This window comes from Flexivirga endophytica (assembly GCF_014640635.1).
GTDB lineage: Bacteria > Actinomycetota > Actinomycetes > Actinomycetales > Dermatophilaceae > Flexivirga > Flexivirga endophytica.
This window is the reverse complement of the sequence record NZ_BMHI01000001.1, coordinates 1-113,220: the sequence shown is the minus strand read 5'-3', so window position 1 is coordinate 113,220 and position 113,220 is coordinate 1. Positions and strand designations below refer to the sequence as shown.

Below are 113,220 nucleotides of genomic sequence, written 5' to 3'. Positions count from 1 at the left end.
GGAGTCGACTCTGCGGCTGCTGGACGAGGTCGGACACGACAACCTTGCTACGTATTGGCAACCGCGGGTCGACGAGCCGGCGACCGACGCGATCGACGGTTTGCGCCGACTGGTCGATCGGGTGTGCGCGGTGCACGTCTTCTCGTGGTGGCCGTTCGCCGATCGGCTGCCGCTCGCCGATCGCGCGCAGCTCTGGCAGGGAGTGACCGCGCTGCTGCGCGAGCGGGCGGATCCGCTCGATCTGCTGCTGGAATTCGTCCCGGATGACGACCCGGCGGTGTTGCCGCGCGAGGCGGCGGCGCTGCGTTCGTGGCTGCCGCCCGATGCATCAGGGGACGACGCGCAGCCCTGAGCGACAAGTTCCGCGCGCTATTGCACCAGCAGGCAGAAGGGGTGCCCGGCCGGATCGGCCAGCACATACAGTGGCTCGCCCTCATCAGTCGAACGATCGAGGATCACCCGCGCACCGAGCTCGACCGCCCGCTGCCGATGGCGTTCGAGCTCCTCGATCGTGGGCACCTTGAAGTCCATGTGCATCTGCATCGGGACGTCCTCGGCCGGCCACGTCGGCGGCGTGGTGTCCTGCTTCTCCTGGACGGTGAGCACCCGACGCCCGGTGTCGTCGAGCAGCACCAGCCAGTCGGCGTCATCCGATGTGCCGTCCGCAGGCGGCTCCTCGCCGTCGCGATAGCGCAGGCCGAGCAGCTGCCGATAGAATTCCGCGAGCGCCCGGCAGTCGCGCGCATCGATCGCAGTGTGCAGGAGCACGGGGTATGCCGACATGGGCTCCTCCTCGATCGGAAGTCCTTGTCACGCTACCGCTGGGTGGCGTCGTCCACCTCACCGACGAGCTCCTCGAGCACGTCCTCCAGGAAGATCACACCCAGCACTTCGGACGCGGAGTCGTCGACGACCCGCGCGAGGTGGGCACCACTGCGCTGCATGGTGACCAGCATGTCGTCGACCTCGTCCGACGGAGCGACGGTCGCAAGCGGTCGGATGCGGCGCGGGGGGACGGGCTCGGCATACGCCTCGTTGGTCGCGTAGAGCACATCCTTGAGGTGCACGTAGCCGGCGATCACGCCCCGCCGGTCGAGCACCGGGTAGCGCGAGAAGCCGTGCTTGGCGACCAGCCGCTCGATGTCCTCCGGTGTCGCGCCGACCGGCACGGTGACCAGCTCGTCGACGGGCACCGCGACGTCCGCAGCGACACGATCGGTGAACTCCAACGCTCCCTGCACGCGCGCCGACTGCTCCTCCAACAACAACCCCTCGCGCTGCGACTCGGCAACGATGAGTTCGACCTCCTCGGCCGAGAATGCCGACGTGGCTTCGTCTTTCGGCTCCACACCCAGCCGGCGAACGGCCCACTTCGCGATCGCTTCCAGCGCGCGGATGATCGGCCCCAGCACCCGCGTCACCCACAACAACGCGGGCGCGAGGATCAGTGCGGCCCGGTCGGGTCCGGCGATGGCGAGGTTCTTGGGCACCATCTCGCCGAGCGTCACGTGCAGGTAGGCAACGATCAGCAGCGCCAGCAGCAGCGCGACGACGGTCGCCATACCGTGCGGTGCGCCGATGCTGGTGAAGATCGGTTCGATCAGATGGTGCAGCGCGTCCTCGGCGACCGCACCCAGCAAGACCGAGCACACCGTGATGCCCAGCTGCGCGCACGCCAGCAACGACGAAACGTTCTCCAGCGCCTCAAGACTCAGCTTCGCGCGCTTCGAACCGGACGCCGCCAGCGGCTCCAGCTGCGAGCGCCGTGCGGCCATGACCGCGAACTCCGCACCGACGAAGAACGCGTTGCCGAGCAGGAAGACCAGCGACAGGATGAGGTTCATTCGGTGACCTCCGGCCCGGCCGGTATGACGGGAGCGAGCCGCACCCGGTCCACGCGCCTGCCGTCCATGGCGACGACCCGCAGCGACCAACCGTCGAGGGCGACCTCGTCACCCACCTGCGGCACGCGTCCGACGGCGGCCATCACGAATCCGCCGACAGTCTCGTAGTAGACACCCTCGGGGATCGTCGCCCCGATGCGGTCCCGCACCTCGTCCGGGCGCCACAGTCCCGGCACCGTCCAGGACCCGTCCGGCAGCAGGCGACTCACGTCCACTCGCGGGTCGTGCTCGTCGCTGACCTCACCGACGATCTCCTCGATGACGTCCTCAAGGGTGACGACACCGGAGGTGCCGCCATACTCATCGACAACGATCGCCAGCTGGAAGCCACCGGCGCGCAACAGCAGCAGCAGCGGGTCGAGGTGCATCGTCTCGGGGACCAGGACCGGCCGGATCATCAGCGCGGTCACGGGCACGTCATCACGACGGTCCTGCGGCACCGCGATGGCCTTCTTGACATGGACCACGCCGACGACGTCGTCCCAGTCGTCACCGATGACCGGGAAGCGCGAATGTCCGGTGCTACGAGCCAGATCCACCACGTCAGCGGCGGTGGCGTCGCGTTCGACATACACACAACGCACGCGAGGACTCATGACGTCGGATGCGGTGCGTTCGCCGAAGTCCAGCGACCTGGTCAGCAGCTGCGCGGTGCCCTCCTCGAGGGTCCCCGCCTCCGCCGAGCGCCGCACCATCGAGGACAACTCCTGCGGGGTGCGCGCCGCGCTCAGCTCCTCCTGCGGCTCGATGCCGAAGCGCCGCAGCACGGCGTTCGCGGATCCGTTGAGTATGACGATCAGCGGCTTGGTCACGGTCGCGAAGATCCGCACCGGGCCGGCGACGATCTTCGCGACCTGCAGCGGCGCGGAGATGCCGAGGAACTGCGGGATGAGCTCGCCGAAGATCATCGAAAAGAGCGACGCGATGACCAGGGCGAGCACGGTGGCGACGGCGGCCGAGGCGGTCCCCGAGATGCCGATGGCGTCCAGCGGTCCCTCGAGCAGGGAGCCGAGTGACGGCTCGACCAGATAACCGAGGACCAGCGTGGTGATCGTGATGCCGACCTGCGCCGCGGATAGTTGTGTCGACAGCCGCCGCAGCGACGCGAGCACGACGCCGGCACGGGAGTCACCCGCGTCGACGGCTCGCTGCACCGACGGGCGGTCGAGAGCGACCAGGCTGAATTCGGCAGCAACGAAGAGCGCGGTACCGATGGTCAGCACGACCCCGGCGAGGATGAGGAGCCATTCCACCAACATGTCGCGCACATACTTTCATGCGGCCACGCCGGTCGAGTAGGGCGAGCCCCTGGGCGAGTCCGTATCGAGACCCGTGGCGGTCTCGATACACCTCCCCCGCTCCGCTCCCCCGGCACTCGACCCGCAAGAGCTCCTACTACTTGAGTTCGTCGATCCGCCGCTGGGCCTCGTGCACGATCCGCAGCGCCTCGACGCGCACTGCTTGGCTGGTATGGCGTGAGCGCATCACCTTCCGCGCGCTCTGCCGCAGCTCGTTGATCGCGCGCTCGAACTCGTGGCCCGCGTTGCCCTTCATCTGCTCGCCGCTGGCCGGCTTGGCGACGCGGCGGGCCTCCTGAGCAGCGGCCTTCAACTCGGCGCGCAGGTCGGCCGACTCGCCCTTGACCCGCGAGCGGACCTCCTCAGCGAGCTGGCTGGCCGACCGGTCGAGGTCCGTCTCGAGGTCGCCCAGGTCGGACTGCCGTCGCTCAACCTCGGCGCGACCGGCGTCGGTGATGGTGTAGGTCACCTTGCGGCCGTCATCGCCGCGGCTGACCAATCCCTCTTCCTCGAGTTTGGCCAGACGCGGATAGACCGTGCCGGCGCTCGGTGTGTAGAGGCCGTTGAAGCGTTGCTCGAGGTCACGCATGATCTCGTAGCCGTGTCGTGGACCCTCGCTCAGCAGCGACAGCAGGTAGAGCCGCAGTTGCCCGTGCGCAAATACCGGCGCCATCTCAGGACTCCTTGTCGAGCGACGGACCGCCGCCGGTCGGCTCAGCACGCAGCACCACTACGTCGCCGGACACCGACGAGGCGGACAGCCGCAGCGACTCGTCACCGTCGCGGGCCTCCCCGCCGCGGTGCCACTTGCCGCCGAGCTTCACCCCGTCGACGATCGCGGCTCCGCTCATGGTGGACACGTTGACGCGGTAGCCGCCACCGGCCGGCACCCGCACGGTCACATCGCCCGAGACGGTGTTGGACTCGACCTTCGCCTGCTGATTGGTCAGGTCCAGGGTGATGTCGCCGGAAACGCCGTTGAGTTCGATCGGGTGGAGGGCGCTGTCGTGCACCGTCATACTGCCCGAAACAGTGTTGGCCTCGAGCCGCCCACGTAGCTGGTGACCCTCGAAAGTGCCTGACACGCCATTGATCTCGATGCGACCGTCGATGTCGTCGGCGGTCACATCACCACTGACGGTGTTGAGCGACGTCCGTGCATGTATGCCGCTCACGACCACCCCGGCACTGACGGTGTTGATGTCTGTCCGGGCATCGCGCGGGATCGCGATCGACACCCGCGCCTTGAGCTGCATGCTGCCGCCGAAGCCCTTGAGCGTCTCCCAGAGATTGCCGCCCTCGACCTTCACATGACTGATCTGCAGCTTGTCGCCGTTCCAGGTCACTTTCAGCGGCGGACCCACAACCTCCTGCACCTCGACCTGCGCCGTCGGGGCATCATGGGTGACGACGTCGACGTGGCCACCGACGAGCCCGACCGTCAAGCGCGTGACGCGCTCGCCCTCACCGCCGATGTCGAGCACCTTCGGCCCGTCGAGCTCCCACTGCTGCGCCATCGCGTCTCCTCTTCTAGGTCACGACATATCGCGTTCATGGTAAACACGATATGTCGCAAGTTGCAACCGGTGCGGATTATGCCGGAGTCCGCCTGCGAAATGTCGGAACTCGACCTCCCAAAGCTAAGGCAGCCGATACGATTCGGGCGGGAGGAGGCGGCTTCGCGCACTCCTTTGGCCGGGAGCAGACAAGGAGGCGCTGCGTGAATGTCACTGATTCATTGAGCTCGGCGCAGCGGACCGGCCGTCCAACGCGAAGCACCAACATCGCCAAACAGCGCCACCACTTCCGGACCGTCGTGGCAGCCCTCGACGTCGTGGTCATCGTCGTGGCCATCGTGATCGCCGTCCTCCTCCGCTTCGGCGAGAACACCGACGCCGCGCAGGTGGGGACCGCATCGGGACCACTGGGCTACACCTTCTTCTCAGCATGCCTCGCGATCGCATGGGTCATCGCGCTGCACGCGAAGCAGTGCTATCGCGTGGAGCTCTTCGGCGTGGGCGACGACGAATTCCGCCGGGTCGCCCGCGCGACTTTTGGCCTCTTCGGTGCCATCGCCATCGTCGCGCTACTCGCCAAGCTCGACCTCGCGCGCGGCTACCTGGCCATCGCCTTTCCGCTGGGACTGTTGCTGCTCCTTCTGGAGCGGGCGATCGTCCGCCGCTGGATCGTGCGCCGTCGGGCACACGGCGACTACTGCGATCAAACACTCATCATCGGCACCCCGCCGGAGGTTCGGCGCGCGGCATCGGTGATAGCGCGCCACCCGGCCGCCGGCTACCGGGCTGCGCTCGTCTCGGTGATCGGCACCGACGAGTCGCCCTTCGTCCTCTCCGACGGCACCGAGGTCGACAACGTCGGACCGATCGCGGACGTGTCGACCCTGGACGGCTCGATCAACACCCTGATCGTCGCCGGCCAGAGCGCCATGACCCCAGAGGAGGTCCGCCAGATCGGCTGGCAACTGGAGGGCACCGACATCCGGCTGGCACTCACCAGCACGATGACCGACGTCGCCGGCCCGCGCATCCACCGGCGCCCGATCGAGGGCCTGCCACTGATGAGCGTGGAGTCCCCGACGTATGCCGGACGGAAGTTCCTCGTCAAGCGCATGCTGGACATTGCGATCAGCGTCGTTGTGCTTGTACTCCTCTCGCCGGTGCTCGTGGTGCTCGCGGCGTGCGTCTATTTCGAGGACCGCGGGCCGGTGCTGTTCCGACAGGTCCGGGTCGGGGTCAACGGACAACTCTTCCGGATGACGAAGTTCCGCTCCATGGTCGTCGACGCCGAGAAGCTGCGCGCGGACCTGGTGCCGGACGATGCGAGCGGTGTCCTGTTCAAGATGAAGGACGACCCACGCATCACCCGGGTCGGCAAGTTCATCCGCACCTACTCACTCGACGAGTTGCCGCAACTCTTCGACGTGCTGATCGGCCACATGTCCCTCGTCGGCCCCCGGCCGCCATTGCCCGACGAGGTGCGTCGCTACGAGAAGCACGTGCATCGCCGCCTCAACGTCAAGCCCGGGGTCACCGGCCCCTGGCAGGTCGGTGGCCGGTCCAAGCTCACCTGGGCGCAGAGCGTCCAGAAGGACCTCTATTACGTCGAGAATTGGTCCGTCACAGGCGATCTGGCAATCTTGGCGCGCACGGTCCGTGCGGTCCTACAACGAGAGGGAGCACACTGACCCGATGCTCGCCACCGAGAGCATGCCCATGAAACAAGGGGTCAGCCTTGCCCACGCGCTCTGTCAGGCCGTCGCCGACGATGCCGGCGTGCGAGCGTTGTTCCTCAAAGGCCCCACGGCTGGCCAGCAACGCCTGCGGTCCACGACGCATGTCTCCGGGGACGTCGATGTGCTGTGCCTTCCGGAGGACCTGGCCGCCATGGAGGCCGGTCTGCGGGCACGGGGCTGGCGCCTGCGGCCAGTCTCGACCGCCGCACGCGAATTCACCACGCACTCAGTCACTTACATTCACGACTCCTGGCCGTGTGACATCGACCTGCACACCAATTTCCCGGGCATGCTCGCAGATCCCTCGGCCTCCTTCGAAGCACTCTGGAGCAGCCGCGAGGAGCACTCGTTCGCCGGTGTGCCCGCGATGACACCCAATCGCACCGCACAGTTCCTGGTTCTCCTCCTGCACGGCTTACGGTCCCCCGGGCTGGCGCGCAACACCCACGAGATCGCGACGGCCCAGACGATGTACCACGACGGACTGACCGATGACGAGCGTGCCGACCTCCGCGCGCTGGTGGTCGCCACCGGGTCCGCGGAGCCGACACAGGATTTCTTCCGGCGCGTCGGTGACCCGATCGACGTGCCCGCCCGGCCGTCCGTCGGTTACGCCTTGTGGCAGCTGAAGACCGGTCCCAGCCGGACCGAGAGCTGGATGCTGCTCGCCCTCCGTACCCGTGGAAAGCAGCGACTGCGCGTGCTGTTCCGGGCTGTGGTTCCCACTCGAGCAGATATGTACGCCGACCACCCGGAGAGCGCGCAGGGCTTTACGAGACTGGTCTCGGCGCACAGACATCGCCTGTCCCGTGCAGCGCGCCTCGCCCCTCGCGCCGTCCGGCAGATATTGCGAGCACGCCAAGCCCTGCGCTCCACGCAGCCGGTCGTGCCCGGTCGGCTGCTCAGCGTCGTCGAGGACGCGGGCGCCAACTCTCGGCTATCGCACTCATCGCCTTCACGAACGACGGCTCCGATGGTCGCGCCGCACGCTGCCGAGTGGACCGACGACCAGCAGATCCTCTTCGTCCTACCACTGCACAGCCCGACGTCGAAGGTGCTCGCCCTGCGGGACACAGCGGCCGCACTGTGGACCCTGATCCAGGACACGGGCACCTCGCCGGAGCAACTCGCCTCGGCGGCGTGTCTGCATTGGCAGATCCCTGCCGACACCGTCCGACCTGATGTCGAGGTGTTCCTCTCGCAACTGGTCGACTGGGGTGCCCTGGTCGCCGCCTGACGACCCGGGAGCGCAGCCGTGACGCCCTTCCTCGGATGCTTCGCGGCGCCCCGCCGCCGCCGTCGCGCACACGGCCGACACGCCCCGAAGTCCGCGGAAAATCCGCCATAGCACACGCCGTTGACCTGGTGTGGCCAAAAGAGCCGTGAGCGTTAGGCTGGACCTGTGTGGCGATCCCCGTTCGTCATACGCCGAAACCCGCACAGCCGGACCTGAAGCATGGCCGTGCCGACCTTGACGAAAGAGGCGCATTCGCGTGTCATCCCAGTCGCCTGACCCACTCGCGACATTCGGACCCAATGAATGGCTCGTCGACGAGCTCTACGAGCAGTACAAGCAGGACAAGAACTCCGTCGACAAGGCGTGGTGGAGCTTCTTCGCGGATTACCGGCCGAGAACCCCCGACACGTCGGCCACGGGCAACGGGCACACGCCGGCCGGTTCGAGCGCACCGGCACAGCAGCCCGCCGGCCCCGCGAAGGCTGCAAAGGCCGCGCCGGAGAGTGCGCAGCCGCGAGGCGCAGACACCACCGGCGCCGACAGCAAGGGCCCCGACGCGACGAGCAACCGTGCGACCACCGAGCCGCCCAAGGGCGCAGCGCGCCGCGCGCCCAAGGAAGCTCCTCGACCCAACCCCCGCGACTGGGAGTTGAAGAACGCCAAGGTCATCGCGCGTGACGCGGCCACCCCGAAGGTCCCCGAGGTCGACCCGGCCGAGAGCCAGACGACCCCGCTGAAGGGCGTCGCCGCTCGCATCGTCTCCAACATGGAGGCCAGCCTCGAGGTCCCGACCGCGACCAGCGTGCGCTCCGTGCCGGCCAAGCTGCTGATCGACAACCGCATCGTCATCAACAACCACCTGTCCCGCAGCCGCGGCGGCAAGGTCAGCTTCACCCACCTCGTGGGTTACGCGATCATCAAGGCGCTCAAGCTCGTCCCCGAGATGAACTACGCGCTCGGCGAGGACGACAAGGGCAAGCCGACGCTGATCAAGCCGGGTCACGTCGGTTTCGGTCTGGCCATCGACCTGCAGAAGGACGACGGATCACGGACGCTCGTCGTGCCCAGCGTCAAGGGCGCCGAGGAGATGGACTTCGCGCAGTTCTGGGCGGCATACGAGGAAATGGTCCGCAAGGCGCGCGGCAACAAGCTGACGCTCGAGGACTACCAGGGCACCACGATCAGCCTGACCAACCCCGGGGGCATCGGCACCGTGCACTCGATCCCGCGGCTGATGAAGGGCGCGGGCGCGATCATCGGCGTCGGCGCACTCGAATACCCGGCCGAGTGGCAGGGCGCCAGCTCCGACACCCTCAACGAAGCCGCGGTCAGCAAGATCATCACGCTGACCTCCACCTACGACCACCGCGTCATCCAGGGTGCGGTCTCCGGTGAGTTCCTGCGTGTCGTGCACCAGCTGCTGCTGGGTCAGGACAACTTCTACGACGAGATCTTCCAGTCGCTGAAGATCCCCTACGAGCCCATCCGTTGGGTGCAGGACATCGATGCGGGCCACGACGACGACATCAACAAGGTCGCCCGGGTCCAGGAGCTGATCCACGCCTACCGCGTGCGCGGCCACCTGATGGCCGACACGGACCCGCTCGAATACAAGCAGCGCCGGCACACCGACCTCGACGTCACGACGCACGGTCTGACGTTGTGGGATTTGGACCGCACGTTCCCGACGGGTGGTTTCGGCGGCAAGCCGTTCCTGAAGCTGCGCGAGATACTCGGCATCCTACGCGACGCCTACTGCCGCTCGATCGGCATCGAATACATGCACATCCAGGACCCCGAGCAGCGGGCCTGGGTGCAGAGCAAGGTCGAGAAGGGTTACGAGAAGCAGTCCAGCGCCGAGCAGTTGCGCATCCTGCGCCGGCTCAACGCGGCGGAGGCTTTCGAGACCTTCCTGCAGACCAAGTTCGTCGGCCAGAAGCGGTTCTCGCTGGAGGGTGGCGAGTCGGCCATCGCGGTGCTCGACCGGATCATCTCCGAGGCCGCCGACGACAAGATGGATGAGGTCTGCATCGGTATGCCGCACCGCGGCCGTCTCAACGTGCTGGCCAACATCGCCGGCAAGTCCTACGGGCAGATCTTCAGAGAGTTCGAGGACCAGCAGTCCAAGAAGTCGGTGCAGGGCTCGGGTGACGTGAAATACCACCTCGGCACCGAGGGCACCTTCACCTCCGATGCGGGCAACAGCACCAGCGTCTACCTCGCGGCCAACCCGTCGCATCTGGAGGCGGTCAACCCGGTGCTCGAGGGCATCGCTCGCGCCAAGCAGGACCGCATCAACCTGGCCGGTGCTGCCTTCACGGTGCTACCGATCCTGATGCACGGTGACGCGGCGTTCGCCGGTCAGGGCATTGTCGCCGAGACGCTCAACCTGTCGCAGCTGCGCGGTTACCGCACCGGCGGCACGATCCACATCGTCGTCAACAACCAGGTCGGCTTCACCACCGCGCCGGAGCAGAGCCGCAGCTCGCAATACAGCACGGACGTCGCGCGGATGATCCAGGCACCGATCTTCCACGTCAACGGCGACGACCCGGAGGCGTGTGTCGGGGTGGCCGAACTCGCCTACGAATACCGGCAGAAGTTCAACCGCGACGTCGTCATCGACATGATCTGCTACCGCCGCCGCGGTCACAACGAGGGCGACGACCCGTCGATGACCCAGCCGATGATGTACAAGCTCATCGAGGCCAAGCGCAGTGTCCGCAAGCTCTACACCGAGGCGCTCATCGGACGTGGCGACATCACACCCGAGGAGGCCGAGGCAGCGCTGAAGGACTACCAGAAACAGCTGGAGCGGGTCTTCACCGAGACCAAGGCCGCCAAGCAGGAGCTGTCTGCGCCGGCCGCGGACAGCTCGGTCGGCACCGACGCCGAGGGCCACGGTGGCCTCGAGCGTCCCTCCGCGCAGGAGGAGGACGACACCCGCGAGGACGGCAGCGTCTTCGACACCGCGATCCCCAGCGAAGAGTTGCTGACCATCGGCAAGACATGGGCCAACCCGCCGGACGGCTTCACCGTCCACCCCAAGCTGGCCAAGCTGATGCAGCGTCGCGCGGACATGACGACCAGCGGCGGCATCGACTGGGCCATGGCCGAGATGCTCGCGTTCGGTTCGCTGCTGATGGAAGGCACCCCGGTGCGCTTGGCCGGCCAGGACAGCCGCCGCGGCACGTTCGTGCAGCGGCACTCGGTGCTGATCGACCACACGAACGGCAACGAGTGGACTCCGCTGCGCTACCTCTCCTCCGACCAGGCGTGGTTCTGGGTCTACGACTCACTGTTGAGTGAATACGCCGCGCTCGGTTTCGAATACGGCTACTCCGTGGAACGCCCCGACGCACTCGTGCTGTGGGAGGCGCAGTTCGGCGACTTCGTCGACGGAGCGCAGACGATCATCGACGAGTTCATCAGCTCCTCGGAGCAGAAGTGGACCCAGCGTTCGTCGGTCGTGCTCCTGCTGCCGCACGGTTACGAGGGCCAAGGAGCCGACCACTCGTCGGCGCGCATCGAGCGCTTCCTGCAGCTCTTCGCCGAGGACAACATGACGATCGCCTACCCGTCGACGCCTGCGTCCTACTTCCACCTGCTGCGCCGTCAGGCCGCGGCTCGCCCGCGCAAGCCGCTGATCGTTTTCACGCCGAAGCAACTGCTGCGTCTGAAGGCCGCGACCTCCAACACCGAGGACTTCACCAACGGACGTTTCCGCCCGGTGATGTCCGACCACGAGTCGCCGAAGCCGGAGGACGTGACCCGCGTGCTGCTGGCGTCGTCGCGCGTGGTCTACGACCTGGAGGCCGAGCGCGCCAAGCGCGAGGACAAGCAGACCGCGATCGTGCGTGTTGAGCAGCTCGCGCCGATCCCGGCGCAGGACATCGCCGACGAGCTGGCCAAGTACCCGCACGCCGAGGTCGTGTGGGTGCAGGACGAGCCGAAGAACCAGGGCGCCTGGCCCTTCATGGCGCTCAACCTGCCGGAGATGCTCGCCCCGCTCGGCGAGACACGTCCAATGCGGTTGGTCTCCCGTCCCGCGTCGGCAGCCCCGGCCACCGGCTCGCACAAGCGGCACGACGAGCAGCGTGAGCAGCTGATGAAGCAAGCCTTCGACCGCTGACACCCGCTGGTCGAGTAACCGAGCCGCTCGGCGAGGCGTATCGAGACCAAGGGACCATCACCACGAAAAGGGCCGCACGCCACATGGTGTGCGGCCCGATTCGTATCCGTCTCAGCGAGCTGTCACCTCTCGACCGGGTCGAACACTGCGAACCCCAACTGCTGCGCGACATGCGACATGTTCCTGGCGTGCCTGACGATGATGAGATCGTCCAACCCCGACTGCAACGCCGACGCCGGATGGATCGCGTCCAGTGGATTCACGTGCGGCACGATCGCCTCCGCCCCCGCGAGCGTCGCGTGGTCCACAGGGATGGTCGCCAGGCGAGCGGTGATCTCGCCCCCGCCGGTCCAACGGCAGCGCCCCCTACGCAGCAGTCTGGTCAGCTCCGTGCGCAGCAGTCGCGACGAAACAAGGAGTTCCTGCCCATCGATCGCTCGGGCGAACCACTCGACAGCGGCCGGCGACTGCCCGAGCAGGATCCGACCAGCCACGATGCGGTTGGCGGTGCCACAGTGAGCCATGAACACGGCACTACGCCAGCGGCGCACAAACCTACTCGTCGCGGCATTCGTCTGCGTCGGCCTCCTCGCGGTGGGCTTGCTCTGGCACCGAGCATCCGAGCACCCATTGAAGGCATCGGCGGACGTGCCGAGTGCCGCGCCGGAGGGATCACCAGCCGTGGTGGTCAGTACTACGCAGGACAGGAAGACCATCCGGTATCGAGCCGTGCGGGTCGATATCCCCGCGTCGTGGCAACGAGTCGACATGCGCGGGTGCGAGTTCGCCTTCGAGCACTGGGCACCCGCGGGCGCGGCCCAGTGCGACATCGATCGCGGGGTCGCCTTCTACACGTCCGCCACCTTCGATCCAGGGCAGAAGCCCGGTGTCCACTCCGCCGGCGACAACGCCTGGGCCGGCTACACCGATGCCGGCGATCTCGCCGTTTACGCAGCTGGCAACAACCGTGCGGCGGTCCAGCGAGTGTTGTCCTCCGCCCGGAAGGACGACCGGTCAGCGCGCTGACTCCTCAGTCACCGATGCCCTCCAATTCGGCGACATCGTCGTCGGTGAGCAGAAGTAGCACACCAACACGGCCTTCGCGACAGGTCGTGAGCACATATCGGGTTCTGAGGTTCGTGTCGATTCGGCCCAGGTTCCGCTATAGATTTCGAGGGTGTATTTCACGGACAGGGGCATTGAAGAGCTCGCTACGCGACGTGGCGACGAGGAAGTCACCTTGGGCTGGCTGTCGGACCAGTTGCGCACCTTCGTCGATCTCAACCCGGACTTCGAGACACCGGTCGAACGGCTCGCCACCTGGCTGGCGCGTCTCGACGATGATGACGAGGACGACGACTGACTCGACGTCCCCGGTGCGACATTCCGGACTTCGCGACTCGCGAGCATGCCCTTCACGGCTCACGTGCACTGATGCGCGACAATGACGGACGTGACCAATCACCACGACGGCAGCGAACCTGACTTCAGCCCCACCACGCGCTTTCACGTCACCGAAGGCGACCGTCACGTGGGCCTGTGCTTCGTCGGAGATTCTTTCGTCGCAGGACTGGGCGATCCGAAGGCCCTCGGCTGGGTCTCTCGCGTGGTCGCCCGTACCCCCACCTCCGGCATCGACCTCGCCAGCTACAACCTCGGCATCCGCGGCCAGAGCTCCACCGACGTGCTGGCGCGCTGGCAGACCGAGTGTGAGCCGCGCTGGGAGAAGGCCAACGAACGCCGCCTCGTGGTCAGTGTCGGCCTCAACGACATCGCGCAGGGCTTGACCACCGCGCGTTCCCGCCTGAACCTCGCCAACATCCTCGACGACGCGTCGTCGTCCGCCATCTCCTCGTATGTCGTCGGCCCGTCCCCCACCATCGACGCCGAGACCAACGACCGCCTGCAGATCCTCGTCGACGCCCAGTCCGACGTCTGCTCCCGCCGTGGCATCACGTATGTCGACTGCTTCCGCCCCCTGCTCGGTCACGACCAGTGGCACGCCGACCTCGCCTCCGGTGATGGCATCCACCCTGGCCAGGCCGGCTACGGCCTCATCGCCTGGCTGGTCCTGCACGCCGGCTGGCAGAGCTGGCTACAACTCGACGGCTAATCGCTGACTGGCTCGCCACTGAACTCAAGACCGCAAGAGCCAACTGTCGGCTGCGGTCCGCTGATCGGCCTTCGGAAGACTCTCCAGCACATCCATCGGGGGCAGCGGATTCGTTACGGCACTCACAATCGCCAATGCGAGCTCACTTGGCGAGTAACGCGAGCCAACGACTCGATGCCCATGTGCGGACAACCACTGCGCAATCCCAGTCTCGTCGCTTGACACGATTGTGCACCCATATGAGAGGCCTTCGAGTATGGGCAGTCCGATTTGCTCTCGCCACGTAGCTGTCCGGCGAGACGCTAACACTAGGACACTCGCAGCCTCTAACTCCGCACGGATGTCAGAGCGAGGCGGATCGAATCGCACGGTCACACCCCGTCGATGCTCTGCCCAAGTCCGAACAAACGCCTCCTGAGCACGAGACCCTTTTCCGACAATCACAAGCTCAGTTCCAGCCTGGGCAGCTACGGCGGGCCATGCACGCAACAGGTCCTGAAGACCTTTTCGCTCCTCGAAGCTGCCAAGGAAGATCACACGCCCTCGATCCTTCTTTGGAGCCGAGCACAAAGGTTGCGGCAGGCCTTCGATTGTTCGTATCTCCGTTCGTGCGGATACCCTCGCCCACAGTCGAGGACCGAGCTCTACGCGATACATATCAGAGCTCCCCGCTGTTCCAAACGCGATCCGATCGATCGAGCCGAACACCATCGACCACGTTGCTCGAAGCACAGTCCTCGACACACATTCCGGCAAACGGCTCCGCGTCGAAAGTTTGGAAATCTGGCTCACATTTTCGATCGCGTATGTAACGACCAAGGGACGACGCGAACGCGGAGCCAGTCGTTTGGCCGCCGCCAGCACTAATAATCGGGGCAGCAGCGGAATCGCAAGCGGCTCAGCGACCTCTAGCACGGATAGACGGCCAGAAAATACCTCGCGAGCGACCCCAAACACGGACTTGAGCTGAACCAGTTTCCCAGAAGGAGTGGCCGCTGGGTGCCAGTCGGCCCTCGTCGAGCAGTAGTAAAGGGCATCTGCCGAAGAATTAGCTAGGCGCTCGAGATGCGCCGTACGCGCTACTGGGAAGAACGAAACCTTGAGCCGTTTCATCAGAACGAGCCATGTCCCATCAGCGAAACTCCTATAACAGATAACGATAACGCTCCAAGGGCCATCGAAGCAGCCGAATTCCGGAGCGACAAGCGGACAGCAAAAATGATCGAGGATACTCCATCAAGCAAGACCATGCCCACCAACAGTACCGCTGGGCTAAATTGATTGATAGAGAGTAGAAATGAAATCATTAGAACGACGACCAAAGATGTAACAATCGGGGCAGCAGATACCTTCGCCGGCAAGAGTCGATATGCGAGACGCTGCATACCAGCAGCGTATAAAGACGTACTCATCCAAGCAGTCAAAAGCAGAACCAACCCGGCGTCCCGCTCGGATTGCACGACTCCGATGAAAGCAGCAATACCAATCCCCGCGAACGAGGCCGCAGCAGAAACGGCCAAAGTCACTCGACCAGCCTCGCGCGAGTGCTGAGTCTCTCCATGCACAAGGAACGGCAACACTGAATTGCTAAAGACACCAGCACATCCACCAACTACCCGTTGCGCGACTGAAAAATATGAAAGAAACGCTGGCGCGAGACTGGCTGCATACGACTGCAACGTCAAACCACCACCGTATCCGGCAATAGACTTGCCGAGGTACCAACCCGAAGCCTGTCGGTTGGTTTCAGCCACAGAATCGACTGCTGTCGCAGAGTTTACCCGAGCATTCGGGCCACCACGGGCGTGCGCCCCGAGCCGCGCGGATCGCTGGAAGGCGCGCATCACAAGGAAAGTGATTTCTCCAAAGATCGCCCCGACGAGCATCGTGACGGTACCAGCACCGGCATGGGTTACCTTGAATGCGCAGAGACCAAATATTGCTCCCAGGCTTCCGAAGAAGGTAGCCGCCGAAAGAGGAAAAGCGTCCCCACGAACCGCCTCACGAAACCCATCATAGGTCGCCACCAAGACAAGACCCGAGAAGAGGACAGTCAGGACAGTCAATAGGAACGCGTCTTGTACATCTCCCAACCGAGACGTATAAATTGCAACGGCAGGGGCGCTCGATAATGGCACGAGCAGTATGCTGAATTTCATCCAATTACAAGCGGCCTCCTTTGCACCTCTCAGTAAAAGTGGATAGCAAACACCGGTCAGTACCAGTTGCATGGGGACGCTTGTCCATGCAAGAAGCAAAAAAAAGTAGTCAGTAGTGTGTCCAGCGCCAGTCCAGACAATCAAGAGCACATACTGGATCAGTCCGCTAAGTTGAGAGCCCGCATTCACCAGAACCGGCGCCGCGACTGCCCGCCCATATTTGGAGGCCAGGCTGCGAGCTCCAGCTCTGGCGGTCACCGCTTACCCTTCGCTGACCTGGCCACCGCATGCCCATAGGCGCGGAAACGCCTTCGGTCATAAGCCGAGCGAGCTATCGCAGATCTTGCCAAGAACCCGGACGCAACCACCGCCCGCCACGCTACACGCTTCGCTCGTGCGCGACCGAAATGCAGGTCATAGAGCTCCGCCAGATTAACGATCCACTCAGTTCTTATTCGGCCGTCATTTCCAGCGGAGCTTAGTCCTGCGGCATGCTCAGCCTCGGTCGAACCGAGCAGCACGACCCTCCATCCCGCGTCACCCAACCTAAGGCAGTAGTCCAGATCCTCGGCGTACATGAACCACCGCGTCGTCATGCCGCCAACGCTATTCCAGGCATCGCGACGCGTCAGCAGGCACGCACCGGTCACCCAATCCACGGCCATCTCGTCGGCGACTTGATTGCGAAGGAGATAGTGCCCACGCAACGAGAAGTTGATGCGCGCAAGGCGTGATATCCCAGACATGTGCAGAATCATCCGCGGCAGGGTGGGAGCCCACCCGGCAGGCACAGCGACATCATTTGCTCGCTCATTCACTAGTGGCGCGACAGCACCGCATCGGCGGTGACTGCGCACATACTCGAGTAGGTTGCGATATGCATCAGGTCCTAATCGTGCATCGGGATTCAGGAGCAGCAAGAATTCTTCACTAGATAATGAAACCGCCTGCCGCACCGCTCGCGCAAATCCCACGTTTTCGTGATTCAAAATGACATGTGGATTGACCGAGTGAGATCGGCACCGGATCACGGTGTCGTCACTTGAGTTGTTGTCGACAATAATCAGTCGGATTCCTGAACTCAGTTGCGCTACAGAGTCAAGAAGACCATTGATTACGCGCGAACTGTTATACGTGACAACCACAACCGCAGTTTCGTCACGTACGCCCCTCCCAAGCCTCTTTGCATTCACAGCCGCCTTGATACCTCTCGCGCTGGAACCCCCGCCACAACCGAAAACTCCGCAACGTCTCGAGTGACGACGGCACCTGCAGCAATCACGGCTCCGCGCCGTATATGCACTCCGGCGGTGACGATCGCGCCAGCACCTATCCAAACGTCGTCCTCGATGTGCACGGAGTCACGCAATTCACCCTGTTCAATTATCGGCGTGTTGACGTCAGACGTTATATGGTTTTCGGAGAATATTTGGACCCCAGGACCGAGCAAGACGTTTTGTCCGATATAGACGCCCCCCCCTCCATGGATAAAGTTGTTCACTCCAATCGCCGACCGACGGCCGATCATAATGCCAATCCCGAGATTTCGTATGACCCCGCTCGCGCGGATGACAGCGCCGCGGTCGATAGTCACTTCGTCCGCTATCTGAATGCCGTCTCTGGACATCGCGTCCACTAACACATCCTGGCCAACCGACGTCCGTTCACCAAGCGTCAGATGTCGACGATTAAGCAACCTCGCCCCACGATCGACGTATGTAGACGGATACCCTCGGGTAGCGCCACGGGCGCGCTGAAGCAGTTTGCGCCCAGCAAATTGCACGACGTCGAAGTCGGTAACCTCTCTATCAATCCCGTCGCCGAGCCCTCGGGACTCCTTGTACATGCGGTTAGCTACTCGACGAATTCGGGACTCCTTCGGTTCCGCTTTCCGCTCGATAATAGCCTGTCGCATTCGTTTGACGATCGCATCCCATGCGTCCAGGCTTGCTGCAGAGCTCTTCGGGGTGGCGATCGCGTCTTCGATCGCCGCCCGCATCTCTGTGACGGAATTCGGGTCAAAGTATCCGATTGCAACATCCATCTCCGTAAATGGTGGAATGCGACTTGCAACCACTGGCACAGAGAATTGAGCCGCCTCGGCGAGCGGCAGCCCAAATCCTTCGTCCATCGAAGGAAATACGAAGAGCGCCGCATTCTCGTACAGCCACCTCAATTCGCCGTCCGTAATTCTCCCCAAGAAGGTGATCCTGTCTTGTACGTTGCCTTGCAGTTCGATAGCCTCCTTCCGACCATCTGCTTCGCCAACGATCAGCAACCGATGCGACTTAATCAAGCTTGCACTGCCCGAATACGCCGAAATGAGACGTCCAAGGTTCTTACGAACGTTCAGTCGACCGACACAGAGGATGAACTGCTCGCCGTGAGGTGCACCGGAGGGCTTGACTGATTCGGCGTCCGATAGCCCCTTAGGGACAGCGAGGCCCACTTTGACCAGCTTCGACGTCATGGTTGGCAACAACCGAGAAATGCGTGCGGTTTCACTCTGTGACGAGGTGAAGATTAGATCTGCAAACTTGAGCGTCGGTGGAAGTCCAGCTAAGTAGAGTCTCTCAGTTAGGCTAAACCATTCAGGGTGATCAACGAATAGCAGATCGTGAAGGAAGACTGCACTGACGCAGCCTCTTGCAGGTGCAGCAAAATTCTGGGTGATGACGGCATCAAAAACTGACCCGCGTGAGCCAGATAGGAAGCTTGCGACTGCTTCGGTCGGGATCCAGTCCGGAATCGTTGTGACGCTAATGCGGTGCGCTTGCGAATCGACGCTGCCGGCTATGGCAGTGGCGTCCGATGCACGGCAACGCAGCGTGAGTTCATCATCTGGGTACGTCTCTATCCATGCCCCGACGATGTTCTGTAACACGTTTCGACCCGACGGGGGACCGCTCAGCCACCAGTTTGCGTCAAAGAGGAGCCGAAGTGCAGGCTGTTCGGCATCAATGGCCATGTGCGCCAACCACCTTCATCGCCTGAGCCGCGACGTCGGTCGGGGATGCGGGGGTTGAGCGCGGGGTGAGCCCGCCGCCGCCGGAGGCTGCACTGCGCGCTGCGAGGAGAGCTAGCCCCAACCAAGTCATCGTCGTTGGGACATCCTCGAACCCGTTAAATCCGCTCAGACAGATGACTGACGTGACTAAGAGGCCGAGTTCGATGCCGTGCCCCGACCGCCACAGCGCGTAACCGACCGTGAGGAGTCCTAGCGTCATGAGCAGCAGTCCTGGAATGCCCTCGCTCACCAGCACCTGCAGTGGTCCGCTCTCAACCGGAATCGTCGATCCTGCGTGCCGAAACACCGACCGCGACGTCCCGACCCCCGCGCCCATCCATGAGTGCTCTTCCGCAATCTTCAGAGAAAGATCAATGACCGACTGACGGCCACCTGCGGAAACCGCCGCCTCCTGACTGGTGAAACGTCCGGTAACGCCCTGCCAGATCTTCTCGCCGCCGCCAGTTGAGACGACTGCTATGAACGTGCCGACCAGACCGAGCAAGGATAGTGCGATCCGAGTTCCAGATTGCCTCTTGAGCTTCGGCAGCAATCCGATAGCGACGCCAGCAACGAGGCCGATGATTGCACCGCGGGTTCCCGTACAGATGAGGGCTGCAGATGACAGAAGACCGAGTATAAGAAATCGGCGATCACGATTGGATTCGAAGAATGAGAGGTATGCCAGCACAGCTGTGGCAGCGAAGAACATGCCAGCATAGATCGGATGGCCGAACGACGCCTGTGCGCGGTAGTCGGACCAGTGCTGCACTGCCGTCCCAGCAGGGTCCGCCGCAGCCGAATAGATGGTCGAGAACAGGACATTGCGACCGAGCAGACGTTCGATTAGTGCATAAAAGCTTGTCAACGTTCCCAAGACCAACCACGTACGCAGGATAATTGGGCGTGGGTCCCAGTTAAGACGACTGACCATCGGCATGAGCACCAGAATCGCGAATGCGAACAGCCACACGAGACTTCTAGGCACCGAGTCTGAAGCGACGATCGTGGCTGCAGCATACCCAGTGTAAAGGGCAAAGCAGCTGTATCCTGGCATTTTCTCAATCAGGGCACGAGGCGCTGGCCCGCCTCGATCGTTCTGCCGCATGAAACATGCCACAAAAAGCAACAGAGCGGGCGAGATGAGCTGGATCGTGTTGCCTGCTGACGCACCTAGTTCAGCGTTGTAAAAATTGTTTGGAACCAAAACGGTTAAGGTAAACGCGGTGGCAATTAGCCACGACCTTGGCGCCTCCGCACACATTCCATAAAAGGCGATGGTTCCCAGCAACAGACACCCATACAGGAGGAGTGTTCGAAGAGATTGGGGCGAGACCTCAAGATATACGACTGAACACAAGACAAGCATGAGTACCACCGCGACGAGCGGATTGCTCGGTCTGTACCGCTCCGTCGTTGCTCCCTGACCAGCCGATCCACGCGCGGCGCTCGTTGCGGCGGCGCCAGTCGTCATCTCGATTCCCCGTGACGGCCGGACAAGGCGAGACATGAGCCGGCCACTTCCGAGATACACCGCTCATAGGCGCCCAGCACCTGCTCCCACGAGTAGTGCTCGTCCCCGCGATCGCGAGCGGCCGAGGACAACGATGCGCGCCGGCCGGCGTCAGACAACAGCTCGGTGAGGCGATCGCTGATGTTCCTCGCGTTCACCGAGGTGAACGCACCCGCATCACCGAGGACTTCGCGGTTGAAGACCGTGTCGCGAGCGACCACGGGCGCACCGCAGGCCATGGCCTGGACAAGTGCTGGGTTGGTGCCGCCCACGCTGTGGCCGTGGAAGTAGACGCCGGCGTTCGACCAGAGGGCGTGCAGCAGTTCGTCATCCCGCAGATGCCCCAGCAGGTGCACGTTGCTGCGCTTCGCCGCTAGCGCGGCGGCAGCGCGTTGAATGGGGTCGTCCGGCGAAGCGCTGCCGGCGACCACAACCGGGATGGATGAGTCCATGAGACGCACAGCGTCGAAGAACTCCTGCATGGTGTTCTCCGGAACGAACCGGGCGACAGCCAGGACGTAGCTGCCGGGTTCCAGGCCCAGACGCTCCCGCACGCGGTGCGCGTTCGGCGAGTCCGGGACGTCTCCGCCATACGGGATGAAGGTGGTGTCGCGTTGGAAGTTCTCCCGCCAGTGGCGGCCGATCTCGAGGGAGTCGGCGACCAGGGTGTCGGCGAACTTTGCGCTCATCGTGGCGCCCGCGCGGAAGACACGCTTGGCCGGAGTGCTCCACTTCTCGCGTTCCCACTCCAGACCATCGACGTTGAGGACAACGGGTATCCCGCGCGCTTTCAGCAACGGAAGGAAGTAGCCGTTTGCGACGTTCATGACCAGAGCGACATCCGGCTTGCGGCGAGCCGCGTCGGCGCAGGCGGTGAGTCCGTAGGACAGGGTGCTCGCCGATGTCGATTCGACGCCGTGGGTGAATCGCTGCGTCACGCCAGGCGGGATCTTCTCGTCAACGACGTGCCCGGGCCGGCTGTAGACGTCGACCTCCCAACCGCGTTCCGCGAGATAGGGGGCCAACCGACGAACCAAGGTCTCGAAACCGCCGTAATAGCTCGGAAAACCGCGGGTGCCGATAACCGCTACCCGCGGGCATTCACCCGAGAAATGAGATTTCAAATCGTGCTCTCCAGCAGCTCTTTCAAAGACGCGGACCATTCTGGTCTGCGGTCGCTCCCCACCTGGCCAAGAACACTGTAAGCGGGCCGAGGCGCCGGGCGCGGGAACTCCGCAGAAGTGCATGCTTCGACTCGGCTCGGCTCAAGACCTGCGAGCCGGAAGATCTCCTGCGCGAAGCCGTGCCAGCTCGTCGTTCCTGCCGCCGTGCCGTGGTAATAGCCACCAGGATTCTTGCCATCGACAAGTTCGACGACATACGCCGCCAGATCCTTGGTCCAGGTCGGCTGGCCGATCTGGTCGTCGACGACCTTCAGTGTCTCTCGCTCACCCGCAAGCCGGAGCATGGTCTTGACGAAGTTGGGGCCGTGCTCGCCATACAGCCAGGCGGTGCGGACGATCAGCGCGTCCGGGTTGGTGGCTCGGATCGCCCACTCTCCTGCCGCCTTCGAGCGCCCGTAGGCCGAGCGGGGGTCCTGCGGGTGGTCCGGCTCGTAGGGCTCGGTCGCGGTGCCGTCGAAGACATAGTCGGTCGAGATGTGCACCATCCGCGTGTCGGTCTCGGCAGCAACCAGGGCGACGTTGCGAGCGCCCACCGCGTTGATCGCAAATGCCTCTGGCTCATGGGTCTCCGCATCGTCGACAGCGGTCCACGCGGCGGCGTTGACCACCACATCGAAGCCCTGCAGTGTGGCCCGCACCGCCTCCAGCGAACGCACGTCGCACTCGGCCGAGCCGACCGCGACGACCTCCTCACCGCGCTCGGCCAGCAGCTGCACCAGGTCGGTGCCGAACATGCCACGACCACCGGTCACCAGCCAGCGCATCAGTGACCTTGGCCGATGACCGACTGACCGGCGTAACGGTCCTCGGCGGCGGCCTTCTGCGGGCGCCACCAGGACTCGTTGTCGCGATACCAGGCGATCGTGTCGTCAAGGCCGCGCTGGAAGTTGCCGAACCACGGGCGCCAGCCGAGCTGGCGCCGCAACTTCATGGAGTCAATCGCGTAGCGCCTGTCGTGGCCGGCCCGATCTGTGACGTGGTCGTAGTCGTGGGCGTCCTCACCCATCGCGACCAGGATCTGCTCGATGACGTCCTTGTTGGTGCGTTCGCCGTCGGCGCCGATCAGATAGGTCTGGCCCAGCTCGCCGCGCTCCAGGATCGTCCACACGGCGCGGTTGTGGTCATCAACGTGGATCCAGTCGCGGACGTTGAGGCCGTCGCCATACAGCTTGGGACGGACGCCGTCGATGATGTTGGTGATCTGCCGTGGGATGAACTTCTCCACGTGCTGGCGCGGGCCGTAGTTGTTGGAGCAGTTGCTGATCGTGGCGCGAACCCCGAAGGAACGCACCCACGCGCGGACCATGAGGTCGCTGCCGGCCTTGGTCGAGGAGTAGGGACTGCTCGGGTTGTATGCCGTGGCCTCGGTGAAACGCTGCGGGTCGTCCAGCTCCAGGTCCCCGTAGACCTCGTCAGTGGAGATGTGGTGGTAGCGCACGTCGTGGCGTCGTACGGCTTCCAACAATGTGAAGGTGCCGATCAGGTTGGTGCGCACGAAGGGCGACGGGTCGGCGAGGGAGTTGTCGTTGTGCGACTCCGCGGCAAAGTGGACGACGGCGTCGGCGTCGGCCACCAGCCGGTCCACCGTCTCGGCGTCCGCGACGTCACCCTCGACGATCTTGACACGGTCCTCGAGACCGGCCAGCGAGGCGCGGTCCCCGGCATACGTGAACGCATCGAGCACCGTCACAGTGACGTGTGAATAGGAGCCGACAACGAGCCGAACGAAGTTGCTCCCGATGAATCCGGCTCCGCCGGTGACCAGTACCTGCACAACCGAATGGTATCTGTGCAACAGCGGTGGTTCTGACGGATGCCCGACGATCAGGAGACCAGGAATGCGAGCACAGCAGCCACGATCACCGGTACAGCTGCGACGTTCGTGAGCACCCGTGGAAAGCGGCGCCAGGCCGCCACACCCCACGCGATCACATCGCCGATCAGCACCGCAGCGATCACAGCAAGAGCCAGGCCGGCCGCACGGTTCGGCTCCTGGCAGGCGAGGAAGCATCCAGTCCACTGAATGTATGCCGTGAAGAGAAGTGCGGCGACCGGGGCTGCGAGCAATGCCGCTACTCCGCCCGTGGCCACGAGCGTCATCGCGGCCCGGGACACAGGTCGCGAGACCGACTGCTGCGAGACGTCCACACGACCGATGCCGGCGATCGCGGCCCAGGCAGGCACCGCCACGATGGCACCGGCGATCACCGCCAGCAGTGCATCGATGATGATCGGCCATCCCTGCAGCACGCCGGCGGTTGCGGCGACCACAGCTACGAACGCTGCGGCCCGTGCCCACACCCACTCGGCGGCGACCGCGCCCAGCAGCCTCCGGTCAAGTCGTGCCCACACAGCCGGCACGACCGCGACGAGCAGGACTGGCCGGACCGCCATGACGGCATCACGCGGTCCGCCCTCCCATCCGAAGAGCCACAACGCCACCACTGCGAAGAGCAGCACACCCGCAGCGCGCACCGCGCCGCCCACCGTCAGGACCATGGTGTCGATCCTGGTGCCGCTAGGTGCTCCACGGATCGGTCGTGCTACTCACCACGGCTGAGTAGTTCTGCTGCGGAGTGGCGCGAGTCAGCCGGCCAGTGTCAGGCACTCCGGGGCGGTGAGGACAGCCGGCACCTCGGAGATGGCGGCACCCGTCTGTTGCCACCAGATCGCACTGCGCTGCGCCTGCACCCCGGCTGTCCGCGCTCCGGCTGCCAGTCGAGCCAGATCCGGGTGGTTGCTCATCCCGGCCGCGTAGACGACCGTCGACACGAGCTCCGGCTCCGCCGCGAACGCAACCAGATCGACGTGCGCCGGGACTCCACCGGAATGCGCCAGCGCGACCAGCATCGCGGCCCGCTCCTCCGGCACCGTGGCCAACAGGTCGAGCAACCGATCGCGCTGCTCGGCCCCGGCCAGGTAGCCGAGTGCGTGAGCTGCCGCGTGGGCGGCATACGGGCCGGCCGGATCGGCCACTTGCTCGGTCGCGACCTCCGCAACGACCGAGCGGTAGGGGCTGGCGGCCAGCATCAGCGAGGAGTGATGGCGCCGCTCGACGAAGTCGGGCGACAGCGCTTCACGCAGCAGCCGGTCCAGCAACGGATCGTCCAGGCCGGACTCCTGCAGTGCGGCCGACCGGTAGGCGCTCAGCCCGGCGGGGCTCTGCACCCGCGCACCGGCCACGGTGGGTGCCGCGTAGTAACCGAGCCGTGCCACCACCTGCTGGGTCAGCGTCGCCGAAAGACGCTGCGCCACAGCAAAAGCCGGACCGCCACGACTCGGCCCGTCGCCGGCTGCGCCGAGCGCGGCGCGGGCGATGCGCGGCACCATGTCCGCAGGCATACGCCCGTTGCAGATCTGGTTGAGCAGGCCGTATGCCGCGCCCCACATCTGCTCGCCGTCCGAGCGCTCGAAGTGCTGGACCAGCCACTGCAACACCGCAGGATCGGGGCTGCTGCCGAGGACCGGGATCACGTTGGTGACCGACTGCGCGCCCGGCTGCGCGACCATCCGCGCAACGGCATCGAGCACGACCCGGCCGGCCGCGCGGTCGCCCAGCAGCAGGGTGAGTGCATGGATCCGGGTCGCGTAGGCGTGCCGGACGGACCGCATCGTCTCCGTGACGAGCTGGTCCACCCAACCGTGCAGCATCGACAGCGGAAGCACTGGCCCGGTCGGGCGGGTGATCGCGTCCGCGACGTGGATCCAGTCGGGGCCGGTCATGGCGCCCATCGCCACCCGCGCTTCCCACTCACCCAGTGCGTCACTGAGCGCCGTGCGGGAGATGCCCCGTGCGCCCTCCGGCGCCAGCGCCGGACCGAACATCCGGTCGATGCCGAAACACACACCGAGCAACTGACCGGCCGGCAGCTCCAGCGTCTTCTCGTAGCTGCGGACGACGGACTTGGGGACCGCCTCGACACCCGTCTCGTAGCGGCACAACGTGCTCGGCCCGAGCGCACAACCTTGCGCCCGCAGCATGTCGACGAAGCGGCCGGCCGGGCCGGGTGCTTTCGCCAGCCGATTGAGCCGCAGCAGCCAGGCGACGCGGACTCGTGCGTCGATCCCGGCGCCGCGCAGCGGGGTGGTGTCCTCGGGGATGACCACGGGGCGTCCACGCCCTGGCACCCACGTCATGACCGGATTCCCTTCGCGCCACCTGCCTGCGAGGACAGGCATTTGAAAAGCAAGAACTGCTCAGCCTTTGATGACATGTGTTCCCCTGGGGCCGTGCGAAGAAATGCAGAAACGTCGTCGTCCAGGAACTGGATTTCGGGCGTAGAAGCAGGCGGCGGCGCCTCGTGTGAAGGCGTCCCGGTCCGTGAGGGGTCGGTGTGTGATCCGGCCGTGCGCAGTAGTTGAAGGTTGTTGCAGTGCAAGCTACCGCTTTACTGTTACCAGAACAAGGCTTTACGAAAACTTTACTGATGAAAGGGTTGCGACCTTCTCGTGAAGAGGTAAGGGCCCCCAGCCGCAGCGTCCTCGGGCGACCTGCGCACCCGGCCCAGCCGCGCCGACTAGGGTCGGCTGCGTGAAGGGGATTATTCTCGCCGGCGGGTCGGGCACGCGCCTGCACCCGATCACCCGCGGCATCAGCAAGCAACTCATGCCGATCTACGACAAACCGATGGTCTACTACCCGCTGTCCACGCTGCTGATGTCAGGGATCCGCGACGTTCTGGTGATCACGACGCCGCACGACATGGAGCAGTTCGTGCGGCTGCTCGGGGACGGCAGCCAGTGGGGCATCAACCTCAGCTATGCCGTGCAACCCTCACCGGACGGTCTGGCCCAGGCGTTCCTCATCGGCGCGGACTTCATCGGCAACGACACCGTCGCACTCGTCCTCGGCGACAACATCTTCTACGGCTCGGGCCTGGGCACCGCGTTGCGGCGGTCCACCGAGGCCCTTTCCGGCGGACACATCTTCGCCCATCACGTCACCAACCCCTCGGCATACGGCGTTGTCGAATTCGACACGAACGGCACCGTTCTTTCCATCGAGGAGAAGCCGGAAAAGCCGAAGTCCCGGTTTGCGGTGCCCGGCCTTTATTTCTATGACAACGACGTTGTCGAGCTCGCCCGCAGCCTTGAACCCAGCGATCGCGGGGAGCTCGAGATCACCGGCATCAACGAGGCCTACCTGCGACGCGACGCACTGACCGTGACCGTGCTGCCGCGCGGCACTGCCTGGTTCGACACCGGCACCTTCGAGGGACTGATGGACGCCGCGCACTTCGTCCAGGTCATCGAGGACCGGCAGGACCAGAAGATCGGCTGCGTCGAAGAGGTCGCCTGGCGCGCTGGCTGGCTCGACGACGACGGCCTGGCACATCACGCCGACGAGCTCGCCAAGAGCGGCTACGGCGCCTACCTGCACCGACTCCTGGAGGACGTCCGCTGATGGACATCGAAGCACTGGACATCGCCGGAGCCTTCGTCGTCACGCCACGCCAATTCCCTGACGATCGCGGCGTCTTCATGGAAGGGTTCCGCGGCGACAAGCTCGCCGAGCGCATCGGACATCGGCTCGACGTCGTCCAGACCAACGTGTCGGTGTCCTGCAAGGGCGCAGTGCGCGGCGTGCACTATGCCGACGTGCCGCCGAGCCAGGCCAAATACGTCACCGCGGTCAGCGGGTCGTTCGTCGACTACGTCGTCGACATCCGGGTCGGGTCGCCGACCTTCGGCCAGTGGCGCAGCGTCGAGCTCGACACCGACACCCGCCGTGCGGTCTACCTGTCCGAAGGTCTCGGGCACTGCCTGGTCTCGCGCGAGGACGACTCGACCGCCATCTACCTGTGCTCGGCCGCCTACAACCCCGAGCGCGAACACGGCATCAACCCGCTCGACCCGGACCTGGCGCTGAGCTTCCCGGACGGCATCGAGCCGGTCCTCTCCCCCAAGGACACCGCCGCGCCGTCACTCGCGGACGCGGGCGGCCAGGGACTGCTGCCGTCATACGACGACTGCGTCCGGTATGTCGAAAGCCTCGCCTGAGCGCGCTCACTCCTGCGCGGCGGGCTCCTGGATGAACGCGGACTGCGCGTCGAACGCCGCGCCGAGTCCGTCGAGAACACGGTCGACCTCCTCCGCATCGGCACCCTCCACACCGTCGAGCACATCGGCCAGCCAGGCCTCGGATCGATCGAGGTAGGCGTTGCCCTCCGCGGTCAGCGCGACCACGATCCGACGGCGATCGGTCGGATGGGGCGCTCGCTCCGCGAGGTCGGCTGCCTCCAACCGGCCGAGCAACGCGGTCACGGTCGACGGGGTCAAGCCGGTGGCCTCGGCCAGCTCACGTGCGCTGAGTGATCCATGGGCGCGCAGATGACTCATGGCCGCAGCCTCCGTCAAGCCGATCCCGAACCGCTCGGCAACAACCTGCCGGAAGTGCTCGGCGGCAAGCACGAGCGCGCGAAGCTTCGCGGCTCTCGGGTCGGGCTGCTGCGGCATGGTGGGGCTCCCGGTGTGATTTACGCTTCAATATTACGTTGATCATACAGTGTGATGATCGAACAGTTTGACAGACGTACTTTTTACCCTTACTTTACTGGATGACGCCGCGACGAGTCCCTGAACGGACTGCGGGACGGCGGAGTGCGCGAGGACGAACAGGCTCCCGATCACTCGCCGCGGCAGGCGGTCCGCCTGCGAGCACCATCACCTCCATCGGCCCGAAAGGCGATCACCCATGTCCTCTTCCACCACCACCCGCCGTCGCAACGCCCGTCTGCTGACCGCCGGCGCCATCGTCGCCGGGCTCGCAGCATCGGCCGCCATCGTGTGGCAGGCGTCCTACTCCGCGTTCTCGGCACAGACGAGCAACCCGTCGAGCAACTGGACCGCCGGCACTGTCGCGTTGTCCGACGACGACACCAGCTCCGCGATGTTCAACGCCACCGGCCTGAAGCCCGGCTCCACCGGGACCAAGTGCATCGCCGTGACCTCGACCGGTTCACTGGCCTCGGCCGTGAAGCTCTACGGCACTACACCGAGCACCACCAACGCCCTCGCAAGCTCGATCAACCTGACCATCGCCCAGGGCACCGGCGGCGGCTTCGGATCGTGCACCGGATTCACCGCGCTCGCCTCCGGCGCCACGGTTTACAGCGGCACGCTGGACACCTTCGGCAAGACCGCCACGAACTACGCGACCGGCCTCGGCACCTGGGCACCGACGGGCAGCGCCTCGGACACCCGCGTCTACCAGATCACCTACACGCTGGACCCGGCAGCGCCGAACTCCGTGCAGGGCGGCACCGCGTCGATCGGCCTCACCTGGGAAGCCCAGAACTCCTGAGAACCGGCCGGCGGCAACGCTTTTCACCAGCGGTTGCCGCCGGCGGTCCACTGACTCCATCCACCACCTGCGAGAGGCCCATGGCAACCACCACACCGCCCAGCTGGGTGTCCCTCATCATCACCGCGCTCTGCCGCGGCCTGTTGGTGATGATCGCGAGTATGGCGCTGTGGGCCGTGCTGCCGGCAGCTCTGGGATGGCACGTCACCGTTGTCATGAGCGGCTCGATGGAGCCTGCGCTGCGTCCGGGGGATGTCGTCGCATCCCGGCCGATCTCCGGCAGCTCGGTGCGACCCGGGCAGGTGCTGCTGGTCGACGACCCCGACCACGAAGGACGGCTGCGCCTGCACCGACTCGCGAAGGTGAACGACCACGGTCAGCTGGTGCTGCGCGGAGACGCGAACCGCGCCGACGACTCGACACCGGTGTCGCGCAACGCTGTTCACGCGGTCGGCTCCCTGCGGGTGCCATTCATCGGCGCCCCGGCATACTGGCTGCGCACCCATCAACTCGCGCCGCTGCTGCCCACCGGGCTGGCCGTCGTGCTGGTCGCGCTCGGCGCGATCGGGCGACGCGACCGGCCGGACAATGACGACAACAACCCGTCCGAGGACGACACCGACGGCACCGCGCGCACAGCCTATAGCAGCGCTGAAACCCCTTCTCGCAGCAACGAACCCGCCGTGCTGGAGAGTCGAGCGCAGCTGCGCGCAGCGCGTGCCGGAGCAGCTCGCGGGCCACGGACCGGACTGCCGCGAAGCAGGACCCTCGTCATACTGACGACCGCTGCGCTGGCCGCTGTCACCGTCGCGACCAACGCACCCGCGCAGGCGGCGAGCCTCTTCACTGCGAGCACCGCGAACATCGCCTCGTCCTGGACGGCCGCCTACTACACGTGCTCAGCCGCGGTGCTCGCCGACAAGCCCCATCTCTACTACCCGCTCGGTGAGTCCTCGGGCGCCACGGCGAAGGACGCCTCGGGCAACAAGCGCAACGGCAGCTACTACACGACCCTGGGCGCCGGAGTCTCGTATGGCGCCACCGGCCCGTGCACCCGCGACAAGACCACCGGCGTCACCCTTGACGGGACGATCGGCATGGTCTCGACACCGGGCCCGATCGCCGGCCCGCAGGAATACACCCAGGAGATCTGGTTCAAGACGACCAGCTCGCTCGGCGGTTCACTGATCGGCTTCGGGAACACCCAGGTCCTGGCATCGACTTCCTACGACCGCCAGCTCTACTTGACCACGGCTGGGAAGCTCGTCGCCGGCGCGGCGCCGGGTGGGACGGTGCAGACGGTGACCAGCGCCGGCAGTTACAACGACGGCGCCTGGCACCTGGCCGACGTGACGCTCTCGTCCGCCGGACTCACGCTCTACGTCGACGGCGGGCGCGTCGCCGGCGACAGCGGCATCACCGCTGCCCAGAACTACTCAGGCTATTGGCGATTCGGCAACTCGACGCTCACCGGATGGCCGGGTGCGCCACTGCTGGGCACGCACATCGCGGGGACGTTGCACGGTGCGGCGATCTACCCGACAGCACTGTCCACGGCCCAGGTCACGGCGCACTACACCGCGCGCTGAGACCTGCCGGCCAATCACCCGACGATGTCGAGGCGACGTACCGCGTCGATGATCGGCGGCAACACCAGATCGACCTGCGCCGCCATCTGCTCGAACGCCTCCCACGGTCGTCGGTAGGGATCGACGATCGCCGCGTCCTCGGCACTGCGCACGGGCACCGATCCACGCCTGCGGGACGCACCCGCCGCCAGCTGGGCGACGAACGACTCGTCAGCCGATCGACCGTCGACGGTGTCGAATTCGGCACCAGCCACCAGGTCCGCGAAGTCCGCGATCGCATGTGTATGACGCAACGCGTTCGGCGTCGTGCGCACCACAGCGCTGCGATGGTCACGGGTCGCGGTCAGGACCAGATCGGCCGGCCGCGCGAGCTGCGCGGTGAACTGACGGGCCACGAATCCGTCCGCGGACCGGCCGGCCGCCGCCAGCAGCCGCGCCGACCCCTCGTCCATCGGCGCCCCGACCAGCGCATGCGTGCCGGCGCTGGCGACCTCGACGTCATACGGCGCCAGCGCTGCACCGAGCAACCGCTCGATGTAGGGCGAACGGCACACATTGCCGGTGCACACCACCAGGATCAGGCCTGCACTCACGGTCCCCTCCTCGGCTCGTCCCGCCCTCACGGTATCCGCGCGAGCTGACCCAGCTGTCAGCTGTCCTGCCCGGATGCGACAACTCTCATTCCCGCCGCAACCACAGCCTGCTGCATCCTTCTGTCGTAGGTCGCCACGACGTCTACGCCCAGGCGTATGGCGGCAGCCACGTGCAGAGCGTCCAGCGAGCGCAGGGCGTCTCCAGGTAGTAGACCGGCTTCGCGGAAGAGCGACGGCGGAACTTCATGGAGGTCGACACGGTCGAGTAGATCGCTGGCGTCACTCTGGGTGAGGCCGTCATAGCGCGCGATCGCACGCCGCAACTCCGTCTCGAGCAAGTAGCACGAGGCGACATCGGACGCGGTGGCGATCGCGGAATCGAGCTCGGCCGACTCTGACTCGTCAACCAGCAGCTTCAATGCCGCCGACGTGTCCAAATACCACCGGGTCACCGCTCTTCCCGCAGGTCGTCGACGACAGCGGAGGTAGGCACCGTCGCAGCGACGCGACGTAGGCCACCGGGCATGAAGCGCTTCTTGGCCGGCCTGATGCAACGCAGGTCGGAGTTGTCACCTGTCAACGGAACGATCCGAGCGACCGGGACGCCGCGGCGCGTCACGGTGTAGCTCTCACCGCGGCCGACTTCGTCCATCACCGTGGCGTTGTCATTGCGGAGTTCACGCTGACTGATGGTCTTCATGATGCAAATGTAGCACCTCGTAGCACCTGACCATCGGGCTGAGGCCAGGTGCTTCCGCGATGTCTCGTATGCGAGACGGATTCGCCATACCGTGACCCACGACACAACAGGTCACGCTGGGAGTATTGCCGGACCGAGCGCGCGGTGCCGGAACGGGACCCCGGTACGCTTCCCCCGCTACGCGCCCGGTGACTCGGCCACCGTGAGGTGTCCGGGCACCCTCAGATTCCGAAAGGACTCCACATGTCGGCATGGTCACGCAGCGGGGTGGAGGCTTCGACACGCGCTCGTCCCCCGCGCTGCTCAACCACCAGACTCGGGCCGATGGTGCTCGCCGGCGGGCTGGTCGCGTCACTCCTCACGGGGTGCGGCGCGACGTCGCTCGGGCTCGGCTCGAGCAGCCAGCAGTCCTCCACCACGGGTTGCTCCTCCGGCGGCCTCAAGGACGCACTTCCGCCGGACGTGAAGCCCGGCAGCACCCTCACGGTGGCGTCGGACGCGTCATACGAACCCAATGAGTTCCTCGCCTCGAACGGCCAGACGATCGTCGGCATGGATGTCGACCTGCTGCGCGGTGCGCTGCAGTGCCTCGGGCTCAAGGCGGACTTCAAGAACGCGAAGTTCGACAACATCCTGCCCGGCGTCGTCGGCGGCAAGTACGACATCGCGACCTCGTCATTCACCATCACGTCCGCCCGCCTCAAGCAGGTGACAATGGTCAGCTACTTCTCGGCCGGCACCCAGTGGGTCGTCCGCAAGGGCAACCCGCGACACGTGAATGCGACCAAACCGTGCGGTCTTTCGGTCGGCGTGCAGACCGGCACCACCCAGGCCGACGAGCTCAAGGCGATCAACAAGGGCCTGTGCAAGAGCAAGCCGGTCAAGGCCGTCGTCGAGGACCTGCAGTCCAAGGTCACCACCGACCTGCTCGCCGGCAAGGTCGACGCCATGGCCGCCGACTCCCCCGTGGCCCTGTATGCCGTGAAGAAGACCGGCGACAAGCTGCAGGCGGCCGGCAAGATCACCGGTTCTGCGCCATACGGCGTCGTGCTGCCGAAGAACCAGGACAAGCTGGGCGACGCGCTCGCCCGCGCGTTCGCGCAGATGGCGACGAACGGCAGCTACCAGAAGATCCTGGCCAAGTGGGGCCAGCAGAGTGGAGCGGTGGAGATGTTCGCAGCGAACCCGGCGGTGGCCGATGGCTGAACAGACTGTTTCCGAGAAGCCGGCCGCCACCGAGCGTCCGGGCAAGGTCGAGGCCAGACCGGTCCGTCACCCGTGGCAGTGGGTCGGGGTCGTCGTCATCGCGATCCTCGCCGCGATGATGATCAACTCCTTCGTGACCAACTCCAAATGGGACTGGCACTTCGTCTGGCGGGTCATGGAATACCGCCCGGTGCTGGAGGGCCTGGTCAAGGGCACCATCATCTGCACCCTCGGCGCGATGGTGGTGGGCATCGTGCTCGGCATCACGCTCGCCGTGATGCGACTGTCGACCAACCCGGTGCTGCGCGGAGTGGCGTTCGTCTTCACCTGGTTCTTCCGAGCCGTGCCGCGCTACGTGCTGCTGGTCGTGCTCGGTGTCGGCGTGCTCTACCTCTACCCCAAGCTCGACTTCGGGCTCCCGTTCACCGACGTGCACTTCTACACGCTGGACGTGAAGTCCGTCAGCAGTGGCATCCTCGTCGGCATCATCGGCCTGGGGTTGTCCGAGGCGGCATACATGGCTGAGATCGCGCGCGCCGGACTGCTGTCGGTCGACACCGGCCAGCACGAGGCGGCCAGTGCGATCGGCATGAGCCGCGGCAAGGCGATGCGCCGGATCATCTTGCCGCAGGCGATGCGGGTGATCGTGCCGCCGACCGGCAACGAGACCATCGCGATGGTCAAAGACACCTCGCTGCTGTCGGCCGTGCCGGTCACCACAGAGCTGTTCTTCCAGGCGAACGCCGTTGCGAACTCTACGTATCTGGTGATGCCCGCCCTCGTTGCCGCGGTGATCTGGTATCTCATCGTCTGCTCGATCCTGATGGTCGGCCAGACCATGCTCGAGCGCTACTTCGGTCGCGGCTTCGGCGGCCAGACCGGTGGCAACAAACAGAGTTGGCGCGGACGGATGCTGTCCCTGCGCGCCGGTGGAGGTGGCATGTGAACGCCGAGACGCGACCGCTGGTCGAAGCGGTCAATCTGCACAAGCACTTCCACGGTGTCGATGTGCTCAAGGGCATCGACATGACGGTCGCCGAGGGCGAGGTCGTCTGCCTGCTCGGGCCGTCCGGATCCGGCAAGACGACGTTCCTGCGATGCATCAACCAGCTGGAGATCTTCGACGGCGGCCGGCTGTATGTCGACGGCGATCTCCTCGGGCTGCGCGAGTCCGGCGGCTCGCTGCACCGGCTGTCCGAGAAGCACATAGCGCAGCAGCGGCGGCAGATCGGGATGGTCTTCCAGCGTTTCAACCTCTTCCCGCACAAGACGGCCCTGGACAACGTCATCGAGGGTCCGGTGCAGGTGGGTGGAGTGTCCAAGAAGCAGGCACGCATCGAGGCCGGTGAGCTGTTGGAGCGCGTCGGGCTCAGTGAGCGCGCCGACCACTACCCGGCGCAGTTGTCCGGTGGCCAGCAGCAGCGGGTCGCGATCGCGCGGGCACTCGCGATGAAGCCCAAGCTGATGCTCTTCGACGAGCCGACCTCCGCGCTCGACCCGGAGCTGGTCGGCGAGGTCCTCGCAGTCATGCGCGAACTCGCCGACGACGGTATGACGATGGTCGTCGTCACCCACGAGATCGCGTTCGCCCGGGAGGTCGCCGATCGCGTGGTCTTCATGGACGGTGGCGTCGTCGTCGAGGAGGGCAAGCCCGCGGACGTCATACGCAATCCGCAGCATGAACGCACCAAGACGTTCCTCAGCCGGATCATCGCCGAGCAGGAGCAGCACGCCGCTGCTGCTGCAGAGCTCGTGAAACCGCCGGAGTGAGAGTCGGATTCGCTGTCGTGCGGGGTCGGTCGATGGAGCCGACCTACGTCGACGGTGACCGCTTGCTGGTCCTGTATGGCGTGCGCCCCCGCATCGGCCGGGCGCACGTCATACGGCTGCCCGACGGCCCGGACGGGCCCCGCCCGATCGCGGTCAAGCGCGTCACCCGGACCGTCGGCGACGGCTGGTGGGTGGAGCGTGACAACCCCGCCGAGGGCGTCGACTCGTGGCTGGTCGGCGAGATCCCGACCGCCGATGTGCTCGGTGTGGTGCTGCTGCGCGTGAAGCGCGCATAGCCCCACGCGGTGGCCGAGGAGCGGCGAGGTACGAGAGCGTCAGCGACTGCTTCAACCGTCAATCGTGTGTGCGGGCGTCGGTGGCAACTGCTTGACTGACGGCATGGAACCCAGAGTCAGTTTCATCACCCTCGCCGTCGCGGACCTCGCACGCACCCGGGCCTTCTATGTCGACGGGCTCGGCTGGCGGCCGGAGTTCGAGGACGGCAACGAGGTCATCATGATCCAGGTCGCCGAGCACCTGGTGCTGTCGCTGTGGCAGGCCGACGCGTTCGCCGCAGAGGTCGGTGGGCGGCCGGCGTCCGGCATACCGCCGGTGACGTTGGCGCACAACGTCGTCGACCGTGCGGCCGTGGACACAGTGTTGGCCGAAGCCGCCGCTGCGGGCGCCGACGTGACCCCGGCAGAGGGGCGCGTCTGGGGTGGCTACTCCGGGTACTTCGCGGATCCGGACGGTTTCCGTTGGGAGGTCTGCTGGAATCCCGGCGCCATCGGCAAGCTCGTGGTGCCGGACGTCTCCGAAGTCGGCTGAGTCTCGGGACTCATATGCGACCGCGTCGCATCTGACTCAGGGGGGTTCAGTCCACACCAGCGCTCCGAGTAGGTTCGTAGCAAGGAGTGTGGATCTCGCCGTTCAGGCGAATCCCGTTGACTTCAAGCCTGCTTGAAGTGAAACGCTCCCGCCATACGTCCGATGCACACGACGGAAGGACAACCACATGCTTCGCCGAATCTTCGCCCCCACGATCGAGGTCAGCGCACACTGCGATCTTCCGTGTGGCGTCTACGATCCCGCTCAGGCGCGGATCGAGGCCGAGTCGGTCAAGGCCATCATCGAGAAGACCGCCGAGCACGCCGACGACATCGACTTCAAGATCCGTGCGGCGATCATCAAGGAGCAGCGCTCCGAGCTGGTCAAGCACCACCTGTGGGTGCTGTGGACCGACTACTTCAAGCCGCCGCACTTCGAGAAGTACCCGCAGCTGCACACCCTGGTCAACGAGGCCACCAAGCTGGCCGGTGCCGGCGGCACGAAGGCCTCATGGGACGTCAAGACCGCCGACGACCTGCTCGCCAAGATCGACGAGATCGCCAAGATCTTCTGGGAGACCAAGAAGGCCTGAGCCTTTGACGGGGCCCCCGCGAAGTATCGGAGCGAGATACGAGCGGAGCACTTCGTGGGGTGTCTCTTCGTCATACAACTGAAGGCGCCGGATCCCATTGGGGTCCGGCGCCTTTCGTATGGCGCTCCCGATTCAGCGGCCTCCGACACCCGTTCGCTTCCAGCGACCTTTGCCACTTGTGTCCGCAGGCCGGCACTCCGTGCCCAACCGACAACGGTCGCCCTTTCGGAACAGCCTTCCGGCCCGAACCCGCAAATAACTGACAACGGTCGCCCCTCCGGCACACACTTCCGCCCCGAACCCGCAAATAACTGACAACGGTCGCCCCTCCGGCACACACTTCCGCACCGAACCCGCAAATAACTGACAACGGTCGCCCCTCCGGCACACACTTCCGCCCCGAACCCGCAAATAACTGACAACGGTCGCCCCTTCGGGACACGCACACACCCCCACGGCCCCGCTGCGTCAGTAGGAGTAGCCGCCCTTGCCACCGCCGCCGGTGCTGCTGGGCGGCGCCGTCGCGGTGACCTCCGCGCCGCCGGCCGTCAGGGCCCTCCAGACGCCGCCGAAGCGTTCGTTGCCCTGCCCCTTCACGTCTCCCGCCGCGCCGTCACCGGCGTAGTAGTAGAGCGGCCAGCCACCGAGGGTGACCTGCTTCTTGCCGTCGGCCGTCGTGATGGTGCCGACCTTCCCGCTGACGCCGATCGCCTTCAGCGCGCCGGTCGTGGTGACCGGCGGCCAGTAGCTCAGGCACGGACCCGTACACGAACTCTTGCCCGAATTCTTGACGTCCTTGCCGAACATGTAAGCGGTCCGGCCGTTCGGGCCGACGACGACCTCACCCAAGGACGTCTTCGCGACCTTCAAGGTCGCGCTCGTGGCCGGGGCCTTGGAGCCGGCCGAGGTCGCCATGCCGGATGACGCCGCGGGCGCGGACACCCCCGACGATCCGCTGGAGCCGCAGGCGGCCAGGGTCGCCATCAGCCCAGCCGCACCCATGACCGCAAGTCCTCGTGTCGAACGCATCAGTCTCCGCCTCTCGTTTCGTGATATTGAAGTTGATTCTGAGCAAGCACAGGAGGCTTGGGATGCGTTGGCGTTGCAGGGAGCTTGCGACTCGCAACGACCAACGCAGAGTGAGCCTCTGTGTGCTGGTGACACGAAAACCATTGGCAGATGGTTCAATCCGGGTCGGCAGAGAGCAACACCGTGCCGTTACTCGTGCGGACCTGCAGATGGGCGATCTGCGCCCGGGGCACGGCAGTCGCGGCTGTCAGCTTGGACGTCGTGCCCGGACCGGCCGACCACGTCGAGATCGACGTGGCGTGCCCGGCGTCGTCGACGACATACAGCGCGTAGACGGCCTTGCCATCCCACTGCGTCGACTCCGGGTAGGTGCATTTCATGTCCACCTCGGTGCCCCACGGACGGTCACGCAGCTGGACGGTCGCGCTGAGGGGGTTGCTGTGCACCTGGTCCATCGCGACGGTGTCTGCCGGCCGCACGGAGTCACCCTGCTGCGACCAGACGACACCGCCGACGGCCAGGCCACCGACGAGCAGCGCCACCGATGCCGCAACCGCGACGAGGGACGCGGCGCGGCCACGACGGCGTCGAACCCTGGACACCTCGTCCTCGGCGGCGGACCGCGTCCGCGACAGCAGGTCGGCGGGCGGCGGCTCGGTCACCTCACCCGGAACGTCGTCGGCCGGCACCTTCCCCAACAGCCCGGGTATGCCGGCCAGCGACCGCACCGCCTCCGCGCACTTCTCGCAGTCGGCGAGATGCTGCTCGTATGCCGCCCGCTCGGTCGTCGAGAGCGCGCCGAGCACGTAGGCCGCGTCCCAGTCGGCGAACTCGTCGTGGTCGCCGGTCATCGCGTCACACCCCTTTCCTGCAGTGCCAGTCGCAACGCGCGCATCCCGTAGTGCATGCGCGACTTGACCGTTCCCGGTGGCACACCGATGTCGGCGGCGATCTCGGTCACGGTCGCGCGCCCGTAGTAGGCGCGCACCACCACCTCACGGTGCGGCGGACTGAGCGATGTGAGCGCGTCGACGATCAGCGCGGCGTCGAAGACGGCATCCACCTGGTCGCCGGTGTGTCCATCGGGCAACGCCTCCGCGACCACTTCCCGACGGCGCCGGGCCGACCGTGCCTCGTCGATGACCAACCGTCGGGCCACGGTGAAGAGCCAGGCACGCGCCGACGTCGCGTTGGTGTCCGACGCGTCCGTGATGCCCTCGCGCCAGGCGCGCAGCATGGTCTCCTGCACGATGTCCTGCGCGAAAGCGCGGTCGTTGGTGAGCCGAACGACATACGCCCACAACGCATTCGCGTGATCGCGGTGCAGTTGATCGAGCACCTCCGGGTCCGTGACCATCACCACCTCCGTCGATGACACGAGACCGGGGCACCGATCGGTTCAATCGAACCGGCGAAGCCCGCACACCGTGTCACCGGCATGAACACCACCTATGACGTCGGCGGCCTGCCCGCGCACCCACTGCTCGTGCACGCCGTCGTCGTCCTGCTGCCGCTCGCCGCTCTCTGCACCATCCTCCACTCCTTGTGGCCTGCTGCGCGAGCCCGACTCGGGATCGTTCCGACGCTGCTCGCAGCCGTCGGCACCGCGCTGGTACCGGTGACCGTCGCTGCCGGACACGCACTCGCCGACCAGCTGGGCGGGACCGCGGGCAACCCGCTGCTGCGCCGGCACGAGCACCTCGCCGAGCAGATCCTGCCGTGGAGCATCGCCCTCACGGTCGTGGCGCTGGGCAACTGGCTGTGGCGGCGGTATGGCGAGGGGCTCGCGCCGCGCTGGCTTCGCCTGGTGATCCCGGTCGTCACGGTCGTCGTGTCGTTGGGTGTGATGGTTGCCGTCATACGGGCTGGTGATGCCGGGGCACGGGCGACGTGGCAGTAGCGGGACCTCGGCCACCGCTTTCAGGTGTGCTCGGCCAGGACCTCGAGCATGTGCCGGTAGGTCTTGCCGGTGGCGCGCGTCATACCTATCTCGCAGGTGCGGTTGGCCGACACGTATGCCGTGCCCGGCAGGTCGTCGAGCGCGGCGACCTGAGCGGCCTCGGGGTCCGTCGCCGATGCGGTGAGGCCGGGGTGCAACAGCCCGCGGTCACCGGCGAATGCACAACAGCCCCAATCGGTCGGCACGACGACGTCATCCGAGACGGCCTCGGCGAGCCGCACGAGCGACCTCGTCGAGCCGAGCACCGTCGTCGCGCACGTCGGGTGCAGCACCAGGCGCGGGACGCGGGACGTCACGGACAGCTTGGGCAGGACGGTTGACGCAACGAAGTCCAGGGCATCAATGACCGTGATGGCCGGCGACGCGTCCTTGAGCAACTTGATCAGGCCCTCGGCGCAGGAACTCGCATCCACGACCACCGGCAGTCGTCCGCCGTCCGTCGCGTCCGCCAGCGCGTCCAGTGTCCGGTCGCGCATCTGCCGATGGCCGGTGGTATGGCCCTTCGACGACCACGGCGTGCCGCAGCACAAGCTGTCGATGCGCTCGGGCGTACGCACGGAAACGCCTGCCGCCCGGCACAGTTCGACCAAGGCAGCGGATGCGCCATCACCCGAAGCGGCGCCGAACATCGCACTGATGCACGCCGGGAAGAGCACCGCCTCCGGCGCCGCTTCCGACACCTGCGGCCGCTTCCGACCACCACGTGGCAGGCCCTCGTCATACAACGGCACCCGGTCGTCGCCGGCCACTCGTCGCGCGCCGCGGGTCAACGCCATCGGCACTGCCGCAGGTATGACGGACGCGGCCGTCAGTGCCGCAGAGCCGCCGCGGGTCACGGCAGACCAGTGCTTGGCGGCGAATCCCCAGGCGCGGTCCTCGGCGGAGGTAGCGCTCTCCGCGCGCAGCCGCCGGACGAGATCGCCGGTGTCGATGTGCACCGGGCAGGCGGTGCCGCACATGCCGTCCGCTGCGCAGGTCTCGATCCCGGCGTACTCGTAGTCCTGCGACAGTGACGCGACGAGTCCGTCGTCACCGTCGAGCCGTGCCTGCTCCAGCTCGCGACGCAGGACGATCCGCTGCCGCGGAGTGACCGTGAAGTCCTTTGACGGACAGGCGGGTTCGCAGTAGCCGCATTCGACGCAGCGGTCGACCTCCTGCTCCACCTTCGGAGCGACCTTGAGGTCCTTCAGGTGCGCACGCGGATCGTCGGTCAGCACCGCTCCGGGGTTGAGGACACCGCCCGGGTCAGCCAGCCGTTTCACCTCACGCATGACCTCGAAGAGCTCCGCGCCGTATTGCCTTTCGACGAAGGGCGCCATGATCCGGCCGGTGCCGTGCTCCGCCTTGAGTGTGCCGTCCAGGCCGAGGACCAGGTCAACCAGATCGTTGGTGAACCGGTCGTAGCGCTGCAGTTTCGCGCTGTCGTCGAACTGCTCGACGAGCAGGAAGTGCAGGTTGCCGTCGCGGGCGTGCCCGAAGACGACCGAGTCGTCATACGAGTGCTTGAGGAACAGCTCGGACAGGTTCGTGCACAACTCCCCGAGACGCGGCACCGGCACTGCGACGTCCTCGAGCAGCGCGTTGGTGCCCGAAGGACGCGCTCCGGCGACTGCGCTGAAGAGGCCCTTGCGGGTCTTCCAGAACGCGGCGCGCGCGATCGGGTCGGTCGTCAGTCGCAAGGGTGCCTGCAGTGGGAGATCGACCAGCGCCGGTTCGGCCATGCCCCGCAGCTCGGACAGCTCCTCGTCGGTGGTCGCTTGGAACTCCACCAGCACGGCCGCTTGTCGGTCCAGCTGCAGGCCGGAGATCTCGGCGGGGCACTCCGGATCGGCCTGCGCGACGTGCAATGAGCGGACATCGAGCAGCTCTCCGGTCGCCACACCCGCTCCGGCGATCCGGTCGACGCTCGCCGAGGCCGACACCAGGTCGTCGAAGACCAACAGCCCGGTGGCGATCTCGGGCAGGACCGGCACCGTCCGGAAGACGACCGACGCCACGAACCCGAGGGTGCCTTCGCTCCCGACCAGCAGGTGGCTGAGGATCTGCACGGGATCGTGGTGATCGAGGAACGAGTTGACGCCATACCCCATGGTGTTCTTGATGGCGAACTGCCGCTCGATGGTCGCCACCGACTGCGGGTTGGAGCGGACGCGGTCTCGCAGCTTAGAAAGTCCTTGGTGCAGAAGCGGTTCCCGGTCACGCAGCAGCTGGTCGGCGTCCGGGCGCGCCGTGTCGACGACCGTGCCGGACGGCAGCACGAAGACCATCGACTCGATGGTGCGGTAGGAGTTGAACTCCGTGCCGCACTGCATCCCCGAGGAGTTGTCGGCAACGACACCGCCGATGGTGCACGCGATCTCGCTCGCCGGGTCCGGCCCGAGTCGTCGCCCGTGCCGGGCGAGGCGGGCGTTGACCGCGCGCACAGTGATGCCGGGTTGCACCCGCACCCGCGCACCGTCGTCGAGCACCTCGACACCACGGAATCCCGCGCGGGTGTCCACCAGCACCTGATCGGTGACGGCCTGGCCCGACAGCGAGGTGCCGCCACTGCGGAACGTCATCGGTATGCCGAGCCGCCCGCACGCCCGCATGACCTCCGAGACCTGCACGGCGTCGCGCGGGACGGCCACCGCCGACGGGATGAGGAGGTAGTGCGACGCGTCGTGTGCTCGTGCGCGCAGGTCGAGCGGGCGGTCGAGGACCTCGACGCCGGAGAGCGCGCTCCGGAGGCGGGTCGATGTGTCCGTCATACGGCTTAGAGTGCACCCTTCGCGAGTTCGTCGGCGATGAACTCCGCCTGTCGGATCGCCAGTGCCACGATCGTCAACGTCGGGTTCGCCGCCGCACCACTGGTCATCTGTGAACCGTCGGACACGAACAGCCCCGGCACATCATGTGCCTGACCGTGCGCGTCGACGACACCGTCCTCCGGACGAGCGCTCATCCGGCAGCTGCCGAGATTGTGCGTCGAGGGGTATGGCGGCGTGTGGTGCGTGCTCTGTGCGCCGACCGCTTCGTACATCAGATCCGCTCTGGAGTAGGCGTGTTCGCGCATCGCGACGTCGTTGGCGTGGTCGTCGAAGTGGACGTTCGGGACCGGCAGGCCCCACTGGTCCTGGTCCGCCGTGTTGAGGGTGATGCGGTTGGTCTCCTGCGGGAGGTCCTCGCCCACGATCCACAGTCCGGCGGTGTTCAGGTAGGCGTCGAGCAATGCGGCGAAGTCGGCGCCCCAGCCTCCTGGCTCCACGAAAGCGCCCATGAACGCCGGCCCGAGAGCGAGCGTCTCCAGGTAGTAACCGCCGGCGAAGCCGCGTGCGGTGTCCAGTCGTGCCTCGTCCGCGACGATGCCGGCCATCGTCTCGCCGCGATACATCCGGACCGGCTTGTCGAACGTCGCGTAGACAGAGCCGGTCGTGTGCCGCATGTAGTTGCGGCCCACCTGACCGGAGGAATTGGCCAGCCCGTTCGGGTGCAGCGACGATGCACTCATCAACAGCAGTCGTGGGCTCTCGATCGAATTGCCCGCAACACAAACGACTTTCGCCCGCTGCCGGTGCAAGTTGCCGTCCTTGTCCAGGTAGAGCACGCCGTCGGCATGACCCTTCGCGTCGTGGGTGATCTGGACTGCCTGGGACTGCGTGCGCAGGTCGAGCTTGCCAGTCGCGAGGGCACGAGGGATCTCCCGGACCGCGGTCGACCATTTCGAGGAGTTCTTGTCGCCCTGGAAGTTGAAGCCGTCCTGGATCGAGGCGGGCCTGCCGTCATACGGCTCGGCGTTGGTGGCGTAGGGGCCGGTCGCGTAGAACTTGTAGCCCACCGACTCGGCGCCGTTCGCGAAGACCTTGTAGTTGTTGTTCGCCGGCAGCGGTGGCCGTCCGTGCCGGTGCGTCGACCCCATCGCCTTCTCCGCGGCGTCGTAGTAGGGCGCGAGCTCTTCGAGCGTGATCGGCCAGTCGAGCAGGTTCGCGCCCTGCACGCCGCCGTAATAGGTCTTGGTCTTGAACTCGTAGTCCTTGAAGCGCGGCGTCGCACCCGACCAGTGCGTCGTCGAGCCACCAACGGCTTTGACGATCCAGGCCGGCAGGTTCGGGAAGTCGCGGGCCACGCGCCACGAACCGGACGTCGTGCGCTTGTCGAGCCAGGCCATCTGGTTGAACGCTGGCCACTCGTCGTTCTCGTAGTCCTCGGGCTTCAGGTAGGCGCCGGCCTCCAGGACGACACACGGTATGCCGCGCGCGGTCAGCTCGTAGGCGAGCGTGCCGCCGCCGGCGCCGGAGCCGACGATGACGACCGCCTCGTCGTCATACGCGATCTGGAATGCGTTGTTGTCACTCATGACAGGCTCCTCCTCCGTCGGACCCTGTCCTTCGGCCGTGTTCTTTGTCGTTTGCTTCGCTCATGATTCACGCCTTCTTGAGCTGGTCCTGATCGGCGACCTCGACGAATTCGTCGGAGCCGTCGTATTCCTCGACCCGCGGGTCCGGCAGCCAGTCGAGGTCGTCGAATCCGCGGTTCACGTAGCCACCCTTGGAGAACGACTCCCCCTCGTAGCCGAGTGCCGCCCACACCTCGGGGTCGCCATACAGGAGAGGCACGGCGACGCCACGGATGAAGACGAAGAACTCGGCGTCGGCTATCGCGTGCAGCAGCTCGCTCGCCGCGATGTCGTCCAGGTCGCGGAAGGGACCATGAGCAGCGTCGTCCAAAGTGCGCAGCCCACGGGTGAGCAGCGTGCGGTGCCAAACGGATTCGCCGATCTGCTCAAGGATCGCGTCCGCGGTGCGCTCGTACGGACCGTCGGGGAACCGCGGATGCGGGTATGCCGTGCGCAGTAGCTGCACCAGATTTGCGCGGTCGTCAGCGCCGACGGACGTTTCGTCGATGCCCGAGTCCGTTGCCATCGCTACCTCCTGCGTGAGACTGTGATGCGGCTCACAGTAGGTAGCCTCGGCCGACTCGCCCAAGAGTCGTTCTCGCAAGGCGATAACCCGCATTTGGCCGGTCGAGTGCGGCGAGGGACGAGCCACGAGCAACGCGGGTCGAGCGTCGTCCTGAGTAGTCGCGAGGCACGAGCGACGTATCGAAGGGTGCGGTGAGGGACGAGCCGCGTATCGAGACCCCCCAGCGCAGCCCCTCAGCCCGTGTGACCGGACCGGTAGTACCGACTCACGGCGGACGCCGTACACCGCAATTCGTGCTCGACCACGGCCCGGCGCTGCGCGAAGCGTTCCTTGGGAGCCGAGACCGCCACCGACCCGACGATGCTGCCCGACGCGCTGCGCACCGCTGCGGCGCAACAGGACGCGCCAGGTTGGAATTCCTCTATCTCCCAGGCGATCCCGCTGTCGGCAACCTTCGCCAGCTGCTCGGCGAGTTCACCGTGTGTGATCAGCGTGCCCGGGCCGAAGCGGGGCATCGGCTCGGGGTCGAGGTGGCGTTCGCGTTGCTCGTCGTCCATATCGGCCAGCAGGATCTTGCCGAGCGCGGTGGCGTGCGCGGCTTCGTGGAAGCCGAAGTCGATCGGCTTCAGGCGTGGGGCCGCCGGCGATTCGGCCGTCTGCACCACGACGATCTGCGAGCCCCGGTGGATCGCGAAGTATGCCGCGGCGCCCATGCGCTGGTGCAGCGCGACGATCTCGGTGCGGACGGGGCGTGGGACACCGATCTGCTGGTGCAGGCTGAGCGCAAGCTGGTGCAGCTTGTAGCCGAGCTCGAAGCGCTTCTCGGTCCGGATGTGGACGAGGTATTCGGAGTCGAGCAGCTCCCTCACGAGCCGGTAGACCGTGGGCAACGGCAGGTCGATGGCGTCGGAGATCTCCTTCGCACTGGCGCCGCCACGGGCTGCGACCAGCTCCAGGATCTGCAGCGTGCGCCGCACCGAGCCGCCACGGGTAGGGACGCCGTCGTCCACCAGACTCATCCTCAGACTGTACGTCGCCGGGCCGCGTTCCCGCCGGTCGATCCGGAGCGGCGGCTCGGATGTTGTCACCTCGTGAGAACGCCTCTCCCGCTGCACCGCGGCGGCATGTCAGAGTGGGTTTCCGGCGGCGCCGCCCGGAGCAGTGCGCCATACAACTCGAGTGTGCGAGGAGACCGAGATGATCTTCATCTGCGTGAAGTGGAAGGTGAAGCCCGAGTATGCCGAAGGGTGGATCGAGCTGACCAAGACGTTCACCGACGCGACCCGCGCCGAGCCCGGCAATCTCTTCTTCGACTGGTCCCGCAACGTCGAGGACCCGAACGAATACGTGTTGATCGAGGCGTTCAAGGATGACGCAGCCGAGGCCCACGTGACGTCCGAGCACTTCAAGACCGCGCAGCGCGAGCTGCCGCAGTACGTCCAGGAGACCCCGCGCGTCCGGAACGTGCAGATGGACGGCGACCACTGGGACGAGCTCGGCGAGTTCAAGATCGACTGACACTCCGGGCGGTGGCCGGAGGAGCGCAAGCACGCTGGTCGAGTGCCGGAGGAGCGCAAGCACGCTGGTCGAGTGCCGGAGGAGTGCAAGCACGCTGGTCGAGTGCCGGAGGAGCGAAGCGGGGGAGGTGTATCGAGACCAAGTGCTCGACAGTTGTCCACAGGTTGAAGCCATAAGGATGCATCGCCCGCACACGCGCGGCGATGCTCTCCCTTATGGCGTGGACATACATTTTGCGGTGTGGGGATGGCTCCTACTACGTCGGCAGCACACGGGATCTCGAACGTCGCCTCAGCCAGCATGCGGCCGGCGAAGGTGCGGCCTACACACGGCGACGACTGCCGGTCGAACTCATGTGGGCTCAGGAGTCCGACAGCATCAGGACTGCGTACGAGTTGGAGAAGCAGGTCCAGAACTGGAGTCGCGCAAAGCGAGAGGCGCTGATATCCGGACGGTTTGACCTGCTTCCTGACCTCGCGAAGAAGCGCGTATGGCGACGTTCGACTGAATCGTGACGCACGGTGGTCTCGATACACCTCCCCCGCTTCGCTGCTCCGGCACTCGACCAGCGTGCTTGGCGCTCGATACACCTCCCCCGCTTCGCTCCTCCGGCACTCGACCAGCGTGCTTGGTCTCGATACACCTCCCCCGCTTCGCTCCTCCGGCACTCGACCAGCGTGCTTGGCGCTCGGACACCGCAGCTGCTACTCGGGAGTACGCCTGACATACGGTCTCGGATCGTGTGAATCTCACCCGCAACACGTGTCCCGGCGGTAGCTTTTTCCGGTTAGCAACTCACTCCGAGAGGTTGCACCGCCCCATGACTCAACACAAATACCCGGACAAAGCCCCGCCTGCGGACCGTCGCCTGCAGGTTCTGGCGGGCATCGTCCTGCTGTTGCCGATGATCGCGCTCGTGCCGGTCGGTTGGTATTCACGCACCACCCCGAAGCTCGGGGCCTTCCCGTTCTTCATCTGGTACCAGATGGCACTCGTCATCTTCTGCGTCATCTGCACGTCGGTCGCCTACGCACTGGTCACCAAGGCCCGTCCTCCTGTGCCGTTCGAACCGGCCGACACTCCGAGCACCAAGGACGGTGACGTATGACGAACTTCCTTCCCGCTGCAGCGGATCCGTCACACCCGGGCGGCGGCCTCAACGTCCCGGCAACGATCGTCCTGGTCCTGCTCTTCCTGCTCGTCACCGTCATGGGCTTCATGGCCTCCCGGTGGCGTCGTGGGAACAACCTGGAGTCCCTCGACGAGTGGGGCCTCGGCGGCCGTAACTTCGGCACCTGGATCACCTGGTTCCTGCTCGGCGGTGACCTCTACACGGCATACACCTTCGTCGCCGTCCCGGCGGCGATGTTCGGCGCAGGTGCCGTCAGCGGCTTCTTCGCGGTGCCCTACACGATCGTCCTCTACCCGATCATCTTCTTCTTCATGTCGCGCCTGTGGTCGGTCAGTCACCGGCACGGCTACGTCACCGCCGGCGACTTCGTCCGCGGCCGTTACGGCTCACGCGAGCTGTCGCTGGCGATCTCGATCACCGGGTTCGTCGCGACGCTGCCCTACATCGCGTTGCAGTTGGTGGGTATTCAGGCCGTCCTCGAAGTCGCCGGTGTCGGTGGCAAGGGCAACTGGCTCGCGAACGACGCGCCGCTCTTCGTGGCGTTCGTCATTCTCGCGGCGTACACCTACACCAGCGGTCTGCGTGCGCCTGCAATCATCGCATTCGTCAAGGACATCCTGATCTACCTGGTGATCATCGTCGCCGTGATCTATCTGCCGTCGAAGATCGGCGGCTGGAGCCACATCTTCGACGCCGTGCACGCCAAATCCGAGTCACCAGCCGGCAAGGCTGCGAAATTCACCGACACCGTCGGCCCGAAGGCTCAATGGGCATACGTGACACTGGCATTCGGATCCGCGATGGCGCTGTTCATGTACCCGCACTCGATCACCGCGGTGCTGTCGTCCAAGAGCCGCAACACGATCCGCAAGAATGCCTCGATCCTGCCGGCATACTCCTTCGTGCTCGGGTTGCTCGCGCTGCTCGGCTGGGTGGCCATCGCGGCCGGGACCAAACCGATCGGCCTCAACGGCAAGCCCAACGCGCAACTGGTGGTGCCGCAGCTGTTCGAGGACCAGTTCCCGAGCTGGTTCGCAGGAGTCGCGTTCGCGGCCATCGCGATCGGAGCTCTGGTGCCGGCAGCGATCATGTCGATCGCCGCGGCCAACACGTTCACACGCAACATCTACAAGGAGTGGTTGCGACCGAACGCCACTGTCAAGCAGGAGGCCAAGGTCTCCAAGCTGACCTCGTTGGTCGTGAAGGTCTTCGCGCTCGTCTTCGTGCTGGCCATGGACAAGCAGAACGCCATCAACCTGCAGTTGCTCGGTGGCATCTGGATCCTGCAGACCTTCCCGGCGATTGTGATCGGCCTCTACACCCGGTGGATGCACCGCTACGCGCTCCTGGCCGGTTGGGCCGTCGCGATGGTCTACGGCACCTGGCGTGCGTATGACGTCGCCAGTCCCGCCACCAAGCACTTCGGCGGATCGCTGTCGAACATCCCGGTCATCGGCGAGCTCGGCTACATCGCGTTCACCGCGGTCATCATCAATGTCATCATCGCGGTCGTGCTCACGTTCGTCTTCAACGCGCTGAAGGTGCCCGCCGGGCGGGACGAGACCGCTGTCGCGGACTACTTCGTCGAAGAGAACGACCCACGGATCGAGCAGGACTACGACCCGACCGATCTGGCCACCGGTGAGGAGGCTCCCAAACCTGCCTGATCGGAGCAGCCGACACGAGGCAGCGCGGGTGGATCGTCAGCGATCCGCCCGCGCTGTGTGCATCCCAGGGTCCTCTCCGGGGGCTCCGCTGGTGTGTCTCAGTGCGCGCGGTGCTCGTGGTGCTGCGTGGTGACCTTGCTCAGCAGGTCCAGCACGGTCGGGTCGTACTCGTAGCCGATGCCGAGGGTCAGGCGCTCGATCGCCGCGTCCCGCAGGGCACTGTCGCCTCTGGTCAGGTCTTCGAAAGCATTGCAGACCTTGATGATTCGGGCGCTCATCGGCACGCTCTCGCCATACTCCTGCACCTCTCGGAACTGCACCACCTGCGCCGCGATGATGTCCGCGACGCCGTCGAGCACTTCGGTGCGACGCACGATCCGGGCGCCCTCGTCGGCGATCCCCCGCTGGTCGGCCGGTGCCACGTCGATCGTCGCGCCTCCCGGGATCGGCGCGGCGAGCGACACCTGCCCGATGTCGTGCAGGCGCGCGGCGTCCTCGAGTTCGTCGAGTTCGCGATCGGTCATGTGCAGTTCCGTACCGATCCGCCGCGCGAGTGCCGCGACACGCGCGGAGTGGCCGCCGGGCGTGTAGCCGGCGATGTCGGTCAGCTGCGACAGGGCGGCGATCGTCTGCCGCCGTGTGTCGATGACCGATGCCTGCTGTTGCAGCGCAAAACGCAACAGCACCAACGGTGCCGACATCAGCGGTATGGCGAGCACGCCGAGCGCCGACATGCCCAGCGCGATCGCGATCGACGTCGAGATGACGGCTGCGTTCAACGCGGACTGGATGCGGGCCACCTCGGCGAACTCCGACCGGAACGAACGCCCGCCGCGGTGCAGGTAGACCGAAGCGACCAGCATCACGGCACCCGCGACCACTCCGGCAACGGCCATCGCGACCGCGGATCGCCAACGGTGTGAACCCCATTCGCCATACATGTCGATGGCGGAGACACCGGAGAAGAACGGCACGTCGCGGTAGAGCACCGAGGCGATGGTGATCGCGATGAACGGCCCGATCCTGGCCGCGGGTGTCGGGCGTATGCCGAGGAAGCGCCAGCTCAGCAGACCGCCGAGCGCCCGGCCGATCACCGCTGCGGCGAGCACCTCCAACGTCGAGTCCGGCACTCGCCCGGCCGCGTCGAACGGCTGGGGGCCGGCGAACGCGAGGCTCAGCGCCACCGCCGTCGCCACCGGAGTGCTCACCCGACCACCGAAGAGCGACAGGTGCAGCAAGGACGCGCAGGCCAGCGCTACCACGAAGCAACCCATCACCAACAGGGTCGAGTCACCGGAGATGTTCGCTTGCAGGAAAGCCGCGCCCAGGCAGACCACTATGAGCACGATGGACCAGAGGACCGCCGGCGTCCGGAAACCGGCCACTGTGCGTCTCATTGCTGGGCCCGCTCGCCCGCCAGCATGTCGGACACCGCCGGGAGGTCGTGATCGAGCCACTGTGTCTCGTCGACCACGGGGTCTGCACCGCCGACGTTGTCCGAGATATCGCTGACCGCGGCGATCCCGTGGGCCGTGTCTGCGACCGTGGCCAGTGCTTCGACGCAGTCCGGGTCGAACTGCCGGCCGGCCCGCGCTCGAAGCACCTGGATCGTCTCGTCCACGCCGATCCTGGGGGTGAGCGCACAGAACGTGTCGGCGACGGCGAGAATGCGCGCCAATTGCGGGATGTTCTTGCCGGCCAACCCGTCGGGGTAGCCCCGACCGTCCCAGCGTTCGTGGTGATGGAGGATCGCGGTGATCGAGTCGCCGAGGAACTCGATGGACCGCAGCATCTCGACGCCTCGGGTCGGGTGGCCCCGGATGCGGTCCAGATCGTCCTGCCGTGGATCGGATCCTGGGTGCCGTCGTTCCACCGGCGCGACCATGCCGACGTCGTGCAGCAACGCGGCGAAGTGCAGAGCATCCGCCTGGCCCGGGGAGAGCCGCAACTCATTGCCGATGAGTTCGCTGACCCGAGCTACTCTTTCGTTGCGGCCGCGCATGATCGGATCCCGCGCTTCGCTCGCCGCGACCAAGCCGGAAACGGTTCGTTCATGAGCGAGCGATTCAGCGTGCTGCTGTGCGTAGGACCACTGAGCGAGGGCGAGCGGCGCAACCATCACCAATACCGTTGCGAGCCCGAGGCCGACGGGGTCCCACAACACGGCGAAGAGGAAGCCCACGACGCCATAACCCAGGTAGGTACGTCCCACCTGTCCGACCAGCCTGCGCACGGTCATCAGCATCGGCGTGCCACCGTTGATCGAGATCATCGTGCCAACGCACATCGCGTTCACCAGCAACATAACGATTGTCGCCAAGGCCAACGGGAGCAGTTGAGTACCAACGATCAGCAGCGGCGACGTCCCGTTCGCGACTCGGATTCGACCGCCGACCACGAGGTAGAGGAGACCACCGACGACGCCGACGAGGCCGTTCATCGAAACGTTGAAAGTACGAACGACAATCGGACGCCTGCGGAGCGGGTCGACGCCAGAAACACATCCAACGATCGCGGCACCTACCGGGCCCGTAAGAGGTATCGCGGCTCCGAGCAGGATGGAGGTGAGAGAAACACTCGCGCCCGAGCCAGCCAACCGGGTCGACTGAGCCGCGGTTGCGAGCAGCGCCAGACACGCAAGCACCGTTACGGTGCGCACGTCCGGAGAAGTGATCGAGACGGACCAGAGCCAAGCGGACAAAAGCGCTGCCGCGATAACGAGCGTCACGCGCCAGGCTCGAGTCATGTCTCCTGATTAAAGGGGTGGCTTGTCGCGCACTCCCACAAGCGGCGGCTCAGACCAACTTCGGCAACGTCAGTTGACGGGGTCCCAGATGATCGTGTGCGTGCTCATCTGACCGCCGCCCGAAAGTGACGCGAGGAGCGCCTGCAATGCTGCGTGATCCATGTCCAGATCCTTTCCGCTCTTGCCTCGCCGTTGCGGGCACGATGCAGATCCCAGTACAGCCCCCCAGGGTTGGGACCGTATGTCAACCACCCTGATCTTCTCACGACGTGACCTACATCTCGCAACCCGAGACGACCAGGAACCCCGTTCTTGACGAAACCTTTACCCTTCGAGCGTGTGAGATGATGGCTCGGCCGCGTTCGCGGCAACATCAGCTTCCGCTCGATCGTCAGGAGTTCACCATGAGCAAGCGCGCCCGCAAGCGCCGCAGCCGCAAGGGCAAGGCCGCCAACCACGGCAAGAAGCCCAACGCCTGAGTCTTCTTGACCCAGTGCCTGAGTCCTCGGCATACGAAACGGCCCGGCACACGCATCACTGCGTGTGGCCGGGCCGTTCGTCATACAACTTGAAGTGCGAGCGCGTCAGCCTTCCTGGATGCGCACCTGCGTCACCTGAGTGACGCGCACGGTGGTGATGCGCTGCAGGATCTGGCTACGCAGCGCGTCCGGAGCGTGCTCACACGCGCACGAGCGCTGAACCAGTGCCTTGAGGATCCGATCGAGCTCGTATTCGTCCAGGCAGGGCGGGCACTCGTCCAAGTGCGCCTGCAACTGCGTGCGAGCGGACTCGTCCAGCTCGCCGTCCAGGAGTTCGTAGATCCGCGACAAGTAGTCGCCACATTCGGCGCCCATTACGAAGACGCCCCTTCCTTGATGAATCCGCGCTCGACGGCGTAGTCGGTCAGCAACTCACGCAGCTGCCGGCGGCCGCGGTGCAACCGTGACATGACGGTGCCGATCGGAGTGTCCATGATCTCGGCGATCTCCTTGTAGGAGAAACCCTCGACGTCCGCCAGGTAGACGGCCATCCGGAAATCTTCGGGCACCTCCTGCAGCGCACGCTTGACGTCGCTGTCCGGGAGGTGATCCAGCGCCTCGTGCTCCGCGGAGCGCAGACCACGCGAGGTGTGCGCTTCGGCGCGGGCCAACTGGTAGTCCTCGATGTCGGCCGCATCGGACTGCTTCGGCTGACGCTGCTTCTTGCGGTAGGTGTTGATGTAGCTGTTGGTGAGGATCCGGTAGAGCCAGGCCTTCAGATTGGTGCCCGGCTTGTACTGGTGGAATGCCGAGAACGCCTTGGCGAACGTCTCCTGAACCAAGTCCTCCGCGTCGGCGGGATTGCGTGTTGTGCGCAGGGCCGCGCTGTAGAGCTGGTCCAGATAGGGCATCGCGTCGCGCTCGAATCGCGCGACACGGTCGGCGTCCGACTCGCTCGCGACATCGAGGTCGGGATCCTCAGCGGACTTCGGCTGCAGGTCGCTGCCTTCTTGAGTGGTCATCGACGTCAAGCCTAGACCTCCTGTGGATGTGGTCGCGGTGCCGACGAACGTCGACCCGCCGGCCGAGCCCGCGGGCTCCGCGAGCGTCAAGGGCGCGTGCAACAAGCTGCACTCCTCACTGTGAAGACGATCCCTGGTACACCCTCGTCAACGACGCCACGATGCCACACATTCCCGTATGGCGCCGGCGGCACCGGCCCCGACGAAACGCTCGCATGCCGAGACCGACCCGCCCGCCGGCGACGCCGAGGACGACCGCTTCGCGACTCGCGAGTAACGGTAAAGCCAACGTAAAGTCGATGGAAAGTGGCGGTATAGCAACGCTTGCGGACAAAACGGCCCGGATATCCCAGCGCGCGGCCTCAGATCCCCGTGATTGCAATATTTCCGGATCGGTTGACGCGCGACCTAACAAGTCATAAATTCCTCCGGGTGACCGTCTTTATCGCGACGCTGGTGATGCTCTACATCGCTTCACTGTGTTTTGTCGTCGCTCTTCTGACACGCACTCTCTGGCGCGAGCGTGCCAATCCGCTGGACTCCGCCGCGACCGTCCTCACCATCACGTCGACGTCGAGGGCATCGGCCCCGGACAACCAGGCCACCGTCAGCGCACTGCACGCGACCAAGAGCGCCTGAGCGCGCCATACACAGAAGTCCCGCTCAGAACTCCGAGCGCAGCGCCGGCAGCACGTCCTCGCTGAACTGACTCAGGAAACGTCGCTGGTCGTGCCCCGGCGCATGCACCACCAGGTGGGTGAAGCCCAGGTCGACATACGGCCGCACACCGTCGATCACCGTCTGCGCGTCCGAGGCGACGATCCACCGTGAAGCGATCTGCTCGATCGGCAGTGCGTCAGCCGCCTTCTCCATCTCGATCGGGTCGTCGATGCTGTGCTTCTGCTCCGGCGTCAGCGCCAGCGGCGCCCAGAAGCGGGTGTTCTCCAACGCCTGATCCGGGTCACGGTCGTAGGAGATCTTGACCTCGAGCAACTGCTCCACCGCTCCGGGTTCGCGCTTGCCGAGCTGCTCCCCCTCCTGCATCGCGGGGACGAGCTTGTCGGCATACAGCTCCATGCCCTTGCCGGAGGTGACGATCATGCCGTCGCCCATCCGGCCGGCGTACTTGGCGACGGTCGGCCCGCCGGCCGCGACGTAGACCGGAATCGGCTTCTCCGGCTGGTCGTAGATGGTGGCGCCGACGGTGCGGTAGTAATCGCCGTCGAAGTCGACGCGCCCCTTGGTCCACAGCTGGCGCATCAGCCGCACCGACTCACGCAGCCGGGCGAAGCGTTCCTTGAACTCCGGCCAGCCGTCCTGACCGACCGCGATCTCATTGAGGGCCTCGCCGGTGCCGACCCCGAGGATCACGCGGTCCGGGTAGAGGCAGCCGAGCGTCGCGAACGTCTGCGCCAGCACGGCCGGGTTGTAGCGGAAGGTGGGCGTCAGCACGGAGGTGCCGAGCACGATGCGTTCGGTGCGAGCGCCGGCCGCGGCGAGCCACGTCAACGCGTGCGGCGCGTGCCCGCCCTCGTGCCGCCATGGCTGGAAGTGGTCGGACGCGAAAACGCTGTCCAGACCTGCTCGCTCGGCCTCGACCGCCAGGTCGACGAGCTCGCGGGGCGCGAATTGCTCTGCGGATGCTTTGTATCCGATCGTCAGGCTCATGGGGCCACGCTACGTCACCCCACGAAGTTCTCCCCCGCTTCGCTCCTCCGATACTTCGCGGGGACCCCGACCTCCTCTCCTACTCGACCAGCGAGGCAAGCCAGGCGCGGGACCTCGAGACGGTCGCTCGTGCCCCTTCGAGACGCCCGCTCGTCCCTCGCGGCCCCTCAGGGCGAAGCTCACGATCCCCTCGGCCACCACGCTCGATCAGAGCGTGTCGAGCCAGGCACGAGTCACCGCGAGGACCTGGTCTCGCCCGCGGGCGAGGCTGTGGTCGCCGGGGACCCCGGTGATGGACGGCTGCGACCCGAGCGCTTCTCGCACATCGTCCGGCCGGCCGAACGGGTCACGCTCTCCTTGTATGACGGCAAGCGGCAGCCCGGCGTCGAGCACGGACTGCGCCTCGAACGCGCGTGAGCGGCCCGGGTTGTTCGGCGGGTGCAGCGGGAAGGACAGCGCCAGGACCGCATCGGCACCGACGTCGGACGCCGTCCGGCAGGCGACACGAGCGCCGGCCGAGCGGCCGCCCACGACCAGCGGTCGTGGCAAGGCCCAGCGTCCGCCCGTCAGGTTCGCGAGGATCGGAATCCATGCGGCATCAAGTGTTTTCGGTGGCGTGGCGACCTTCTTGCCCGCCACCCGCCACGGCTGCTCGACACGCACGTAGGTCCAGCCGTCATCGACGAGGGCACGCAACGCCACCAGGTCGGCGGCGTCGATGCCGCCGCCCGCGCCGTGGCTGAGGACGATAGAGCCACGGAAGGCTGGCTTCGACGCGCTCCCCCGCTTCGCTCCTCCGCCGCTCAAACCGCCAGGCGGGCGCTCGACGTGGACGCGGGCCGGACCACGTGGAGTGTCGATCAGTCGGGCTCGGACCGTCATGAAAGAACCTCCCCGGTCATCGGGTCGACCACACCTTCGAGGTCGGACCGTGGGGCCGGCTCCAGCAACGCGGGGCCGTTGTTGCGGCTCGACCCGACGGCCTTGCCGACCGGCCACGCCTCGAAGCGTCCGAGTGCGCGCGGTTCGAGCAGAGCACGCACGTCGTCCGGCTCGGTCAAGGTCGGATCCAGCCAGCTGGCCCACTGGTCGCGGTCGAGGACGACCGGCTGGCGGTCGTGGATGCGGTCCATGCCCGGCTCGGCAGCAGTCGTCACGATGGTGTAGCTGACGACCCACGCGTTCGGGTCGCCCTCGTCGGCGGACTTGTCCCGCCAGAACTCGTAAACCCCTGCGAAAGCTACGGATTGGCCATCAGCGCGGTGAATGAAGAACGGCTGCTTGCGCGGCTTGCCCTTGCGGTCCGTGACCGTCGGACTCGCCTGCCATTCGTACCAGCCGTCGGCAGGCACCAGGCAACGGCGGGCCAAAGCGGCGTTGCGGTAGGCACCCTTGTCCAGCAGCGTCTCGGAGCGTGCGTTGATCATCCGCAGCCCGATCTTGGGGTTCTTGGCCCAGCTCGGCACCAGCCCCCAGGTCAACAGGCGCAGCTGTCGCAACGGCGTGGCGCCCGGCTCGTCCCGCGGCGCGCGGGTCAACACCACCGGTGCCTGCTTGGAGGGCGCGACGTTCCAATCGGGAGCACCGACCGGCGGATCCTGCGGCGCGACCAGCAGGGACCTGCTGCGTTCGTCGCTGCGGTCCTGCTCGATGTCGAAGTCCTGCAACAGATCGTCTGGGGCGAAGCTCGCGGCATACCGGCCACACATGCGAGCAACCCTACGTGGCCGCGGCGCGGGACCAGTGCACTTCGCATAAGTTAGGTTTGGCTAACCTTATGCAACCGACTCGTTCGACCGTCACCGGAAGGCCCCGATGAACCTCCCCACCAGCCGCCGCACTCTGCTGCTCACCGCCGCCCTCAGCCTCCCCCTCGCCGCCTGCGGCTCCGGGTCCGGCGGCCCGGCCGCCGGACCGGCAACCAGCTCCGGCGGCGACACAGCGAAGTCCGCCTTCCCCCGGACGGTGCCGACCTCGCACGGCACGACGACGATCAAGTCCGCGCCGAGCCGGGTCGTCGTGCTCGGTGCACAGCCGGCCGAGGCAGTCCTTGCCCTCGGCATCACTCCGGTGGCCATCGACACCTACGGCGCGCCATACACACCGTGGCTGAAGGACAAGGTCGGCACCGCGAAACATCAGAAGCTCAGTGACTCCAAGTCCGTGAAGATCGAAGCGGTCGCGGCCAACAAGCCCGACCTGATCATCGTCGCCAACTGGCTCACGCAGCTGCCGGGCGTGTCCGACAAGCTGCGCGCGCTCGCCCCGACGGTCGACGTGCCCGGAAAATCGGTCAACCCCGACTGGGACAAGGTCATCGCGTCGACCGCCGATGCCCTCGGCAAACCCGCGAAGGGCAGCAAACTCGTCGCCGGGCTGAAGCAGCAGATGGCCCACGCCGGCAAGGGTGTGCCGGCCGGGTCGACATACAACTGGGTGCGGTATGACGCCAACGGGTGGGGCTTCGGCAACGGCTCGCTGCTCGATTCGTTCGGCCTGCGACCCGCCAAGAACCAGGACAACACCAACCGCAAGCTGCTCTCCACCGAGCGGACCGGTGAGCTGACCGCCGACGCGCTCTTCGTCTGGGCCTACGGCAAGACCGCCGCCGACGTCACCGCGGCGCCCGGTGCCCGACAGCTCCCGGCCGCGAAGAAGGGCACGCTGCAGGTCGTCGACCTCAACTTCGCGACCGCCCTGAACAGCCCCGGTGTCTACTCGATCCCGTGGCTCATCCGGGAGATCGAGCCATCGTTGGACAAGCTGCGCTCCGCGAAGTAGCCACGGCTCGGTAATCTTGGCGCGATGAGTTCAGAACCTCCGCATCCGACCACCACCGCCACCATCACAGCAGGCGACTGGGCCGCCCCTGCTGTCGATCGCGCGGTGGACGCCGTCGTGCCCGTGCCCGGCAGCAAGTCGCTGACCAACCGCTTCCTGGTGCTCGCCGCACTCGCGCAGGACAGCTCGCGACTGTCGCGGCCGTTGCGGTCGCGCGACAGCACACTCATGTGCGAGGCGCTGCAGGCGCTCGGCACCCGCATCGACAGCCGCAGCGACGACACCGAGTGGCTCATCGAGCCCGCGCCCCTCCACGGACCGGCCGCCATCGACTGCGGCCTCGCCGGCACGGTGATGCGCTTCCTGCCTCCGGTCGCGGCCCTGGCCGAGGGCACCGTCGCGTTCGACGGCGACGACGGCGCCCGGCGTCGCCCGCTCGGCCCCGTGCTGGGCGCGCTGCGCTCGCTCGGGGTGACCGTCGACGGAGACGGCCTGCCCTTCACGCTCACCGGCACCGGCCGGGTCACGGGCGGCACCGTGCACATCGACGCCTCCGGCTCCTCGCAGTTCGTCAGTGCGTTGCTGCTCGCCGGCGCGCGGTATGACGACGGCATCACCGTGATCCACGACGGCAAGCAGGTCCCGTCGCTGCCACACATCGCGATGACCGTTGAGGTGCTGCGCGACGCGGGTGTGCTGGTCGACGACAGCGAGGCCAACAGGTGGCGCGTGGAGCCTTCCCAGATCCACGCGCTCGACGTGGAGGTCGAGCCCGACCTGTCCAACGCGTTCCCGTTCCTGGCAGCTGCGCTGCTCACCGGCGGCCAGGTGACCGTCCCGGGCTGGCCGGTGGTCACCACCCAAGCCGGCGACCACGCGCGCGACATCCTGCAGCAGTTCGGCGCCGACGTGCAGTTGACCCGGGAGGGCCTCACGGTGCGCGGGACCGGTCGCGTGGAGGCGATCGACATCGACCTGCACGAGGCCAGTGAGTTGTCCCCTGTCGTCGCGGCCATCGCTGCCTTCGCCGACGGGCCCAGCCACCTGCGCGGCATCGGCCACATCCGCTTCCACGAGACCGACCGGCTCGCCGCGCTCGCCACCGAGCTCGGTCGTCTCGGATCGGACGTCGAGGAAACCGAGGACGGACTCGTCATACGCCCGAAACGCATGCGTGGCAACACTTTCCACACCTATGGCGACCACCGCATGGTAATGGCCGCGGCCGTCCTCGGACTGCGCGTGCCCCACGTGGTCGTCGAGGACGCCGGGACCGTCGCCAAGACGATGCCGGACTTCACCGCACGCTGGACCCGCATGATCGGGGAATGAGCGATGTCTCCGCGCGGGCGCGTCTACGACGAGTCCGACGTGCGCGTGCGTGCCGGCCGCCGGGGCAGCCGCCCCCGGACCAAGGAACGCCCCAAGCACGAGGACGCTCGCATCGGCCAGGTCACCACCGTCGACCGCGGCCGCTGGACCTGCCTGGTCGATGGCCACCCGGTGGTCGCCATGCGGGCCCGCGAACTCGGCCGCACCAGCACCGTCGTCGGCGACCGGGTCGCGCTCGTCGGTGACACCTCCGGCGACCCCGGCACCCTGGCTCGCATCGTCCGCGTCGAGCCGCGCACCAGCGTGCTCCGCCGCACCGCGGACGACACCGACCCCTACGAGCGGGTCATCGTCGCCAACGCCGACCAGCTCGCGATCGTCACCGCCCTGGCCGACCCCGAGCCCCGCCCACGGATGGTCGACCGGTGCCTCGTCGCGGCATACGACGCCGGTATGACGCCACTGCTCGTCCTCACCAAGTCCGACCTGGCCGACCCGGAGAAGTTCCTCGCCGGATACGCCGGCCTGGACGTCGCGCACGTGGTGACGCGCACCACCGCCCACGGCATCGAGGGCCTGGAGCAGGTGCGGGAGGCGCTGCAGGGCCGGATGACCGTGCTGGTCGGCCACTCCGGCGTCGGCAAGTCCACCCTCGTCAACGAACTGGTTCCGGGCATCGGACGCGCCATCGGCCACGTCAACGCGGTCACCGGCCGTGGCCGGCACACCTCGACGTCGGCGATCGCGTTGCCGCTGCCGGACCTGCACGGCAACACAGACGGCTGGGTCATCGACACCCCGGGTGTGCGGTCCTTCGGCCTGGCGCACATCGATCCCGATCACATCATCCACGCCTTCCCGGACCTCGCCCCCGCTATCGAGGACTGCCCGCGCGGCTGCACCCACGACGAGGAGGAGTGCGCCCTGGACGCCTGGGTCGCCGACGGCCACGCCGGCGCCAGTGGCCGCACCCGGCTCGAGTCGCTGCGTCGTCTGCTGCGCACCCGATCCGGCGACCCCGATGCGCACGACTCCGACGCGCAGACCGACCCGCACGGCGAGCACGAGCCGGGCTGAATCCGTGCGGCCGGCTCCCGAGGCGTTCACCCGCCACCTGCTCGCCTTCGCCGAGGTCAAACCTGCGCCGGGGCGCTGGAAGTTCGCGCTGCACGTGGTGGCGATCGTCACCGTCGCCGTCACCCTGATCAGTGTGCTGCTCGGTCCGAGTTTGGGCCTGGTCGGCATCACCGGTGCGTTCCTGGGGTTCGTCGCCCGCACCCGCCCGGTGCGCTCACGCATCGTGATCCTGGCCGGGATGTGCCTGACCTACATCGCCGGCATCACCCTGGCCGCGCTGGTCGGCAGCGAACCGGTGCTGCTGACCCTGGTCCTCACGGCGATCTCGCTGGTCACCGTGCTGGGCTACAACACGCTGGTCGCCGAGCCGCCCGGTTCGATGTTCCTGATCATCGGCCCGGTCATCGCGTCATACCTGCCGACGGTCGGGCTGTCGGTCGGCAAGGTCGTGGTGGTCGGCGCCCTGGCCTGCGTGAGCGCATCCGCGACATCGCTGCTGCTGCAGACCGTCACGGAGCGGCGGCAGGTCGAGCAGGAGGCGCTGTCGACCGCGCAGGACGCGGTGGCGGCATACCTCGACGCCGACCGGACGCTGACCCCGCGGCACCAGCTGGCCCGGCTGCGCGACCAGGCGTTCGTGTCGGTCTTCAGCGCCTCGATGGTGCTGGAGGACGCGGTCGGCCGCGAGCCGCGGATGCGTCAGTGGCGCCGCATGAACGCCGCGCTGCGCCGGCTGCACCTGGCCATCATCCAGCAGGTCGTGCGCGTGCATCTGCCGGGGCGGGAGGTGGTTGTCACCGGTGTCGAACAACGGCGCTACCTGGGCCGGCCGGACGCCAGTTATCTGCTGCGCTGGGGGCTCTCGCGTTCCTCACTCCCCTGGCTGGCCGCACGTCGTATGGCGGCAGCGGTGCTGCTCACCTGCGCGGCCTCCTACGGGCTGCACGCCGGGCATCCCTCCTGGGCGGTGATGACCACTGCCCTGGTGATGTCCGTGACCCGCGATCGCCTCGCGCTGACCCACCGGGCCCTGCATCGCGTCAGCGGGACGGTCGTCGGCATCGGGGTGTTCGCGGTGATCCACTCGATGCACCCGCGCGGCATCGTCCTGATCGTGATCGCGCTGGCCCTGGTCTACTGCATCCAGATGCTCGCCGTGCGCAACTACGCGCTCGCGGTGATCTTCGTGACGCCGATGGCGCTGCTGATCAGCACGGCGGCTGCGCCATACCGGCCCATCGGGGAGATCGCCGGCGAGCGCGTCCTCGAGACCGTGATCGGCGCTGCCGTGTCCGTCGTGGTGATCTGGCTGGCCGGCCGTCGGGCACCGATCGCGTTGGTGCGCAGGCAGTTCCGGCGTTCGTTGCGCTCGCTCGAGCGGTTGCTGCTGCTCATCGCCGACGGGCAGCAGAGCACCGAACGCGGGTATGCCGCCCGACGCGACCTGTCCTATGAGCAGTTGCAGGCCAGCCGGATCCTGCAACTCGCGCAGACCGACCTGCCACGGACCCTCGAGGACTGGAACCTGCTGGAGACGTCGCTGAACGAGGCGTCATACGTCGTGCTCGCGGCGTGCTGGACCACCGACCCGCCACGCGCGATCGACGCCGAGCGGATGGCCGGGGTACTGGCCCGGATGATCGCCGCGCTGCCGCCCGTCGGCACCACCATGGTCGACGCCCGGATCATCGCCGGCGGCCTGCAACGGATGCTCGACGTAGGGAAGCAGTTGAACAGTCCGTGAACAAAAACCACGCCCACTCGGCCCCGATTTGCGCAGGACCCAGCAGGCAACGTCATACTCGTGACCTGTGAGTGCCGAACTCTTCATTCTGATCCTGCTGGTGATCACCGCCGTGGGATTCGACTTCACCAACGGCTTCCACGACACCGGCAATGCGATGGCCACCTCGATCGCCACCGGTGCGCTGAAGCCCAAGACGGCTGTGGCACTCTCCGCGGTCCTCAACCTGGTCGGCGGCTTCCTGTCCGTCGAGGTCGCCGTCACCGTGACCACGTCGGTGCTGAAGATCCAGAACGACTCCGGCGGCCTGATCAGCGGGATCGATGCCCAAGAGGCGATGTTCATCATCTTCGCCGGGCTCATCGGCGGCATCATCTGGAACCTGCTGACCTGGCTGCTCGGTCTGCCCAGCAGTTCCTCGCACGCGCTCTTCGGCGGACTGATCGGCGCCGGCCTGGCCGCCATCGGCACCAGCGGCATCAACTGGGACGGCCTGGTCGTCAAGGTGATCATCCCGGCGCTGCTGTCGCCGCTGATCGCCGGAGCGGTCGCCGCGGTCGGCACCCTCGGCGTCTACGCGCTCAGCCGCAAGGTCAGTGAAGGCAAGCAGGAGAGCGGTTTCCGTTGGGGCCAGGTGGCGACCGCGTCACTGGTCTCGCTCGCACACGGCACCGGTGATGCCCAGAAGACCATGGGCGTCATCGCCCTCGCGCTCATCGCGCACGGCAGCCTCAGCGACCACCAGATCCAGGAACACGGCCTCCCTGTCTGGATCATCGTGCTGTGCGCCGGCGCCATCGCACTGGGCACCTATATCGGCGGCTGGCGGATCATCCGCACCCTGGGCAAGGGCCTGGTCGAGATCGAGGCACCGCAAGGCATGGCTGCGCAGGCGTCGGCGGCCGCGATCATCCTGACCTCCAGCAACCTCGGTATGGCGCTGTCCACGACCCACGTCGCCACCGGATCGATCATCGGCACCGGCGTCGGCAAGCCCGGCTCCACGGTGCGCTGGGGCGTCGCCGGTCGGATGGCCGCCGGCTGGCTCATCACCCTCCCCTGCGCGGCGATCGGCGGCGCGGTGAGCTTCTACATCGGACACCTGATCGGCGGCGCGGTCGGAGCGATCGTGATCTTCGTGCTCCTGGTCGCCCTTGCGGCATACATCTACTACCGCGCGCAGCAGCAGAAGGTCGGTGCCGACAACGTCAACGCCGACTGGGACGACAGTTCCAAAGGCGGCTCCGACACAGCATCCGGCAAGAAGTCGAAGGTGCCGACCGTCTGAACGGCGGCCAGGGACAAGGGGATGAAGCGATGAACATCGATTTTGCGGACATCGTCGACGGCACCGTGAAGGTGCTGGTCGCGGGACTTCTCTTCGGCGCCGGGCTGCCACTGTTGTTCACGCTCGGCATGCGGCTGTGGGACGCCGGGAGCGTGCACGAGGACGCCGACGGCACGATGACGCTCGGCAAGCACGCCGCGCTCTGGACGGCATACCTGATCTTCGCGATCGTGGCTGCCGCGGTGGTGGTGGGCGTCCTCTACATCACCCACAAGAGCATCGACCACTACCTCGGAATCGAGTTGTTCTGATGGCAATGGCTACCAACATGCTGACCTCCGTCGTCGACTGGCTGCGCAAGGGCTACCCCGAGGGCATCCCGCCCAAGGACTTCCCTCCGCTGCTGGCGCTGCTGCAGCGCACGCTGCAGCCCGCGGACGTGCAGGCGGTCTGTGCGCAGCTCATCTCCGACCACCCCGACGGCGGGATCTCCGCCGAGTCGGTCGCCGACGCCCTCAAGCAGGTCAACTCGGTGCCACCGACCGAGGCCGAGGTGCAAGCGGTCGCCACCCGGCTGGAAGCCGTCGGCTGGCCCGCGGCAGGCCTTGCATCTGCCGATCAGGAGGACGAGGACGACGAGGAGGAGGACGACAGCCCAGAGCGCGTCAACTTCTTCCAGCGCATCCTGGACTGGCTGCGCGAGGGCTATCCCGACGGTGTCCCGCCGACCGATCTCCCGCCGTTGTTCGCGCTGCTGCAGCGTCGCTTGACCAAGAAGGAGATCAAGAAGGTCGCCAAGGAGCTCATCGCCTCCAACAAGGTGCCCGGCGAGCCGAAGACTCCGATCTCCGAGGAAGAAGCGCAGGAGATCATGCAGCAGATCGCGGGTGTCGTCCCGATCGAGGCGGATCTGGATCGGGTCCGCAAGCGGCTGGCCAAGAAGGGCTGGCCGCTGGTCTGAGTCGTCCGGCGGGGTCGCCGGGCGAGATCGTGAGCGCGACCGGTTGAGCACCGTCGGCGTGTTCGGGCGGATCGGCCGATAGGTTCGGGTGCATGCCGACGTATGACGACGACCTCCGCCTCGCCCACGTGCTCGCGGACGCCGTGGAGCCAACGAGCACCGGGCGCTTCCGCGCGGACGACCTGCACGTCACCGCCAAGCCCGACCTCACGCCGGTGACCGACGCGGACATCGCGGTCGAGGAGGTGCTGCGCGCCCAGCTCAAGCGCGCCCGCCCGCGGGATGCGGTGCAGGGCGAGGAGCAGGGCACCCAGGGCAACGGACCGCGCCGCTGGATCGTCGACCCGATCGACGGCACCAAGAACTTCGTCCGCGGCGTGCCGGTGTGGGCGACTCTCATCGCGCTGGTCGACGACGGTCTGCCGGTGGTCGGGCTGGTCTCGGCGCCGGCGCTCGGTCGCCGCTGGTGGGCCGGCCTGGGCACGGGAGCGTGGACGGGTCGATCGTTGTCGAGCGCGAAACGCATTGCAGTCTCTGGTGTTTCGAAGATCTGTGACGCGTCGACATCGGTCGCCGGCTGGCGGACGTGGGCGGATCTCGACCGGCGCGACGCTCTCGTCGAGCTGATGGACGACGTATGGCGGGTGCGCAGCTACGGCGACTTCTGGGCGCACATGCTGGTGGCCGAGGGCGCGATCGACTTCGCACCGGAGCCGGAGCTCGCGGTCCACGACATGGCAGCCCTGGTTCCGATCGTCACCGAGGCCGGCGGCCGCTTCACCGGACTGGACGGCAAGGACGGCCCGTGGAGCGGCAACGCCCTGTCCAGCAACGGTCTGCTGCACGACGAAGTGCTGCGCCGGATCGGCGACTCCGCCGAGCCCACTTCCGCCGAGCCCACTTCCGCCCAGCGACACAGTTGACCCCGAGTGGCACACCTGCAGCTGTGCCACTCGGGGCCAACTGTGCCAGTCGGCGCCCCTTCTTCGATTTCGAAACTCTGCGTGGCACACTGAACACGCAACGTCGCACGCAGAGGAGCCCTCATGACCATCACCGCACCGGACATCGCACAACGCCGCGAGCTGAAAACGCCGATCCCCGGCCCTCGTTCGCAGGCGCTGGCCGAACGTCGCAGCTCCGTCGTGGCCGCGGGCGTCTCCTCGACCATGCCGGTCTATGCCGCCCGTGCCGCCGGCGGCATCATCGAGGACGTCGACGGCAACACGCTCATCGACCTCGGCTCGGGCATCGCGGTGACCACCGTTGGCAGCTCCGACCCTCGCGTGGTGGCCAATGTGCAGCAGCAGGTCGCCGAGATCACCCACACCTGCTTCATGATCAGCCCCTACGAGGGTTATGTCGCAGTCGCGGAGAAGCTCGCCGAGCTGACCCCCGGCGACCACGCCAAGAAGTCCGCGCTCTTCAACTCCGGCGCGGAGGCCGTCGAGAACGCCGTGAAGATCGCCCGCTACGCCACCGGGCGTCAGGCCGTCGTCGCGGTCGACCACGCATACCACGGCCGCACCAACCTCACGATGGCACTGACGGCGAAGGCGATGCCCTACAAGAAGGGCTTCGGGCCCTTCGCGTCGGACGTCTACCGCGTGCCCACGTCATACCCCTTCCGCGACCCGGAGGGTATGACGGGCGAAGAGGCCGCCCAGCGCGCAATCACCCTGGCGGAGAAGGCTGTTGGCGCCGACCAGATCGCGGCGTTCATCATGGAGCCGATCCAGGGCGAGGGCGGTTTCATCGTCCCGGCGCCGGGTTTCCTGGCCGCAATCGCCAAGTGGTGCACCGACAACGGCATCGTCTTCATCGCCGACGAGGTGCAGAGCGGCTTCGCCCGCACCGGCGAGTGGTTCGCGGTCGACCACGAGGGTGTCGTGCCCGACCTGGTCACCACCGCCAAGGGCATCGCCGGCGGCCTGCCGCTGTCAGCCGTCACCGGCCGCGCAGAGCTGATGGACTCCGTGCACCCCGGCGGACTCGGTGGCACGTATGGCGGCAACCCCGTCGCCTGCGCCGCGGCGCTCGGCGCGATCGAGACCATGGAGGCCGACGGTCTGCTCGACCGCGCCAAGCACATCGAGGAACTCGCGACGGGTGCGCTGCGCGACATACAGGCGAAAACGCCTGCGATCGGCGAGATCCGGGGCCGTGGCGGCATGCTTGCGGTCGAGATCGTCAAGCCCGGCACCAAGGAGCCGGACGCTGCGCTCACCGCCGCCGTGGCCAAGCGGTGCCACGAGCAGGGCGTCGTGATCCTGACCTGCGGCACCTTCGGCAACGTCATCCGGCTGCTGCCGCCGCTGGTCATCAGCGACGAGCTGCTGCTCGAGGGCCTGGGCGTCCTGGCCGACGCCTTCGCCGCCGAGCTCGCCTGAGCGTCCTCGCCATACCCCACCCGACCCGACCCGACCCGACCCGACCCGCCATACCCCACTCGCCGAGGGGACAGGCGATGATCGAGAGGACAGGGGATTCGGGCCAATTGGGCCCAATTCCGCTGTCCTCTCGGTCATGCGGTGTCCTGTCGGCGAGTCAGGCGGGCGCGACGTCGCGGGCTGGAGCATCCGCCTGCGTGACCGGATCATCCCCGGCGCGATTCGCGACGCATTCCCCTGCGGGGCGCTTGTTGAATTCGCGGAAACTCTTGCGCACCAACGGCATCAGCGTTATCAGGAAGTAGGCGATACCCACCCCGACGGTGGCTGCACGCCAGCCGATGAGCGCCGAAAGCACACCGCCGAGCAAGCCACCGAACGGGATCAGCGACCAACACAGCGAGGTCTTGAGAGCACTCACCCGGCCGACCAGATGCGGCGGGATGCGTTCGAACGTGACAGCTCCCAGGATCGGGTTGATGAAGCCGGACAGGAAGCCCGCGGCAGCGAGGACGCTCACCAGCGTCCACAGGTGGACGTCGAGTGCGAAGACTGCGAAGCGCGGCAGTCCGGCCACGAAGAAGCCGAGCACGTAGACCGGCAGCCGCGGCAGTCGCTCCCCCACCGCCGCCGCTACCAGGGCCCCCAGGATCGACGGACCCGCCATCGCGGCGAGCACCAGGCCGACTGCGCCCGCGCCGCTTCCGGTGGCATGTGCCCACACCGGAAGCAACACCGCCGTCCACGCCTGGTCCAGCAGATTCGTCAACGAGACCATCACGGTGATGCCGACCAGCACCGAGTCGCCGCGCAGGAAGCGCCAGCCCTCGACGAGTTGCTGCCGGTATGACGAGCCGGTCTCCTCCTCGCGGACCGGATCACCTTGTGGCTGCGCACTTTTCGTATCCGGCAGGCCGTGCGAGATGCACATCGCCGCGACGGCGAAGGTGACCGCATTGACCAACAGCGCTTGCGGAGCACCGATGACGGCGACCACCGCGCCGGCCGCTGCGGCACCCACCGTGCCACCCAGTCGCTCGATCGCGCCCATGACACCGGTGATGCGCTCCAGCGGGATCGCGCCCTGCTCGGCGACGGTAGGCACCAGCGCCGACTTGGCGCCGTCCGAGGGACCGCGCACCACCCCCATCAACGCGGCGATCGGGATCAACCACCCGAGCTGCAGCATGCCGAGCCAGTGCAACAGCGGGATGAGACCGACGATCAGCACACTGCACGAATCGGCGGTCACTGCAACGGCTTTCGAGCCGATTCGATCGACGATCGGTCCGCCGAGGGCCTTGGCCACGACATACGGCAGCAACTCGGCGAAACCGACGACACCGGTCCAGACCGCAGACCCGGTGGTCGTGAGAACCAGCCACGGCACCGCGATCTGGGACAGCCGCGTGCCGGAGATCGAGAACGCCTCGGCGACGGCGAGCGCCGCAAACGGCCTGCGGCTGCTCATGTTTCGTCGCCCTCGGGCTCGTCCCGGTGCGCCAGTGTGCCCGGCCGCGGGAAGGTGTGGAACTGGAAGACGACGGGCGCGGCATCGGCCGGTGCGGACTCCGGATCGCGGGCCGTCTCGGCGACCTCGCCGAGCACGGCGTGGACGGCATCCTTGACGCGGCGGACCTGCTCGGGCGTGAGGTAGACGTTGTAGTCACTCGCACCGACGAGGTCGGCCCATTCCTTCGGCAGATCGGGCACCTCGGCGGCGGCCTGCTCGAGCTGCACAGCAGCCTGGTGCGCGACGACGCCGTGGTATGCGCCCATCACCGCACGCTCCTCCACGTCGTCGACCTGCGACGGCTCGGTCACGGTCGACTCGTGGGCGGCCTTCCACCAGCGGTCGCGCTTGTTGCCGCGGTCCGCGTCGTCGACGACGAGACCGGCGTCGGCCAGTTGGCGCAAGTGGTAGCTGGTCGCGCCCGAGTTCAGTCCCAGCTGCGCCGCCAGCGAGGACGCGGTCGCCGGACCGTCCGCGCGCAGGCGACCGATCATCGCGAGACGGACCGGGTGGGCCAAGGCCTTCAGCTGGTCCAGATCCGGCCGGACCTTGTTGATCTCACGGCGTTCGCGTTTCGTCATACGAGGAAAATACACCGCAAAGACTTCTTTGCAAATAGTTCTTTGCGATTCTCTGCGGGCAACTCTATGTACCGAGCGGACAGGAACAGTGCCGAGCGGACAGGAAATCCGGGCCATGGAGGCCCGGATTTCCTGTCCCCTCAGTGGTTTCCTGTCCGCTCGGTGGGTTGGCTGTCCGATCGGTCGGGTGGGGCACGCCGGCCGGTGTCGGCGAAACTACTGCTGCTGCACCGTCTTGCCGGGGCCTCCGGCGCGATCCTTGGCCTCACTGAGCTTCTTACGCAGCGCCCGCACCACCTCGCGGGCCTCCTCCCGGGTGGCCGCGGCGGGTGGGGAACCCCACATCTTGCGGCCGTTGGGCTCGGCCAGGAAGGCCACCGAGAACACACCGATCACACCGGCGATGATCAGGTAATAGGCCGGCCAGTTCAGATCGCCGGTCAGCGACACCAGCGCGCCGACCACGACCGATGTCGTGCCCGCGAACAGCGAGATCGACACGTTGAACGCGATCGAGAGCGCACCACCGCGCACCTTCGTCGGGAAGAGCGTCGGCAACGTCGACGGCATCGTGGACGAGAAGCAGATCAGCAGCATCGCCATGATCAGCAGCCCGGCGAAGATGCCGATCGTGGTCTGCGAGCGCACCAGCGCGATCATCGGTATGGCGAACACGATCAGCCCGATCGCCCCGAACCAGCAGATCGGCTTGCGACCCACCCGGTCCGACAGCATCCCCAGGAACGGGATGGTCGCCAGCGCCAGGACCATGACCGCGATCTGGATGACCTGTGAGGTGTTGTCCGAGACCTGGTCACCGGACGGAAGTGTGTCGGTGACATAGGTCGGCATGTAGGAGGTCAGCATGTAGTTGGTGACGTTCCAGACCAGCACCAGGCCCATGCAGACCAGCATGTAGGGCCACAGGTGCAGGATGCCGCGCAGCTCGCCACCGGACTTCTGCTCCTCCTTGTTGGCCTTCTCGCGCTCCTCCGACTCCTTCTCCAACTGCAGGTATGCCGGGGTGTCGGCCAGCTTGGTCCGCAGATAGACACCGACCAGACCGAGTGGGAGGCCGACGAAGAACGGGATGCGCCAGCCCCAGGAGATCAACTGTTCGTGCGACAGCAGACCGTCCATGACGGTCACCATGATCGCGCCGAGCAGGTAGCCGGTGAAGGTGCCGAACTCCAGCCAGCTGCCCCAGAAGCCGCGCTTGCGATCGGGCGCGTATTCGGCGATGAACGTCATCGCGTTGCCGTACTCGCCACCGGTCGAGAAGCCCTGCACCAGCCGAGCCACCAGCAACAACACCGGCGCCATGAAGCCGATCGCGCTCCGGCTGGGGATGCAGCCGATCGCGAAGGTGCCCAGGGCCATCAGCACCATCGTCATCGCGAGCACCTTGTTGCGGCCGATCCGGTCGGCCAGCGGTCCGAAGAACATGCCGCCGAACGGGCGGACCAGGAACGCGACCGCGAAGAGCCCGAACGTCGCGATGGTGCCCGCTGCGTCGCTCAGGCCGTCGAAGAAGACCTCTTTGATGGTCGGTTCGAAATAGGCGTAGACGCCGAAGTCGTACCACTCGGTGACGTTCCCGATCGCAGCAGCGCCGATCGCCCGCCGGATGATGCCGGGCTCGGTCACGACAACGTCGCTGACCTCCCAATCCTGAAGCTTCTCAGTCGGTTCCAGGGTCTGCACGGGTGGATTCAGCTCCTTGTCGACGGCGTCGGGACAGCTCTACGACGTTGTCAAGACGCTGTGCGGACGTCAACTCGTGACACCCGTATTTGCCATACCCTGAGCCTTCTATGACCGATGGATTCCAGTGCTCCCAGGGTGATTTCGGGGTGTCCCGTGCCATCCGTCACACTTACCCACGATGACGACCGACGACACCTATCCCACCCTCGATCTGGCGCTGCGGGTCGGGGAACTGCTGTTGTCCTCCGGTGCCGGTGCGGCCGATGTGAGCGTGCAGATGCAGAACGTCTGCATCGCCTGTGGGCTGCGCGGGGTGAGCGCGAGCGTGACGTTCACCGAGTTGCAGCTGACGCACCAGCAGTCGCCCGAGGACCCGGGCATGATCCAGGTGCGCAACGTGACTCAGCGCGAGATCGACTACGAGGACCTGACCCGAGTGGACTGGCTGGTCCGCGACCTGGTGTCCGGCCGGATCGACCGCGACGAGGCGCGCAGCCAGCTGGCACAGCTGGTCTCCTCCGGCCACGAGCGGTCGCGCAAGGTCGTCACGGTCGGCTGGGGCGTCATGGGGCTCGGCATCGGTCTCCTGCTGGGTGCCACCCCCGTCGTCATCGCGGCGGCGTTCTTCGGGTCGATGGGCATCGACATCATCCAGCGTTACCTCGGCCGGCGACGGCTGCCGATGTTCTACCAGCAGGTCGCCGGCGGACTGTTCGCGACGATGCTCGCCGTCGTGGTGATCGCCACCGGCCTGAGCGACAACCCGAGTCGCATCGTCAGTGCGGGCATCATCCTGCTGCTGGCCGGGATGAGCTACATGGGCGCCGTGCAGGACGCGCTCACCGGATTCCCGCTGACCGCCGCGGCGCGTTCCCTGGAAGCGACCTTGCAGACCGCCGGAGCCATCGCCGGCGTCAGTGGCGGCCTGACCATCGCCACGGCTATCGGGATCAAGTTGGTCAATCTGACCCCTGGCGCCAGCGCCTATCCGCCCTGGCCGCAGATGGCGCTCGGTGGTGCGATCAGCGCGGGCGCGTTCGCCTTCGCGTCATACGCACCGGCCCGCGCGCTGCTGCCGACCGCACTCCTGGGCATGGTCTCCGCCACTGCGTTCATCGCCGGCTACCACGCAGGGTTGGGCGTCTCGTGGCCCGCTGCGACGGCAGCGATCATCGTCGGTCTGGTGAGCTACACCATCGCGTCACGGATCAAGGTGCCGACGCTGGTGCTGGTGGTCGCCGGTGTGGTGCCGCTGCTGCCCGGGCTGTCGGTCTATCGGGGCCTGGCGCATCTGTCGGCCGGCCAGTCCGATGGTCTCGTCGAGCTGATCAACGCATCAGTCGTCCTCCTCGCACTGGCGGCCGGCGTCATCTTCGGTGAATACGTCGCCCAACCGCTGCGCCGGGAGGGCCGCCGGCTGGAGCAGCGCTTGTCCGGTCCACGCCTCGTCGGCCCGCTCACCGTGCGTTCGGTACGCCGCAGGAAGCGGGACAAGGCGTAAGAGCGGTCTCGTGACGCCTGCTCCCGCATTCCGAGACTCAGGACGACGTTCGACCAGTCAGATGACGGTGACCTCACCGATGCCGAGCGCACGAACACCGTCGGCGTGCGCCTCGGCGTCGCCCACCAACACGATCGTGCGCGGCTCGTCGGCCCACATCGCCCATGCCGCGTCCAGGTCGGCGGCCCGCAGACCCGCCAGCTGCTCGAGGTATGACGAGACGAATTCCGTTCCGAGGCCGTTGGATCGGAGCATCGCGGCTTCGTCGGCGACGGCATCCGCGGTCGCATAACGAGCCGGCGCGGTCTTGCCGATGAAGTCGGTCGCCGCTGTCGTCTCCTCCTCGGTGAATCCCTCCCCCGCCGAGTCGAGGATCTGCAGCGTCAGCTCGAGCGCCTCCACCGTGACGTCGCTGCGCACGGAGCCGGACACGATGAACATGCCACCCTCGTGGCGCGGCCGGAACGCCGAGCGGAACCCGTAGGTGTAGCCCTTCTCCTCCCGCAACACCGCGTCGAGCCGTGCGTTCGGGGAGCCGCCGAGCGCAAAGCTCAAGGCGGGGTATGGCGCCCAGCCGCCCGCCACCCGCCGGTCCGGCCCGAGGGAACCGAGGTACAGCTCGGTCTGTACGGCGTCGGGCCGATGCGCGAACCGCACCCGGGTCGCACCTGGGGCGACCAACGCGGCAAGCGAATCATCTTGCGGTGCAGCGGTGTCCACCTGCCAGGTGCCGAGCGTCGCGTTCAGCTCGCGCAACGTCCGCATCGCGTCGAACTCGCCCGCCACCACGACGGTCGCGCCCTCGGGGCGGATCCACCGGGAGTGGAAGTCCACGCAGTGCTCGGCCGTGATCGCGCGAACGGTGTCGGCGGTCCCGCCGGCGGGACGCGACGCACGGGAGCTCTGGTCGTAGAAGGTCGCGGCGCACTCCTTGGCCGCGCGCATGTCGGGGGCTGCGGCCTCGTGCTCGATCTCGGACAGTCGCTGGCCCACGTGCCGGGAGACTTCCTCGGCAGGGAAAGCTGGCTCCTGCAGGCACTCGGTGATCAGAGCCCAGCCCTGCGCGGACTTCGCGGCCGTGGCCTCGGTCTCCAGTGTGAGCCCGCGCGCGCCATACCCGGCGCCGTAGGCGATGCCGTCGATCTCGAAGAGTTCGGCCATCTCGTCGGCCGTGTGGCTGCGGGTGCCTTCGTCCATGGTGCGGGCCACCATCGTGGCGACGCCCTCGAGCTCGCGCGGCTCGACCGCGATCGGGGTCGGCACCAGCACTCGGGTCGAGGTGATGTGCTGGCCGGGGCGGTTGTAGAGCAGCACCTCGATGCCGTTGTCGAGCACGTGACGTTCGGCGGTCGGGAACTCCCACGGCTGCGCGAGCGGCACGACGGGGCGGGGCTGCACCATCAGTTCTCCTTCTTGCGGTAGATGACGACCGCGGCCGACTCGGGCTGCGCCCAGGCTGCGGCACTCGCCGCGACGTCCGCCGCGGTCACCGCCTGCACCCGGTCGAGATAGGTGTTGAGGTGGTCCGGGTCGTCATACAGCAGGGTGTGGCCGCCGATCACGTCGGCGCGCTCGTCGGGCTGCGCGAGACTCTGCAACCACCAGCGTTCGACGTCCGCGAACGCCGCCGCCATCTCGGTCTCGGTCGGCGGCTCGGTCGCCAGGCGCCGAAGTTGCTCACCGACCCCCTGCTCGACCTGCTCCACGGCGACACCCTCGGCGACGTCGAGGATCAGCGCGCCCATCGACGTCCCGTCGACGCGGGCGCCGGTGTTGCGTGAGACGTGCGTGACCAACTGGTCGCCGCGCACCAGCCGCCGGTAGAGCCTGGATGTGGCCAGGCCCGCGAGGAGGTCGAACGCGATCTCGGTCGCGATGAAGTCGTCGGACCCACCGTGCGGCAGCCGGAAGCCGAGGTAGAGCCGGTCGGACGGCACGTGGTCGAACTTCTCGATCCGGCCCGGCTCGGTCAACGGCGGCAGCTGCTCCGCAAGCGGTCGATCCGCGGGGACGTCTGCACTGGTGAGCTCATCGAAATACTTTGCCACCAGGGCGAATCCGTCGTCCGGGTCCACGTCGCCGACCAGGGTCAGCACGGTGTTGTCGGGTCGGTAGTGCCGGGTGTAGAAGTCGCGCACGTCGGTCAGCGACGCTGCGTCCAGATCGTCCATCGAGCCGATGGTCGTGTGGTGGTAGGGGTGCCCCTCGGGGAAGACCAGCGAGGTCAGCTCGGCATACGCGGTGCCGTAGGGCATGTTGTCGTAGCGCTGCCGCTTCTCCTCCTTGACCACGTCGCGCTGGTTGTCGAGGTTGTCCTGGGTCAGTGCCGGCAGCAGGCGACCGTGCCGGTCCGCCTCGAGCCAGAGCGCGAGCTCCAGCGCGCCGGTCGGCACCAGCTCGAAGTAGTTCGTGCGGTCGACCCACGTGGTGGCGTTCATCTGCGCGCCCTGCGCCAGCAGCGCCGCGAAGTGCTCCCCCTCGGCGACGTTCTGCGAACCCTGGAACATCAGGTGCTCGAAGAGATGCGCCAGACCGGTGCGCCCTGGGCGTTCGTGCCGGGAGCCCACACCGACCCAGAGATTGACCGCCACGGTGGGGACGGAGTGATCGGTCGACACGACGACTCGCAGTCCGTTGTCGAGCCGGCGAGTCGCGATCGGGTAATGGGGCCGCATGTCGGCACACACTACGGACCCGCTCTGGCCGTGCGTTTCCTGGGAGTCTCGGGTCGGGTCTTGTCAGCGCGGGCGGCAGGCGGGACGATCACGGTGTCCCGACCCACCTCGGGCCGGCCGCAACACACCACTCAGAACCTTTCGGAGGACGTGCCATGGCAGTTTCGGTCAATCTCGCCAAGAAGCTCGACAAGGCCTACGAGGACAAGACTCTCGCGGAGATCCTGGATGCACCGGTCGACGCGCTCGCCGGTCTCACGCCGCGTCATACCGAGGCGTTGAAGGACCTGCTCGGCATCAAGACCGTGCGGGATCTCGGCTCCAACAAGTACTTCGCGGCTGCCGGTGTCCTCGTCGCGCTGGAGAAGCACGAGGGCTGACCCGCGGCATACAACGCCCAACGGGGGAGGCATTCGGTGATCGCACCGGTTACCTCCCCTGTTGTATGGCGGTCGGTATGCCGCACCCCGGCGACTTCACAGGGAACGTCTGGACCCGGTCAGCGACGGTGCAGGACTTGCCCAAGACGCGGTAATCAATGGCCGGCTTCCCTGACGCGGACGGTGCCCGGACACCAGAGTCGTGCCCCGACCCATCCGTCACCACCTTGGGAAAGGGACCAACCTCATGAAGGTTCTCCGCCACGCGGCACTGGCCACCGCCATGCTCAGCTGCGCCGGAATCGCTACAACTGCACCGGCATCCGCGCACACCGTGCCCGAAGCGACCAAGAGCGTCGCGAGCACGAAAGCCGCAGCGAGCGACTCGCTGGCCGGCACGATCGCCCTCGACAACTGCTCGGGATCGCTGGTGCGTTACGCGCAGTCCACCGGCACCGACCACGCGCTGATGCTCACCAACGGGCACTGCTACGAGGGCGGTATGCCGGACGCCGGCGAGGTCATCACCGACCGACCGAGCACGCGGACCGGCAAGCTGCTGAACGCCGACGGCGACCCGGTCGGCACCGTCGCCGCCGACCGGTTGCTCTACTCCACGATGACCGGCACCGACATCTCCCTCTACGAGCTGGACGCCACGTATGACGAGATCACGGCCGACACGGGCATCGCGGCGCTCACCCTGGCCAGCAGCAAACCGGCCGACAAGACGTCGATCACGGTCGCGTCCGGCTACTGGCAACGCACGTGGCACTGCGAGGTCAACGGATTCGTCGACACGCTCAAGGAAGCGGACTGGACCATGCACGACTCGGTCCGCTACAGCATGCCGGGCTGCGACATCATCGGCGGCTCCTCCGGATCACCGGTCCTCGACGACGCCTCCGGGGAGGTCGTCGCGGTGAACAACACCATCAACGAGGACGGCGAGCAGTGCACGATGAACAACCCGTGCGAGGTCAACGAGGACGGCACCACGACCGCCACCCAGGGTGAGGGCTACGCCCAGGAGACCTACTGGATCACGACCTGCCTGGCCGCCGACCGCAGCCTCGACCTCACCGTCGCCGGCTGCCTGTTGACCAAGCCCGCCGCCGGCTGAGAACCACTGCCCCACAACGAGACTGGGCGCCCCCGATGCTGATCGGGGGCGCCCAGTCTCGTGTATGGCGTCAGGACGCTTCGTCGTCCGAGGCGCGAACACGCTCCGGCATCGGCCGGCCGGGGCTCAGCCGCAGCTTCGGGTCGAAGTCGTCACCGAGCTGTTTCAGCGCGTTGCGCGCGAAGATCTGCTGCTCGGTGGCTGTGCGCTCCCCACGCGAACGGCCGAGGAACGACACCGCCCAGTGGAAGAACGTGGTGATCTGACTCTTGAATCCGATGATGTACCAGAGGTGCACGGCCAGCCACATCACCCAGGCGAGGAAGCCCGACATGCGCAGCTTGCCGACGCTGGCCACCGCGCTGAACCGCGAGATGGTCGCCATCGAACCCTTGTCGAAGTAGTGGAACTTCGCGTCGGTCGACTCACCCTTGAGCCGGTGCAGGATCTGCTTGGCCGCGAACTTCCCGCCCTGTATGGCGACCTGGGCGACACCCGGAAGGTTGTCCAGCGCGATCATGTCGCCGACGACATAGACCTCGGGATGCCCGGGCAGCGTCAGGTCCGGGTTGACCGCGATGCGTCCCGCGCGGTCCAGCTCGGCGCCGGTCTGCTCACTCAGCGTCTTGCCCAGACTGCTGGCCTGCACACCGGCCGCCCAGACCTTCGTCAAAGCGGGCACGCGCTCGGTTTCCCCTGAGGGAGTGCGGTATTCGATGCCGGACGCGTCGACGTCGGTGACCATGGCGTTGAGCCGGACGTCGACGCCCATCTCGGTCAGGCGCTTCTCGGCCTTCTTGCCCAGCCGGGAGCCGAAGCCACCGAGCACCTTGTCGGCACCGTCGAGCAGGATCACGTGCGCCTTCTCTGATGCGATGTGCCGGAAGTCGTGCGGCAGGGTGCGGCTGGACAGCTCGGCTATCTGGCCGGCCATCTCCACACCGGTGGGGCCGGCGCCGACGACGACGAACGTCATCAGCCGGTCCAGGTCCTCGTCCCGCCCGGAAGCGGCTGCCAGCTCGGCCAGCTCGAAGGCGCCGAAGATGCGCGCCCGCAGCTCCAGTGCGTCGTCGATGCTCTTCATGCCGGGTGCGAAGTCGGCGAAGTGGTCGTTGCCGAAGTAGGACTGGCCGGCCCCCGCAGCGACGATCAGCGAGTCGTAGTCGTAGCTGGTCTCGACGCCGAGCGCCGTTGCGGTGACGGTCCGCTCGTCCAGGTCGATGTCGCGCACCTTGCCGAACGCGACCTCGACGTTCTTCTGTTTGGCGAGCACCTCGCGGGTCGTCGGTGCGATCAGTCCTTCGGACAGGATGCCGGTGGCGACCTGGTAGAGCAGCGGCTGGAACAGGTGGTAGGCGGTCGAGGAGATCAGCGTCACATCGACGTCCTCCCCGCCGAACTTGCGCGCCGCGAAGAGACCACCGAAGCCGGAGCCGATGATCACCACCCGGTGCCGACCGGTCGAGAGATGGCCGTGCGCGGGGCGCGGGCGTTCCTGCGGGGTGTTGGTGGAGTCGATCATCAGCACCTGCCTCTAGTCGAATACCCCACGAAGTTCTCCGCTCGTCCCTCGCTCCGATACGTCGCGGGGACCCGTCTTCCTCACGGAGGCATTTCGCAGGGTGCTGTATGAAGTCGTGTGGATGGCTCCTCACTCACAGGTTAGTCGAACGGGTCGGCCCCACTTTCGTCGCGGGTTACGCTGGGCATCAGTGCCCGCGGAACCTGCTCGGCCGCGAGCCACCTCGGATGTCGCTTGTATGGAGGCCTCGATGAGCAACCCGTATGACCCCTCGCAGCCGGATCATCAGCAGCAATGGGGTCAACCGCCATACCCAGGGCAGCCCGGTCAGGGGTATGACGCAGGCTCAGCGCAGGGTGCGCCTCCGCCATACGGCCAGGGCCAGCAGTGGGATGCGCCCCAGGGCCAGCAGCCGTGGGGTGACCAACAGCAGTGGCAGCAGCCCGTCCAGCCGGCACCGATCGACTGGAGTTCCGCCCCGCCGCAGCCCGAACAGGCTCCCTGGCGCGGCCCGGCTCCGTTCGCTCCGCCCGCCGACGAGCAGCCGCAGCAGTTCGCTCCCCCGGCCGGTCACGACCAGCCATGGGTCTCCGCCGGGAGCGCGCAGACCGCGCAGGAGGTCGCCGACCACTGGCAGTCCTCCCAGGAGGCGCAGTCCGCGACTCCGCAGTCCTACCAGGCGGCGCCGCCCGCCGCCCCGGTCGCCGAGCATTACCAGCCGCCGGCCGCCGAGCCGCAGCTGCCTCAACAGCAGCCGCAGATGCCCGCGCAACAGGCACCGCAGCAGCAGTGGCCCTCGTACGACGCCCCGGCGCAGCACGACACCTCGATCAACGAGGCGGCGACCGTCACGACGCCCGCTGTCGCGGACCCGGCGGCCGAGCCGGAGCCGGAAGCGCTCACCATCGGCCGCGGCCGGGACAACTCCATCGTGCTCGACGACATGCTCGTCTCCCGGCAGCACGTGCGCATCACCGCGGACGCGGACGGGCTGGTCCTGGAAGATCTGGGCAGCCGCAACGGAACCTATGTCAATGGACGGCGCGTCGAACGCACGCATCTGTCCGAGGGCGACCGCATCGGCATCGGCGCCGCCACGTTCGAAGTACGCGATGGCTGGCTGCTGAACGTCTGAGCGGTCGATCCTCGATAGGGTGCAGTCAACTTGACACATGCACATGGCGGCAGCATCGCTGCGCCGTATCGAGTACATAGGGGCAGCAGTCATCGCTACCAACTTCTCCGTCCGGGTCTCCTGCGAAGGCCGGACCGTCCCGTTGGAATCGGGTCAGACCGTCGTCATCGGCCGAGGGCTCGACTGTGATCTGGTCATCACCGACGCCCTCGCGTCCCGTCGCCATGCGGAGTTGCGGCTCGACGGCACGCAGCTGACGGTCACCGATCGGGGCAGTTCCAACGGCACTTTCCTGGACGGCACCAGGATCAGTGCGCCGATGGCCGTCGGCCCGGGCAGCACGCTGCGGATCGGCGGTGCGGCCGGACCCGAGGTGCGCTTCCAGGCGGCGCCGAGCGGAGCCGCCATACGCACTCCACAGACGCCGGCTCAAGGCGTGCGCACGCCGAGCGCATCCCAGCAGCCGGCTCCTGCCGCGGCGGTGTCACTGCCCGCGCACTCGCAGCGACCGCAGCAGCCGCAGCAACAGACCCAGTCGGCGCGTGCCAGGTCGACCAGCCAGCCACTGCCGACCCGGGAGCGCAAGCAACGGGTCGCGCTCCCGTCGGCGCCGAGCAACACCGGCGTCGTGTTCGATCGCTACTCACTGCCCAGCGGTCCGATCGAGCAGCGGGCGCCCATCACGCCGTCCGGCCACGCCACCGTCACCGGCTCGACCCCACAGGTCATGCCGGTCGATCCCGGCCCGGCGGGCGGCCACGGCGGCGCCATCACCATCGGTCGCGGCCTCGAGAACCAGATCGTCGTGGACGACCTGCTGGCCTCTCGCCAGCACGCCCGCCTGGTGCCGTCGCACGGCGGATATGACGTGCAGGATCTCGGCAGCCGCAACGGCACCTACGTCAATGGTCAACGCATCATGGGCGCCCACCTGGGCGAGGGCGACCTGCTGGCCGTCGGCCACTCCCGCTTCACCGTCCGCCACGGGCAACTGGTCGCCAGCGTCGACGAAGGTGACGTCAACTTCGTCGCCAACCACCTCAGCTTCACCCTGCCGGAGGGCAAGAAGCTGCTGGACGACGTGTCCTTCGCGCTCGAGGGCTCCAGCCTGCTGGCGATCATCGGTCCGTCCGGCGCCGGCAAGTCGACGATGCTGAAGGCGCTGATCGGCTCGCAGCCCGCGACCGAGGGTGAGGTCTACTACGACGGACGAGACCTCTACAAGAACTTCCAGGACCTGCGGCACCGCATCGGTGTCGTCCCGCAGGACGACGTCGTGCACCGGCAGCTCACGGTCCAGCAGGCGCTGCGCTTCGCCGCCGAGCTCCGCTTCCCCGACGACCTGCCCGCCGAGCTGCGCAACCGGCGCGTCGACGAGGTGATGGCCGAGCTCGGCCTCACCGAGCACGCCCACACGCGCGTCGACAAACTCTCCGGCGGCCAGCGCAAGCGCACCTCGGTCCTGCTCGAACTGCTGACCCAGCCGTCGCTGCTCTTCCTCGACGAGCCCACGTCCGGGCTGGACCCGGGCCTGGACAAGCAGGTCATGCAGACGCTGCGGCAGCTGGCCGACGGCGGTCGCACGGTCGGCGTCATCACGCACAGCGTCGCCAACCTCAACGTGTGCGACAAGGTGCTGTTGCTGGCACCGGGCGGCAAGGTCGCCTACTTCGGCCCCCCGAACGAGATGCTGTCGTTCTTCGGCAGCGCCGACTTCGCCGACGTCTTCACCTCGGTGACCGCGGACCCCGACGGCGCCCAGCGGCGCTTCAAGGAGTCACCGCTGGAGGACGAGCAGGTCGAGGGGCCGCTCAGCGCCCCGCGCCGCGAGCCGCCGCCCTTGGAGAAGCCGCCGCGGCAGCAGAGCATCCCGTCACAGCTGTCGACGCTGGCCCGGCGTCATGTCCGCGTCATACTCGCGGACCGGGGCTATTCGATCTTCATGCTGCTGCTGCCCATCGCGCTCGCGCTGGTCGCGATGCTGGTGCCCGGAAGCCACGGTCTGAAACAACAGCCACCGCTGGGCACCGGCCCGGGCCAGGTGAAGTTCCACACCACCGAGCCGTTGCAACTGCTGGTCTTCCTGATCATCGGTGCGGTCTTCATGGGCACCGCCGCGACGATCCGCGAGCTCGTCGGCGAGCGGGCGATCTATCACCGCGAACGCGCGGTCGGCTTGTCGCCGCAGGCCTATCTCGCCGGCAAGCTGACGATCTTCGGTGTCCTCAACCTGCTCCAGTCGATCCTGATGGTCGGTCTGGTGAGCCTGCGCAAGCCGATGCCCGACGGCGCGATCCTCTTCGGGTCGCCGATGCTGGAGATCATCATCGCGTGCTGGCTGACGGCGTTCGCCGCGGCATCGCTCGGCCTGCTGTTGTCCAGCGTGGTCAAGACGTCGGAGCAGGCGATGCCGGCGCTGGTCATCTCGATCATGGCCCAACTGGCCCTGTGCGGTGGTCTCTTCCCCGTCAACGGACGGATCGGCCTCGAGCAGTTCTCCTGGCTGACACCCGCCCGGTGGGGGTATGCCGGCTCCGCCGCGACCACCGATGTCCGCAACATCCTGGCGTCACAGACCGATCCGTTGTGGAAGCACTCTGCCGGAGTGTTCATCCTGTCGATCGTGATGCTGCTCGTCCTGGCTGCCCTGTATTCCGCGGTCACCCAGTGGCGGCTGACGCGCAAGGCGGTCGACTGACCCGTTGCACCGAAAGGCCCCGAGAACGCCTCGTTCTCGGGGTCTTTCGCGCTCCCGCCGTGTCCCGTATGGCGCGACGGCCGCGATCCCGTTGTGCGCCATACGAATTCGAATGTGGCTGATGCCACGTTGCGCCAATGCTCCTCTGTCTTGTTAGGTTAGGCTTGCCTACCCAACAATGAGAGGACGCGATGCCCCTGCCCCCGGACCCGGCCGATTTCCTGCTCGACGGACACAGCCCCAACCGCTACGAAGGTGATCTGGCCGGAGCCATCGCCACCGTGTCCAGGCGGCTTACGAACTGCACCGCGCCGTTCTCGGGCGTCGACCATCGCGCCGCGCGGCGCGCCGTCGAGTCGATCGACCTCAGCCGCCCCCTCGACGACACATCCAGTGCACTGCGCGAACTCGATGATCTCTATCTGCGAGACGCGGTCTACTTCCATCATCCGCGCTACCTCGCGCACCTCAACTGCCCTGTCGCAACGCCCGCCGTGGCTGCGGATGCCATTGCGAGTGCTGTCAATTCGTCGCTGGACACCTGGGATCAGAGCGGCGGCGGCACCCTGATCGAGCAACGCCTCATCGACTGGACCTGCAAACGGCTCGGGTTCAACCCGCAGTTCGCGGACGGCATCTTCACCAGCGGCGGCACCCAGTCCAACCTGCACGCGCTCTACCTGGCCCGGGAGCATGCCCTCGCCTGTCGGGGCGTCGATCGAGTCGAGGCGGTCTCCCGACTGCGCGTTTTCACCTCTGCTGACAGTCATTTCAGCGTTCGCACTGCTGCGCGGCTACTCGGCCTGCCTGCCGAGGCCGTCCACGCGGTCGCCACCGACAGCAACCGACGCATGAACACGGACGAACTGCGCTCGGCCATCGTCGCCGCGAGAGCCGACGGCTCGATCCCGATGGCGGTCGTGGCGACCGCCGGCACCACCGACTTCGGCGTGATCGACCCGCTCGACGAGATCGCCGACATCGTCGATCGACAGCCCGAATCCGTGTGGCTGCACGTGGATGCGGCATACGGTGGCGGACTGCTGGTCTCGCCCACGCGCCGAAGCCTCCTACGTGGCATCGAGCGCGCGCACTCCGCAACCATCGACTTCCACAAGTCGTTCTTCCAGCCGGTCAGTGCCAGCGCGGTCCTGGTCCGTCGTGCCGAGTGGATGGACCCGGGCAGGCACCACGCCGACTATCTGAATCCAGCACGTATGGCGCGCGCCGGCATCCCGAACCAGGTAGACAAGAGCCTGCAGACGACCCGCCGCTTCGACGCGCTGAAGCTCTGGCTCACGCTGCGCGTCATGGGCGCCGACGCCGTGGGCGAGCTCTTCGACCGTGTCATCGAACTTGCTTCCGCCGCCTACGAACTCATCGCCACGGACACCCGCTTCACCGTCGTCACGACGTCCGACCTGAGCACCGTCGTGTTCCGGTTCGCTCCGAGCGACGCCGCGGAGCTCGATCCGGAGCTGCTGGATGCGGCGAACCTGGCTGCGCGGACGGCACTCTCGGCGAACGCCGAGGCGATGATCGCAAGCACCGTCGTCGACGACCGCACCTTCCTGAAGTTCACCCTGCTCAACCCACGAACAACTCTCGACGACATCGCAGAGGTGCTCGAGCTCATCGCCGCGTACGCGTCTGCCCCGCTGCCCGCCGAGCCGTCGCTGGCGTCCTGAAGCGAGGAGCACACCATGACCACGCATGATTTCGTCGCTGTCGGCCTCGGCCCGTTCAACCTCGGGTTGGCGTGCCTCACCGAACCGCTCGACGACCTCGACGGTGTCTTCCTCGAACGCGGTGCGTCGTTCGACTGGCACCCGGGCATGATGCTGCCCGGTGTCACCCTGCAGGTGCCGTTCCTCGCGGACCTGGTCACACTCGCCGACCCCACGTCGCCGTTCAGCTTCCTGAACTTCCTGAAGCAACGCGAGCGGATCTACCCGTTCTACATCCGGGAATCGTTCTTCCCGCTGCGGCGTGAATACAACGAGTACTGCCGCTGGGCCGCAGACGGCCTGGGCTCTATCCGGTTCGGGCACGACGTGCAGACCATCACGTATGACGAGACGGACGCGACCTACCGGGTCATCTCGCGACGCTCGGACTCCGCCGAGCTCGTCGAGCATCGCGCTCGGAAGCTGGTCCTGGGCACCGGCAGCAGCCCCTACCTGCCACCGGCCGCGCACGGCCTGACGGGCGATGCAGTTCACAACGCTCATTACTTGCCCCGCAAGGATGCTCTCCAGGCCAAGCGCAGCATCACGGTCATCGGCAGCGGCCAGAGTGCAGCAGAGGTCTTCTCCGATCTCTTGAGCGACCAGGAAACCCTTGGCTATCAACTGAACTGGGTGACCCGATCGCCCAGGTTCTTCCCGCTGGAGTACACCAAGCTGACCCTCGAGATGACCTCACCCGACTACATCGACTACTTCAGCGCGCTCTCCGAGGACGATCGTCACCGGTTGGCGAAGCAGCAGAAGTCGCTGTCCAAGGGCATCGATGCCGACCTCATCAACGGCATCTTCGACGAGCTCTACGCACAGAGCCTGCACTCGGCGCCGACCACTCGGATGCTCACCAACACGACCCTGGAGAGCGCCACCTATGACGCCGCATCAGGTTCGTATTCCTTGGGGTTACATCAGCACGAACAGGATCGGGCCTTCACGCTGCAGACCGAGGGCCTCGTCTTCGCCACCGGCTACCACCACCCGGTTCCGGAGTTCCTGGCGCCGATCCGCGACCGCCTCCGCTTCGACAGCAGGGGCAGGTTCGACATCGCTCGCAACTACTCGGTGGACCATGACGGAGGCAATGTCTTCGTGCAGAGCGCCGGTGAGCACGTGCACAGCGTGTCGTCGCCCGACCTCGGGATGGGCGCCTACCGCAACTCGTGCATCGTGCGGGAACTGACCGGCCGAGAGCCTTATCCGGTCGAGAAGTCGATCGCGTTCCAGGAGTTCGGCGCGCCCGCGGGGGCGGTCTCGTGACCACCACACCGCGCACCGTCTACCGCGACGCACGCGGCGAATTCGCCGTCCGGCCGGTCCATCCCGCGTCCGACGCCGCCGTCGTGCAGTCATGGGTGACGCACCCGAAGGCGAGTTTCTGGATGATGGCTGATGCCTCTGTCGAGGACGTCATCACCGAGCACCGGCGCATCGCCGCCGATCCCCACCACGACGCCTTCCTCGGCTACGTGAACGGGACGCCGGCATTCCTGATGGAGCGTTACGACCCGGCACACGTCGAACTCGTCGGCGCGTACGACGCCGAGCCGGGCGACATCGGCATGCACTTCCTGGTCGCCCCGACAGATAGGCCCCGCCACGGCTTCACCCGATCGGTCATCTCGGCCGTGCTGACGGCGATCTTCGCCGACGACTCGGTGCGCCGGGTGGTCGTCGAGCCGGATGTACGCAACACCGCAGTCCACCGGCTCAACGAGGCCGTCGGCTTCGTGCCACTACGTGAGACCACCCTGCCGGAGAAGACCGCCTTGCTGAGCGTGTGCACCCGCGAAGCATTCCGGACCGCCACGACCCTCAGGAAAGTCCCGTGACCATCAGCCCTTACCCCGTCCATGCCGACACGACGTGCGCTCATCTCAACCCGGCCGACTGGGCCGCCGCGAACCGGTTCCTGCTGACCAAAGCCCTCAGCGAGTTCAGTCACGAACGACTGCTGGCCCCGAGCGAGCTCGGCGGCGGTCGCTGGTCCGTCACCCCGCACGACGGTGACTCGACCTACTCCTTCACGGCTCGCCTGCTCCCACTCGACCACTGGCAGATCGACACCCCTACGGTGACCTGCACCATCGCCGGTGAGGACCGCCCGCTCGACCTGTTGCAGTTCGTGCTCGATTTCCGCACCGAGCTCGGCCTCTCGGACGAAGTGCTGCCGGTGTACCTCGAAGAGATCGCGGCAACGCTGTCGGCTGTCGCGTTCAAGCTGTCCGGGCGGCCACCGACGAGTCGAGAACTGGTCGCTGCCGGTTTCCAGGACATCGAGGCCGGCATGGTGGGTGGGCACCCCTGCTTCATCGCGAACAGCGGCCGCGTCGGCTGGGGATCGCACGAACACCAGGCATTCGCACCGGAATCCGCGCAGGATGTGCACCTGTTGTGGCTGGCGGCGCGGCGTGACCTCGCTACCTTCACCTCCTGCCGTGACACGTCGTACGACGAGTTCGTCCGCTCCGAGCTCGGGGCGCAGGTCGACGACTTCGACCGACAGCTGCGTGATCGCGGGCTGCGGCCGGCCGACCACACACTCATCCCGGTGCATCCCTGGCAGTGGTGGAACAAGCTGTCGGTCACGTTCGCTGCGGAGGTCGCCCAGCAGCGGCTGGTGTTCCTCGGCGCAAGCACCGACGCCTATCGCGCGCAGCAGTCGGTGCGGACCTTCTTCAATGTCTCCGACCCGACGAAACACTATGTGAAGACGGCCCTCTCGGTGGTCAACATGGGCTTCATGCGTGGGCTCTCCGCGGCATACATGAAGGCGACTCCGGCGATCAACGATTGGCTCGCCGACCTGGTCGCCGGTGACGACTCGTTGAAACGCACCGGCGTCGGCATCATCCGCGAACGCGCGGCCGTCGGCTATCACGCGGCGCAGTTCGAGGCAGCGACCGATCGCCACTCCCCCTATCGCAAGATGCTTGCCGCGCTCTGGCGGGAGAGTCCGGTCGCCCAGCTCGAACCCGGCCGCGAACTGTCGACGATGGCCGCCCTGCTGCACGTCGACCGCGACGGCCGATCGATCGCCGGCGCCCTGATCGAGCAGTCCGGACTCACCCCGACGCAGTGGCTGCGCGGCTACCTCGACGCCTACCTCGTGCCGCTGCTGCACTGCTTCTACCGCTACGGCCTGGCCTTCATGCCGCACGGCGAGAACGTCATCCTGGTGCTCGACAACGGCGCGGTCGAGCGGGTCATCATGAAGGACCTCGCCGAGGAGATCGCGGTGATGTCCGCCGACACCCCGCTTCCCGAGGAGGTCGAACGAGTGCGGGTCGACGTGCCGGAGGACATCCAGCTGCTGTCGATCTTCACCGATGTGTTCGACGGCTTCCTGCGACACCTGAGCGCAATCCTGGCCGCGGAGGACATGCTCGATCCGGCTGCCTTCTGGGCCACGGTTGCTGTGGCAGCAGCGGACTATCAGCGCTCGGCGCCGCAGTTGCAGGACAGGTTCGACCGATTCGATCTGTTCGCCGACGAATTCGCGCACTCCTGCCTCAATCGGCTGCAGTTGCGGAACAACGAGCAGATGGTCGACCTCGCCGATCCGACCGGTGCCCTGCAGTTGGTAGGCACACTGGCCAACCCCATCGCGCACACCGCGCACGAGCAGCACCGGACGGACTGACGTCGCCGGGCCGGGGACGGCCAGTCGAGCCGGCCGAGCCGGTCGATCAGGGTCCTTCGAGCACCAGCAGCGGCACGAAGCGACAGATGCTGGTGAACGCGCCTTCGTGGCCGGGCGTGCCGATGACGGCTGCGAAAGCCACGATCACCGCCTCGTCGAACGGATCGAGAGTCGGCGGCGCATCCATGGTGAAGCCGAGATCTCGGAAGCTCGGTCGGCGCCCGCTCCATACGTGCTGCCAACTCTTGTGCACGGCAGCGATCTGCAGGCCGTCACGCTCGACGACCGAACGTCGGTCGGATGTATGGCGATAGACGAACCGGCGACTGCCCAGCGTCACCTCGCGGAGCGCGGACTTCCGGCGAATGGGCGTGTCCTTGGCAGTCGCACTGGTCACCTGCTCGCCCCAGGGTGTCTCTATCAGGCACTCGGCGTCCCGCGGTATCCGTCCGGCCTTCTCCGGGTGCCAGGTCGCGTTCGTGCCCGATGGTTGGTGGGTGATCCGCAAGTGGCTCTGCCCCATCGGGTCGAGAACCTCGATCGCACCCTTGACGGCTGCCGTCCGCCATCCGCTCTTTCGCCCCATGGCAGGTGAGGCTACGTCAACTCGTGATGTCCTTGCCGTCGAAGCGCGCCCACGCGGCGAGCAGGCAGACGACGGCATACCCGACCGCGACGAGCAGGCCGTCGCCGATCCCGCTGAAGTCGGGCGGATTCCGCATCAGCTCGGCGAAGTCCGTCCAGTGGTGCACCAGCAGCCACGGGTGCAGCCAGGCGATCTGCGGAATGGCGTCGAGCACCCACATCGTGGCCGTGACGATCATGACCGCGACGGTGGCGGCTATCGGTTGCTCGGTGAGCGTCGAGACGAAGAGTCCGAGGGCGCCGAGCGCGCAGAGACCGACGGCGACATACAGGGCGGAGATCAGCAGGCGCCACAGTCCGGTGCCGAGGGAGATCTGGTCCCCGGACAGTGTCGTCAACGGTCCGGTGCCGAACAGGAGTATGCCGACCAGCGCGCTGACGACCGTCACGGTCAGTGCCGCGATGAACGAACCAGCAACGATGCCAAGGTATTTCACGATGAGCACTCGCGTGCGTCCAGCGGGCACGGTCAGCAGGTAACGCAACGTGCCACTGTGCGCCTCCCCCGCGATAGCGTCGCCGGAAACCATCGCGATCGCCAACGGGAAGAAGAGCGTCAGCTCGAAGGTCAGCGCCGCGAAGGCCAGGAAGACTCCGTTGCCGACGATGTCGTCGACGAAGCTGGGCGGTCCGTCGCCGCGCGGGTTGCTCTCGGTGAGTCGGACCGCCACTCCGAGGATGACCGGCATCGCGGCGAGCACCAGCAGCCCGGCCTGGTTGCGTCGGCGACCCATGATCAGGCCCAGCTCGGACAGGAAGAAGCGCCCGACTTTCCGGGCCCCCCGCGAAGTATCGGAGCGAGGAACGAGCGGAGAACTTCGTGTGGTGGTCATTAGGAGCGCACCTCGAATCCTTCACCGGTGAGGGACACGTAGAGGTCCTCGAGGCTGGGCCGGTCGATCGCGAACCTTCGTAGTCGTATGCCGGCGTCCGCGAGCGCGGCCGAGATGCGCTCTGGCGGCTCGGCTCCCGGCTCCCCTGTCACGACCTCGTCTTCGTATCGGACCGCGGCCACGCCGACGCGGGTGAGCACCTCGGCCGCCAACCGCGGGTCGGGCGTGTGCACGACCAACTGTGCCGTCTGCGTGGCACGCAACTCCTCGATGCTGCCCTGCGCCACCAGTTGCCCGGCACGCATCACGCCGACGTGCGAGCAGATCTGCTGGATCTCGCCGAGCAAATGGCTGGAGATCAGCACGGTGATGCCCTCGGCAGCAAGCGTGCTCACCAGATGTCGGACCTCACGTGTCCCCTGCGGGTCCAGCCCGTTGGTGGGCTCGTCGAGCACGAGCAGATCGCGTGGCGCGAGCAGCGCCGCAGCTATCGCAAGCCGCTGCTTCATGCCGAGCGAATAGGTCCGGAACCGTTTGTTGGCAGCAGGTTTCAGGCCGACCCGGTCGAGCGCTTCATGGACCCGACGCTCACTGCTCGATGCGTCGGAGCGAGCGTCGGCGGCGTCGAGTCGACGCAGGTTGGCGAGTCCCGACAGGTGGGAGTGGAAGGCCGGACCTTCGATGAGCGAACCGACCCGGTGCAGCGCCGTCGTGAGCTCCTGCGGCATCGGATGGCCGAGGATCTCGTGGTCACCGTCGGTCGGGCTCACCAGTCCGAGCAGCATCCGGATCGTGGTGGTCTTGCCGGAGCCGTTCGGACCGAGGAAACCGTAGACGCTCCCCGTGGGCACCTGCAGATCGATGCCGTCGACGGCACGCTGAGCCCCGAAAACCTTTGTCAGTCCGCGGGTTTCGATTGCAAGCGCTGAACCCAACGCCGCGCCGACGAGCCGATCCCCGGCGCCGTCGGTGAATTCGTCAGTTGCGGCCGAGGGCGGCATACAGGGTCGCCGGTTGGACCGCGCCGACGGCGAAGTGGCCGTCGTCGGTGATGACCGCACTGAACAGCGCGGTGTCGAGCAGTCGGCCGTGGCCCCAGCTGCCGGACACCTCGGGCAGCAGCTTCAACGCGTCCTGCAGGCTCCGATCCTTCGTGTTCGCAGCAGGTTTCGTCGGGACCTTCCCGACCAGCACGGACGACCAAGCCTTGCCGACGACGCGCGGAAGCTCGGTGTTGGCAGTGCCGCCGAGCCGGTCGTGCCGCACGGCCTTCGGCGCTGCGTGCAACGCCTTCTTGGGTGTGGTGACCTTCGCGCCCGGTGGCGGGGTGAAGTCGAAACGGCTCGCCGACGGCTTGGTGAAACTGATCGAGCTGAAGCCGACGTTGACCGCCGGTTTGTTCGCGCCGCGGGCGAAGACCTGGGCACGCAACGGAATGTGATGGTCGGCATCGATCGCGATACGGATGGAGCCGATCTTGGTGTTGCTCGTCTTCGGCGCCAGCACCAACTCGTATGCCGCCCGGCCGGCGACCCGGTCGTTGCTGGTCGTGGTGACCGAGGTGGTCGGGTCGAGCATCTTCAGTGCCCACGCAGCAACACCCTCGGGTGTGCTCAGCTGCTCCGGCAGACGCGCCCGGTCATCGGAGCGCGCGTGATCGCCATACGCATTGAAGCCCTTGGCGCCCGAGGGCTCGGCGACGTGCAGAACCGACCGGTCCGCGCTCTGCCACACCCACAGGCCCTTGTCGTTGCTGACGATGTCGGTCTCGGCGGAGTCGCCCAGGACGGCGACGCGCGCCTGACGATCGCCGTCGTACCAGACCTTGGCCTGATGCGTCCCGCTCAGCAGGGTGAGCGGATCGGTCGGGTTGCCACCGCTGGTCGGCAGGTCGGGCAGGCCGAGAGACATCTTGGCGGTCACCGTGCCGGACAAGGCGGTCGGCTGTGCGCGTTGCACATCGGTCAGCAACTGGGCGGCAGTGCGTGGCGGCAGGTTGGTGGCGGCGTCGGCCGGCCAGTGCGCGGCGGCCTGCGAGCCGGCGATGATGACGGCGAGCGCGGCCCCGGGTGCGGCCCAGCGCAGCCAGGGACGGCGGCTGTATGGCGCGTTCATCCCTCGATCGTAGGTCGCCGGCCTGTGAGAAGCATCCCCCGTGAGAGTGATCCTGGGTCGGTCAACGGGTCTGGCTGTGCGCCCGGCGGACGGCGCGCGACATCGCCCGCTCTGCCTCACGGTTGTCCTGCCGCTCCCGCAATGCCTGGCGCTTGTCGTACTGCCGCTTGCCCTTGGCCAGCGCGATCTCGACCTTGACCCGGCCGTTCAGGAAGTAGAGCGACAGCGGGATCAGCGTGTGTCCGGCCTCCTGCGACTTGCCGATGAGCTTGTCGATCTCGTGCCGGTGCATCAGCAGCTTGCGACGCCGCTTGGTGGAGTGGTTGGTCCAGTTGCCGTTGATGTATTCGGGGATGTGGACGTTCTCCAGCCACAGCTCACCGTGCCGCTCGTCGGCATACCCGTCGACGAGGGAGGCACGCCCCATGCGCAAGCTCTTAACTTCGGTGCCGGTCAGCACGAGGCCGGCCTCGACGGTGTCCTCGATCAGATAGTCGTGCCGCGCCTTCCGGTTGCTGGCGACGACCTTCTTGGCCGGCTCGTCCTTGTCGGACTTCTTCGCTTTCTTGGCCATTGGACCAGTCTACGGAGCGGGGGCAACTCGGTTTCCCGGTGTCGCTGCAAACACCCGGCGTATGCCGATCGCGTTGTATGGCGCGCCCTCGGCACACTCCTGTTTCGCGGAACCCGCTCCGATCAGGAGATGTACGGGATGGGGTTGACCCAGCGGCCGTTGGCCATCACACCGAAATGCATGTGGCAGCCGGTCGAGCGACCCGTCGAACCCGAATAGCCGATCAGCTGGCCCTTGCTCACGTGCTGACCCGAGTGCACGACCGCAGACCGCTCGAAGTGCGCGTAGTAGCTGGCGATGTTGGCGCCGCCGATGTAGCCGTGGTCGATCAGCACGAAATTGCCTCCGGCGCTGTCCCAACCGGTGCTGGCCACGGTGCCGCCACGCGCCGCGTGCACCGGGGTGCCGCAGGCGTAGGGGAAGTCGTCACCGGCGTGCAGCATGCCGACGCCGAGCACCGGATTCACCCGGTAGCCGAAGCCGGACACGATCGATCCGAGCGGACCCGGCGCGGCGAGCACACCGCCACCGCTCGAACGACTGGCCGCGCCACCGCTGGAGTGGTGCACCACCGGCGGCTTCGCCTTGCGGATCGCGGTCTCCCGCGCACGCTTGGCTGCCTTGGCCGCCGCGATGTTGCGGTTGCGGATGATCGCTTCCAGACGCGCGGACTCCTTCTTCTGCTTCTTGAGGTTGGCGAGCTCGGTCTTCTTCTGCTTGGCGAGCGCGTTGCGCTGCTTGGTCTGCCTCTTCTGCAGGGAGACCACGGTGTTGCGAGCGCTGGTGGCCTTGCGTTGGGCGGTCTTGGCCGCCGTCTGCGCATTGCTCGCCTTGATGGTCAGCGTCGCGATCCGACGCCGCGCGGCGCTGAGCCGATCACCCGCCGCCGTGCCCGTGGCGCGCTCGCTGGCCAGCTTGCTGAGTACCCCGCCCTGCTGGCGCATCACCATGTCGGCGACCGACAGCTTCGAGGTGACGTCACCGTGGCTGGTGAGGATGTTCAGGGTGAGCTGCAGATTGCCGAGACCACCGGACATGTAACTCTGCCGGGCGATGCCACCCACGAGCACCTTGGACTTGGCCTGCTTGGTCTTGTTGACGTCCAGCGTGTTCTGGTTCTTGGTCTCGTCCGCCTTGGCGATCGCCAGCTGCGAACGCATGTCACTCAGGTGGTTGTTGGCCTTGGTCACCCTGTTGTTCGCGGACCTCAGCTTCGTCTGCGCCGAGGCGACCTTCTTGTTGGTCGAGAGCAACGCCTTGTTGACCTTGACGAGTTCGGCGGAGGTGTCGTCGAGGTTCTGCTGGGTGGTGGCGACCTTGTGGTCGGACTTCTTCTTCTGGTCGTCGACGTCGGCGGAGGCGGGTGCGGCGATCGCGGTGGACATCACGGCGAGCGCGCACAGGCCCGCGATCAGCCGCCCTCGGCGGAGCGTCGTGCGGTTGTATGACGGCATACCCGAACTCCTCAGACCCTCAGATAACGGCGCAGGGTGACCCACGCCGTGGCCAACGCGATGACGATCGCGCCGGCGAACAGCCAGGGCGCGAAGTCCCAGACGTCCGTCGTGCCGATCATGCTGACCAGATTGCCGGTCGATGAACCGGTGTCGTTGAACAGACCCTCGACGCCGTAATGCACCAGCGCCCAGAGCAGTCCGACCGCGAGCCCCGCGCCGACGAGGGTCGCCAGCAGAATCTCCAGGACGAACGGAAGATAGATCACCGTCGACGACGCGCCGACCAGCCGCATGATGCTGACCTGCCGTCGCCGCGTATACGCGACCTGACGAATCGTGGTGGTGATCAACAGGATCGCGCAGATCACCATGACCACTGCGAGGGCGACCGCGCCGACGCTGATCACCCGCAACAGCTTGAAGAACGTGCTCAGCACGCTGCTCTGATCACTGACCGCCTCGACACCGGGTTGGCCGTCGAAGGAGGCGACGATCTCGTTGTATTTGTCCGGGTCGGACAGCTTCACCCGGTATGACGACGGCATCGCGTCGGCGCTGATGTCCGACAGATAGGGGCTGCTGCGGAACTGCTTCTTGAAGCGGTCGTAGGCCTGCTGCGCGCTCTCGTAGTAGACGTGCTCCACCAGCGGCTTCATACCGTCGAGCTGGCTCTTGACCTGGTCCTTCTGCGCCTGCGTCGCCGCACCGTCGGCACAGGACTCGGCCTGGGTCGACTGCGGAGTGCAGAAGAAGATCGACACCTGGACCTTGTCGTACCAGAAGCCCTTGGCGACGCTGACCTCGCGCTGCGCGAGCAGTCCGGCACCCAGGAAGAAGAGCGAGACCATCGACACCAGGACGACCGAGACGATCATCGAGGCGTTACGGCGGATGCCGTTGCCGACCTCGCCGAGCAGGAATGTCAATCGCATCGGTCAGTCCTCGTCCCGCTCGAGGGCCTCGACGGCTCGCTGGGCGGCGCGTTCTCGTTCGCGGGTCTCGTCCCTGGCATAGCCCCCGCGTGCCTCGTCGCGGACCAGCTCGCCGTTCTTCAGCTCGATGACGCGCTTCTGGAAGACGTCGACGATGCCCTGGTCGTGGGTCGCCATGGCGACGGTCGTGCCAGTCTTGTTGATGCGGTCGAGCACCTTGACGATCTCCGCGCTGGTGTCCGGGTCGAGGTTGCCGGTGGGTTCGTCGGCCAGCAGGATCGGCGGCTTCTTCACCACGGCTCGCGCGATCGCCACTCGCTGCTGCTCACCACCGGACAGCTCGTGCGGCAGGCGCCCCGCCATACCGTCCAGACCGACGAGGTCGAGGGTCTCGGGGACCAGTTGCTTGATCTGGTGGCGTTTGCTGCCCAGCACACGTAGCACGAACGCGACGTTCTGATAGACCGTCTTGCCCTCCAACAGGCGGAAATCCTGGAAGACCACGCCGATGTCGCGGCGCAACGACGGGACCTTGCGTTCCGGCATCGGGGCCACGTCGCGGCCGGCGACCAGGATCGATCCCGCAGTAGGGGTGATTTCGCGTGTGACCAGCCGCATCAGGGTCGATTTGCCCGACCCGGAGGCACCGACGACGAAGACGAACTCGCCCCTGTCGATGTCGAGACTCACGTCGTCGAGAGCGGCGGGGCCGCCCGCGGCATACCGCTTGGTGACGTGTTCGAAGCGAATCATGTGAGACGGGAGGCCTTTTCGCAGGGTCAGGTTGCTAGCCGCAATACCGTATGCCGGAGCCCGTGCGCGATCGGTCAGGCGCGCCCGGGAGTCACAAAATCCTCAGGAGTCACAGGACCTACTTCGCCCTGTCCCGAAGGACCGACGGTCGGCCCCACGGCACCAAACCAACCCCCAAACCCGTCCCGACAGACCGACGGTCGCCGAAACGGGACCCGCTCCCGGGTCAGCCCTGGGCGTTCGCCTTCTCCAGGCTGCGCTTCCAGCGGATGCCCGCCTCCATGAAGTCGTCGATGTCGCCGTCGAAGACCGCATCGGTCTTGCCGACCTCGTGCTCGGTGCGCAGGTCCTTGACCATCTGGTAGGGGTGCAGCACGTAGGAGCGCATCTGGTCACCCCAGCTGGCCTTGATGTCACCGGCCAGTTCCTTCTTCTCCGCGGCCTCTTCCTGCTGGCGGATTAGCAACAGCCGGGACTGCATGACGCGCAGCGCGGCTGCGCGGTTCTGGATCTGGGACTTCTCGTTCTGCATCGACACGACGGTGCCGGTGGGAATGTGCGTCATACGGACCGCGGAGTCGGTGGTGTTGACGCTCTGCCCGCCGGGGCCGGAGGAGCGGAAGACGTCGATCTTCAACTCGTTGTCCGGGATCTCGATGGAGTCGGTCTGCTCGATCAGCGGCACGACCTCGACCGCGGCGAACGACGTCTGCCGACGGCCCTGATTGTCGAAGGGACTGATCCGGACCAGGCGGTGCGTGCCGGCCTCGACCGAGAGGTTGCCGTAGGCGTAGGGCACGTTGACCTCGAAGGTCGCGGATTTCAGGCCGGCCTCCTCGGCATACGAGGTGTCCATGACCTTGGTCGGGTAGCCGTGCCGCTCGGCCCAGCGCAGGTACATGCGCATCAGCATCTCGGCGAAGTCGGCGGCGTCCACGCCACCGGCGCCGGCGCGGATCGTCACGACGGCCTCGCGCTGGTCGTATTCGCCGGCGAGCAACGTGCGGACCTCCAGCTCCCCCACCGCCTTGTGCAGATCGGTCAGTTCCTTCTCGGCCTCGGCGAGCGTGTCGGCGTCGTTCTCCTCCTGCGCCATCTCGACGAGCACTTCGAGGTCGTCGATGCGCTGGTCCATCGTCTCGACGCGCTCGAGCTCGGAGTTGGCGCGGGACAGCTTGCTGGTCACCTGCTGGGCGTGCTCCGGGTCGTCCCAGAGGTCAGGCGCACCCGACTGCTGCTCCAGATCGGCGATCTGGGTGCGCAGGGTGTCCAGGTCCGTCACCTCACGGACGGTGCCCATGGTCGTGCGCAACGCCTTGATCTCGACAGGAAAGTCAGTAGCCACAACCTCAGAGCGTACGGCGTCGGGAACTGTGTGGCATCAACGCACCATTTCCGGGCAAATGACCGCACGGCGCGATGTCACTCCAGATGTCGCAGATATCGCTTCGGGTCGTCGCAGAAGTTGCGGTAGTGCATGACCAACTCGAGGTCCGTCCAAGAACGTTCGTGGTAGCCGCCCTCGTCCAGCTCGAGCAGCGTCGCGCCGGGCAGGCTCGCGATGACGGGCGAATGTGTCGCGATGAGTACCTGCACCCCGTCGCTGCGCAGCATGTCCATCAACTCACCCACGAGCCGTAGCTGGGCAGTGAACGACAGACCCGCTTCCGGCTCATCGAGCACGTAGAAGCCGTCACCGCGGAATCGGCTGGTCCCGAACAGTGTCCGGAATGCCTCGCCGTGACTCAGCCGGTGGAACTCCGGGTCCCGGGTGTGGTTTTCATGACGGGTGCTGTCCAGGAAGGTGAAGAGCCCGTGCGTGGTTTCGGCGCGCACGAAGTATCCCCAGTGTGACGCGCCGGCACCCCGTACGAGGCGGATCCAGTCGTGCAGCGCGGACTCACTACGCCAGGTCGTGTGCATCGCACCGGTCGACCCGCCTTCACCATTCATCCCGAACGCCATGGCGATCGCCTCGACGAGCGTCGACTTACCGGTGCCGTTCTCGCCGACGAGCACCGTTGCCGAGGCCAGGTCGAGACCGTCGCGCAGCAATTGCTGCACGGGAGCCAGGTCGGTCAACCAACCCTGCTCGACAGCCGCATCCGGCCGCGCTTCGACACGCCGCACCGGGGTCGGCACGAGCCACTTGTCCGCCACGAACGACACATTACGGGCGGTGCGGCCGCCCGGCGGTCAGTCGACGTGGGCGCGGGCCCGCGACTGCACGGTGATGTGCACGTCGCCGAACATCCCCGACATGACTCCGCCGAGGATCGGCGGGTGCACCACGGCGGAGACGCGCACGACCGCGGTCCGGGAGTCCTGCGCGCCGGTGCCGTCGGTGACCCGCCACCCGGTGACGTGGGCCGGGACATCTTCTTCAGCGAGGGTCGCACCAGCGGAGCGTTGGACGGACTGATCCGACAACGTCAGCTCGGAGCCGAGGCCGCCCTTGTAGAGGCTGCTCTCGTCGACGGCGTCGGCGGCGTTGGCCGCCGCGGCGTCCGCAGCGTCGATGACCTGCATCCGGGCGAGTTGTATGGCGGTGACATTGACGCCGCCCACGATCAGCACCGCGAGGATGCCGAAGAGTCCGGCGATCAGCAGCACCACCCGACCGTTGTCGTCATCGCGGTCAGCGAGCCGGTCGCGCAGTGCGTGCAGCATGCTCAACGTGCCTTGTAGTGGTCGACGACCTCGACGTGCCGGGAGTGCAGGTGGATGCTCGACGGCACCGCACCGCGCAGGAAGTCCGGGATCAGCGGCAGGTCGACGTCCAGGTCCGCGACGCCCTCGATGACCGAGTCCGGACTCAGGCACGGTTGCTTGCTACAGCGCATCTTGATCGACCCCTCACCGCTGAAACCCTGGTCCGTGAACGACATGCCGGCCGCCGCGCGTGCCCTGGCCTCCCCGGCACCATCGCTGTCGGCGGTCACGAACATCCGCGACGATTCGCGGGCCGCCTCCGCGACGGCGTACGTCCCCGCCTGCAGCCGCGCCAGCGCGATGATGAGGTAGAAGACCGGCAGCGTCAGCAGCAGGCCGATGACGATGAATTCGATCAGTGCGCTGCCGCGGTCGTCGGCCTCACCCAGCCGCCGGCGCAGCCAACGAGCCAGCGCGCCGTTTCTCACGGATCTCACTGTTGTGCCTCCGCATACGCCCGGCCCGACACGTTCAAGGACTGCGACGGACCGAACGGTCCGACGATCGGCAGTGGTGCGCGCACGGTGACCTTGACGACGCGTGCACCACCCTCGACCTCGGTGGTGGCCGAGACATTGTCGGCATACCGATCGGCGAGACCGGCACGGATCAACTCGGCGGTGCGCTGGGCGCCCATCGCCGGCGTCGCGTCGGCGCGCGCTCCGTAGCGGGCGCCTTCCGCGGCGTTCTCGATCAGGGTGTTGCGGACGTAGAGCGAGAAGCCGACTTGGAACGCCGCGAGGAAGAAGAGCACCACGAGCGCACCGACAAGCGCGAATTCGGCGGTGGCAGAGCCACTTTCGTCACCGTACAGCTGACGCTGCAACACGCGTCGGCGGAGCGCCCGCACGGACTACTTTCCTCCGCCGGTGACGCCGTGGACGGCGGAGTTGAAGAGTCCGGTCAGCGCGCCCTGCGCTGTCGCCCACAGTGCCGTGACGAGCCCGGCCGTCATGATCGTGATCAGCACCCAGCCGGGCACGTCTCCGCGTTCCCGATCCTCGGTGTCGAGGCGCTCCTGCAGTGTGTAGACGGCGCGGATGGTGCGCGACTGCATCTTCGCAATGACGGTCATGTTTCCTCCTGGTGATGTGAACTGCCGTGACGGGGTGGCGCGGCATCCGCGGTCGGACGCCGAGCCTCAGATGGACATGTTGAGGACTCCGAGTCCGGGGAAGATCGCGAAGAGCACGGTCACCGGCAAGACGAGAAACACCACCGGGACCATCATCATCAGCTCGCGACGACCGCCGAGCTCGATCAGTTGTTGCTTGCTGGAGTCGCGGGCATCCTGTGCCTGCGCCCGCATCACGTCGGCCAGCGGTGTGCCGCGCTCGACCGCGATGACGACGCCGTCGACGAATCGGGACAGGCTCGGCACGCCGGTGCGATCGGCCAGTCCCTGCAATGCCTCGGGCAAACTGGATCCGGAGCGGGCATCGACCAGGCAGCGGGAGAGCTCTCCGGACAGCTCTCCGGAGGACAGGTCAGCGACCCGCTCGAGCGCTGCGGCCGCGCCTTCGCCGGCGGTCACGGCGAGCGCGAGCATCTCTGCCACTGCAGGGAACTCAGCGAGGATCTGCTGCTCGCGATGCTCGGCTGCGCGCGTCAGGGTCTGGTCGCGCAGGACGACCCCGCAGGCGAATGCGATCGACAGGATCAGGATGGCCCGCGCCGGTGATCCGCTACCGCCGACGAACGTAAGTGAGACGTAGAGACCACCGACGACCATCGCGACAAGGCCCCACAGGGCCTGCTGGGCGCGGAAGCCTTCGAGGTCCGGTGGCTGACCGGCGCGCTCCAACCGGGTGCGGACCGACGTCGCCCCACCGAGGACCTGGTCGACGTATTTGCCCATCCTGCGCAGCACCGGTGCGAGCACCTGGTTGACGTCCAACCGGTCGGTAGGGGTCGACAACAGCCGGGACGGCATCGGGGCATCACGGACGTAGGGCTCGATCCGGGAGCTGAGGTCCGGCTTGCGGTGGATGGGCAGGCCGACATACATCAGCAGGATGCCGACGCCCGCGACCAGCCCGAGCAGGGCGCCGAACCACGTGTAGGTCGCGATCATCGCAGCACTCGTGCTTCGACCGGGAGTCGTCCGATGCGGCGCATCACGCGGTAGGCGACGAACGTCACTGCGGTGCCGATAATCAGCACGACCACACCGCCGGGCTCCCTGTATGCCGCCAATGAGTCTCCACGAGTTGCCAGCATTGCCAACACGATCCACGGAGCCGCGACAGCGAGCCGAGCCGCGTTGACGGTCCAGGACTGCCGCGCCTCGAGCTCGGCACGAGTGCGCGCGTCATCACGCAGGAAGGTCGACAGGGTGCGCAACAACTTGCCGAGGTCGGTGCCGCCGACCTCGCGGGCGATCCGCAACGACTCCACCAGCCGGTCGGCCACTGGGTCGCTGAGCCGATGCTTCAACGCGTCGAGGCACTCGTGGAAACGCCCCGTCGCACGGTAGTCGTGCGCGAACTCCGCGAACGCCGGCCGGAGCTCCTCCGGTCCGCGGATGGCCAGCTGCGACAGCGACTCCGGCAGTGCCAGACCGGCACGCACCGCTGATGCGATGTGGTCGACGACGTCCGGCCACAGGTCACGCAACTGGCTGCGGCGCCGACGCGCCTTGCCACGCACCACGGCGATCGGCAGGTATGCCGCGATTGCCGCGAACGCCACCGCGATGGCCGGCACCGCGGTGGCTGCCATCACCACCAACAGCACGAACGCGCCCAGACAGCCGGACATCCACAGCAGCCGGGTCAAGGTGAGTCCGTTGATGGCGGACTGCACGACCTCGTCGTTCAACTGATCGCGCATCGTCGCGCGTGATCGTTGCGCGGGAGTCTCCTCGCGCGGCCAGAACGACCACCAGATGCACAGCAGTCCCGCCCCGAACATCAGCGGCAGAACAGTGTTCACCGCTCCCCCAACAGCTCGGCCACGTTGTAGCCGGCTCGGTGGAACTGCTCCTCGTGCGTGGGGAACCCGCTGCCGCGCACCAGGCGACCGTCGCGTTGCACGAAGATGTCGGCGAGTTCGACGACGTCACCCTCCACCCGTCCCGGCACGGCGACGATCTCGCGGACCCGACGCGCACCGTCCCGGTCCAGCGCGATGTGGACCACGAGATCGATCGACGCAGCGACGGTCGGGACAACGAAGGTGGAGCTGACGTTGGGTCCCGCGAGCAGCGGCAACGTGCACATCTTGACGATGGCCTCGCGGGCCGAGTTGGCGTGCAGGGTCGCCATACCCGGGAGTCCTGAGTTGAGCGCGATCAGCAGGTCCAGGCTCTCCTCCTGCCGGACCTCACCGACCACGATGCGCGACGGGCGCATCCGCAGTGCTTCTTTGACCAGCCGGCGCAACGGGATCTCACCGGTGCCCTCCAGACTCGGCTGCCGGCACTGCATCGCCGCCCAGTCGCGCAGGCTCAGCTGCAGTTCGAAGACTTCCTCGCAGGAGACGACGCGCTCCATCGACGGGATGGCACTGGCCAGGCAGTTGAGCGTGGTCGTCTTTCCGGCCTGGGTGCCGCCCGCGACCAGGATGTTGAGGCCCGAGGAGACGGCCGCGCCGAGGAACCTCGCAGCGGGGGCGGTGATCGTGCCGAGCCGCACCAGGTCGTCCAGGTGCCGGGCCCGTGCCACGAACTTGCGGATGTTGATCAGCCAGTGGCTGCGGGTGATGTCCGGGATGGCCACGTGCAGTCGACTGCCGTCGGGCAGTGTCGCGTCCACGAACGGCGAGCTGAGGTCGATGCGGCGGCCGCTGGGCTTCAGCATCCGCTCGACGAGGGTGCGAACCTGCTCGCCGGTCAGGATGGTCGGCGTCAGCTCCGACACGCCCTGGCGCGCCACGAACACCCGCTCCGGTTCGTTGATCCAGATCTCCTCGATCGTCGGATCGTCGAGGTAGGGCTGCAACGGGCCGTAACCCAGAACGGCGTCCAGAACGCGCTGAGTGGCTTTCTCCCGGTCGCCGAGCGGCGCCAGACCGCCGTGCAGGCTGCGCTCCTCGTAGTCCTGCACCGCGTCCCGCACCAAGGCGTGGAGCACCTGCTGGTCATGGGCCGGATCCAGTCGTTGCCGACGGATCAGCTCGCGGATCTCGTCCTCGATGACATCTGCGCCATCCATCGGACACCTCCCCTGAAACTCGCGTCCACGTCCGCAGTGAACCTGGACATAAAACACATGAACCGGCCCGGGATGGCGCGATCGGCCAAAAGATTTACCAACGCCATACCTTTGTGACCAACCCTCGGACACCCTGCCCCGGCGTCGTTCCGATCGATCTCCCCTGAGCATCCACCACCCGGACAGCCCGTGGAGGTTATCCACAGGCGGCGGTCCTCCGCGCAGCAGGGGTGCCCCCGATCGGCTGAGAATCGCCACATGACCACAGCTGCGACCGAGACTCCTACCGCCACGCGCAGCGCCTCCGAGCGCGCGCTGCGCGTGCACCTGGTGCCCGCGAACGGCGACCCGATCACCGTCTGTGTGCGCGCGCCGGAGGGCACGACCTGGTCGGCGGCACGCGAGGCCATCAGCGGATGTGGCATCGCCGTGCCCGATCAGCTGTATGCCGGCAGCCGACTGCTTGCCGAGGACACGCCTCTCGGGCACCCGCCGCTGATCAACGGCGTGCAACTGAGCAGACACCCGACCGCGGCCGACTCCCGTCATCTACTCGAATTGGTCGTCACCGAGGGGCCCGAGGTCGGGGCGCGCACCGCGCTGGGCCGGCAGGTGCAACGCATCGGTCGCGCCTCGTCCAACACCCTCACGCTGCGGGACCCGGACCTCTCCCGCACGCACTTGATCGTCGGGCTCGACCAGGGCCGGGCGATGGTCTCCGACACCGGGTCCACCAACGGCAGCCGCATCGACGACCGGCCGCTGGCGGCGGAGCGCCCGGTGGAGTTGCGCGCCGGGCAACGACTGCGTGCCGGGTCGACGACCTTCGCGCTCGAACGCTCACTCTCAGCCGACGACTCCGTGCTCACCGATGACTCGTGCCGCGTGCCGTTCCAACGAGCGCCGCGAACACCGTTGGAGATCAACGAGATCGAGCTCGATCGACCAACGCCTCCCCGCAAGCCCGAGCGGCACAAACTGCCGTGGCCGGTCATCGTGCTGCCCGCGATCCTGGCGCTGGTCATGGTGGTCGTGATGCACAACGCGATGTTCCTGATGTTCGCGTTGCTGGGCCCGGTGATGATGATCGGTCAACACGTCACCGAACGCCAGGGCGGATCGAGCCGGGCCAAGACGCAGCGTGCGGAGTATGCCGATGCGCTGCGCCGCCTCGACGACGACAAGCAATCGGCGGTGGACACCGAGCTCGGCATACGGCGTCGGATCACGCCGCCGATCAGCGAGACGCTGCGGACCGCCATCGCACGCGACGGGCGGCTGTGGTCGCGTGCGCCGTCACATCACGACTACCTGGTGTGCCGGGTCGGCACCGGCCGGATCCCCAGTCAGGTGCGGGTGACCGGCGGTGGCCGCGGCACCGAGACACTCCTGCTGCCGAACGCACCGATCTCCTTCTCCGCCAACGACGCCCGAGTGATCGGCGTCTCCGGAGCTGCCGCCGATCGTGCCCGTATGACGCAGGGGATCGTCCTCCAGTTGGCGGCGTGGCAGTCACCGCACTTCCTGCGCTTCGTCATCGTCTGTGACAGCACCGCCGCCCGGAAGCGTTGGGCCTGGGCCACCGCCCTGCCGCACGTCACCGGCACACCACACTCCGCGAGCACCATCGTCGACCTCGAGACCGACGAAAATGCCTGCACCCGTGCACTTTCCGAGCTGTTGCCGGAGAAGAACGACAGTCCGAGCTTGCACAACGAGACGCCGGTGGTGTCGACCGTCGTCATACTCGACGACTGCGCGCGGCTCAGCAATCGGCCGGAGGTCACCGCGCTGCTGCGGGAGGTCGAACGTGCTGGTGTCGCGCTGATCGCGGTCGGTGATGACGGAGACCTACCCGCCGAGTGCCAGGTGTCGATCGGTGTCCCGACCAGCACCACGGTCACGATCGCGGGCACGGTCAACGCCACCGGCTGCCCCGACCTGCCCGATGCCACGCTCGCCCGCGCCGTCGCCACCAGGCTGGCGGGCATCCGCGACGCCACTCCCGACGTCGGCTCCGGCGCACTGCCCGATCGCGCCGCGCTGCTGGACGTATGGCGCTCCGCCGGCTGCGATGCCACTGACGCCACACGCGTCCGCGACCAATGGCGTATGACGCCCCGGTCGACCGTCGCTCCGTTGGGCCTGACCGTCGACGGGGTCCTCCGCATCGACCTGGCTACCGATGGCCCACACGGACTGATCGCGGGCACCACCGGAGCGGGCAAGTCGGAGTTGCTGCAGACTCTGGTGACGTCGCTGGCCCTCGCGAACCGTCCGGACGAGATGGTCTTCGTGCTCGTCGATTACAAGGGCGGTGCGGCGTTCCAGGATTGCGCACTGCTGCCGCACACCGTCGGCCTCGTCACCGATCTGGATGCTCATCTGACCGCCCGGGCGCTGACGTCGCTCGGCGCGGAGGTCCGTCGTCGCGAGCAGGTGCTGGCCGCCGTCGGGGCCAAGGACATCGAGGATTACCAACGGATTCCGGGTGTGGCGACACTCGCCCGACTGGTTCTCGTCATCGACGAGTTCCGGGTCCTGGCCGAGGAGATGCCGGACTTCATCTCCGGCTTGGTCCGGTTGGCCGCCGTGGGGCGTTCGCTCGGCGTACACCTCGTGCTGGCGACGCAGCGTCCCGCCGGCGTGGTCTCCGCGGACATCCGGGCCAACGTCAACCTGCGCATCGCTTTGCGCGTGCGTGACAGCTCCGACTCGCAGGACGTGATCGACGCCGCCGATGCCGCGCAGATATCGGCAGCACTCCCGGGCCGTGCGATCATCCGCACCGGCGGCGGGCGGCCGGTGACGTTCCAGACCGCCCGGATCGGCGGGTGCAGCACCGGCGACACGGCCGACATCGAGGTGTCCGTCGCGGACGCCGGCCGCGCACCGACCCGGCTGAGCGCACTCGACGAGCCCGGAGGGCCGACCGATCTGCAACGTGTGGTCGCAGCGGTCACGGCCGCGAGTGCAGAGCTGGCCGTCAACGTTCCCGAATCCCCCTGGCTGCAACCACTTCCGGCCTCCGTGACCGTCGACGACCTGCGGGGGGTGCCGCACAGCGTGGGCGGCGAGCCGTGCCGGTCGGAAGCGATCCCGTTCGGCCTCACGGATGTCCCACAGGAGCAGACCACACGGCCGATCGCGTGGGACCTCGACGCCGACGGACACCTGGCGGTCATCGGCGGACCACGCAGCGGCCGGTCATCGCTGCTACGGACCATCGCCGTGCAAGCCGCCCGCACCTGGCCACAGCAGGGCCTGGCGGTCTATGTCATCGACGCCGGGTCCAACCTCGGATCCCTCGACGCGCTGCCGCAGGTGGGGGCCGTCATCGACCGGGACGACGCGGGCCGCATCAACCAGTTGGTGCAGTGGCTCAGCGGCGAAATCCGTTCTCGGCAACAGCAGTTCGCGCGGGATCAGGTCAGCGGTTTCGCTGAGCACCTACGCTCAGGAGGTCACCTCCCCCGCATCCTGCTACTCATCGACGGCTGGGAGACGCTCACCGAGATCAGCGAGGAGACGACCCTCGGGCGGCTCACCGATGAGTTACTCCAGTTGCTCCGGGACGGCTCCGCCGTCGGGCTGTATGCCGCCGCCACCGGCGGACGCACCCTCGCGACCGGCCGGGTGGTCAGCAGTTTCCCCCGCAAGCTGCTCCTCCGGCTCGCGGACTCCGGGGACGCGGTGCTGCTGGGCATGCGGGACGCCGACCTGCCCGAGACGATGCCGCCGGGCCGGGCGGTGGTGTGCCCGGACGGGCTCGAGCTGCAGGTCGCGACACCGATCGTGGACCTGACGGGTTCCGCTGTGGCACAGCACATCTCATCGATCGCAAAGCGCATGCGTGCCAGCGAGGTGCACCGTTTCGCGCCGATGCCGGAGCAGTGCCGACGGGCCGACCTGCCGTCCCCCACGGACCAGGTCGTCCTCGGCATCGGCGGCAGCGACATCGCACCGATCGGGCTGCCGTTCGGTGGGTTCGGTGAGCTGGCCGCGCTCATTGCCGGGCCGCCACGCAGCGGCCGCACGACCGCGCTGGCGACGGTTGCGCACCAGCTCTCCGACCGACCCATGTGCTGGGTCGGCGGTCACCGGGCTCCGGCGTCGCTTCCGCCGGACACGGAGGTCATCGACGCCGGAGTGCCGGAGGCACTCGCATCCTGGCTCAACGAGCACCCGGGCGGCGTGTTGCTGGTCGACGACCTCGACGAGATGCTCGGATCCCCGATCGACGACCTGGTCACCGACTATCTGCAGCACGGTCGTCGGCATGGCGGGATCGTCTGTGCCAGTGGACGATCCGACACGCTCAGCAACGCTTACCGCGGTGCGGTGGCAGAGCTGCGACGTAGGCAGACCGGCGTCATCCTGCAGCCCGGGCGTCGCGACGGCGACCTGCTCGGCGCCCGGCTGGGTCCGGCCGGACGACCGGCTCCGGGGCGCGGCGTCCTCGTCATACGCAGTCGGGCCGTGCCGATCCAGGTTGCAGCATGACCCCGCCGAATGACGGCTTCTTCGCCGACTGACGGTCGGATCGGATCGTCAGTCGGCGAAGAATCCGTCATTCGACATTCAGGGTGTGGTCGTCAGAGGCCGAGCTTGAGTTCCTGCCGGCGCTGCTGCACCAACAGCACCCGGAGCCCATCGTCGCCCGCGCTGAAGCCGCGGGTAGATCCCGCGGGGACGTGCACGAGTTCCCCTGCCGCCAAGGGGAGTTGCCCGACCTCGGTGACCAAGACACCATCACCGGACAGGACGTGGGCCAGTACATCGCAGCCCGGACCACGGTGCGGCTCAAGGGCGACACCGGCAGGCACCTCGACCACGCTGGCGTCCAGGTCGCGGTCGCGACCACCTAGGCGCCATACGGCACCGTCCGCACCCGGCTTGCCGCCGAGGTCGTCCGCCCGGCCGAGCGGCCGCGGGGTCGGGGTGCTCGAACGCCGGGTGATCCGGATCTGCCAGTCGCGCATCTCCTGGTTGAGGTATTCCCAGTCGTAGCCGCCGGGCCATTCGGCCTCGAACTCGTCATGCAGGTGTTTCGGGTCATGATCGTTGACCAGCACGAAGGAGTCGCCGACCGCGAGATCCCCGAAGGTCGCGAAGATCGTCGGGTGCTTGTCCGGCTTGCGCATGCCCCGTACGTCCAGGGTCTGAGCGGTGGCGTCCGTGGTGGGATCTGTGGCGGGGCTCGAGTCGGACATGGGGCCTGCTTCCGGTCGGTTGAGATTTCACAACGTGATGTTGTGTAAATTCTAGGCATGACTGATTCCGCCGTCGCTCTCGGACCACTCGCCGACGAACTCCTCGCCCAGTCCGCTGCGGCATCCAGCGGTCGGGCGACCCGTGCACTGCACGCCGCGCCAGGCGGGGTGCTGACACAGGTAGTGCTCGCGCTCATGTCCGGGCGCGAGCTCTCGGAGCACGAGAACCCCGGTGAGGCCTTCCTGCAGATCCTGCGTGGCCGCGCCCGGCTCACCGCTGGGGACGAGCAGTGGGACCTCGGGGCGGGTGACCTGGTCGCCATACCGCAACGCCGGCACGCTCTGCTGGCGCTGGAGGACGCGGTAGTGGTGCTGACCATGGCGCGGGTGACGTCGTTGTGAGTGCCACCCGGGCCACGATCCTGCAGGTGTTGCGCGACGACGCCGAGCTGTTGACGATCGCGCAGGTCGCCGAACGAGCCGGCGTGCACCCCAATACCGTGCGCTTCCACCTGGATTCGCTGCTCGCCAGCGGACAGGTCGAGCAGGTTCGCGCAACCCCGGACGGCCCCGGCCGGCCGACCATCCTGGTGCGCGCGGTCGCCGCGATGGACCGCAGTGGCCCGCAGCACGCCGAGACACTGGCGCAGTTGCTGCTCGCCGACATCGAGTCGCGGCCGCACCCGCAGGAGCACGCACGCGAAGCCGGTCGCAGGTGGGGCCGTCGCATCGCCGAGCGCGTGTATGCCGACGGCGCCGCCCCGGTCACCGGTCTCGTCGACGCCCTCGATGAGCTCGAATTCGCGCCCGAGCGCTCGAAATCCACGCAGTCATCGACGCGGATCGGACTGCACCACTGCCCCTTCCTCGACTTCACCACTCCGACGGGCGGGCTGGTGTGCGCCATACATCTGGGGCTGATGCAGGGCGTGCTCGACGGGTCCGACAGCGCCATACGGGTGGAACGGCTGGACCCGTTCGTACGGCCCGACCTGTGCTGCGCGCACCTGTCGTCCGCGAGCTGACCTACCGCAGGCAGTTGCCGACCGACGTCAGGAACCGATCGAGGTCGTCCTCGGTGCTGTACGGCGCCAGGCCGATCCGCAGCCCGGAGTCGACACCGAGCCGGCGCGCCGGCTCGTAGGCGTAGAACGTCCCGGCCGGTGCGTCGATGCCATCCGCCGCGAGACGGTCGGACACCTCCGCGGCCGGAAGATCGGCGAATGTCATGAACAGCGTCGGCGTCCGGTGCCCGGCGAGGGAATGGACCGTCACGCCCGGCAACTGCGCGAGACCGTCCTCGAGTCGTGCACGCAGCGTGTCCTCGTGCTGCTCGAGCGCAGCGAGCGAGGCGCGCAACCGGTCCCGGCGGGTGCCCTCGGCCGGAACGAGTCCTGCCAGGAAGTCGACTGCCGCCGTGGTCCCGGCCAGCAATTCGTATGGAAGCGTGCCGAGTTCGAAGCGCTCTGGCACGTCGTCGGTCGACGGCCGCAGCTTGTCGGGCGCGAGGTCGCGCAGCAGGTCGGCCCGGCCGGTCAGCACCCCGCAGTGCGGACCGAGGAACTTGTATGGCGAGCACACGTAGAGATCCGCACCCAGCGCCGGCACGTCGACGAAACTGTGCGCCGTGTGGTGCACCCCGTCGACATACAGCAGGGCCGGCGTGCCGTGGACCAACTCCGCGACAGCGGCCAGATCCGGCCTCGTACCAATGAGATTCGAGGCGGCCGTCACCGCGACCAACCGGGTGCGCGGCGTCAATTGATCGGCGACGGACGCCAGATCGAGCTCACCGGTGGCCGGGTCGAAATCCGCCCAGCTGACCTGCACCCCGGCGCGGCCAGCGGCGATCAGCCACGGGCCGACGTTCGCGTCGTGATCCAGCCGGCTGAGAATGATGTCGTCGCCGGACCGCCAGCCCTGGGACAGCGTGCGCGCCATCTCGAACGTCAGTGCCGTGGCGCTGCGGCCGAAGGCGACCGTCCCCGGGTCGACGCCGAGCAGATCGCCCATCGCCGCACGCGCACCCAGCACGATCGCATCGGCGTTGCGCTCGGCCGGTGTGCGCCGGCCGCGGTTGGACAGCGGCGCGGTCAGCGCGTCATACACGGCTCGGGCGACCGGCTCGGGAGTCTGCGTCCCACCCGGAGCGTCGAAGTGCGCCCGCCCGCTGCGCAATGACGGGAACTGCTCCCGCACCGCCGCGACGTCATACTGCCGAGTTGTTGTCGAGTGCTCCATCGCATGGCCTTTCGCGGGTACCGAAGGTGACGAGTCTTCAGCATCCCAGCCGTTCAGCGCACGGGTTCACCCGGCTTCGCGCCCTCGACCGCGGCCGGTGCCTTCCCCGGCGTGGCGGTGCGGGAGAGCACCACCAGATTGGCGATCACGGCGAGGATCAGGACGAGCAGGACGGTCGGCAGCACGTCATGCCGCGGCAGCGACGGCCCATCGGCGAACTCGTCCCAACGCGCCCACACCACCGCACCCGCGAGGGCGGCCCACAGTGCCGTCTCGAGCGCCGGAAGCCACTCCAGCTGCCGAAGGTGAAAACCACTGGCCATCAACGAGATCACGGCGATACCGAGTCCCGCGAGCGGGGTCAGCCAGTCCGCCGTGTCGAACACCACCGGAGCCACCAGGCCGATGCCGGCGGCGACCTCGCAGGTGCCGATGAGGACCGTCAGGCCTCGTGGCAGACGGTCGAAACCGTCCCACCGCTCGGAGACGGCACCGAGCAGCTTCGGGATCCCGGCGGCGAGGAAGAAGACCGCGAGCAGCGCCTCGACGATCCACACGATCGTGTCGTACATTGCGAACCACCCCTCAACTGGAGAACTGGTGCGCGGCCGCAGCGCCTGGCGCAACTGCGGTGCCGCCCAATGCCGATGGGTCGAAATAGCGCACCTCATAAGTGCGTTCGGCAAACCGCCAGCCATTCTCGGTACGCCGATACCGGTCGTGGTAAACGCCGTAGTTCACCCCTTCTCGGCCGTCCGTCAACCGGGCGAGCTCGTGCACGTAGGTGCGTCCGGACGCGCTGTCCCCGTTGAGCTCGACAGCGCCGGAATGACTGGTCTGGACGAAGAAGTCCCACGCGCCCTGGAGTCTCTCGCTGTCCCGGGCGATCGCGGAGCCGATCGACTCCAGCGGGACATCGGGCATCCGTAGCACGCCGTCGTCGGTGAAGAGTGCTGCGATGCGCGCAGGATCGTGCATCATCACCGCATCGGTGAATTCCGCTCGTAATGCTTCGATCTCGACGCGGTCGGCTACTGGTTGCAGGTCTGGCATCTGACAAGTCCTCTCAGAGAATCGGTGATGCCTGGTTCGACGCAGCGACGCCCACAAATGTCAGGTGCACGGGCAGACCTGACATTTGAGCGCCGGACCGTGTCGAATGAGAGGAGACCACCAGGAGGCTGAGGACGTGAGCACACCGATCGACCCGGAGGCCGGCGACGTCGAAGTGCGCTCGGTCATGGACGAGCGCCGGAACCTGCTCAACGTCGGCTACCGACTGTTGGGCTCACTCATCGAGGCCGAGGACGTGGTGCAGGAGGCCTACACCCGCTGGTACGGCATGTCACCGTCGGAGCGCGCCGCGATCGAGAACCCGGGCGCCTGGCTCACCACGGTGACCAGTCGCATCTGCCTCAGCCAGCTGACCTCGGCGAGGGTGCGCCGTGAGACGTATGTCGGGAACTGGATCCCCGAGCCACTACCGGGCCCGGACATGGCGACCCATGGAGCCTCCGACGACGTCGCCGCCGATCCGGTCGACCGGGTCACCCTCGACGAGTCGGTCGGCATGGCGCTGATGGTCGTCATGGAGTCGATGACGCCGGCCGAGCGGGTGGCGTTCATCCTGCACGACGTCTTCGGCTACCGGTTCGCGGAGATTGCGGAGATCGTCGGCCGCAGTCCGGGCGCCTGCCGTCAGCTGGCGTCGTCTGCACGCTCACGGGTCCGCGCAGCCGGGGCCGACGCGGCGTCAGCGGTCCGGCGCCCCGACGTGATCCGTCGATTCGAGGCGGCCTGGCGTGCGAAGGACATCGACACACTGGTCGAGTTGCTCGACCCGAGCGTGGTCGCCACGGCCGACAGCGGTGGCCGCGCTGTCGCCTTCCGTGAACCTCTGGAGGGTCGCGACGCCGTCCTCGAGGTGTGGCTACAACTCGCCGACCGCATCGGCGAGCTGACGCTGCACCAGCGATCGGTCAATGGTCAGCCAGGTCTGATCGCCAAGGACGCCGAAGGGACGACCGTCAGCATCTATGCCTTCGACGTCGTCGACGACGTGATCCGCCGCATCTGGGCCATCCGCAACCCGGACAAGCTCGGACCCTGGCTGGCCTGACGAGTGCTGGCCCCAACCCGCCTCGTCGGCGATCGAGACCGTCAGCCCACCGAGCAGGAACGCGATCAGCACCGCCACGAGCGACCCGGTGGGCAGGGCCGGCACCCGGCGTCGCCACCCGGTGTCGGACGCCGTCATACCGTGGAACTCGTGCGTGAGCGCGTGGCCCTTGCCGCGGCTCAGCAGCCACTTGTTGACCGGCACCGCGACGAGGAACGCAGCGGTCAGCGAGATCATCATGCCGACCCAGAAGACGACGTTGACCAGGCCGGCGTTCATCGCCCCGGGAAGCACGAGCATGACGAGGTTGTCGGCCACTTCCATGGTCGCGATGGACAGCGTGTCCGCAGCGAGCACGACACTGAGCGCTGCCAACGGCGCCACACCGACCTTCACGAGCGGCAGCGTCGAGAGCGAGTAACCGAAGACGAACGCCAGCGCGATCGAGATCGCCACGGACCATCCGCTGCCCAGGCCCGCGCCGGTCGCGATCATCAGGCCGGCGATCTCGCCGATCGCACAGCCGGTGAGGCAGTGCAGGGTCGCCGCGACCGCCATCGACAAGTTCGCGCCGGCATGGTGCTCGTGCGTTGCGGACATCTCATGATGCTGATCGTGCTGGTGGTCCATCGGCCTCTCCATCACCCGTCGGTTGCGCGTCGACCATGTCGAACATATACCCCCTACGGGTATATTCCACACATCGTTCCATCGCGAGCCACCGCGGCCGGAGATCGGTTCGCAGCCACGGCTCCCTGGCTGTTCATCCCGTCACATCGAGCGAATTCAAGTGGAGCATCCCTCCGGTTGGGCGTAGCGTCGAATGCATACGGATGAACCCTCCACTTCACCGCATCGACGGGGGGAAAGATGACCATCGGACACAGCCTCACTTTCCGGTCCGCGCCGCCTCGCGGCCACCGGAGGGCACAGGTCGCCCACCCGGCTACGCCGCACCGGAGGGCGTCACCCGCCATACGCTCTGCGGCGCGCGAGTTGTTGCTGCTCGTCATCCTCTACGTCGGCTACACCGGCAGCCGTCTGCTGGCCGATGACAACCTGTCGGACGCCGCCGGTCGCGCCAAGGGTCTGCTGCACGTCGAGGCCGTCCTCGACGCCGATTGGGAGCACCGGATCAACGCCGCCTTCGTCGACCACGACTGGCTCGGCCTCTTCGGCAGCTATTGGTATGCCGCCGGCCACTACGTGGTGACACTGGCCGTGCTGATCTGGCTGTATGCCCGACACCGTCACGTCTACTTCCGGGCGCGGACCGCACTCGTCACCGCCACCCTCGTCGCGCTGATCTTCTACCTGGCGATGCCGACCGCTCCCCCGCGGCTCGTCGGCGGCTTCACCGATGTGCTCAATCTGCACGCCGACGTCGGATGGTGGGGCGCCGAGGCGTCCGCGCCGAAGGGCATGGGCAGCACCACCAACCAGCTTGCCGCGTTCCCGTCGATGCACGCCGGCTGGGCGCTGTGGGTTGGCCTCGCGATCGCTGCGGCGACGCGGTCGTGGCTCGCCCGCGTACTCGGATTCGCTTATGCCGCAACGACTGCCGTCGTCGTGGTTGGCACCGCCAACCACTGGGTCGTCGACGTGGTCGTCGGCGGCGCCGTCGTCGCACTCGCCTGGCTGGCGTCGGCGGCCGTGTCCCGAGCGGTTGCGACTGCGATGGCGCGCATCCGGGACCTCAGGGTCCAGGTCACGGTGCCGTATGCCGTGCCGGTCCCCGGCTTCCGGCTCACCATCAGCCACAAGTGACGAGGCACCCGCCTGCTTCGCCGGTCACGACCGAGATGCCACAGCGCGACGTCGGTAGGACCAGGTCAGCACCAAGAGTGCCGGACCCCACAGGTTCAACGGCGCGTAGCAGGCGGTGAAGACGGCCACCCAAGTGCCGCTCGCCATACTGCCCGGCCCGTGGCCCGTCCACACCGGCCAGAAGCCGACCGTCCAGATCAGCACGAGCGCCACCGAGCCCAGCGCGGCGGCGGTGATCACGGCCTTCGGTCGGACCGCGCGGCCCCCGAGACGCGGCACCCAACGTGGTATCTCCTCGCCCAACGGCTGGACCAGGCCGAACGCGGTCAACGCAACAGCCTCGGAGAGGAGGCTGATGACCGCTACGTAGACCGAGCTCCACCCGTGCGAGACCCAGCGGTCGCCGTCGGGATCCAACTGGCCCATGGAAAACCCGAAGGCCACCGCCAATCGCCACAGCCCCGAGGGCAGCACCAGCAGTGGGATCGCATGTGCCAGCCGGCGGGCCCACCGCGGCGCCGCGCATCCTGCGTCGTCGTCCGAGGTTCGGGTGCGGCTGGCTGTGCTGAGAGTGGTCATTCCTGCACTCTTGCCCCGACGCCGTGCCCTCGCGTCCCTCGGCGGAGTGGACTGTGCCCCTCGATGGAGGGAACTGCGCAGCTTTGCCCTGGTATGACGAAAGCGCCTCGAACTCCGAAGAGTCCGAGGCGCTTTCCGTGCTACTTCACAAGTACCGCCGGATCACGGTGTCACGAGCAGCGCCTTCGCTGCCGCACCGTCGGCAAGACTGATCTGGTTCCACCACGCGGCACGCGAGGACCGCACGATCCGGTTCAAGTCGTTGTCCGGTCACGCTCAGACCGAGGCCGTCGAGTCGAGCGAAGGCGCTCAGGTCAGGGCGGCCGAAGCCGGCCGGCGGGGTAGCGTCGGACACGTCGAGGTCTTTCGGATGGATGGCGTAGGAACCTCCGTCGTCGGGAGACCTCGGCGTCTATCTGCGGACCGACGCGCCCGGCCGACCTACACCGTCATCTGAGAAGACCCCTGAAACGTCTTCGACGACGACGGGACCGGCGAGGAGGAGGGCGCGGTGAGCTAAAGGAATGGAGCTTGCTCGGCTTCGACGCCGCCGCAAGCTCCGGTGAAACGGTCGGTACTGGTCGGTCGTCGTCGGTCACCACCGGATGGCGGCGTCCCCCCACGCTCGGCGTTTGCGCAGGTCAGCGGCTCGTTCGCCCAGTGGGCGCATCAAGCGATAGACGCAAAGCCGACGTGATTAGGTCGTCGGTTCGATTCCGACAGGCGGCTCCGGCGAACAGCCCCTGACCTGCGCAAACGCAGGGCAGGGGCGGTTCGGTTCTGGTGGTCGCGCGATGCGCTGGCCTCACGGCTCTGCCCGACACCGACGT

General features: G+C 67.0%; 109 protein-coding genes and 2 pseudogenes (1 of these 111 only partly in view). 47 read left to right on the top strand and 64 right to left on the bottom strand.

The window, feature by feature from the left end; translation table 11 throughout:
• Positions 1–352 carry the end of a sugar phosphate isomerase/epimerase family protein gene (locus IEX71_RS00555; RefSeq protein ID WP_229749341.1) on the top strand. The gene continues 476 nt to the left of window position 1, outside the view, so the window shows 352 of its 828 coding nt (coding positions 477–828); its start codon lies beyond the left edge, outside the window; the stop codon is at positions 350–352.
• Positions 353–369: 17 nt separating this feature from the next.
• Here IEX71_RS00555 and IEX71_RS00550 read toward each other — a convergent pair whose 3' ends face one another.
• From IEX71_RS00550 to IEX71_RS00530, 5 genes are all read right to left on the bottom strand, one after another.
• The gene (locus tag IEX71_RS00550; protein ID WP_188835041.1) at positions 370–783 is read right to left on the bottom strand and encodes a VOC family protein; all 414 of its coding nucleotides are present in this window, start codon (positions 781–783) and stop codon (positions 370–372) included.
• Positions 784–815: 32 nt separating this feature from the next.
• On the bottom strand, positions 816–1,844 hold the full coding sequence (locus tag IEX71_RS00545; protein WP_188835040.1) for a hemolysin family protein: 1,029 nt from the start codon (positions 1,842–1,844) through the stop codon (positions 816–818).
• The gene (locus IEX71_RS00540; protein WP_188835798.1) at positions 1,841–3,160 is read right to left on the bottom strand and encodes a hemolysin family protein; all 1,320 of its coding nucleotides are present in this window, start codon (positions 3,158–3,160) and stop codon (positions 1,841–1,843) included. Before IEX71_RS00540 ends, IEX71_RS00545 begins: the two co-directional genes overlap by 4 nt.
• A 139-nt stretch (positions 3,161–3,299) precedes the next feature.
• On the bottom strand, positions 3,300–3,875 hold the full coding sequence (locus IEX71_RS00535) for a PadR family transcriptional regulator (protein WP_188835039.1): 576 nt from the start codon (positions 3,873–3,875) through the stop codon (positions 3,300–3,302).
• Between the two features lies 1 nt (position 3,876).
• Positions 3,877–4,719 carry a DUF4097 family beta strand repeat-containing protein gene (locus IEX71_RS00530; protein WP_188835038.1) on the bottom strand — a complete coding sequence of 281 codons (843 nt, stop codon included), beginning with the start codon at positions 4,717–4,719 and terminating at the stop codon, positions 3,877–3,879.
• A gap of 203 nt (positions 4,720–4,922) precedes the next feature.
• On the opposite strand from IEX71_RS00530, the gene IEX71_RS00525 reads away from it, so the two are divergent.
• The 3 genes from IEX71_RS00525 (at position 4,923) to IEX71_RS00515 (ending at position 11,824) form a co-directional block, all read left to right on the top strand.
• Positions 4,923–6,407 carry a sugar transferase gene (locus IEX71_RS00525; protein WP_188835037.1) on the top strand — a complete coding sequence of 495 codons (1,485 nt, stop codon included), beginning with the start codon at positions 4,923–4,925 and terminating at the stop codon, positions 6,405–6,407.
• Between the two features lie 4 nt (positions 6,408–6,411).
• Positions 6,412–7,692: a PqqD family peptide modification chaperone gene (locus IEX71_RS00520; RefSeq protein WP_188835036.1), complete on the top strand. Its 1,281-nt coding sequence runs from the start codon at positions 6,412–6,414 to the stop codon at positions 7,690–7,692.
• Positions 7,693–7,942: 250 nt separating this feature from the next.
• Positions 7,943–11,824, top strand: a complete 3,882-nt coding sequence (locus IEX71_RS00515) for a multifunctional oxoglutarate decarboxylase/oxoglutarate dehydrogenase thiamine pyrophosphate-binding subunit/dihydrolipoyllysine-residue succinyltransferase subunit (protein WP_188835797.1) — start codon at positions 7,943–7,945, stop codon at positions 11,822–11,824.
• Positions 11,825–11,946: 122 nt separating this feature from the next.
• On the opposite strand, the gene IEX71_RS00510 is transcribed toward IEX71_RS00515, so the two are convergent.
• On the bottom strand, positions 11,947–12,348 hold the full coding sequence (locus IEX71_RS00510; RefSeq protein WP_188835035.1) for a PIN domain-containing protein: 402 nt from the start codon (positions 12,346–12,348) through the stop codon (positions 11,947–11,949).
• Between the two features lie 244 nt (positions 12,349–12,592).
• Between IEX71_RS00510 and IEX71_RS00505 the strand changes: the two genes are divergently transcribed.
• The 3 genes from IEX71_RS00505 to IEX71_RS00495 all read left to right on the top strand — a co-directional run bounded on the left by IEX71_RS00505 (position 12,593) and on the right by IEX71_RS00495 (position 13,937).
• Complete coding sequence (locus IEX71_RS00505) at positions 12,593–12,850, top strand: hypothetical protein (RefSeq protein WP_188835034.1); 258 nt, start codon at positions 12,593–12,595, stop codon at positions 12,848–12,850.
• 151 nt (positions 12,851–13,001) lie between these two features.
• Positions 13,002–13,187 (top strand): DUF6104 family protein, encoded by a 186-nt coding sequence (locus IEX71_RS00500; RefSeq protein ID WP_188835033.1) that lies wholly within the window; start codon positions 13,002–13,004, stop codon positions 13,185–13,187.
• A gap of 81 nt (positions 13,188–13,268) precedes the next feature.
• A complete protein-coding gene (locus tag IEX71_RS00495) occupies positions 13,269–13,937 on the top strand; it encodes a GDSL-type esterase/lipase family protein (protein WP_188835032.1) in 669 nt (222 codons plus the stop codon).
• 24 nt (positions 13,938–13,961) lie between these two features.
• On the opposite strand, the gene IEX71_RS22785 is transcribed toward IEX71_RS00495, so the two are convergent.
• The 10 genes from IEX71_RS22785 to IEX71_RS00445 all read right to left on the bottom strand — a co-directional run bounded on the left by IEX71_RS22785 (position 13,962) and on the right by IEX71_RS00445 (position 25,937).
• Positions 13,962–14,594: a glycosyltransferase family 4 protein gene (locus IEX71_RS22785; protein WP_373284553.1), complete on the bottom strand. Its 633-nt coding sequence runs from the start codon at positions 14,592–14,594 to the stop codon at positions 13,962–13,964.
• Between the two features lie 455 nt (positions 14,595–15,049).
• Entirely contained in the window at positions 15,050–16,354 is a 1,305-nt protein-coding gene (locus IEX71_RS00485; RefSeq protein ID WP_188835030.1) for a hypothetical protein, read from the bottom strand.
• A complete protein-coding gene (locus IEX71_RS00480; protein WP_188835029.1) occupies positions 16,351–17,241 on the bottom strand; it encodes a glycosyltransferase in 891 nt (296 codons plus the stop codon). The genes IEX71_RS00485 and IEX71_RS00480 overlap by 4 nt, the downstream gene beginning before the upstream one ends.
• Before the next feature lie 44 nt (positions 17,242–17,285).
• A complete protein-coding gene (locus IEX71_RS00475; RefSeq protein WP_188835028.1) occupies positions 17,286–19,064 on the bottom strand; it encodes a glycosyltransferase in 1,779 nt (592 codons plus the stop codon).
• Entirely contained in the window at positions 19,054–20,394 is a 1,341-nt protein-coding gene (locus tag IEX71_RS00470; protein WP_188835027.1) for an O-antigen ligase family protein, read from the bottom strand. Before IEX71_RS00470 ends, IEX71_RS00475 begins: the two co-directional genes overlap by 11 nt.
• Before the next feature lie 179 nt (positions 20,395–20,573).
• Complete coding sequence (locus IEX71_RS00465; protein ID WP_188835026.1) at positions 20,574–21,779, bottom strand: DUF1972 domain-containing protein; 1,206 nt, start codon at positions 21,777–21,779, stop codon at positions 20,574–20,576.
• Positions 21,737–22,564 carry a dTDP-4-dehydrorhamnose reductase gene (gene rfbD / locus IEX71_RS00460; protein WP_188835025.1) on the bottom strand — a complete coding sequence of 276 codons (828 nt, stop codon included), beginning with the start codon at positions 22,562–22,564 and terminating at the stop codon, positions 21,737–21,739. Before rfbD ends, IEX71_RS00465 begins: the two co-directional genes overlap by 43 nt.
• On the bottom strand, positions 22,564–23,574 hold the full coding sequence (gene rfbB, locus IEX71_RS00455) for a dTDP-glucose 4,6-dehydratase (protein ID WP_188835024.1): 1,011 nt from the start codon (positions 23,572–23,574) through the stop codon (positions 22,564–22,566). The genes rfbD and rfbB overlap by 1 nt, the downstream gene beginning before the upstream one ends.
• Before the next feature lie 50 nt (positions 23,575–23,624).
• Complete coding sequence (locus IEX71_RS00450) at positions 23,625–24,299, bottom strand: hypothetical protein (RefSeq protein WP_188835023.1); 675 nt, start codon at positions 24,297–24,299, stop codon at positions 23,625–23,627.
• Between the two features lie 87 nt (positions 24,300–24,386).
• Complete coding sequence (locus IEX71_RS00445) at positions 24,387–25,937, bottom strand: hypothetical protein (RefSeq protein WP_188835022.1); 1,551 nt, start codon at positions 25,935–25,937, stop codon at positions 24,387–24,389.
• 394 nt (positions 25,938–26,331) lie between these two features.
• Here IEX71_RS00445 and rfbA point away from each other — a divergent pair, with 394 nt between their 5' ends.
• Both rfbA and IEX71_RS00435 read left to right on the top strand, forming a co-directional pair.
• Entirely contained in the window at positions 26,332–27,204 is an 873-nt protein-coding gene (gene rfbA / locus IEX71_RS00440) for a glucose-1-phosphate thymidylyltransferase RfbA (RefSeq protein ID WP_188835021.1), read from the top strand.
• Positions 27,204–27,800 carry a dTDP-4-dehydrorhamnose 3,5-epimerase family protein gene (locus IEX71_RS00435; RefSeq protein ID WP_188835020.1) on the top strand — a complete coding sequence of 199 codons (597 nt, stop codon included), beginning with the start codon at positions 27,204–27,206 and terminating at the stop codon, positions 27,798–27,800. Before rfbA ends, IEX71_RS00435 begins: the two co-directional genes overlap by 1 nt.
• A 6-nt stretch (positions 27,801–27,806) precedes the next feature.
• Here the strand turns inward: IEX71_RS00435 and IEX71_RS00430 are convergent, their stop codons facing one another.
• Positions 27,807–28,256 (bottom strand): MarR family winged helix-turn-helix transcriptional regulator, encoded by a 450-nt coding sequence (locus IEX71_RS00430; protein WP_188835019.1) that lies wholly within the window; start codon positions 28,254–28,256, stop codon positions 27,807–27,809.
• Between the two features lie 238 nt (positions 28,257–28,494).
• Here IEX71_RS00430 and IEX71_RS00425 point away from each other — a divergent pair, with 238 nt between their 5' ends.
• Positions 28,495–29,103 (top strand): M73 family metallopeptidase, encoded by a 609-nt coding sequence (locus tag IEX71_RS00425; protein WP_188835018.1) that lies wholly within the window; start codon positions 28,495–28,497, stop codon positions 29,101–29,103.
• A gap of 80 nt (positions 29,104–29,183) precedes the next feature.
• On the top strand, positions 29,184–30,692 hold the full coding sequence (locus tag IEX71_RS00420) for a signal peptidase I (RefSeq protein ID WP_188835017.1): 1,509 nt from the start codon (positions 29,184–29,186) through the stop codon (positions 30,690–30,692).
• Positions 30,693–30,706: 14 nt separating this feature from the next.
• Here the strand turns inward: IEX71_RS00420 and IEX71_RS00415 are convergent, their stop codons facing one another.
• From IEX71_RS00415 to IEX71_RS00405, 3 genes are read right to left on the bottom strand one after another with little or no spacing between them, the layout of a single operon-like run.
• Positions 30,707–31,285, bottom strand: a complete 579-nt coding sequence (locus IEX71_RS00415; RefSeq protein WP_188835016.1) for an arsenate reductase/protein-tyrosine-phosphatase family protein — start codon at positions 31,283–31,285, stop codon at positions 30,707–30,709.
• A 56-nt stretch (positions 31,286–31,341) separates the two neighbouring features.
• Entirely contained in the window at positions 31,342–31,737 is a 396-nt protein-coding gene (locus IEX71_RS00410) for a type II toxin-antitoxin system VapC family toxin (protein ID WP_188835015.1), read from the bottom strand.
• Complete coding sequence (locus IEX71_RS00405) at positions 31,734–31,985, bottom strand: type II toxin-antitoxin system Phd/YefM family antitoxin (protein WP_188835014.1); 252 nt, start codon at positions 31,983–31,985, stop codon at positions 31,734–31,736. The genes IEX71_RS00410 and IEX71_RS00405 overlap by 4 nt, the downstream gene beginning before the upstream one ends.
• A gap of 324 nt (positions 31,986–32,309) precedes the next feature.
• On the opposite strand from IEX71_RS00405, the gene IEX71_RS00400 reads away from it, so the two are divergent.
• From IEX71_RS00400 to sodN, 6 genes are all read left to right on the top strand, one after another.
• Complete coding sequence (locus IEX71_RS00400; protein WP_188835013.1) at positions 32,310–33,191, top strand: ABC transporter substrate-binding protein; 882 nt, start codon at positions 32,310–32,312, stop codon at positions 33,189–33,191.
• Positions 33,184–34,137, top strand: coding sequence for an amino acid ABC transporter permease (locus tag IEX71_RS00395; RefSeq protein ID WP_188835012.1), 954 nt, complete (start codon positions 33,184–33,186; stop codon positions 34,135–34,137). Before IEX71_RS00400 ends, IEX71_RS00395 begins: the two co-directional genes overlap by 8 nt.
• On the top strand, positions 34,134–34,961 hold the full coding sequence (locus tag IEX71_RS00390; protein WP_308420941.1) for an amino acid ABC transporter ATP-binding protein: 828 nt from the start codon (positions 34,134–34,136) through the stop codon (positions 34,959–34,961). The genes IEX71_RS00395 and IEX71_RS00390 overlap by 4 nt, the downstream gene beginning before the upstream one ends.
• Positions 34,958–35,257, top strand: coding sequence for a S24 family peptidase (locus IEX71_RS00385; RefSeq protein ID WP_373284528.1), 300 nt, complete (start codon positions 34,958–34,960; stop codon positions 35,255–35,257). Before IEX71_RS00390 ends, IEX71_RS00385 begins: the two co-directional genes overlap by 4 nt.
• Positions 35,258–35,360: 103 nt before the next feature.
• Complete coding sequence (locus tag IEX71_RS00380; protein WP_188835010.1) at positions 35,361–35,789, top strand: VOC family protein; 429 nt, start codon at positions 35,361–35,363, stop codon at positions 35,787–35,789.
• Between the two features lie 187 nt (positions 35,790–35,976).
• The gene (gene sodN, locus IEX71_RS00375; protein ID WP_188835009.1) at positions 35,977–36,381 is read left to right on the top strand and encodes a superoxide dismutase, Ni; all 405 of its coding nucleotides are present in this window, start codon (positions 35,977–35,979) and stop codon (positions 36,379–36,381) included.
• Between the two features lie 468 nt (positions 36,382–36,849).
• Here the strand turns inward: sodN and IEX71_RS00370 are convergent, their stop codons facing one another.
• The 3 genes from IEX71_RS00370 to IEX71_RS00360 all read right to left on the bottom strand — a co-directional run bounded on the left by IEX71_RS00370 (position 36,850) and on the right by IEX71_RS00360 (position 38,767).
• Positions 36,850–37,410 carry a COG4315 family predicted lipoprotein gene (locus tag IEX71_RS00370; protein WP_188835008.1) on the bottom strand — a complete coding sequence of 187 codons (561 nt, stop codon included), beginning with the start codon at positions 37,408–37,410 and terminating at the stop codon, positions 36,850–36,852.
• A 155-nt stretch (positions 37,411–37,565) separates the two neighbouring features.
• A complete protein-coding gene (locus IEX71_RS00365; protein WP_188835007.1) occupies positions 37,566–38,261 on the bottom strand; it encodes an anti-sigma factor family protein in 696 nt (231 codons plus the stop codon).
• Positions 38,258–38,767, bottom strand: a complete 510-nt coding sequence (locus tag IEX71_RS00360; protein ID WP_188835006.1) for a sigma-70 family RNA polymerase sigma factor — start codon at positions 38,765–38,767, stop codon at positions 38,258–38,260. The genes IEX71_RS00365 and IEX71_RS00360 overlap by 4 nt, the downstream gene beginning before the upstream one ends.
• A gap of 81 nt (positions 38,768–38,848) precedes the next feature.
• Between IEX71_RS00360 and IEX71_RS00355 the strand changes: the two genes are divergently transcribed.
• Complete coding sequence (locus tag IEX71_RS00355; RefSeq protein WP_188835005.1) at positions 38,849–39,310, top strand: DUF2231 domain-containing protein; 462 nt, start codon at positions 38,849–38,851, stop codon at positions 39,308–39,310.
• 20 nt (positions 39,311–39,330) lie between these two features.
• Here IEX71_RS00355 and IEX71_RS00350 read toward each other — a convergent pair whose 3' ends face one another.
• From IEX71_RS00350 to IEX71_RS00335, 4 genes are all read right to left on the bottom strand, one after another.
• Positions 39,331–42,120 (bottom strand): FAD-binding and (Fe-S)-binding domain-containing protein, encoded by a 2,790-nt coding sequence (locus tag IEX71_RS00350; RefSeq protein ID WP_188835004.1) that lies wholly within the window; start codon positions 42,118–42,120, stop codon positions 39,331–39,333.
• Between the two features lie 5 nt (positions 42,121–42,125).
• Complete coding sequence (locus IEX71_RS00345) at positions 42,126–43,706, bottom strand: GMC family oxidoreductase (RefSeq protein WP_188835003.1); 1,581 nt, start codon at positions 43,704–43,706, stop codon at positions 42,126–42,128.
• Positions 43,707–43,773: 67 nt separating this feature from the next.
• On the bottom strand, positions 43,774–44,271 hold the full coding sequence (locus IEX71_RS00340) for a hypothetical protein (protein ID WP_188835002.1): 498 nt from the start codon (positions 44,269–44,271) through the stop codon (positions 43,774–43,776).
• Between the two features lie 233 nt (positions 44,272–44,504).
• A complete protein-coding gene (locus IEX71_RS00335; protein ID WP_188835001.1) occupies positions 44,505–45,290 on the bottom strand; it encodes an IclR family transcriptional regulator in 786 nt (261 codons plus the stop codon).
• Positions 45,291–45,468: 178 nt separating this feature from the next.
• On the opposite strand from IEX71_RS00335, the gene IEX71_RS00330 reads away from it, so the two are divergent.
• The 4 genes from IEX71_RS00330 (at position 45,469) to mctP (ending at position 48,588) form a co-directional block, all read left to right on the top strand.
• The gene (locus tag IEX71_RS00330; protein WP_188835000.1) at positions 45,469–45,789 is read left to right on the top strand and encodes a putative quinol monooxygenase; all 321 of its coding nucleotides are present in this window, start codon (positions 45,469–45,471) and stop codon (positions 45,787–45,789) included.
• 203 nt (positions 45,790–45,992) lie between these two features.
• The gene (locus IEX71_RS00325) at positions 45,993–46,304 is read left to right on the top strand and encodes a GIY-YIG nuclease family protein (RefSeq protein WP_308420940.1); all 312 of its coding nucleotides are present in this window, start codon (positions 45,993–45,995) and stop codon (positions 46,302–46,304) included.
• 305 nt (positions 46,305–46,609) lie between these two features.
• Positions 46,610–46,897: a DUF3311 domain-containing protein gene (locus IEX71_RS00320; protein WP_188834998.1), complete on the top strand. Its 288-nt coding sequence runs from the start codon at positions 46,610–46,612 to the stop codon at positions 46,895–46,897.
• A complete protein-coding gene (gene mctP, locus IEX71_RS00315) occupies positions 46,894–48,588 on the top strand; it encodes a monocarboxylate uptake permease MctP (protein WP_188834997.1) in 1,695 nt (564 codons plus the stop codon). Before IEX71_RS00320 ends, mctP begins: the two co-directional genes overlap by 4 nt.
• Before the next feature lie 98 nt (positions 48,589–48,686).
• Here mctP and IEX71_RS00310 read toward each other — a convergent pair whose 3' ends face one another.
• A complete protein-coding gene (locus tag IEX71_RS00310; protein WP_188834996.1) occupies positions 48,687–49,985 on the bottom strand; it encodes an HD-GYP domain-containing protein in 1,299 nt (432 codons plus the stop codon).
• Positions 49,982–51,028 carry an HD-GYP domain-containing protein gene (locus tag IEX71_RS00305; RefSeq protein WP_188834995.1) on the bottom strand — a complete coding sequence of 349 codons (1,047 nt, stop codon included), beginning with the start codon at positions 51,026–51,028 and terminating at the stop codon, positions 49,982–49,984. Before IEX71_RS00305 ends, IEX71_RS00310 begins: the two co-directional genes overlap by 4 nt.
• Before the next feature lie 710 nt (positions 51,029–51,738).
• Between IEX71_RS00305 and IEX71_RS22780 the strand changes: the two genes are divergently transcribed.
• Entirely contained in the window at positions 51,739–51,813 is a 75-nt protein-coding gene (locus tag IEX71_RS22780) for a 50S ribosomal protein bL37 (protein ID WP_370670776.1), read from the top strand.
• Between the two features lie 105 nt (positions 51,814–51,918).
• Here the strand turns inward: IEX71_RS22780 and rsrA are convergent, their stop codons facing one another.
• Positions 51,919–52,188: a mycothiol system anti-sigma-R factor gene (gene rsrA, locus IEX71_RS00295; protein WP_188834994.1), complete on the bottom strand. Its 270-nt coding sequence runs from the start codon at positions 52,186–52,188 to the stop codon at positions 51,919–51,921.
• Positions 52,188–52,835 carry a sigma-70 family RNA polymerase sigma factor gene (locus IEX71_RS00290; RefSeq protein ID WP_188834993.1) on the bottom strand — a complete coding sequence of 216 codons (648 nt, stop codon included), beginning with the start codon at positions 52,833–52,835 and terminating at the stop codon, positions 52,188–52,190. The genes rsrA and IEX71_RS00290 overlap by 1 nt, the downstream gene beginning before the upstream one ends.
• A 432-nt stretch (positions 52,836–53,267) precedes the next feature.
• Here IEX71_RS00290 and IEX71_RS00285 point away from each other — a divergent pair, with 432 nt between their 5' ends.
• Positions 53,268–53,474, top strand: a complete 207-nt coding sequence (locus tag IEX71_RS00285) for a hypothetical protein (RefSeq protein ID WP_188834992.1) — start codon at positions 53,268–53,270, stop codon at positions 53,472–53,474.
• Between the two features lie 24 nt (positions 53,475–53,498).
• On the opposite strand, the gene fgd is transcribed toward IEX71_RS00285, so the two are convergent.
• The 3 genes from fgd to IEX71_RS00270 form a co-directional block, all read right to left on the bottom strand.
• The gene (gene fgd, locus IEX71_RS00280) at positions 53,499–54,503 is read right to left on the bottom strand and encodes a glucose-6-phosphate dehydrogenase (coenzyme-F420) (RefSeq protein WP_188834991.1); all 1,005 of its coding nucleotides are present in this window, start codon (positions 54,501–54,503) and stop codon (positions 53,499–53,501) included.
• A 207-nt stretch (positions 54,504–54,710) separates the two neighbouring features.
• Positions 54,711–55,385 (bottom strand): alpha/beta hydrolase family protein, encoded by a 675-nt coding sequence (locus IEX71_RS00275; RefSeq protein WP_188834990.1) that lies wholly within the window; start codon positions 55,383–55,385, stop codon positions 54,711–54,713.
• Entirely contained in the window at positions 55,382–56,212 is an 831-nt protein-coding gene (locus IEX71_RS00270) for an SOS response-associated peptidase (protein ID WP_188834989.1), read from the bottom strand. The genes IEX71_RS00275 and IEX71_RS00270 overlap by 4 nt, the downstream gene beginning before the upstream one ends.
• A gap of 106 nt (positions 56,213–56,318) precedes the next feature.
• Between IEX71_RS00270 and IEX71_RS00265 the strand changes: the two genes are divergently transcribed.
• The 9 genes from IEX71_RS00265 to gabT all read left to right on the top strand — a co-directional run bounded on the left by IEX71_RS00265 (position 56,319) and on the right by gabT (position 66,076).
• A complete protein-coding gene (locus tag IEX71_RS00265) occupies positions 56,319–57,284 on the top strand; it encodes an ABC transporter substrate-binding protein (RefSeq protein WP_188834988.1) in 966 nt (321 codons plus the stop codon).
• A 24-nt stretch (positions 57,285–57,308) separates the two neighbouring features.
• Positions 57,309–58,616 carry a 3-phosphoshikimate 1-carboxyvinyltransferase gene (aroA, locus tag IEX71_RS00260; RefSeq protein WP_188834987.1) on the top strand — a complete coding sequence of 436 codons (1,308 nt, stop codon included), beginning with the start codon at positions 57,309–57,311 and terminating at the stop codon, positions 58,614–58,616.
• A 3-nt stretch (positions 58,617–58,619) separates the two neighbouring features.
• On the top strand, positions 58,620–59,693 hold the full coding sequence (gene rsgA / locus IEX71_RS00255) for a ribosome small subunit-dependent GTPase A (protein WP_188834986.1): 1,074 nt from the start codon (positions 58,620–58,622) through the stop codon (positions 59,691–59,693).
• 4 nt (positions 59,694–59,697) lie between these two features.
• A complete protein-coding gene (locus IEX71_RS00250) occupies positions 59,698–61,437 on the top strand; it encodes an FUSC family protein (protein ID WP_188834985.1) in 1,740 nt (579 codons plus the stop codon).
• A gap of 67 nt (positions 61,438–61,504) precedes the next feature.
• Positions 61,505–62,725, top strand: a complete 1,221-nt coding sequence (locus IEX71_RS00245) for an inorganic phosphate transporter (protein ID WP_188834984.1) — start codon at positions 61,505–61,507, stop codon at positions 62,723–62,725.
• Between the two features lie 29 nt (positions 62,726–62,754).
• Complete coding sequence (locus tag IEX71_RS00240; RefSeq protein ID WP_188834983.1) at positions 62,755–63,036, top strand: hypothetical protein; 282 nt, start codon at positions 62,755–62,757, stop codon at positions 63,034–63,036.
• Entirely contained in the window at positions 63,036–63,686 is a 651-nt protein-coding gene (locus IEX71_RS00235) for a DUF3349 domain-containing protein (protein WP_188834982.1), read from the top strand. Before IEX71_RS00240 ends, IEX71_RS00235 begins: the two co-directional genes overlap by 1 nt.
• 92 nt (positions 63,687–63,778) lie before the next feature.
• A complete protein-coding gene (locus tag IEX71_RS00230) occupies positions 63,779–64,609 on the top strand; it encodes an inositol monophosphatase family protein (protein ID WP_188834981.1) in 831 nt (276 codons plus the stop codon).
• A gap of 123 nt (positions 64,610–64,732) precedes the next feature.
• Positions 64,733–66,076: a 4-aminobutyrate--2-oxoglutarate transaminase gene (gene gabT, locus IEX71_RS00225; protein WP_188834980.1), complete on the top strand. Its 1,344-nt coding sequence runs from the start codon at positions 64,733–64,735 to the stop codon at positions 66,074–66,076.
• 157 nt (positions 66,077–66,233) lie between these two features.
• Here gabT and IEX71_RS00220 read toward each other — a convergent pair whose 3' ends face one another.
• From IEX71_RS00220 to IEX71_RS00210, 3 genes are all read right to left on the bottom strand, one after another.
• Positions 66,234–67,547, bottom strand: coding sequence for an MFS transporter (locus IEX71_RS00220; RefSeq protein ID WP_188834979.1), 1,314 nt, complete (start codon positions 67,545–67,547; stop codon positions 66,234–66,236).
• Entirely contained in the window at positions 67,544–68,170 is a 627-nt protein-coding gene (locus tag IEX71_RS00215) for an ArsR/SmtB family transcription factor (RefSeq protein ID WP_188834978.1), read from the bottom strand. The genes IEX71_RS00220 and IEX71_RS00215 overlap by 4 nt, the downstream gene beginning before the upstream one ends.
• Positions 68,171–68,386: 216 nt before the next feature.
• Positions 68,387–69,874, bottom strand: coding sequence for an MFS transporter (locus tag IEX71_RS00210; RefSeq protein ID WP_268235894.1), 1,488 nt, complete (start codon positions 69,872–69,874; stop codon positions 68,387–68,389).
• A gap of 181 nt (positions 69,875–70,055) precedes the next feature.
• Between IEX71_RS00210 and IEX71_RS00205 the strand changes: the two genes are divergently transcribed.
• On the top strand, positions 70,056–71,378 hold the full coding sequence (locus tag IEX71_RS00205; RefSeq protein WP_188834977.1) for a threonine/serine exporter family protein: 1,323 nt from the start codon (positions 70,056–70,058) through the stop codon (positions 71,376–71,378).
• Positions 71,379–71,435: 57 nt separating this feature from the next.
• On the opposite strand, the gene IEX71_RS00200 is transcribed toward IEX71_RS00205, so the two are convergent.
• Together IEX71_RS00200 and IEX71_RS00195 are read right to left on the bottom strand one after the other, a co-directional pair.
• On the bottom strand, positions 71,436–72,779 hold the full coding sequence (locus tag IEX71_RS00200) for a M16 family metallopeptidase (protein WP_188834976.1): 1,344 nt from the start codon (positions 72,777–72,779) through the stop codon (positions 71,436–71,438).
• Positions 72,779–74,053, bottom strand: coding sequence for a M16 family metallopeptidase (locus tag IEX71_RS00195; RefSeq protein WP_188834975.1), 1,275 nt, complete (start codon positions 74,051–74,053; stop codon positions 72,779–72,781). The genes IEX71_RS00200 and IEX71_RS00195 overlap by 1 nt, the downstream gene beginning before the upstream one ends.
• Positions 74,054–74,208: 155 nt before the next feature.
• On the opposite strand from IEX71_RS00195, the gene IEX71_RS00190 reads away from it, so the two are divergent.
• Both IEX71_RS00190 and IEX71_RS00185 read left to right on the top strand, forming a co-directional pair.
• Positions 74,209–74,433, top strand: coding sequence for a hypothetical protein (locus tag IEX71_RS00190; RefSeq protein ID WP_188834974.1), 225 nt, complete (start codon positions 74,209–74,211; stop codon positions 74,431–74,433).
• A 247-nt stretch (positions 74,434–74,680) separates the two neighbouring features.
• The gene (locus IEX71_RS00185; RefSeq protein WP_188834973.1) at positions 74,681–75,556 is read left to right on the top strand and encodes a trypsin-like serine peptidase; all 876 of its coding nucleotides are present in this window, start codon (positions 74,681–74,683) and stop codon (positions 75,554–75,556) included.
• A gap of 70 nt (positions 75,557–75,626) precedes the next feature.
• Here IEX71_RS00185 and IEX71_RS00180 read toward each other — a convergent pair whose 3' ends face one another.
• Positions 75,627–77,078 carry an NAD(P)/FAD-dependent oxidoreductase gene (locus IEX71_RS00180; RefSeq protein ID WP_188834972.1) on the bottom strand — a complete coding sequence of 484 codons (1,452 nt, stop codon included), beginning with the start codon at positions 77,076–77,078 and terminating at the stop codon, positions 75,627–75,629.
• A gap of 250 nt (positions 77,079–77,328) precedes the next feature.
• Here IEX71_RS00180 and IEX71_RS00175 point away from each other — a divergent pair, with 250 nt between their 5' ends.
• From IEX71_RS00175 to IEX71_RS00150, 6 genes are all read left to right on the top strand, one after another.
• Positions 77,329–78,213 carry an FHA domain-containing protein gene (locus IEX71_RS00175; protein ID WP_188834971.1) on the top strand — a complete coding sequence of 295 codons (885 nt, stop codon included), beginning with the start codon at positions 77,329–77,331 and terminating at the stop codon, positions 78,211–78,213.
• 37 nt (positions 78,214–78,250) lie between these two features.
• On the top strand, positions 78,251–80,911 hold the full coding sequence (locus tag IEX71_RS00170) for an FHA domain-containing protein (protein WP_229749338.1): 2,661 nt from the start codon (positions 78,251–78,253) through the stop codon (positions 80,909–80,911).
• A 191-nt stretch (positions 80,912–81,102) separates the two neighbouring features.
• Positions 81,103–82,599 carry a pyridoxal phosphate-dependent decarboxylase family protein gene (locus IEX71_RS00165; RefSeq protein ID WP_188834970.1) on the top strand — a complete coding sequence of 499 codons (1,497 nt, stop codon included), beginning with the start codon at positions 81,103–81,105 and terminating at the stop codon, positions 82,597–82,599.
• Between the two features lie 15 nt (positions 82,600–82,614).
• Positions 82,615–83,913 carry a lysine N(6)-hydroxylase/L-ornithine N(5)-oxygenase family protein gene (locus IEX71_RS00160; protein ID WP_188834969.1) on the top strand — a complete coding sequence of 433 codons (1,299 nt, stop codon included), beginning with the start codon at positions 82,615–82,617 and terminating at the stop codon, positions 83,911–83,913.
• Positions 83,910–84,485 (top strand): GNAT family N-acetyltransferase, encoded by a 576-nt coding sequence (locus IEX71_RS00155; protein WP_188834968.1) that lies wholly within the window; start codon positions 83,910–83,912, stop codon positions 84,483–84,485. The genes IEX71_RS00160 and IEX71_RS00155 overlap by 4 nt, the downstream gene beginning before the upstream one ends.
• Entirely contained in the window at positions 84,482–86,296 is a 1,815-nt protein-coding gene (locus IEX71_RS00150; RefSeq protein WP_229749337.1) for an IucA/IucC family protein, read from the top strand. Before IEX71_RS00155 ends, IEX71_RS00150 begins: the two co-directional genes overlap by 4 nt.
• A 46-nt stretch (positions 86,297–86,342) precedes the next feature.
• Here IEX71_RS00150 and IEX71_RS00145 read toward each other — a convergent pair whose 3' ends face one another.
• The 17 genes from IEX71_RS00145 to IEX71_RS00065 all read right to left on the bottom strand — a co-directional run bounded on the left by IEX71_RS00145 (position 86,343) and on the right by IEX71_RS00065 (position 100,471).
• Entirely contained in the window at positions 86,343–86,882 is a 540-nt protein-coding gene (locus IEX71_RS00145) for a hypothetical protein (RefSeq protein WP_188834967.1), read from the bottom strand.
• A gap of 16 nt (positions 86,883–86,898) precedes the next feature.
• A complete protein-coding gene (locus IEX71_RS00140) occupies positions 86,899–87,774 on the bottom strand; it encodes an ABC transporter permease (RefSeq protein ID WP_188834966.1) in 876 nt (291 codons plus the stop codon).
• Positions 87,774–88,775, bottom strand: coding sequence for an ABC transporter ATP-binding protein (locus IEX71_RS00135; protein WP_188834965.1), 1,002 nt, complete (start codon positions 88,773–88,775; stop codon positions 87,774–87,776). The genes IEX71_RS00140 and IEX71_RS00135 overlap by 1 nt, the downstream gene beginning before the upstream one ends.
• The gene (locus tag IEX71_RS00130; RefSeq protein WP_188834964.1) at positions 88,753–89,889 is read right to left on the bottom strand and encodes a LolA family protein; all 1,137 of its coding nucleotides are present in this window, start codon (positions 89,887–89,889) and stop codon (positions 88,753–88,755) included. The genes IEX71_RS00135 and IEX71_RS00130 overlap by 23 nt, the downstream gene beginning before the upstream one ends.
• A 61-nt stretch (positions 89,890–89,950) precedes the next feature.
• Positions 89,951–90,463: an SsrA-binding protein SmpB gene (gene smpB / locus IEX71_RS00125; protein ID WP_188834963.1), complete on the bottom strand. Its 513-nt coding sequence runs from the start codon at positions 90,461–90,463 to the stop codon at positions 89,951–89,953.
• Positions 90,464–90,585: 122 nt separating this feature from the next.
• Entirely contained in the window at positions 90,586–91,917 is a 1,332-nt protein-coding gene (locus IEX71_RS00120) for a M23 family metallopeptidase (RefSeq protein ID WP_188834962.1), read from the bottom strand.
• Positions 91,918–91,928: 11 nt separating this feature from the next.
• Positions 91,929–92,852, bottom strand: coding sequence for a permease-like cell division protein FtsX (gene ftsX, locus IEX71_RS00115; RefSeq protein ID WP_188834961.1), 924 nt, complete (start codon positions 92,850–92,852; stop codon positions 91,929–91,931).
• A 3-nt stretch (positions 92,853–92,855) separates the two neighbouring features.
• The gene (ftsE, locus tag IEX71_RS00110; RefSeq protein WP_188834960.1) at positions 92,856–93,605 is read right to left on the bottom strand and encodes a cell division ATP-binding protein FtsE; all 750 of its coding nucleotides are present in this window, start codon (positions 93,603–93,605) and stop codon (positions 92,856–92,858) included.
• 226 nt (positions 93,606–93,831) lie between these two features.
• On the bottom strand, positions 93,832–94,950 hold the full coding sequence (gene prfB, locus IEX71_RS00105; RefSeq protein ID WP_188834959.1) for a peptide chain release factor 2: 1,119 nt from the start codon (positions 94,948–94,950) through the stop codon (positions 93,832–93,834).
• Between the two features lie 77 nt (positions 94,951–95,027).
• Complete coding sequence (locus IEX71_RS00100) at positions 95,028–95,765, bottom strand: AAA family ATPase (protein ID WP_229749336.1); 738 nt, start codon at positions 95,763–95,765, stop codon at positions 95,028–95,030.
• A 36-nt stretch (positions 95,766–95,801) separates the two neighbouring features.
• Positions 95,802–96,275, bottom strand: coding sequence for a hypothetical protein (locus IEX71_RS00095; RefSeq protein WP_188834957.1), 474 nt, complete (start codon positions 96,273–96,275; stop codon positions 95,802–95,804).
• Positions 96,276–96,277: 2 nt separating this feature from the next.
• Positions 96,278–96,745: a TadE/TadG family type IV pilus assembly protein gene (locus IEX71_RS00090; protein ID WP_229749335.1), complete on the bottom strand. Its 468-nt coding sequence runs from the start codon at positions 96,743–96,745 to the stop codon at positions 96,278–96,280.
• 5 nt (positions 96,746–96,750) lie between these two features.
• Positions 96,751–97,167 (bottom strand): TadE/TadG family type IV pilus assembly protein, encoded by a 417-nt coding sequence (locus IEX71_RS00085; RefSeq protein ID WP_229749334.1) that lies wholly within the window; start codon positions 97,165–97,167, stop codon positions 96,751–96,753.
• Between the two features lie 3 nt (positions 97,168–97,170).
• Positions 97,171–97,374 carry a hypothetical protein gene (locus IEX71_RS00080; RefSeq protein WP_188835790.1) on the bottom strand — a complete coding sequence of 68 codons (204 nt, stop codon included), beginning with the start codon at positions 97,372–97,374 and terminating at the stop codon, positions 97,171–97,173.
• An 84-nt stretch (positions 97,375–97,458) separates the two neighbouring features.
• Complete coding sequence (locus tag IEX71_RS00075; RefSeq protein ID WP_188834956.1) at positions 97,459–98,391, bottom strand: type II secretion system F family protein; 933 nt, start codon at positions 98,389–98,391, stop codon at positions 97,459–97,461.
• Positions 98,388–99,251 (bottom strand): type II secretion system F family protein, encoded by an 864-nt coding sequence (locus IEX71_RS00070; protein WP_229749333.1) that lies wholly within the window; start codon positions 99,249–99,251, stop codon positions 98,388–98,390. The genes IEX71_RS00075 and IEX71_RS00070 overlap by 4 nt, the downstream gene beginning before the upstream one ends.
• Positions 99,248–100,471 carry a TadA family conjugal transfer-associated ATPase gene (locus IEX71_RS00065; protein ID WP_188834955.1) on the bottom strand — a complete coding sequence of 408 codons (1,224 nt, stop codon included), beginning with the start codon at positions 100,469–100,471 and terminating at the stop codon, positions 99,248–99,250. Before IEX71_RS00065 ends, IEX71_RS00070 begins: the two co-directional genes overlap by 4 nt.
• Before the next feature lie 258 nt (positions 100,472–100,729).
• On the opposite strand from IEX71_RS00065, the gene IEX71_RS00060 reads away from it, so the two are divergent.
• The gene (locus IEX71_RS00060) at positions 100,730–104,974 is read left to right on the top strand and encodes a type VII secretion EssC family protein (protein WP_188834954.1); all 4,245 of its coding nucleotides are present in this window, start codon (positions 100,730–100,732) and stop codon (positions 104,972–104,974) included.
• Between the two features lie 92 nt (positions 104,975–105,066).
• On the opposite strand, the gene IEX71_RS00055 is transcribed toward IEX71_RS00060, so the two are convergent.
• The gene (locus IEX71_RS00055) at positions 105,067–105,684 is read right to left on the bottom strand and encodes a DUF2249 domain-containing protein (RefSeq protein ID WP_188834953.1); all 618 of its coding nucleotides are present in this window, start codon (positions 105,682–105,684) and stop codon (positions 105,067–105,069) included.
• A 57-nt stretch (positions 105,685–105,741) separates the two neighbouring features.
• On the opposite strand from IEX71_RS00055, the gene IEX71_RS00050 reads away from it, so the two are divergent.
• Together IEX71_RS00050 and IEX71_RS00045 are read left to right on the top strand one after the other, a co-directional pair.
• Positions 105,742–106,086 carry a cupin domain-containing protein gene (locus tag IEX71_RS00050; RefSeq protein WP_188834952.1) on the top strand — a complete coding sequence of 115 codons (345 nt, stop codon included), beginning with the start codon at positions 105,742–105,744 and terminating at the stop codon, positions 106,084–106,086.
• Positions 106,083–106,709, top strand: a complete 627-nt coding sequence (locus IEX71_RS00045; RefSeq protein ID WP_188834951.1) for a helix-turn-helix transcriptional regulator — start codon at positions 106,083–106,085, stop codon at positions 106,707–106,709. Before IEX71_RS00050 ends, IEX71_RS00045 begins: the two co-directional genes overlap by 4 nt.
• A gap of 1 nt (position 106,710) precedes the next feature.
• Here the strand turns inward: IEX71_RS00045 and IEX71_RS00040 are convergent, their stop codons facing one another.
• Genes IEX71_RS00040 through IEX71_RS00030 form a run of 3 tightly spaced genes read right to left on the bottom strand, consistent with a single transcriptional unit; the run spans position 106,711 to position 108,978 of the window.
• A complete protein-coding gene (locus tag IEX71_RS00040; protein ID WP_188834950.1) occupies positions 106,711–107,925 on the bottom strand; it encodes a cysteine desulfurase-like protein in 1,215 nt (404 codons plus the stop codon).
• A gap of 53 nt (positions 107,926–107,978) precedes the next feature.
• A complete protein-coding gene (locus IEX71_RS00035; RefSeq protein WP_188834949.1) occupies positions 107,979–108,497 on the bottom strand; it encodes a DoxX family protein in 519 nt (172 codons plus the stop codon).
• 13 nt (positions 108,498–108,510) lie between these two features.
• A complete protein-coding gene (locus IEX71_RS00030) occupies positions 108,511–108,978 on the bottom strand; it encodes a nuclear transport factor 2 family protein (protein WP_188834948.1) in 468 nt (155 codons plus the stop codon).
• Positions 108,979–109,114: 136 nt separating this feature from the next.
• Here IEX71_RS00030 and sigJ point away from each other — a divergent pair, with 136 nt between their 5' ends.
• A complete protein-coding gene (sigJ, locus tag IEX71_RS00025) occupies positions 109,115–110,044 on the top strand; it encodes an RNA polymerase sigma factor SigJ (RefSeq protein WP_229749332.1) in 930 nt (309 codons plus the stop codon).
• 177 nt (positions 110,045–110,221) lie between these two features.
• Here the strand turns inward: sigJ and IEX71_RS22320 are convergent.
• Positions 110,222–110,602, bottom strand: a pseudogene (locus tag IEX71_RS22320) (DUF4396 domain-containing protein); the annotation flags it as partial.
• A 312-nt stretch (positions 110,603–110,914) separates the two neighbouring features.
• On the opposite strand from IEX71_RS22320, the gene IEX71_RS00015 reads away from it, so the two are divergent.
• Positions 110,915–111,811 (top strand): phosphatase PAP2 family protein, encoded by an 897-nt coding sequence (locus tag IEX71_RS00015; protein WP_188834946.1) that lies wholly within the window; start codon positions 110,915–110,917, stop codon positions 111,809–111,811.
• A 24-nt stretch (positions 111,812–111,835) separates the two neighbouring features.
• Here the strand turns inward: IEX71_RS00015 and IEX71_RS00010 are convergent, their stop codons facing one another.
• On the bottom strand, positions 111,836–112,390 hold the full coding sequence (locus tag IEX71_RS00010; RefSeq protein WP_229749331.1) for a hypothetical protein: 555 nt from the start codon (positions 112,388–112,390) through the stop codon (positions 111,836–111,838).
• A gap of 154 nt (positions 112,391–112,544) precedes the next feature.
• Positions 112,545–112,745: pseudogene (locus tag IEX71_RS00005) on the bottom strand (ISL3 family transposase); the annotation flags it as partial.
• Between the last annotated feature and the right edge of the window lie 475 nt (positions 112,746–113,220).

What these genes read in the sequence shown, in the direction of transcription:
- ftsE (WP_188834960.1), bottom strand. Translation starts at nt 93,605, where the DNA reads ATGATTCGCTTCGAACACGTCACCAAGCGGTATGCCGCGGGCGGCCCC.
- IEX71_RS00275 (WP_188834990.1), bottom strand. Translation starts at nt 55,385, where the DNA reads ATGACGGTCCGAGCCCGACTGATCGACACTCCACGTGGTCCGGCCCGC.
- IEX71_RS00010 (WP_229749331.1), bottom strand. Translation starts at nt 112,390, where the DNA reads ATGACCACTCTCAGCACAGCCAGCCGCACCCGAACCTCGGACGACGAC.
- IEX71_RS00075 (WP_188834956.1), bottom strand. Translation starts at nt 98,391, where the DNA reads ATGATCGCGACCTACACGTGGTTCGGCGCCCTGCTCGGGCTGGTCGCG.
- IEX71_RS00380 (WP_188835010.1), top strand. Translation starts at nt 35,361, where the DNA reads ATGGAACCCAGAGTCAGTTTCATCACCCTCGCCGTCGCGGACCTCGCA.
- IEX71_RS00240 (WP_188834983.1), top strand. Translation starts at nt 62,755, where the DNA reads ATGAACATCGATTTTGCGGACATCGTCGACGGCACCGTGAAGGTGCTG.
- IEX71_RS00425 (WP_188835018.1), top strand. Translation starts at nt 28,495, where the DNA reads ATGTCCTCTTCCACCACCACCCGCCGTCGCAACGCCCGTCTGCTGACC.
- IEX71_RS00400 (WP_188835013.1), top strand. Translation starts at nt 32,310, where the DNA reads ATGGTGCTCGCCGGCGGGCTGGTCGCGTCACTCCTCACGGGGTGCGGC.
- IEX71_RS00355 (WP_188835005.1), top strand. Translation starts at nt 38,849, where the DNA reads ATGAACACCACCTATGACGTCGGCGGCCTGCCCGCGCACCCACTGCTC.
- ftsX (WP_188834961.1), bottom strand. Translation starts at nt 92,852, where the DNA reads ATGCGATTGACATTCCTGCTCGGCGAGGTCGGCAACGGCATCCGCCGT.
- IEX71_RS00330 (WP_188835000.1), top strand. Translation starts at nt 45,469, where the DNA reads ATGATCTTCATCTGCGTGAAGTGGAAGGTGAAGCCCGAGTATGCCGAA.
- IEX71_RS00420 (WP_188835017.1), top strand. Translation starts at nt 29,184, where the DNA reads ATGGCAACCACCACACCGCCCAGCTGGGTGTCCCTCATCATCACCGCG.
- IEX71_RS00545 (WP_188835040.1), bottom strand. Translation starts at nt 1,844, where the DNA reads ATGAACCTCATCCTGTCGCTGGTCTTCCTGCTCGGCAACGCGTTCTTC.
- IEX71_RS00065 (WP_188834955.1), bottom strand. Translation starts at nt 100,471, where the DNA reads ATGGATGGCGCAGATGTCATCGAGGACGAGATCCGCGAGCTGATCCGT.
- IEX71_RS00175 (WP_188834971.1), top strand. Translation starts at nt 77,329, where the DNA reads ATGAGCAACCCGTATGACCCCTCGCAGCCGGATCATCAGCAGCAATGG.
- IEX71_RS00145 (WP_188834967.1), bottom strand. Translation starts at nt 86,882, where the DNA reads ATGGGGCGAAAGAGCGGATGGCGGACGGCAGCCGTCAAGGGTGCGATC.
- IEX71_RS00120 (WP_188834962.1), bottom strand. Translation starts at nt 91,917, where the DNA reads ATGCCGTCATACAACCGCACGACGCTCCGCCGAGGGCGGCTGATCGCG.
- IEX71_RS00200 (WP_188834976.1), bottom strand. Translation starts at nt 72,779, where the DNA reads ATGGTGCAGCCCCGCCCCGTCGTGCCGCTCGCGCAGCCGTGGGAGTTC.
- IEX71_RS00230 (WP_188834981.1), top strand. Translation starts at nt 63,779, where the DNA reads ATGCCGACGTATGACGACGACCTCCGCCTCGCCCACGTGCTCGCGGAC.
- IEX71_RS00030 (WP_188834948.1), bottom strand. Translation starts at nt 108,978, where the DNA reads ATGCCAGACCTGCAACCAGTAGCCGACCGCGTCGAGATCGAAGCATTA.
- gabT (WP_188834980.1), top strand. Translation starts at nt 64,733, where the DNA reads ATGACCATCACCGCACCGGACATCGCACAACGCCGCGAGCTGAAAACG.
- IEX71_RS00190 (WP_188834974.1), top strand. Translation starts at nt 74,209, where the DNA reads ATGGCAGTTTCGGTCAATCTCGCCAAGAAGCTCGACAAGGCCTACGAG.
- IEX71_RS00435 (WP_188835020.1), top strand. Translation starts at nt 27,204, where the DNA reads ATGGACATCGAAGCACTGGACATCGCCGGAGCCTTCGTCGTCACGCCA.
- IEX71_RS00475 (WP_188835028.1), bottom strand. Translation starts at nt 19,064, where the DNA reads ATGGCCATTGATGCCGAACAGCCTGCACTTCGGCTCCTCTTTGACGCA.
- IEX71_RS00165 (WP_188834970.1), top strand. Translation starts at nt 81,103, where the DNA reads ATGCCCCTGCCCCCGGACCCGGCCGATTTCCTGCTCGACGGACACAGC.
- IEX71_RS00235 (WP_188834982.1), top strand. Translation starts at nt 63,036, where the DNA reads ATGGCAATGGCTACCAACATGCTGACCTCCGTCGTCGACTGGCTGCGC.
- IEX71_RS00055 (WP_188834953.1), bottom strand. Translation starts at nt 105,684, where the DNA reads ATGTCCGACTCGAGCCCCGCCACAGATCCCACCACGGACGCCACCGCT.
- IEX71_RS00015 (WP_188834946.1), top strand. Translation starts at nt 110,915, where the DNA reads ATGACCATCGGACACAGCCTCACTTTCCGGTCCGCGCCGCCTCGCGGC.
- IEX71_RS00160 (WP_188834969.1), top strand. Translation starts at nt 82,615, where the DNA reads ATGACCACGCATGATTTCGTCGCTGTCGGCCTCGGCCCGTTCAACCTC.
- IEX71_RS00550 (WP_188835041.1), bottom strand. Translation starts at nt 783, where the DNA reads ATGTCGGCATACCCCGTGCTCCTGCACACTGCGATCGATGCGCGCGAC.
- IEX71_RS00170 (WP_229749338.1), top strand. Translation starts at nt 78,251, where the DNA reads ATGCACATGGCGGCAGCATCGCTGCGCCGTATCGAGTACATAGGGGCA.
- fgd (WP_188834991.1), bottom strand. Translation starts at nt 54,503, where the DNA reads ATGAGCCTGACGATCGGATACAAAGCATCCGCAGAGCAATTCGCGCCC.
- aroA (WP_188834987.1), top strand. Translation starts at nt 57,309, where the DNA reads ATGAGTTCAGAACCTCCGCATCCGACCACCACCGCCACCATCACAGCA.
- IEX71_RS00050 (WP_188834952.1), top strand. Translation starts at nt 105,742, where the DNA reads ATGACTGATTCCGCCGTCGCTCTCGGACCACTCGCCGACGAACTCCTC.
- sodN (WP_188835009.1), top strand. Translation starts at nt 35,977, where the DNA reads ATGCTTCGCCGAATCTTCGCCCCCACGATCGAGGTCAGCGCACACTGC.
- IEX71_RS00095 (WP_188834957.1), bottom strand. Translation starts at nt 96,275, where the DNA reads ATGCTGCACGCACTGCGCGACCGGCTCGCTGACCGCGATGACGACAAC.
- mctP (WP_188834997.1), top strand. Translation starts at nt 46,894, where the DNA reads ATGACGAACTTCCTTCCCGCTGCAGCGGATCCGTCACACCCGGGCGGC.
- IEX71_RS00535 (WP_188835039.1), bottom strand. Translation starts at nt 3,875, where the DNA reads ATGGCGCCGGTATTTGCGCACGGGCAACTGCGGCTCTACCTGCTGTCG.
- IEX71_RS00040 (WP_188834950.1), bottom strand. Translation starts at nt 107,925, where the DNA reads ATGGAGCACTCGACAACAACTCGGCAGTATGACGTCGCGGCGGTGCGG.
- IEX71_RS00310 (WP_188834996.1), bottom strand. Translation starts at nt 49,985, where the DNA reads ATGAGACGCACAGTGGCCGGTTTCCGGACGCCGGCGGTCCTCTGGTCC.
- IEX71_RS00140 (WP_188834966.1), bottom strand. Translation starts at nt 87,774, where the DNA reads ATGACCACCACACGAAGTTCTCCGCTCGTTCCTCGCTCCGATACTTCG.
- IEX71_RS00205 (WP_188834977.1), top strand. Translation starts at nt 70,056, where the DNA reads ATGACGACCGACGACACCTATCCCACCCTCGATCTGGCGCTGCGGGTC.
- IEX71_RS00345 (WP_188835003.1), bottom strand. Translation starts at nt 43,706, where the DNA reads ATGAGTGACAACAACGCATTCCAGATCGCGTATGACGACGAGGCGGTC.
- IEX71_RS00215 (WP_188834978.1), bottom strand. Translation starts at nt 68,170, where the DNA reads ATGACGAAACGCGAACGCCGTGAGATCAACAAGGTCCGGCCGGATCTG.
- IEX71_RS00350 (WP_188835004.1), bottom strand. Translation starts at nt 42,120, where the DNA reads ATGACGGACACATCGACCCGCCTCCGGAGCGCGCTCTCCGGCGTCGAG.
- IEX71_RS00060 (WP_188834954.1), top strand. Translation starts at nt 100,730, where the DNA reads ATGACCACAGCTGCGACCGAGACTCCTACCGCCACGCGCAGCGCCTCC.
- rsgA (WP_188834986.1), top strand. Translation starts at nt 58,620, where the DNA reads ATGTCTCCGCGCGGGCGCGTCTACGACGAGTCCGACGTGCGCGTGCGT.
- IEX71_RS00365 (WP_188835007.1), bottom strand. Translation starts at nt 38,261, where the DNA reads ATGACCGGCGACCACGACGAGTTCGCCGACTGGGACGCGGCCTACGTG.
- smpB (WP_188834963.1), bottom strand. Translation starts at nt 90,463, where the DNA reads ATGGCCAAGAAAGCGAAGAAGTCCGACAAGGACGAGCCGGCCAAGAAG.
- rfbD (WP_188835025.1), bottom strand. Translation starts at nt 22,564, where the DNA reads ATGCGCTGGCTGGTGACCGGTGGTCGTGGCATGTTCGGCACCGACCTG.
- IEX71_RS00180 (WP_188834972.1), bottom strand. Translation starts at nt 77,078, where the DNA reads ATGATCGACTCCACCAACACCCCGCAGGAACGCCCGCGCCCCGCGCAC.
- IEX71_RS00340 (WP_188835002.1), bottom strand. Translation starts at nt 44,271, where the DNA reads ATGGCAACGGACTCGGGCATCGACGAAACGTCCGTCGGCGCTGACGAC.
- IEX71_RS00505 (WP_188835034.1), top strand. Translation starts at nt 12,593, where the DNA reads ATGCGCGGGTGCGAGTTCGCCTTCGAGCACTGGGCACCCGCGGGCGCG.
- IEX71_RS00510 (WP_188835035.1), bottom strand. Translation starts at nt 12,348, where the DNA reads ATGGCTCACTGTGGCACCGCCAACCGCATCGTGGCTGGTCGGATCCTG.
- IEX71_RS00395 (WP_188835012.1), top strand. Translation starts at nt 33,184, where the DNA reads ATGGCTGAACAGACTGTTTCCGAGAAGCCGGCCGCCACCGAGCGTCCG.
- IEX71_RS00405 (WP_188835014.1), bottom strand. Translation starts at nt 31,985, where the DNA reads ATGAAGACCATCAGTCAGCGTGAACTCCGCAATGACAACGCCACGGTG.
- IEX71_RS00220 (WP_188834979.1), bottom strand. Translation starts at nt 67,547, where the DNA reads ATGAGCAGCCGCAGGCCGTTTGCGGCGCTCGCCGTCGCCGAGGCGTTC.
- IEX71_RS00335 (WP_188835001.1), bottom strand. Translation starts at nt 45,290, where the DNA reads ATGAGTCTGGTGGACGACGGCGTCCCTACCCGTGGCGGCTCGGTGCGG.
- IEX71_RS00430 (WP_188835019.1), bottom strand. Translation starts at nt 28,256, where the DNA reads ATGCCGCAGCAGCCCGACCCGAGAGCCGCGAAGCTTCGCGCGCTCGTG.
- IEX71_RS00360 (WP_188835006.1), bottom strand. Translation starts at nt 38,767, where the DNA reads ATGGTCACGGACCCGGAGGTGCTCGATCAACTGCACCGCGATCACGCG.
- IEX71_RS00270 (WP_188834989.1), bottom strand. Translation starts at nt 56,212, where the DNA reads ATGTGTGGCCGGTATGCCGCGAGCTTCGCCCCAGACGATCTGTTGCAG.
- IEX71_RS00080 (WP_188835790.1), bottom strand. Translation starts at nt 97,374, where the DNA reads ATGCAGTCGCGCACCATCCGCGCCGTCTACACACTGCAGGAGCGCCTC.
- rsrA (WP_188834994.1), bottom strand. Translation starts at nt 52,188, where the DNA reads ATGGGCGCCGAATGTGGCGACTACTTGTCGCGGATCTACGAACTCCTG.
- IEX71_RS00305 (WP_188834995.1), bottom strand. Translation starts at nt 51,028, where the DNA reads ATGAACGGCCTCGTCGGCGTCGTCGGTGGTCTCCTCTACCTCGTGGTC.
- IEX71_RS00130 (WP_188834964.1), bottom strand. Translation starts at nt 89,889, where the DNA reads ATGAACGCGCCATACAGCCGCCGTCCCTGGCTGCGCTGGGCCGCACCC.
- IEX71_RS00495 (WP_188835032.1), top strand. Translation starts at nt 13,269, where the DNA reads ATGACGGACGTGACCAATCACCACGACGGCAGCGAACCTGACTTCAGC.
- IEX71_RS00465 (WP_188835026.1), bottom strand. Translation starts at nt 21,779, where the DNA reads ATGGTCCGCGTCTTTGAAAGAGCTGCTGGAGAGCACGATTTGAAATCT.
- IEX71_RS00035 (WP_188834949.1), bottom strand. Translation starts at nt 108,497, where the DNA reads ATGTACGACACGATCGTGTGGATCGTCGAGGCGCTGCTCGCGGTCTTC.
- IEX71_RS22785 (WP_373284553.1), bottom strand. Translation starts at nt 14,594, where the DNA reads ATGTATCGCGTAGAGCTCGGTCCTCGACTGTGGGCGAGGGTATCCGCA.
- IEX71_RS00135 (WP_188834965.1), bottom strand. Translation starts at nt 88,775, where the DNA reads ATGCCGCCCTCGGCCGCAACTGACGAATTCACCGACGGCGCCGGGGAT.
- IEX71_RS00450 (WP_188835023.1), bottom strand. Translation starts at nt 24,299, where the DNA reads ATGGTCCTGACGGTGGGCGGCGCGGTGCGCGCTGCGGGTGTGCTGCTC.
- IEX71_RS00185 (WP_188834973.1), top strand. Translation starts at nt 74,681, where the DNA reads ATGAAGGTTCTCCGCCACGCGGCACTGGCCACCGCCATGCTCAGCTGC.
- IEX71_RS00445 (WP_188835022.1), bottom strand. Translation starts at nt 25,937, where the DNA reads ATGACGTGGGTGCCAGGGCGTGGACGCCCCGTGGTCATCCCCGAGGAC.
- IEX71_RS00325 (WP_308420940.1), top strand. Translation starts at nt 45,993, where the DNA reads ATGCTCTCCCTTATGGCGTGGACATACATTTTGCGGTGTGGGGATGGC.
- IEX71_RS00520 (WP_188835036.1), top strand. Translation starts at nt 6,412, where the DNA reads ATGCTCGCCACCGAGAGCATGCCCATGAAACAAGGGGTCAGCCTTGCC.
- IEX71_RS00265 (WP_188834988.1), top strand. Translation starts at nt 56,319, where the DNA reads ATGAACCTCCCCACCAGCCGCCGCACTCTGCTGCTCACCGCCGCCCTC.
- IEX71_RS00195 (WP_188834975.1), bottom strand. Translation starts at nt 74,053, where the DNA reads ATGCGGCCCCATTACCCGATCGCGACTCGCCGGCTCGACAACGGACTG.
- IEX71_RS00530 (WP_188835038.1), bottom strand. Translation starts at nt 4,719, where the DNA reads ATGGCGCAGCAGTGGGAGCTCGACGGGCCGAAGGTGCTCGACATCGGC.
- IEX71_RS00320 (WP_188834998.1), top strand. Translation starts at nt 46,610, where the DNA reads ATGACTCAACACAAATACCCGGACAAAGCCCCGCCTGCGGACCGTCGC.
- IEX71_RS00290 (WP_188834993.1), bottom strand. Translation starts at nt 52,835, where the DNA reads ATGACCACTCAAGAAGGCAGCGACCTGCAGCCGAAGTCCGCTGAGGAT.
- IEX71_RS00370 (WP_188835008.1), bottom strand. Translation starts at nt 37,410, where the DNA reads ATGCGTTCGACACGAGGACTTGCGGTCATGGGTGCGGCTGGGCTGATG.